Here is a 115,343-nt window from a genome sequence, read left to right on the forward strand (position 1 = left end):
CCCCCTCCCTCGAGTATAGGGGTTATTTGGTGTATAGCGAGCGCTTTGTTCCTGTCTTGTGCTTCGGTTCCTTGAACTACGGGGCGGCGAATTACGGCCTGTCCTGCGCGCACCTCTACTACGGCGTGACGAATGCGTACTGGAACATCGTGTCGCGTCCTTCTCCAAACGGGAATCGCGGGGGTGAATGGGCAGCGGCTGCATAGCCCGCCCAGAGGGGGTGTCCCCCTCCCTCGAGTATAGGGGTTATTTGGTGTATAGCGAGCGCTCTGTTCCTGTCTTATGCTTCGGTAACTTGAACAACGGGACGACGAATTACGGCCTGTCCTACGCGAACCTCAACAACGGCGTGACGAATGCGAACTGGAACATCGTGTCGCGTCCTTCTCATATTCTGTCAAAAACCTTTTTAATACTTGCACTAAATAATCCGCGCTGCGGCGAAAATTGACAGCTACACCGCCGGGCTGGTAGGAAACGAACGCCCGGTACTGGCAAAGAAGGTATTCTCATGCGCAGAAGTTGTAAGGACATTAATCTGCGTGATTACAAAACTGTGTTACCGTGGGTGTGGGACTGTATCAAACGTCACTACAAACGGTTCGATTTCCGGGGTATGTTGGCCAAAAACGGCATATCCCGGATTGACTATGCCCGCGCCTGCGAAAACAGCGACCTGACAATACTTGCACCGGCCATTAAGCGTATTGCAAAAGACGCTGTACAGCGCATTGCAGAACGCAACCTTGCGCTGCCGCCGATACGGAACCGGAAGAAGATGGACGCTTCGACCGGCAAGGAACGGCTGATAGGATGCGAAAGTGCCATGCAGCAGGTTTTCGATTCCATTGCGACGTATGCCGTGACGGATATATGGAAACGGCGTATCGTATGGCATCAGGTGTCCAGCATAAAGGGCAGAGGGCCGTTGCACGGTGCGAAAATCATACGGAAGTGGGTACAGGATGACAACCGCGCCATGCGTTACGCACAGGCGCACGGCCTTGCTTACACGCCGGTCTGCAAATACCACGTCAAAGGCGACATTACAAAATGCTTTCCGTCAGCCCGGTATGAAATATTTATGAAGTTTTTCCGGCGTGACTGCGGCAATGAAGATTTGCTGTGGCTATGGGAAGAACTGCTGAAATCTCACCGGGTGGACGGCTATCAGGGATTTATGATAGGTAGCAACGTAAGCCAGTGGGGCATGCAGTACATGTTATCCTTTGTGTACCGCTACGCTATGAGCCTTGCCACGGAACGGCGCGGCAAGCGTATTAAAATGGTAAACCATGCGATTTTCTTTATGGACGATTTGGAACTGATCGGCAGCAACCGGAAGAACCTGAAAACGGCCATGCGGAAAATCACGAAGTATGCCAAAGACACTTTTGGACTGGTTATCAAAGTTTCATGGCAGATTCACGAACTGGAAACGCATCCTATTGATATGATGGGGTACGTCGTACACCGGAACGGGAAAATGACCATACGGGCAAGAGTGTTCATTCGTGGCAGACGCATGGTGCTGCGCTATCACCGCTTACGCAAACTGACACTGGAACAGGCCAGGCGGCTAACTTCTTACAAAGGAAATTTCAAACACGCCAATATCAGGTATGTGAGAGAGAGGAAAGACAGTGATGAAAAAATAGATATTCTGACCGCTTGCGATTATGCAGCAGGCGTGATTAGTCGATATGACAGGGAGGCTTTATATGGTAGTAACATACGACCACGAACCCCAGCCGGTGAAATACATGCCGCTGCCGGACGGGCAAGCGGATGTGTGGATCCGCGCCCAAGTCCAGCAGGTAACGGACGAAGAAGGGACGCGCTGGACGGCGCAGGAAGTTTATTTCCGCACCCGGCAGACGTTACAGGAAGTAGCGAATAACGCTATGGAAATCTTTTTCAGGGAAAGCGGATTAGAGGAACACTTCACAAAACTTGTGCAGGACTTCATGGATAAGACGGCGCAGACAAGAGGATATGACAATATCGCTTCGGCCTGTTCCTATGCCAACAGCACGGACACAACTTTCCGGGCAGAAGGGCAAGCCTGCCTTGCGTGGCGTGATTCCTGCTGGCGGCGCTGCTATAACATTGAGGATTCTGTCAAAGCTGGATTGGCCGCAATCCCAACAGACGAAGCGTTATTAAGTATGCTACCTGCTTTGGAGTGGTAAAATGCGAACCCCCGTATTCAACAGACCGAAGAACGACATAAGGATTCTGCGGCTGGCGACTGGTTACGCAGTCGTCACGCTGTATGCGTCCTTTGTGGAAACACCAAAAGAACTTTTGTCTACGGGGGGGGTACATTTGACAGCGAATGCGGTGGAAATTAAAGTACCGGACATGCCGGATTTGGAAATGGACGTACTCCACCGTTTTGCCTACTATTATGATAGGGCAGTGAGAGAAGAGATAAAATGGCTCACCCTGCAGTACTCCAAGGTAGTAAATGAGATTGTTGCAAAGCTGCCGCCGGGTAAAAAACAGGCTGTTATTACAAAGGCCGACGAAATTATCCGGCAGATAGCGCACGGCGACAAGCCGTTTATCATCCAGCAGGAATTTGCGAAGATATTAAAATACTATATTTGAAGTAAAAGGTAGAACACCCGGCAGTAATCGTGCTGCCGGGTTTTTCTATACAAATTTTTAAGAAAGGTGGAAGAATTATGGCAATGACCAAGAGTGATTTTTACAAAGTGCATCTGAAGCCCCGCGAAGCGTATACCTATTTCCTGGCTAATAAGGAAACAGATACAACCTTGCTTCCGGCACCGAGAACCGAGGTAGAACAGCAGATGTATAGCGACTGCGTAACTGCGGCAACCGCGCTGTTAGCAGCGGCAACCGAAGCAGAAGCAACCGAAGCAGGAGGAAGTGGCGGTTCCAACAGTAGCAGTACTGGCGGCTAATAATACGAGACAATATAAAGCACCTGTCTTTTTCCGGACAGGTGCTTTTCATTTAAGAAAGGGGGAAGTTGTTATGGCTCAGAACAAACAGCTTCACTTCGCATCCGGCTTTCTGGTGTTGGGAACCTTTGTAGCGGGGGCGGCATTATGGATGTTTTAAAAGAGATATTTTCTAAAGTTAAGTGGTCAGAAACGGCATTAGAGATAGCAAACAAAGGATTTGAGAAGCTGACGTTTTCTGCCATCGGCGCAACACTGATGGATCTCGGGACGATATTCTCCATGTTCATCATCCTCATTGTTATGGACATACTCACACGCTGCATGGCTATGTCAGCACTGCTATGGCGTAACACGTATGGGCCGGAAATCGTCAAGCGGCGTGGGAATCTGCTGAACTATATCAAGTGGACGTGGCAGGCGCACAAATGGCGGTACATTGACAGTTCTGCCCTGCGTGATGGATTTTGGAGCAAAGTCATCACTTATTTTATTTTGTTGGTAGTTGCAACGTGTGGCGACCAAATTTTACGGATATCGCACTTACCGCCGTTTGTGCTGATAATCTTTTGCGGGATTTTGGTATGCACGGAAATTCTCTCTATTTTGGAGAACCTGGGAGAGTGCGGCGTATCTTCCGTGCGTGACATTAAGAGCCTGATACAAAAAAGAAAGGAAGGTATAAAGTAAAATGGCTTATATCCCATTACGGTATTGCAGGAGAGTAGATTTATCAGAATTACGGGATATTGCCCAAAGCGCACGTGGCGAAATCAGTCACGTTTATTCACACTGGACGGCTGGCTTATACTCACAGGCGTTTGACGACTACCATATTCTTGTGGACCATGACGGGAAAATTTATGTGACCACCGATGATATGGAAGAGTACAAGGCGCACACTTATAAACGGAATTGGAAGGCCGTCGGCATTGCAATGATGTGCGGGTACGGAGCCATTGCGAATGAAGGAAGAGACGCTGATTTGGGTGAATATCCACCGACATTATTACAGATAGAAGCATTGGCGCAGGCAACAGCGGTTTTATCTAATGCGCTTAATTTAGAAATCAACCGCGCCAACTTCATGACGCATTGTGAAGCTGCGATAGAGGACAACTACGGGCCGTACAGCGGTGATCCGGAGACGCGCTGGGACTTGTGGTATCTTCCGGATCTGTGTGCAGCTGGACGCCCCATGAGACAGGGCGGCGACTTATGGCGTGGAAAGGCGGCTTTTTATCAGCGGGAATGGGGCGTAAAAGGAGATTGATATGTATGATGCTATTCGAGGATTTTGGCGTGAAAGAAAAAAAGATTTTATTGTTGTTGCTATCGGCATTGCTGTCTTTTTGGTTGGTTTTTGCGCCGGTTACTTCTGCGGAATCCGCAATGCCGGAAAAACAGACGGTAGCGATGTATCAAATCACGGAACCGGAATTAGTGCAGTTGGAAACGAACTTAGCACAGCTAAAGAGCATCAACAGCAGATTACAGATGGACTTGAAAGTGCAGTCGGACGAAGCGACAGCATTGAAGCAAGAAGTGACAAAATTAAAAAGACAGCTGGAGAAGCTGCTTCTGCTGTCACAGACGCAGGGCGAATCATTGACGAATGCCAACAAATTGTTGGCAGAGTACGCAACAGAGGCCAAGCGGGAACGCCTGCGAATTAAGGCGCAGCGGAACACGTGGGAGGCCGTGGCTGCCTGCCTGGTAATCGCCCTTGCGGTTAAATAGCGATACATTATTTCACATCGGAATTTTGCCAAAGCGCACACATTATGTATAATGAAATCAGTGGAGGGAATGAACACAGATAAGGCGCTGTCTGTCCCTCTGCGGCATGGGCCTTTGTTCGGGTGCTATGCCGTTACTACCCTGCGCATTGCGCAGGCTTACAAAAGCCGCCGTGAAGGATAAGGCTGGGTTCCCGAATGGGAGTAGCCGGGAACGGTTAGAATTCCTTTGCCCCTGGGCGGCTTTTCATTTCCGGCTGGTGTAATCGGTAACACAACGGTCTTTGGCACCGTTATTGTTGGTTCGAGTCCAGCGCCGGAAGCCAACATGTCGGTAGTTTAACTGGAAAAACAACAGTCTCCAAAACTGTAAGATGTGGGTTCAAATCCTACCCGATATGCCAATGCTCCTTTAGTTCAAGGGTCAGAACGGGCGACTTATAATCGCCTGATGGTGGTTCAAGTCCATCCGGGAGCACCAAACGGAGACGTAAGCCTAACTGGTAAGGCAGTGGTTTGCTAAACCGCCAGTAGCGTGAAAACGTGTGCAGATTCGAGTTCTGCCGTCTCCGCCAATACGGAGCAGTACTCAAGCTGGCTGAAGAGATCTGTCTTGAAAACAGAGAGGGCCGCAAGGCCGCGAGGGTTCAAATCCTTCCTGCTCCGCCAAACTGCGGTATAGTTCAATGGTAGAGCAGCGCCCTGTTAAGGCGTCCGTTATAGGTTCGAGTCCTATTACCGCAGCCACATGCCGGATTAGCTCAGTAGGCAAGAGCGGCTGCCTTGTAAGCAGCGGGTCATGGGTTAAAGTCCTATATCCGGCTCCATTTTTGGGCGGGTGTGCCGAGTAGCGAAGGCAGCGGACTGTAAATCCGCCACGTAAGATACACCGTAGGTGCAACTCCTACCCCGTTCACCAATTAAAAAAGGGGAAAGAGCGTCTAACAAGATGCCCTTATTCTTTAAAGGTATGCCGAAGCATACCTTTATTTTTTTTGGAATTTTAAAGATAAACAACATGTGCTGTATTGGCAAGTTACAGGCAAGTTAGAAAACCTTGCAAACTTCGCAATTGTTGCGAGGTTCATGCGAGGTTGGCAAGTTACCAGCAAGTTAGGCAGCAAAATAAAATTTCACAAACAACCGTCCGTGACTTATACTATATAATAGGTTAGAACACGATAAAGCACTGCTCCGCCATATAATTAACATAAAAAAAGCAGGCTGATGGCCTGCTTTTTTATATTTACATCGCATTTTACAAACTAAATCGTGTAAAACCAGGTTGTGCTCTGATCCAGATCCTTGGCTTCCGCGTCGGGTCTGCCCTTGCTGCTGATGTGCAGCTCCTGGCTCTTGATGCTCACGTTGGATCCGGGAGGCACGGACATGGTAATAAAAGTGTTGCCGCCGATGACAGAGTCGTGACCAATCACGGTCTCACCGCCCAGAATGGAAGCACCGGAGTAAATCGTAACGTTGTCCTCGATGGTGGGGTGGCGCTTTTTGCTGCGCAGGTTCTGCCCGCCACGGGTTGACAGCGCGCCGATGGTAACGCCCTGGTAAATCTTCACGTTGTCGCCGATGATGGTGGTCTCGCCCACAACGATGCCTGTGCCGTGGTCAATAAAGAAGTACCGGCCAATCGTGGCGCCTGGATGGATGTCGATGCCAGTCTTGCTGTGGGCATATTCCGACATGATGCGGGGCAGCATGGGCACCCCTAAATCGTAGAACTCGTGCGCCAGCCGGAATACCATAATGGCGTACATGCCCGGGTAGCAGAAAATAATTTCGTCTTTATTGAAAGCAGCCGGGTCCCCGTCGAACTCCGCCTGCACAGAAGTTTCCACCAGGTCCCGGATTTTGGGTATGCGGGACAGAAACTCCATGGCGATTTCCTGGGCCCGCTCCATGCTGGTGTGGTAATCGGCGCCGCTGAATTCCGGCAGGTAACGCAGGTACATGGAAATCTGCTTGGTCAGATTGAACAGCACATCCTCGATGAGGGTCTGCAAATTATTCTCTGCCGTATAAAAATGATAATTCTTATTGCGGTAGTATCCGGGAAACAAAATCTTCTGCAACTTGTCCAGAATATCAACCACCACGTCCATGTCGGGGCTGGTGAAAGCATTCATCTTATCGATGGTACGCCCCTGACCGTAGTCCTTCAATATATCTGTTGTCAGCTTTTTGATCTTTGGTTCTATATTTTTCATGAGAGCCTCCTGCGCGTTGGGTTGGTTCAATTTATATTGTTATGTACCATTATAGCAGAGGTTCAGGGAAATTACTATATTTAATTAACCGGCCGGGAGTATCTTTATAGCGCTCCGCGTATTCAGATGATTTCAGCCGGAACATAAAGTTGTTGACATCCCCGTTGCTTTATGATATTATATCTCAGTCTGGACGATTCTGTCCGGCCCCAACCGCGCAAGAAGGTCCCGTAAACCGTCACGGCGCGATGCGAAACGCACAGCCGCGCAGCCAAACGCAGCGCAGCAGACACGCAGTATCGCAGAAAAATGTGTGACGTACCGTAATTGGCGAGTCCATGAAGAGGGAGGTGCAATGCATGTACGCAATTATCAAAACCGGCGGCAAACAGTACAAAGTAGCAGAAGGCGACGTTCTGAACGTAGAAAAGCTGGACGCGGAAAAAGGTGCTGAAGTCGTATTTGATGAAGTTCTGGCTATCGTAAACGATGGCGAAGTAACCGTAGGCAAACCGTTCATCGACGGCGCTAAAGTTACCGCTACCGTAGAAGAGCAGGGCAAAGGCGAAAAGATTTTGGTCTTCAAATACAGAGCCAAAGTTAACTATCGCAAACGCGCTGGTCATCGTCAGCCGTTCACTGCTGTAAAAATCAGCGGCATTCAGGCTTAATGTATGATTACCATCGATTTATACAGGAACCATAAAGGAGAAATCACAGGTTTCCGGTCTCAGGGCCACGCGGGTGACGCCCCGGCCGGAGAAAGCATCCTATGCGCCTGGGTCTCCGCGGCGACGCAGATGGCTCTTGTAGGTTTGGAACAGCAACTGAAGTATCCCGTGGACTATCAGGTGGATCAGAAAAAAGGCGTGTTGCAGGTAACGCTGCAACGGACGCCTGACATAAAAAGCCAGTCTCTGCTGGGCAGTATGGAAATCGTACTGTATCAGCTGGCTGAGCAGTGTCCGCAAGATGTTCGAATTCGCGAACATGGAGGTGAAATGAATGTTTAAACTTATTCTGCAGTTACATGCACATAAAAAAGGTACCGGTTCTTCCCACAACGGTCGTGACTCCAACTCCCAGCGTCTGGGAACCAAAGCACACGACGGTAAGGTTGTAACCGCCGGCAGCATCATCGTGCGCCAGCATGGTACCCGTTTCCATGTGGGCAAGAATGTTGGCATGGGCCGTGATTACACCATCTATGCCAAGATTGCAGGTGTGGTTCGTTTTGGTCGTCATGGCCGTACCGAACGCATTATCAGCGTTGAGCCCCTGGAAGCTAAAGAAGCGTAAGGTTTTGGAAGTGCAAAACCCCGTTCCGTTATGGAGCGGGGTTTTTTTGTTTATTTTGGTGATTCGCCGGGGTGGGGACGCTTTCATAGCGCTCCGCTAACGCGAGGCGCCTGCGCTGATGTCGTTGACTGCGGTTTTCGTTAGCTAAGTCTGACTGTTAGAAAGGTTTTTACTTTTCAATTTGCCTCGCGCCCTGCGGGTGCACGCTGCGCTTATTCAGTCGTCCCCGCCCCGGCTGCTGACAGAAGGCAAATTTTAAACTCTTTGCTATGGGGGCGCTAACTATATTATTTGACAAACACTCTTGCGGATGCTAAAATACAAACAGAAGAGGCGCCACCGATGAACGGTTGGCTCTAGTAAACTACTTAAAAGCAGCCGCTACCTTTGCCACGGGGCGGCTACTTTTTTTGTGTCTTGATTACTTCCAACAGCAATGATATGATGTTAACAAAAATATTTCCGAGGTTTTCTATGTCAAACCGTAACATCGTGGTAGACCGCCTGCGGGCACTGGCCATGCTGGGAGTACTCGGCATCCACATCGGGCCTTTTGTGTTTGCCTCCTCCACGCCGCGCCTTGACCTGTTTCTCCTGTTTCAGGTCTTCACACGCTTTGCCGTCCCCAGCTTCTTTTTCATTTCGGGGTATGGGCTGTTCTGTAATGATGCGCTGCACAGGCCATTTCATTATTTCAATTTTATAAAGAAACATCTGATCACGGTAGGCCTGCCTTACTTCGTCTGGTCGTTCTTTTACATTGCCATGTGGCAGTGGGAAGACATGTATCGCCCGGACCGGAGCTTTTCCGTTTCCGTACTCATCGTGAAGTTTTTGCTGGGCGAAGGCTGTTACCATATTTACTTTATGGTGATCTTGCTGTATTTTTATTTTTCCATGCCGTTCTGGCGCCGGCTGGTCAGGTGGATCAGTGAAAAATCCGCTGCAGGTATCGGTGCTTCACTTTCTGTTTTGGCAGCTCTGCAGATTTTGCTGTACCAATGGAGCGCCACCTATTGGAATTATCCGCCCTGGACCCAGGGTCACGCCATGATCATTCGTCTTTTGAACGAACGCATGAACTATCTGCCCCTGTTTTACGGTTTCATTTTCGTGTTGGGCGGCGTCTGCGCTATTCATGAAAAAAAGATTCGCAGCTGGCTGCAATGTCATTTTACCTCCAGCCTGGGCGTTTTTCTGCTTTCCTGTGCTGTGCTGGTTTGGAAATTTAAACAGTACGTGCTGGCAGGCATCCCGTTGGAAGATATCCCTGCCAAATATATGACCCAGCTCACCCCGGAAGGTCTGCTCTATACCGTGTGCTGGTTGCTATTCTTCAGCGCTGCGCTGGAGAAGCTGGAAAATCGTGTAGATGAAGAAGGGGCCGATTTGGCAGAAAAAAAATCAGAGAGCAGACGTTCGTTTTTGGATGTGCTCTCCGAATACTCTATGATTATTTACCTGATCCATCCCTTGTTCCTATACTATTGGCTGCAGTGGTTCCAGCTGTTGGGCTTTTCCATTGCGCAGGTACCGGTAGTAGTGTTTTACGTATTAGTATTAGTGACTTCGTTGTTAGCAGGTGTGGTAATTCACAAACTTGCAAAAAAAAGCCGGCCTGTAGGTTTAGCGCTTTTAGGCAGGCAGCCGAAATAATATTTTAACAAAACACTTGCATTTTATTGCGAACAAGCGTACAATATATTTCAGGGTGTCACCATAAACGGTGGACGGTTGGCCTTCTTCGGAGGGTCTGTACCCTCCGATTACGCAGAATCCTAAAAAGATTTTTGCAGAAAGGGGGGACAACTTATGAGTTCTTTTGAAGAAATGCAAATCATGCTGATAGTCTTAATGATTATTGTGCCCCTGATTGTAGAACTGATAAAAGCAACAAAAAAGTAGCCGCCCGCGCTAAGGATACGGCTACTTTTAAGTAGTTAACCTGGGCCAACCGTTCATCGGTGGCACCTCTTCTATTTGTATTTTAGCATCCGCAAGAGTGTTTGTCAAACAAAAAGCTCCCCCATAGCAAAGAGTTTAATATTTACCTTCTGTCACCACCCCGGCTGCTGCATCATAAAATACGAAAAACCCCGCTCCATGACGGAACGGGGTTTTCTTAGCTCTACATACTTTTACCCCTCAATCGCAATGTACTTCTTGCCCTCCACAGCCTTCGGATCCTTCTTGGGGATGTTCAGCCGCAGGGTGCCGTCCTCAAACTTCGCCTTGATGTCCTCCACCGTAACGGCCGGCCCTACATAGAAGCTGCGAGAGCAGGCGCCGCTGTACCGTTCCTGACGGATGTACTTGCCTTCCTCATCCTTTTCATCCTTGTCCAGGGACTTGGCGGCGGTGATGGTCATATACCCATCTTCCAGCTGTACCTGGATCCCTTCCTTCTTGAAGCCCGGCAGATCCACGATCACATCATAGCTGTCCTTGTTTTCCCGGATATCCGTCTTCATAATGTTGGACGCATGCTTGCCATACAACGGGGAATGACCCTTGCCAAAGAAATTGGGGTTCATCAGACCACTGTCATTCATCCACTCATCAAATAAATTTTCGCCAAAAATGCTCGGTAACATCATAACTCATTCCTCCATTCGCTGCGGCTGTGGCTTCGCGCCGCAACCGCGATATCATAATTTAAATTTTTGATAACGTTTGGAAACAACAGATCCAACTACTGACTTTTTGACTTTTAACCCTTAAATAAAAGGCCTCGCGGCCAATCGTTTCAGGTTAAAAATCATGGGAAGAAGCCTTGCGACCTCGTCCTCAATAGTCCTTTCCTTGTTTCTACACATACTATACCACGTTTTGTTAGCACTGTCAAGAGTTGAGTGCTAATTTTTTTTAAAATTTATTCCTTGTATTTTAATCCTCGCATAACACCATGTTTTTTTCTGCGTTTTTTATAACCATCCATGCACATTCCCATAATCCCGGAAAAAATTTCTTAATTAATAGGAAAAGAGTATGGCTTTTTTGAGAAAATAGTATATAATATAAAGTTGAATAGGTGTTGGTTCCATTCGCTGACTCTGTTCACCGAAAAGGAGAAACGCTCTCATTAGGCTGCTCTCCGGGAAACGTATATGTACGGCGTTTCCTTATGCACAGTTCTTTGCATACAGTCAGTGCAAACCGCCTGTGCAAACTGTCTGTGCGAACCATTTCGCACACAACTTACAGCATTCTGAAGCTTGCGGAAGAAACTTTCATCAGGTGACTTCAGGCAGGGTTTCGGAATTGGACAACGCGGAAATCATGAGTCCGTGAGTTGTCCGTCTGCGGAAACTCTGATGCATTTCCGTCAGCGTTGCATCGGCTGTAGTGTGATAACCCACTGCAGATTATGCCATGTACGCTGCAGGTAAAACGCCATCAGCCTTTCCTTTTACATATATTATATCGAGGTGCTTCAATGACGAACAATTTCAAATCGCAGATCACTACCGACGCAGCCGGGCGGAAACGCAGCGCTGTGCCGGCGGAAGGTTCTGCGTCCTACAAAGTGGGGATCGATATCGGCTCCACGACTATCAAAGTTGTGGTATTAGATGCGGAGGAACATATTGTTTACAAACATTATGCCCGCCACTTCTCTGATATCCCCACCGCGTTAGTAACCAACCTCACTGCGCTGCAAGACGTGGTGGGGCCCTCCCGTTTCCGCTTCGCCCTTACCGGCTCGGCGGGCATGGGCATCGCCCAGCGGCTGCAGCTGCCCTTCGTACAGGAAGTCATCGCGGCGGCCACGGCGGTGAAAAAACTCATCCCCCAGACTGACACCATGGTGGAACTGGGAGGCGAAGACGCCAAGATCATGTACTTCGGCAGCGCGCCGGAAGAACGTATGAACGGCGTCTGCGCAGGCGGTACCGGCGCCTTCATCGACCACATGGCGGCTCTTCTGAACACCGATGCCAAAGGCCTCAACGACTTGGCCGCCAACGCCCGGCGCATCTACACCATAGCCTCCCGCTGCGGCGTATTTGCCAAAACGGACATCCAGGCCCTCATGAACGACGGGGCCTCCAAAGAAGACATCGCCAAATCCATTTTCCAGGCGGTGGTGAACCAGACCATCGGCAACCTGGCCCAGGGCCGGGAGATCACCGGCAACGTAGCCTTTTTAGGCGGGCCGCTCTATTTCCTGCCGGAGCTGAAAAAGCGTTTTATAGAGACTCTGAAGATGGATCCGGAACACGTGGTGAACGTGGAAGACGGAGCCTACTTCGTGGCCGTGGGCGCAGCCCTTTCCGAAGAAACCAAGGAGCTGGAGTTCAAAGACCTCACCGCCAACCTGGACAAAGCGGAAGCCGGTCACGGCATCGCCCGGGACGAGCGGCTGGCCCTGTTCCGCAGCAGCGAAGAATACGACGCCTTTATTGAACGTCACAACAAAGACAAAGTGAAACGCGGGGACCTGGCCACCTACGCAGGCCCGGTTTACGTAGGCATCGACGCCGGTTCCACCACTACCAAAATCGTGGCCATCGGCAGTGAAAAAGAAATTTTATACACCGATTACGGCAGCAACCAGGGCTCACCTCTGAAGATCGTCATCAAAGAGCTGACAGGCCTGTATAAAGCCATGCCCGAAACAGCCTGGATCGCAGGCTGCCTTACCACGGGCTACGGGGAAAACATTGTCAAGGCAGCCCTTCACGCGGACGAAGGGGAAGTGGAAACCTTTGCCCACTATCGCGCCGCCTATGAGTTCTGCCCCGAAGTCACCTGCGTGCTGGACATCGGCGGGCAGGACATGAAATGCTTCCAGATCAGCAACGGCAACATCGGCAAAATTACCCTGAACGAAGCCTGCTCGGCGGGCTGCGGTTCGTTTATTGAAAACTTTGCCCAGGGCCTGGGCATGAGCGCCGCGGAGTTCGCGGACAAGGCCATGGACAGCAAAACCCCCGTAGATCTGGGCACCCGCTGTACCGTGTTCATGAATTCCCGGGTGAAGCAGGCCCAGAAAGAAGGAGCGCCCCTGGCGGATATTTCCGCCGGCATCGGCCTCTCGGTCATTAAAAACGCCCTCTTCAAAGTCATGCAGCTGAAAGACGTCAGCGAGCTGGGGGACCACATTGTGGTTCAGGGCGGTACTTTCTATAATAATGCAGTGCTCCGGAACATGGAAAAACTGTTAGGGAAGGATGTCATCCGTCCGGATATCGCCGGTCTTATGGGCGCCTACGGGGCGGCTATCCTTTCCCTGGAGAAAACGGAAAGCGAAGCCGCGGAAGCAGAAAAACATTCCACCCTTCTCGGCCTGGAACAGCTGGCCAATTTTACTGTCACCACCAAATCCTACCGCTGCAACGGCTGCGGCAACCACTGCCTGGTGACCATGCAGACCTTCCCCGACGGGGGCCGTTACTTTACCGGCAACCGCTGCGAACGGGGCGAAGGCAAACCGAAGAATACCAACAAGGCGCCTAATATCTATGAATACAAATACCAGCGCCTGTTTAATTATCCAAACGTAACGGACCCGGCTGCCTCCTGCGCCGCCGCGCAAACCGGCGCCTCCAACAGCAAGCGCACAGCTGCCGGCAACGGCACACGCCGTCCCAACGCCCCCCGGGGCGTCATCGGCATCCCCCGTGTCCTCAACATGTACGAAGACTTCCCCTTCTGGGCAGCCTTCTTCGGCAAACTGGGCTACGATATCGTGCTCAGCGGCAAGTCCAACCCCATGATCTACTACAAAGGCATGTCCACCATTCCCTCGGATTCCCTGTGCTACCCGGCCAAGCTGGTGCACGGCCACGTGATGGACCTGGTGGAAAAAGGCGTAAAGCGCATCTTCTACCCCTGCATGCCCTACAATATGGAAGACGACGTGAACCACACCGGCAACCACTACAACTGCCCGGTGGTGGCTTCCTACGCGGAAAACATCCGCAACAACATGGATGTGCTGCGGAACGAGAACATTGAGTTCATTGAACCTTTCCTGCCCATCAACAATCCGAAAAAGATGCTGCAGCGTCTCACGGAAGTGGAATTCTTTAAGAAAGACAACATCACCTCCAAAGAATTAAAAGCGGCCATGGACGCAGGCTACAAAGAACTGGAGCAGTACCGGGAAGACGTGCGCAACAAAGGCAAAGAAATCCTGCAGACGGCCAAAGAGAAAAACCTCCCTGTGATCCTGCTGGTAGGCCGGCCTTACCACATCGACCCGGAGATCAACCACGGTATCCCGGAGATGATCCAGTCCTACAACCTGGCCATCGTGTCGGAAGATTCCGTGTATCACATGGATACGCCCAAAGATGAGCTCAGCATTGTGAACCAGTGGAGCTATCACGCCCGGCTGTATCATGCAGCCAGCTTTGCGGCGGCCTACCCGGAAATCAACCTGATCCAGCTCAGCTCCTTCGGCTGCGGGCTGGACGCTATCACTACCAACCAGGTGCGGGAGATCATGGAAGGCCACCAGCGCCTGTACACCATGATCAAGCTGGATGAAGTCAGCAACTTAGGCGCGGCACGGATCCGGCTGCGTTCCTTATTGGCGGTGCTCAGCCGGAGGCATGTGCCCGGCTACCAGCCCATCATTACGCCGGAGCGCCCGCACTTTACCCACGATTGCAAGGGGACCCATACGATTTTAGCGCCCCAGATGGCGCCCATCCACTTCAACCTCATCAGCCACGTGCTGAACCGGTACGGGTATCAGGTGGTGATTCCGGAAACCCCCAAGGAAGATTCTATCAACCTGGGGCTGCAGTATGTGCAGAACGATATGTGTTACCCGGCCATTGTGGTCATCGGCCAGATGCTGCAGGCCCTGAAAAGCGGCAAGTATGACCCGGATAACACCAGCATCGTGCTGTTCCAGACCTGCGGCGCCTGCCGGGCCACCAATTATCTGAACCTGATGCGGCGCGCCCTGCGGAACGCAGGCTTCCCCCAGGTGCCGGCCTTTGCCTGCTGGGGGCTGGAGCAGGATGCCTTCCGTCTCAACGCCTCGGGTTTCAAAGATGTGGCCAAAGCGGTGGTGTACGGGGACCTGCTGCAGAACGTCACTAACCGGATGCGGCCTTACGAGCTGATCCCCGGTTCCACGGACAAGCTGTTTGCCAAGTGGATGGCAAAGGTGAAAGAGGAGCTGGATCACGGCAATTTCCTGAAGTACCGGCAGACCATTCAGGAGCTGGTGCAGGAGTTTGACGCCATTCCCCTGATTCCCAATCTGTGGAAGCCCAAGGTGGGCGTGGTAGGGGAAATTTTAGTAGAGTATCACCCGGTGGCCAACAATCACCTGGAAGAGGTGCTGGCCCGGGAGGGAGCGGAAGTGGTGATGCCGGAGCTGGCAAACTTCCTATTATATATGGCCTTTGACGGCATTACGCGGCACGATATTCTGGACGGCAGCTGGCTGAACAAGGTGGGCGCCCAGATGTTCATCAAGGTAGCGGATTTCTTTATGAGCCCCATGCGGAAGGCCCTGGCGAAGTCGAAGCATTTTACGGCGCCGGTTTCCATTTACAAAGTAGCGGAGCTGGCGGCGCAGCATGTGTCCCTGGGCAATATGGCCGGGGAGGGCTGGCTGCTGCCGGGCGAGATGACGAAGCTGATGGAAGAGGGCGTGCGGAATGTGGTATGCCTGCAGCCCTGGGCGTGTCTGCCCAATCATATTCTGGGCAAAGGGGTGTTCCGGGAGATCCGGCGCACGTATGAGGATGCCAATCTCGTGGCCATGGATTGCGATGCGGGGGCGTCTGAAGTGAATCAGCTGAACCGCCTGAAGCTGATGCTGAGCGTGGCGAAGGAGAAGTGTCCGGAAGGAATGCAGTTAGCGGCGCCGGCTGAAAACGCAGATAATTTAGCGTAAAGAAGGGTCGGTTCGCTAACAAGTTTATAACCCGTAATAAGAGTCATTGTAGCTGCAAAAGACAAGGTGAACAGGTAACCGAAATGCCATGGACCTATTCGCTTGCGGATTCAAAGCTAAGGATAAGATTATCCGGATAATATGAGACTATTTGTATAATAATAAAAGAGTAGTCGGGAAAACCCGACTACTCTTTTGTGTTGCGGCATGGTGAAAGATGATTTACTTACTGAGCAGCATTGTGGTCAGCGATAAGGCCGCCAAGCTGCCTGAAGGATATAATTTTCAACCGTCTGCGCCTGTGGCAAAACTGGGAATGTAGTAAAAGGATACTATCAACTATAGTTAAAGTCTTACGCTGATTCGTATGCCCGGACGCGCATAATAGCCCCATCTTCCGTAATAGGGATATCCGTAGTAATAGCCTACGGGGTACGCAACGATATAACCTCCGTACGGCCGCCAGTAGCGGCCTCTGTAATAACCGGCATACCGCCAGCGTGGCGGAGGTACCGGCCGGTGATAGCGGTGGGGCGGCAGGGACGGACGTACATAGACGCGGTCATAACGTGGTCCGCCATGATGGTGCCCGTGGTGGATAGAGGCCATGCGCCCGCCTACAGGGCCGTTCTGTCCGTGGGTTGGCGTCATCCGCACCCGGTTTCCGGTAGGCGTGTGCATCCGGTGAGACGGATTTACATGTACCCGATGGGAAGAGGCAATATGAGCCGGCGGACGCTGGCTGGTAAACACACCGGGCGGCAAAGCTGCAAAAACAGATCCGGAACTGCAAATTATCATCAGTGCTGCCGCAGCAGCAAGCGTTTTTTTCATGGCAGCCTCCTTCAAACGTAAGAGATAGTTTTGACTTTAATTTTATTTATTATAGCAGGTAAATGTGACTTTACTGTGGCAGATAATTCTTCTTGCTTTTTCATAGGAATTATGTATAATTTGATAAAAGAAGTGTGCCGGCACATATGGTTACACGAGCAAGGGAAGGATTACTATGGACACAGTTACATTCATGAAACATTTACATACCTACCGTGCCCCCCGGGTATTCAACCCCTGGCGGGAATACGAACCGGGGCTGGATATCGGGCCGTCGGCACCGGAGATCCGTTATCTTAATTTGCAGCGTTATCTGGAACTGCGGCTAAACGCGCATTACCTGTTTGTTGCGGAAGGTTTGGGCTATCAGGGAGGGCGTTTTTCCGGCATGGCGATGACCAGCGAGCGCATCCTGCTGGGGCATCACCCGGAAGTGCGGCCTGAAGAAGTGCTGGGTGAGTGGAACTATCAGCGCACCAGCAATCCGGATTCCCCTTTGCTGAAGGGAACACAGAAAACATTGGGATTCAATGAACCCACGGCTACCGTCATGTGGGGCAGTCTGCACCGTCATCATCTGGGAACTTTTGATGCCGTGCTGTGGAATATTTTTCCCTTTCACCCTCATAAAGAAGAGGGGCTGTTAACCAATCGCACTCCGGACGGCAACGAATTAAATGTAGGAATCGTGTATGCCAAACAGTTGCTGGAACTTTTGCCCAACGCGCAGGTGGTAGCCATCGGGCAGAAATCCGCCGGCACCTTGCAGAAGTTCGGCGTGCCCTGCTGCTGCGTGCCGCATCCTTCCATGGGTGGGGCGAACCGGTTTAAGGCGGCGATTGCGGAGCTGTTTGGAAAGTAAATGTTTTTCAAGGCCTGCGGGGAGCTTTTGAATAAGCGGAGCGTGCCCCGCAGGGCGCGAGGAACTCTTCATTACGTTGAACGACGAGGGCATCCCGGAAGGGTTCCCAGTTTGACGATACCGAGCAACGCGAACAGAGTGAGCGTGCGCAGTGAGGAAGTGGGAGGCGGGATGCCCTCCGTCGCGACTCCGAAGCGTTAGCGGAGCGCTATGAAAAAGATACCCGCAGGCCAAATGAAGTACAGGAGTTTTAATTTTATGTCAGATCAAAAAACTGAAAGCGGTACAGAACTGAATAAAGTCACCCAGTCCGCTCCCCTCCCGGACCTGCCGCCCATGACCAAAAATCAGGTGATGGACCTGGCCATGGACATGGGCAAGATACTGCTGAAAAGCGGCGCCGAAACCAGCCGGGTGGAAGATACCATGATGCGCTTCTGCCGCAGCTACGGATACTACGACCTGAATGTGTTCTGCACGCCTACCATAATCATTTTAGGCGACGAAAGCCCCCGGGGCAAAAGCCGTGTCTTTCGCGTGCGCTGGCGTTCTACGGATCTGGGGCTGATTATGGATGTGAATCAGCTTTCCTATAATTTCCGCTGTTGGAAGATGGGGTATGTGGAAGCCAAACGCTGGCTTCAGGACAGGTTGTCCAAGTCGCATCCCTACGGAAACAGGGTGGTTTGCGTGGCTTCCGGGCTGGGCAGCGCCTGCTTTGCCATGCTGCTGGGTTCCGCCAGCATCTATAATTTTGTGGCAGCGTTTCTGACCGGCTTCATCGCCATGACCCTGCTGAAGATGGTGAACAACTTTCATCCCACGCCTTTCTGGGAAAACTTTCTGGCAGGTTTTGCCATCGGCATCGTAGCCCAGACCTGTTGTCTGAGTCCCTACTGTACCATGGAAAACATCATTGTCGGCGCCCTGATGCCCTTTCTGCCGGGGCTGGCTTTTACCAATGGGGTGCGGGATTATATGGCGGGTGACCTGTTAAGCGGTAACAGCCGCATCGCGGAAGCCGCTCTCTTTGCCCTCTCCATAGCCATTGGACTGGTATTTGCGCTGAAGGCCTGGACCTGGGGAGGCTTGCCATGATGATGCACTATCTGCAGGCTTTTGTCTTTGCGTTTTTTGCTACGGTGGCCTTCGGGGTCCTGTTCCAGGGACCGAAGCGGATTTTGTGGCGCAGCGGGCTCATCGGCGGCCTGGGCTGGCTGGCCTTTATCGGCATGAAAGAACTCTTTTCCGTACATTCTTTCTCCGCCAACTTTCTGGCTACGGTGCTGATCGCCCTGTTCAGTGAAATTTTTGCCCGCATCTGGAAGGAACCCGTAACGGTCTTTGAGATTCCGGCCATCATCCCGCTGGTGCCCGGGCTGGGCATGTACAAAGGCATGAATTATATCTTGCAGGACTATGTAAGCTACGGCAGCGAAGTGTTGTTGGGAGCTGCCGTGGACTCCTGCGCCATCGCCCTGGGGATCATGATGGTGTCCGGCATCTTCCGTGCCCTGAAAACCGGCAGCGATATGGCCCTCCAGCGTCAGCAGGACCTGTTGGGCACAGCAGTGTCTCCGGACTTATATGTAAGCGATCCGGATGAAGAAGAGTGAATATAACGATTCTCCCCCTACAAGAAAATCTATGCAAAGATACGACTTTTATGTTATAATATCTTACGTAAGGTTTTTACACTGGCTTACTGGTGGTGCTGGTCCGGCTGCCAGTATGGAGAAAAGGAGGAGTTTTTATAAAATGAAAAAAATTCTTGTTCTGTTGTTCTGTTCGTTAATACTTGTGCTGACTGCCTGCGGCGGTCCGGAAAAGAAGACGGAAAAGCCTGCGGAGCCCCAGAAGAAGGCGGAACCCGCAAAGACCGCAGACGGGAAACAGATTCTGAATCTGTTTAGCTGGGCTGACAATTTTGACCCCGAGGTTCTTGCAGATTTCGAAAAGAAATATAACTGCAAGATTAATTATGACGTATTCGCCAACAATGAAGAACTCCTGGCCAAGATTCAGGCCGGCGGCGCACGTTACGACGTGATCCAGCCCAGTGATTATATGGTCACTACCATGCTGAAGCTCAAGCTGCTGGAAGAAATGGACCTGAGCAAGATGCCTAATACCAAGCATTTGATCAAAGATTTGCAGGCGCCGGCATACGACCCCACCGGAAACCATTCTGTAGTGTATTCCTGGGGCATCACCGGCATTGCTTATAATAAAAAGTTTGTGAAAACGCCTCCCACGTCCTGGAGAGACCTGTGGAACCCGGCTTACAAGGGCCGCGTGGTTCTGCTGAACGACGTACGGGAAGTCATCAGCTTTGCCATGAAGATGAACGGGTATCCGTTAAACAGTGTTGACAAGAATCATCTGGCGGTCTGCATGAAAGACCTGAAGGCGCTGGCTCCCAACATTCTGGCTTACGACACGGATACCATCAAGCAGAAATTTATTGCGGAAGAAGCCTGGATCGGCACTATGTGGAGCGGCGACGCTTACTTCAGCAATAAGGAAAATTCCAATATCGGATTTGTCGTTCCTAAGGAAGGCACCGGCATCTGGGCCGACTGTTTCGCCATTCCCAAAGGCGCCAAAAACAAAGAACTGGCCCAGCAGTTCATCAATTACCTGTATGAGCCAAAAGTCAGTGCCAAGAATTACGAGTATATCGGCTACAACGACCCCAACCTTGCAGCGGCTCCGTACCACACGGAAGAGTTCAAAAACGATCCGATCCTGCAGACGGCTCGTGACTACATCGGTAACTCCGAATGGACGGATGACGTTGGCGACGCCATTGAGCTGTATGACCGTTGCTGGACGGAACTGAAGACGGGGAAATAAGCCTGTCTTCCTTACCTCAAACAAATATGCGCCAGAACTATCCTTAATGATGGGTAAGTCTGGCGCTATTTCTATTTATTAAGAAGTTAGATTCCGGAACATATAAAATACATATGCATATAAAAAAGCTCCGGCTTCCGCCAGAGCTTTTATTGTAAAACTTACTTTCCAGTCTTCAATTCCGTCCAGAACTTATCATACATGGTGATCGCGTTCCCGATATCATGGAGCCATTCGCCCTTGTCAGCCTGGCTGTTGGCTGCTTTCAGGATCGGGCTTTCCACCACTTCTTTCTTCTGCAGCGGGATTGCCTTGCCATTAGCGTTAGGCACCCGGATGTAGTTGAAGTTCTGTGCGCTTACCTGGGGATCATAGATGTAATTCAGGAACTTCATGGCCAGTTCCTTGTTCTTGGCCCCTTTGGGGATGGCCATGTTGTCGGCCCAGATCAGGGTACCTTCCTTGGGTACGCAGAACTGGATATCAGGATTGTCAAAGTTGCAGAAAGAAGCATCGCCACTCCACATCTGGGCGATCCAGGCTTCCTCGGCAATCATCTTCTGCTTGTTGTTTTCCGTATCATACGCCAGTACGTTGGTGTTCAGCTTTTTCAGGTCGTTGAAAGCCGCTTCCACTTCTTTCGCATCCGTGCTGTTGTTGGATTTGCCCAGTTTCTTCAGGGCCAGGCTGAATACTTCCCGGTTGTCGTTCAGCAGGATGATGTGGCCCTTGTATTCGGGTTTCCACAGATCAGCCCAGCTGGTGATGGGGTCTTTCACATATTTTTTGTTGTAGGCGATGCCGGTGATGCCCCAAACATAGGGAATGGCATATTCCTGCTTCGGGTCATAGGCCGGGTGTTTCAGGCTTTCAATCAGGTTGGCCTGCACATTGGGCAGTTTGCTGTGGTCCAGCTTCTCCAGCATGTCCAGATGGATCATGGTGGTGACCATGTAATCGGAAGGCTGGATGATGTCGAACTGAGCGCCGCCGGCCTGCATCTTGGCCAGCAGTTCTTCGTTATTGGAATACACGTCGTAATTAACGCGGCAGTTATTGGCTTTTTCAAAAGCGGCCAGTACCTGGGGATCAAAATAATCCGCCCAGCTGTAGATGTTCAGCACCTGCTGTTCTTTCTTGCCGCCGTCCTTGGGCGCATCGGTCTTCTTATCACCGCCGCCGCAGCCGGTGAGAGCCAGGGTAAAGCATACAACGAGTAAGAGTAGTAAAGTGAATTTTTTCAAATGGTATCAACTCCTTTTCATAAAATATTTTATTGGAAATGAGTATAACATTACAGATTACGCGATATAAAAGGTTTGTGCTGCTGCCGGAGCGAATCGGGAAAACCTGTGTCGCCGCCTGTTGCGGAAGCGATTTAAACTATACCACAGCAGGAACAAAATTGCAACAGTAAATTTTTCGTTTTCCTCTGGGGCTGCGTCGCAGAAAAACAGGCTGCTGTAACCCTGACTGTCTGTGGCTGCGCTGCCAAAATCAATCTTCTGCTTTCACCTTGTGGCTGGGCTGTAAAAATTCCGCCAGCAGTACCAGGATGATTTCCACTACCATCATTAAGGTGGACAGGGCGTTGATCTCCGGGGAGATGCCCCGCTTGACCATGGCGTAAATGTACAGCGGCAGCGTGGTGGAGTTGGGACCCGCCACGAAGAAGCTGATGACGAAATCATCGATGGAAAGGGTGAAGGCGATAAGGGCTCCGGCCACGATGCCCGGCATGATGAGGGGCAGGGTGATGTAACGGAAGCACTGCCAGGGGGTAGCGTACAGATCGCTGGCCGCCTGTTCATAATCGCTGCGCATGCCATCCAGCCGCGCGCCCACGGTGATCACCACGAAGGACAGGCAGAAGGTGATGTGGGCCAGGATCAGGGAACCTTTGCCCAAAGGCATCTGCACCTGGGAGAACAGTACCAGCAGGGACAGGCCCATGACGATTTCGGGGATCAGTATGGGAAGATAAACCAGGCCGTTGATGACGCTCTGCATTTTGTATTTGTACCGGTGCAGGGCGATGGCGGCGATGGTCCCCAGCGTGGTGGAGACGATGGTGGAAGCGAAGCCGATGATCAGCGTGTTGATGAGGGCTTCCAGCACCCGCCGGTTGTTGAACAGCTGCTCATACCACCGGAAGGTGAAACCGGTCCACACCGCGTTGATGCGGGAGTCGTTGAAGGAGTACATGGCCAGGATGACCAGCGGTACATACAGAAATGCCAGAATTGCCAGGGAATAGGCTAACAGCAAGTGGCTACGCCATGTTTTTTGCATTTTCGGCGCCTCCGTTCTGCGCCTGGATGGCGCGGTAGTAGAGGATGATCAGCAGCAGTGAAAGGACTGCCAGCACGATGGACAGGGCGGAACCGAAGGGCCAGTCACGGGCGGAGAGGAACTGGTTCTGGATCAGGTTCCCCACCAGGGCGGACTTGGCGCCACCCATTACGTCCGGTACTACGAACATGCCCAGAGAAGAGATGAACACCAGAATGGTGCCTGCCGCCACGCCGGGCATGGTCAGGGGCAGGGTAATCTTCCGGAAAGCGGTGAAAGGAGCGGCTCCCAGATCGGAAGCGGCTTCCAGCAGACGGCGGTCCAGCTGTTCGATGGATACATATATAGGAAGGATCATGAAGGGCAGCAGGGAGTAGATCATACCCAGCATTACGGCGCCTTCATTATATAAGAGTTGCAGGGGCTGTTCGATGAAGCCTGCTTTCATTAAAAAGGTGTTCAGCACGCCCTGGGCCCGCAAAATGATGACCCACGCATACGAGCGGATCAGGAAGTTGATCCAGAAGGGGATCATGCAGAGGATCAGTCCCGGCTGCTGCCAGCGTTTGGGCAGCTGGGCGATGTAATAGGCCAGGGGATACCCCATGAGAATCGTAACTACGGTAGTGACAAGGGCCACTATCAGGGTCTGTGCAAAGATGGAAAGATATAAAGGCTCCAGGAAACGCAGGTAGTTGTTGATGTTCCAGTTGAAGACCACCTGACCGTAAGGGGTACGGGCGGCAAAGGACACGGCAACAACGATGAGCATGGGGATGATAAAGAAGAACCCCAGCCACAGCATAGAAGGAGCAATCAGTAATTTACCGTTTTTCATGTCTCCGCCTTTCTGTTTCAGCAACGTGATTGGATGTTACGCGGCGCGGGAGGTGCCTGTTCAATCTGTCGGCGCTTCCGGTTATTCTTTTTCTACTTTTACGCCGTCGCGGTCATACCACCAGATTCCGACCCGGTCGTCGGCCTGCCAGCGGTGTACGTCGTCAAAGTACTGGTAGGCGATGACGGTCTGGTTCGTGTTGTCAAGACGGATAAAGACTTTGTCGATGGTGCCGTAGAAGACGATGTCTACCACCGTGCCGAAGAATTTGGGATCCGGATGGTCCGCGTTCTCTTCGTCTTCCGGACACAGGTTCAGTTTCTCCGGACGCAGGGCATAGGTGTCGCTGCCGATATCAAAGAAGTTGCTTTCGCCGATGAAGCGGGCCACAAAGGTGTTTTTGGGATGATGGTAGATGCCGTTGGGATCCCCGTCCTGCTGGATGACACCGTCGTGCATGATGACGATGCGGTCGCTCATGGTGAGGGCTTCTTCCTGGTCGTGGGTTACAAAGACGAAAGTGAGGCCAAGGCCCCGCTGTAAATTTTTCAGTTCCAGCTGCAGTTTTTTCCGCAGCTGATAGTCCAACGCGCCCAGAGGTTCGTCCAGCAACAGTACTTTAGGGCTGTTGACCAGGGCCCGGGCGATGGCTACACGCTGCTGCTGCCCGCCGGACATCTGGGACGGGTAGCGGTCCCGCAGCTGTTCCAGCTGGGTCAGGTACAGCACCTGGTTGATACGTTCCTGGGCTTCTTCATTGGGAACGCCCTGCATCTTTAAACCGAAATGAATATTTTCCGTCACGGTCATGTGCGGAAACAACGCATAGTTCTGGAAAACCATGTTGACATTGCGTTTATAGGGCGGCAGCTTGGTGATATCTTTGCCGTCCAGGATCACTTTGCCGGTGGTAGGGGTTTCCAGACCGGCGATCATACGAAGCAGCGTGGTCTTGCCGCAGCCGGAAGGACCCAGCAGTGTTACAAATTCACCATCGTTAATGGTAAGATCCAGCGTAGGGATGATTAGATGCTCGCCAAACTTTTTGGTAATCCCTTCCAAACGGATTAATTCATTCATTGCGATCACAACCTTTCCTGAGAAACCACAGGGAACGTGATTTCTGTTATGTAGTATTGAGGAAGCTGCCGACGCAGCGGAAAGCCCGGTTACCGGCGCCTCCTTAAAGCAGGAAAGCCATTTGGAAATTGAAATTTCGGGCAGGCTGACCCAATTTAATGTTAGTAATTTATTGTACTTGCATTATACATGCAAAAGTCTGAGATTACAATGTTTTTTTTGTAAAAAAAGAAATTTTTTAAAATTGTTGCCAACCCGCATGTCTGATAGGGTCGGCATGGGGTCGAATTTAACAAAAATGAAAATCTCCCCAAAGCCCTTTTTATACAGTTTCGTTTTACATTTACCCTGCAATGTGTTATAATATTTTCAGGAAAAATGTTGCAATATTTGGCGGTTTTCGGCATTTAGTAAAAACCATATCACAGGTCATTTGTGCAGTATGTTGAAACTGCATTGTATTATCCATAAAGGAAAAAATTTATTATGTAAGGGGGAAACCATCATGGGACTGATCGAACAATCTATGATTCCGCTGAACAAGGCTATTAAGGCAATGAAACTGGACCCAAGCGCGGCTGCTATCATTGCGGTACCGGAAAAGACTACGGAAGTTCATATTCCGGTCAAGATGGATAACGGCAAGGTTCAGGTATTTACGGGCTATCGGTGCCAGCACAGCACCATCATGGGACCGGCCAAGGGCGGCGTTCGGTATCATACGGCTGTAAATATGGATGAAGTGAAGACCCTGGCTTTCTGGATGACCTGCAAGTGCGCAGTGGCAGGCCTTCCCTACGGCGGCGGCAAGGGCGGCATCATCGTGGATGTAACCAAGCTGTCGGAACGGGAACTGGAAGCTCTGACCCGCGGTTACATTGACAAGATCGCCGGCGTCATCGGCGAAAAGAAAGATATTCCGGCTCCGGATATGAACACCAATGCCAAGATCATGGGCTGGATGATGGATGAATACAGCAAGATTACCGGCCAGTACGAACCCGGCTTCATCACCGGCAAGGATATTTCCGTAGGCGGCTCCCTGGGACGTACGGCTGCTACCGGCCGGGGCGTGGTGACCGCAGCGCTGGAAGCCCTGAAAGTGAAAGGCATGAAGGTAAAAGGCGCCACCGCATCCGTACAGGGCTTCGGCAATGTAGGCAGCTGGACCGCCAAGCTGGCCTTTGACGAAGGCATGAAGATCGTGGCCATTTCCGACGTGTATGGCGCCATTGCCAATAAGAAGGGCATCGATCCTTACAAACTGGCGGAATACACGGCTACCAGCAAGGGTCACAGCGTAGTGGGCTACCCTGACGCGGATCCCATTGACAAGGAACTGGTGCTGGAGCAGAAAGTGGACGTGCTGTTCCCCTGCGCCATGGAAAACCAGATTACCAAAGACAACGCGAAAAAGATCAAAGCTACCATCATCTGCGAAGGCGCCAACGGACCTACCACTCCGGAAGCTGACGAGATTCTGGACAAGAAAGGCATCTTTGTGGTTCCCGATATTCTGGCCAACGGCGGCGGCGTAACGGTTTCCTATTTTGAATGGGTACAGAACCTGTACCGTTTCTTCTGGTCGGAAGAGGAAGTAAAGAACCGCCAGATCGACATGATGGTGAAAGCTTTCAAGGAAGTGTATGACCTGACCCTCGAGTACAAAGTACCCATGCGGGTAGCGGCTTACATCGCAGCCCTGAAACGCCTGGCTGTAGCCATGAAGTTCCGCGGTATGTATTAAAAGAACCGTTCCCTGACTATTAACAACTGAAAAGCGCCGAAGTTGTCCCTCCTTCCCCCGCGAAGTCTACGGCGGCATCCCGCAAGCGCGCTTGCTATCGCCGCCTAAAAGATTCGCGATGGGGCAAACCTTTCCGGGACAAGCTTCGGCGCTTTATTTATGTTCTGTTGTAAAATGTGTGAAGCTTTGTTGACACTGACATTTGCAAGTGATAAAATTTTCTATATATAAAAAATGAGAGGGGTTTTTGCTATGGAATACAAATTTGCATCGCGTATGGATCGGATGAAGGCATCCGAGATCCGTGAATTACTGAAACTGACGGCCCGGCCGGAAATTATTTCCTTTGCCGGCGGCCTGCCTGCCCCGGAACTGTTCCCGGTAAAAGAGATTGCCCAGGTTTCCCATGATCTGGTATTAAAAGAAGGCCAGAAGCTGCTGCAGTATGCGACTACGGAAGGCCGTCCCACCCTGCGGGAGAAGATTGCCAAGCGCATGACGGAAAAATACAAAACCCCGGTTGTGGCCGATGACATCCTCATCACTACCGGTTCCCAGCAGTGTCTGGATTTTGCCGGCAAGCTGTTCCTGGATCCCGGCGACGTGGTGCTGTGCGAAAGCCCGTCTTATCTGGGCGCGCTGAATGCGTTTAATGCCTACCAGCCTGTGTTTAAGGAAGTGCCCACCGACGGGGAAGGCATTATTCCGGAAGAACTGGACAAGATCCTGGCTTCCACCCCGAAATGCAAATTCATTTACGTAATTCCCGACTTCCAGAATCCTACCGGCATCTGCTGGAGCCTGGAACGCCGTAAAAAATTCATAGAAGTCATCAACAAGTATGACCTGCCGGTATTCGAAGACAATCCGTATGGGGAGCTGCGGTATCGTGGCGAAAGTTTCCCCACCCTGAAGTCCATGGATACCAAAGGGTTGGTTTCCTTCCTGGGCACCTTCTCCAAGATCTTCTGCCCGGGCCTGCGCTTAGGCTGGATCGCCGGTCCTCATGCTATTGTTGAAAAGTTTGTCATGATCAAACAGAGCGCCGACCTGCATACCTCTAACTTTGACCAGGGCGTGGCCGACGCCTACATGGACACCTATGATCTGGATGCCCATGTGAAGGAAATCGTGGAGCTGTACGGTCATCGCCGTGACCTGATCCTGAAGACAATGGAAGAGGAGTTCCCGGAAGGGGTGGAATTCACCCGTCCCGACGGCGGCCTGTTCCTGTGGGTAACGGTGCCGGAAGGCGTCAGCGCCCGCAAGGTGTTTGACAAGTGCATCGAGCAGAAGGTGGCGGCAGTTATCGGCGACGCGTTCTATCCTAATGACAAGACTGACCGTAGCATGCGCGTCAACTATTCCTGCATGCCTGACGACAAGATCGTAGAAGGCGTAAAACGCATGGCCAAAGCCATTAAAGAGTGCATGTAAGAAGGTAAAAGTTTTTCTTGCCGGTTGTTACGTAATACAGGCTGACCGGCAGGTGTGAGGTATGAACCTGTGAGACCTGCCGTGCTGTGACTGCTGAGTTTGCCAAAAGGCAGGAGCTTAATTAAGGAAAAAAGTATGACCTGATTTAAGAAAAGAGGTTACCGTTATGCCGTTTATTATTATAAGTGCAGTTGTAGCGATACTGGTTGCGATTCTGGCCATCCAGAACTCGATGATGGTGGACCTGACGCTTTTCATGTGGAGCTTTCGCCTGAACCTGGTGCTGGTAGTGCTGCTCTCTGTAATCTGCGGTCTGCTGCTGGGACTGGCCTGGGGCATTACGGTGAAGACCCGGAGCCTGTGGCGGATGCGCAAGCTCAATGAGCAGATTTCGTTGCTGGAAGATGACAAACGCATTTTGCGTGACAAGGTGGAGCAGCTGATGAAAGCCCAGGGCGGCGTAATGGACCCTGCCGATACCTCGACGACTCCGGCGGCGCCGGTGAAGCCGGATGCGCAGAAGACGCCCGGCGGTTCATCTGGTAACTGATAAGAAGATTATAAATAGTAAGAGGGCTGTGACATATCCCGGAAGGGCCTGCCCCATCGCGAATCTTTTAGGCGGCGACTGCGAGACTGTCTGCAGGATGCCGCCGTAGATTTCGCGGGGGAGGGAGGGATATGTCATGGCCCTCTTTCATTACATTTCTAATTCTGATGGTTTATGATATAATTAATTATTAATCTTTTATCAAACTTACTCGGTTACGACAGGTAAAGGAGAGTGCGCTGACATGTCTGATAAATTTTTAGTAATTGACGGAAGCAGCCTGATCCACCGGGCCTTTTTCGCCCTGCCGCCCCTGACTACCCGCAAAGGGCAACACACCGGGGCTGTGTACGGATTTTTGCGCATGTTCCACAAGCTGTTGCAGGATGTGAAACCCCGCTGGGTCGCTGCGGCGTTTGATAAATCCCGGAAGACATTCCGCACGAAGCTGTATGCGGATTACAAAGGCCAGCGGAAACCCACGCCGCCGGAGCTGAAGGAACAGTTCCCCCTGTGCATGGAGGTGCTGCAGTCCATGGGCATTCCGGCGCTGGAGCTGGATGATTACGAAGCGGATGATATCATCGGCACCTTTGCGAAAAAGGCGGATCCGTCTGTGGAAGTGTATATCGTGACCGGGGACCGGGACGAGCTGCAGCTCATCGACGACCGCACCCGGGTCATGTACACGAAGAAGGGCATTTCCGATATCAAGCTGTACGATAAAGCTGCTTTTGCGGAAGATTACGAAGGGTTGGTCCCCCTGCAGCTCATTGACCTGAAAGGCCTTATGGGCGATACTTCGGACAACATTCCCGGCGTGCCCGGGGTAGGTCCCAAGACGGCCCTGAAGCTGATTGGGGAATACGGCAGCGTGGAAAACGTGCTGGAGCATGTGGACGAGGTAAAAGGCAAAAGCCTGAAGGAAAAGCTGGCAGGCAATAAGGAGCAGGCTCTGCTTTCCAAGGAGCTGGCCACTATTTATACGGAAGTGCCGGGGCTGGATCTGCAACTGGACTCCTATGCCCTGAAACCGTTGGAGGAAAAAGCCCGGCAGCTGTTGGCAGACCTGGAGTTCCGGGGTTTCTTCAACCAGTTCGGACAGATCATGGGCGTGGCAGAAGGTGTTGACGTGCCCTCTGCTGCGGCAGCCGGGGGAAATGTCAGCTCTTCTGACAGTTCCGTTGCAATGAATGGGAACATACAGAAGGATACAGCAGGAGGAAATCTGTTTGCAGCGGCAGCTTCCGGCAACGGGGCGGAAAATCAGTCTGCAGATATAAATCGCGTTTCTGCTGTCGCCGACGACGGTATGGGCAGCCTTTTTGGCACAGTGGTGGCCGCGGCGGAAGTAAAAGAAATCGGCTTTGCGGCCCAGTGGCAGGAAGCCGCTGCCTCTATGGATCCTTCCCAAATGGTCTGGTTTATGACGGAAACTGCCGGCGAGATACCTGACCTGCAGTTTACCGGCGCCCGGGTGCTGTGCGGGGAACAGGAGTATCTGCTCAGCGGGACGGAGGCCCTGGCTGCGTTTACCCAATGGCTGGGCAAAGCGCCCAACCCCAAAGGCACGGCAGGCAGCAAGGAAGTATTCCGTACCTGCTTCTGCCAGCACGTGGAACCCGTAAATATAATAGAAGATATTACCCTGGCAGCCTATCTGGACGACCCGGGACGCAGCGGATATGCGCTGACAGACCTGGCCTGGCATTATCTGGGGCAGGACCGGACCCCGGACTGCCATACCCTGGTCCGAGTGGCCGAAGTGGTAAAGCAGGCCCTGCAGGATAAAGAGCTGACAAGCTTATATAAAGAAATGGAACTGCCTCTGGCCCGGGTACTGGCAAAATTGGAACTGGCCGGGGTCAGCGTGGACGAAACAAAACTGGATGCCATGAGCCGGGAGATGGCGAAAAAGATTCTGGGTCTGGAAGAGCTTGCCAGAGAGCAGGCGGGAGATCCGGGCTTCAATCCCAATTCTCCCAAACAGCTTGGGGTGGTTTTGTTTGAAAAGCTGGGACTGCCTGTGATCAAAAAGACGAAAACAGGGTATTCCACCGACGTGAAAGTGCTGGAAGAACTGCGGGATAAACATCCGCTGGTAGAAACCATTTTGCAGTACCGGGTGCTGGCCAAGCTCCAGTCCACCTATCTGGAAGGGCTGAAACCATTGATTAACCGGACCACGGGGCGCATTCATACCCATTTCCAGCAGACCGTGACGGTGACAGGGCGCCTGTCCAGTACAGACCCCAATCTGCAGAACATCCCCACCCGTACGGATATCGGCCGGGAGATTCGGGCGCTGTTTGTTCCCGCGGCCGGTTATGACTGGCTCATGTCCTGCGATTACTCTCAGATTGAGTTGCGTATTCTGGCTCATGTGGCACAGGATCCCCTGATGCTGGAGTCCTTCCGGGAAAATCAGGATGTGCACGCCCGGACGGCCAGTGAGGTCTTCGGTATGCCTCTGGACCAGGTGTCCCCGGAGATGCGGCGCCGGGCCAAAGCGGTCAACTTCGGTATCGTGTACGGCATCAGCGATTTTGGTCTGGCGGTACAGCTGGGCTGCAGCCGGCAGGAAGCAGGGGAGTTTATCAAACATTACCTGGAGCGGTACCAGGGCGTGAAGGAATACATGGAACGGATGAAAGCGCTGGCCCGGAGCCAGGGTTACGTATCCACGCTACTGGGGCGTCGCCGCTACCTGCCGGATATCAACAACCGCAATTTCAACCTTCGCAGCTTTGCGGAGCGCACGGCTATCAACACCCCCATTCAGGGCACGGCTGCCGACATCATGAAGCTGGCCATGCTCCGGGTAGATGCGGCGCTGCAGCAGTCAGGCCTTTCTTCCCGTGTGCTGTTGCAGGTGCACGACGAACTGGTGCTGGAAGTGAAAGAAACGGAACGGGAAGCCACCGCGGCCCTGGTGCAGACTGAGATGCAGAACGCATTTAAACTGGACGTGCCTCTCCTGGCAGATGTAAATTACGGCAAAGACTGGGCGTCTGCAAAATGATTGCTGGAATGGCAAGGCAGGAGCAAACTGTAGGAAACGATTGTGTCATTCCATGAGATGAAATGAGCCGTCGTGGCGAGACTGTTTGAAGGACGCAGTCCTGAGTTTCGAAGCCACAGGCTCATGAGTCCATGGAATAACAATCGTTGACGTGTTTGCGATGCCTTGTCATGCAGTTTCATTTTGCGGACTTTAGATTAATTGTAATACAGAAAGCGTGGTACTATGATCGTAATCGGACTGACCGGCGGCATCGGCAGTGGGAAAAGTACAGTATCTTCTTACATGAATACCTTGGGCATTCCCGTCTTTGACGCGGACGCCTCCAGTCGGGCGGCAGTGAAAAAAGGCAACCCCTGCCTGCAAAAGATCGTAGCTTTTTTCGGACCGGAGTGCCTTTTGCCCGATGGGGAACTGAACCGTCCCTGGGTGGCGGATAAAGTGTTTCACGATAAAACGATTTTGAAGCAGTACGAAAAAATCGTACAGGACCAGGTCTGGGAGGAAGCGCAGCAGTTCCTGGCAGAAGAACGTGAAAAGAACACAGCGGCGGTAGTGCTGGACGTACCCCTGCTCATTGAGTGCGGCTGGCATACCAAGATGGACAGTGTGTGGCTGGTGAAGGTTCCCAAAAGCGTTCAGATACACCGGGCCATGCTGCGGGACGGAGCTACGGAAGAAGCGGTAACGGCCCGGATCAACGCCCAGATGTCACTGGCGGACAAAGAGAAGTTCGCGGATGTGGTCATTGACAACAGCGGGACCCTGGACAGTACAAAAGCCCAGGTGACCGCACAGCTGCAGAATGTATTAGGCGCAGTCTGAACCATTTCGTTACAACCGTAACGTACCGGCAGAAAAGGTGCGGATTTGTTTTGCACGGGAAAATCCAACAGTATAAAGTCTGTACAAAAACCGGGCAAAGGGTTATAATGGCATTTGATTTTGTATAGCAACTTTGCATGGCAGCAGATGGGAGTCCGGAGTTTTGGCGGAAAAGAAAAAACAGGCTAAAAAAGATAAACAGGAAATGCCGGCCCGGGAAACAACGAAACCGGAAAAGGCCGGACGCCGGCGCGTGAAACGTGTGCGCCGTCCTGTAAAACGGAAAAATGCAAACGCAGAGCAAAAAGCAAGCAGCAGACGTATGTGGGTCTACGTACTGCTGCTTCTTGTGGTGCTGAGTTTTGCAGGCTGGCGTTTATGGCGCAGCGACGCGGTGCAGATGCGTTTTGTGTACATGTGGCCGTATCAGAATGAAATCGTCACGTATGCCCGGCGCAACAACATAGATCCTTTCCTGGTGGCTGCGGTCATCAAAAACGAAAGTGAGTTCAAACCGGGAGCCGTATCCCCGGTAGGCGCCATCGGTATGATGCAGATTATGCCGGAGACGGGAGAGTGGATTGCAAAACAGATGGGGCTGGATAACTATTCCATCCATTCCCTGTACAACCCGGGTGTCAACATCCGCATGGGCTGCTGGTATCTTTCCGAATTGAAATATGAGTTCAAAGACAATCTGCTTCTGATGATGATGGCCTACAATGCGGGGCGGGGCAATACCCACGGCTGGATGAATGCCAATGGCTGGGATTATAACTTTGGGCAGACAAAAGCAATTCCCTATCCGGAGTCCCGGAATTACGTAGCCTCGGTGCTTCGTGACCGGGATGAGTATTACAGGCTGTATAAGGATAAGGTAGATACAGGGAAGTAATGTTTTGCCCGGGTTGCCTGATCCGGCGCTGCTTTCTCCGTACTGTTTTTGCCGATATATCCTTTTTGCTGGTGTAAAACGATCTTTTTATTGGTGTAAAACAAAAGGAAGGCGAGGGTGCCGAGAGGGTTGAACGATTAAATTTTTGTAAATTGTGAAATAAAATTCACGAAAGTTTTACAGAAATTCAGATTTCAGCCATTAGTTTTTATGATATTGTAGACTCTTTTCAACAAATGTGATATAATTTTCACAATTTCCAAAGCATATTGAGGGAAGTTCTGATTTCCTGCTTCCGGGCAGGTGCACAACGTTTCCTCAGGGGTACATAACAGGAACATTATGGATGCAAAAATTGAAACAGTAATCGAACGTCTTCTGTCCGGTTACCGGCGTTATTATAATGTGACACGGTTTGACGGCGGGTACAATCCGCCGCCGGAAGAGTTTAAGGGGATTTGTGAAGCAGCAAAACTGACTCCTCCGGTGCTGCCGGGGGATGTTTGTTTTAACGCCCTCTGCGAGTATTACGAAAAGGCAGAGCAGTATTTTCTTTTTCGACACAACGAACTGTGGGCAACCCATCAGGAAGAGTTTATCTTTTTGTTTTCCGTTCCGGTACTGACGCTGCAGGCTTTTGAGGCCTGCCGGGATTACGCGTATGACGAGGGCATGAAGCTGGCCCACATTGGTCCCGGCCACATGTACACCTACATTTCGCCGGTGATTGTCTGTGAAACGGCGGAGCCGGAAGCGGTAAAGGCTTTGGAAAAATGCAAGATTTATAAAAGCTTCAAGTTTTCCTTCCATGGATGGATGGATTTTCATGCAGCCTGCTTTGAGGCGTCAAAGCAGAAACTGCATTTTAATCATAGTGGTCTTTGTATGAAAAAGAACCTGGAAAAAGTACTTGGGATCCGCTGATGTTTTTTATAAATGAAAAAACATTTATGAAACTTTCTGCAGCAGCGCGTTCCCCGGAGCGCAGCATACCAGGCGCTTCTGTATTAAGGAAACACTGACTGAACCGTGTTTCCGTAAGCAAGGGAGGATTTATTGTGAACACACTGGTATTACTTCTCATTTCCATTGCTGTGCTGTTCTGCGGCTACGTCATGTATGGCGGCTGGCTGGTGAAACAGTGGGGCGTTGGGGAAGGGGACATTCCCACACCGGCCCATGCGCTGGAAGACGGCGTGGACTATGTACCCGCAAAAGCCCCCGTATTGATGGGGCATCATTTTTCGTCCATTGCCGGCGCAGGTCCCATCACCGGTCCGATCGGCGCAGCCATGTTCGGCTGGCTGCCTGTCACGCTGTGGATCCTGATTGGCGGCGTCTTCTTTGGCGGCGTCCATGATTTCGGCGCTCTGTTCGCGTCCGTACGTCATAAAGGCCAGTCCATCGGCGAAGTTATTTCCGCCAATATGTCCCGCCGGGCAAAACGGCTTTTCATCATTTTCTCATACCTGACCCTGATTCTGGTTGTTGCGGCCTTCGCGGCTATCGTAGCTTCCACTTTTGGCGCCAAAGTCGTGAACGGCGCCATTGACTACAAGGCCAGCGCTACCAATGCATCCGTGGCCATGGTCTCCATCATGTTCATCCTGATCGCTATCGTATTCGGTTTTGCCGTATACCGCCGTCATGCCTCCATGGTGACTTCTTCCATTCTGGGCGTCGTTGCCATCGTGCTCTGCATGGCCATTGGCATGAACTTCCATCCGTTCTACTTCACCACCGGTACCTGGATGTGGATCATCGGTGTCTATATCACCATTGCTTCCGTAACCCCGGTCTGGATCCTGCTGCAGCCCCGTGACTACCTGAGCTCCTTCCTGCTGTATGCCATGCTGATCGTAGCCGTCATCGGCATTGTAGGCGCTCATCCCAATATCGATCCGAAACTGTTCCCGGCTGTGACCGGTTTTGCAGTTGACAACGGCAACGGTGTACAGCTGCTGTTCCCGATTCTGTTCACTACCGTAGCCTGCGGCGCTATCTCCGGATTCCATTCCCTGGTTTCCTCCGGTACCACTTCCAAACAGCTGGATAAAGAAAGTGACGCCAAACCCATCGCTTACGGCGGCATGCTGCTGGAATGCGTACTGGCCATCATCACTGTCTGCGCCATTGCGTATGCCCGGACCACCGGTCACACCAAAGGCGCTACGGATATTTTTGCTGGCGGTATCGCAGCCATGGTTGCGGCCATCCCTGGTCTGGAAGGCATGGAAACATCTTTCTACACCTTGCTGGTGCTGACCTATTCCGCTTTCTGCCTGACCTCGCTGGATACGGCCACCCGTCTGGCCCGCTTCATGTTCCAGGAATTCTGGCTGGAACCCGGCGAGACTGTACATGACGTGAAAGACGGTTTCCGTAAGTTTATGGTAAATCCCTATTTTGCTACGATCCTCACCGTAGTGCTGGGCGTTCTGTTAGGCCTCAACGGCTTTGCCAAGATTTGGGGTCTGTTCGGCGCGGCCAACCAGCTGCTGGCCGGTATCGGCTTGCTGGCAGTGGCAACCTGGCTGGGCAATGCGGGCAAGAACAACAAGATGTTCCTGTTCCCCATGACCTTTATGCTGATCGTAACCATCTGCTCTTTGATCCTGACCATCAAAAACCAGCTGGGTATCATTGCCAAAGGCGCAACGCATTGGGGTCCTTACGCACAGGCTGGCATCGGCACTTTGTTAGTGTTGCTGGCCTTTGTACTGGCCATTGAAGGCTATCAGACCATTGCCCATCCGAAAGAAATCGCAAAGAGATAATAGTTGATACCTGAGGACAGAAAAGTAAATCCCTGGCCTTTACCCCCACTAGCCTCAGGAGCTAGTGGGGTATCCTTACGGAAACGCATTTGATCGGTGTCATTTTTAAAAAATGATTGACGAACTGCGTCAAGTGTGCTAATATAATTTCGTTGCAAACCATTGCTTTATGCGGTTGTGGTGGAACGGCAGACACGCCACTTTGAGGGGGTGGTGAGGGTAACCTCGTATGGGTTCAAATCCCATCAACCGCACCAAACATTTTGTTTGCAGCACAGGTACGAATTGTTCGTAAAAAAAGTACTTGACAAAAAGCAGAATCCGTTGTATATTATACAAGCGTTCTGAATTATGTCAGAAACATGCGGTAGTGGCGGAACGGCAGACGCGCTAGCCTCAGGAGCTAGTGGGGGTTGACCCCGTGGAGGTTCAAATCCTCTCTACCGCACCAATCATAAACGCAAGGCCTCACATCGGGTGTGTGAGGCCTTTTTTATATTTCTGTAGCCGAAACCACTTTGATTATGCGAAACAGAATGGTATAATCTTTTTGAGGTGATCCTGCCATGAGATTGACAGAACAAAATATAAGAAACAGTAAGTTCCTTACCCTTTTGCTTACTTTTGCAGTGTTAGTCTCTGCTTTCTGTTTTGGCTGTTCCGGCTCAAAAAAACCGGCTGCCAACGATCCTGTGTCAGAAAAACCGAAAGCGCAAATGCCGGAAGTCCCCATGGATAAGACGGCTGCACGTTATGGCACGGTGTATCTGGATTCCGAACGTACGCAGGAATTCAATCTGTATCAGGAGCCTGCCAATGCAAAAAGCCCGGTGACCGGTAAGGTTAAGGCCGGCGATCAGTTCAGGATCCTGGATGAAAAGGACTTTTTTGTGCTGGTCGAAACAGAAGACAAGCGTAAAGGCTGGATTTTTAAACACAACGTGGCGGAGTATTTCTTCTGGTCTCCGGAAGAGAAAAAGGATGGGAAACAGCTGCCCGTTCCGGATGCGCTGGCCGTGTTTGGCCCCAGCTTTGAGGAGAATCCGGTGGAGCCTGCTGTCTGGTATGAAGTTTGTCCTAAAACAGATTTGGATCTGTATGAGTTCCCTCATGTAAAAGCGGCTGTGGTGGCAAAGACAAAGGCCAATCACCGCTATCTGATCACGGATACGGCCATGGTGGGGTTTCCCAGGCTTTCCTACCGGGAATTCCCAAATGGATCCAAGGGCAGCCATATTGTGGGGCTGGGCTTTGAAGACTCTGTGTTCTATCAGGAAGGACGGGTGTTCCGAACCGGGCACGGTTCCCCATATGCAGCGTACAGCGGGTTTAAGAATATAGAAAATTTTGATCCGGATTTTAAAAATCTGGCAAAATACCGGAGCCACTGGCTGCGGCTGCAGACAGAAGACGGAACGGAGGGCTGGACAAAGAGTTACCAGTTTGAAAAACCCAAAGAGGATCTGTGGAACCGGGCCATTTTCTTTGCAGGATATGGAGGCCCGAATATGTACCTGCATGTGAAAGAACATCCTGTTAAGATTTTGTTCAGGACGTATAAGCAGCCCCTGTATGAAGACAGCAGCAAAGAAAGCGTTGCCTTTTCTGTCAAAGAGGAAGCGTATTACGGTTTTAGCAACAGTCGTGTAAAAGTGTTGGAAGAAAAAGGGGATATGAGCCGGATCCAGTCTTATAAAAACGGCTTTACCGCCTGGGTTCCGTCCCGTTATCTGGTCGACTATAAACTGGCTTACGGGCATGAAATTGAAAAAGTCAGAGAAGGCCTGAAAATACGCGGAACCAAATCCTATTCCGATTTTGCGTTACGGGAGTTTCCGAAAGAAAGCGAGATGCCGAAACCGGATCCTGCAGTCGTCCGGACCGGTGTGATCGCCGGCACGGAAGTGCGTATGCGCAAGGAAGGAAATATGCGGGGCGAAGTCCTGGGTTATTTCGATAAAGGCGAGAAAGTAACCATTCTGGAAACCAAAGAAGGATGGCATAAAGTGAAACGGGCCAACAACGCAGTTGGTTGGGTGTCCGGTCAGTTCTGCAAAGAGGAATTTGCAAGATAGTTTAATCAGCGTTTCCTTACTATGCAGCAAATATAAACAGCGTGGCTTTGCGTTTGTGTTCAAAGCCACGCTGTTTGGTTCAGGACTGTTTTTTCTTTTTGTTTTTGTTTTTGCTTTTGTCAGTGTTTTCAGTAGCCTCTTTTGGTTGGGCGGTTTTGTCTTCCGCCGGTTCTGCCTCTTTCAGCTTTTCTTCCAGCATGGGCCAGACTTCCGGTTTTTCGAAACCGTAGCGCCAGGTGGCGAAGCCTGCCAGATTATACTGTTTCAGCAGCCCGGCCTTGTGTGCCAGGCTGGTTTTGTTTTCCTGCCAGAAAGAGTAAGGCACGTCGTTTTCCACGTAAGAATAATACGTCACTTTTTCCTTTTCCAGCCAGCGGCAGCGGAAAGTCTCGTCGCTGCTTTTTTCTGCGATGAGCTTTTCGGAACCGGGCATGGACAGGGTTTTGGCGTAGAAACGCTTATTGTCATTGTCGTAGTGCCACAGCCGCATGTAGAGGGGCATTCCCAGCACCACTTTGTGAGGCGGAACTTCCTCCAGGGTGTTTTTGATACCCCGTTCCACCCAGTCGTAACCGGCGGTAGGGCCGGCTTCGGGGCTGCCGCCGGAGTACTGGTCATACGCCATTACCATCATGTAATCCAGATGCTCCGCCAGGGCCTTCCGGTCGAAGCATAAAGACCAGTTGGGACTGCCCTTGGGCACGGTCACATCCATGCTCAGGATCAGCTTATCCTGCTGGGTGGCTTTGCGGATCTGCTTCACAAATTCCGTGATCCGGTCCTTATCCGCTTCGTAAATATTTTCAAAGTCCAGATTGATGCCGTCAAACTTATGCTTCTGATACTGCTGGCGCAGCTGCTCAATGACAAACCGTTTTGCGTTTTCATCATCTAACAGCTTTTTGGTACGATCCGGCTTGAAACCGTTGGTGATTAAAGGCCACACCTGGTAGCCCCTGGCATGGGCCCGTTCCACGTAGCCCTCCACACTTTTGTCTTTGATTTTGCCATATTCGTTTTCGATTTCGTACCAGCAGGGAGAGACCACATTGACCCCCGGCACCTTGTCCAACGTAGACAGGTCTACTTCCGGCTTATGATCGTGCTGCCATACCAGATTGATTTTGTAAGGCAGGGCCGGCTTGGGCGGGGGCGCAGGCGGCTGCTCTGTGGTCGTGCATGCCGTGCAGGCCATACATCCCAGCGCCAAAAGGCTGATTAACACTTGTGCAAAAAGTTTTTTCATAATAAAACTCCGTAAGTAATAATAGTTACGCTACCATTATATCAAAAAAACGAAATCTGTGCGCAGGTGTTTTATTTCATTTTTTCTTATGTTATAATAGTTTATACTTAGAAAGAAGCTGTAAGGAAAAGACATGAGCAAAACGTCGTGAACGATTGCGTTATTTCATGAGACAAAATGAGCCGTGGCGGCGAGGCTGTCTGAGGGGCACAGCCCCGAGTTCCGAAGCCGCAGGCGCATGAGTCCATGAAATAGCAATCATTCACGGTTTTGCGTTGTCTTTTCCTTACAGCATGATTCACAAACTTTATATTTTTAGTCAGGAGGATCTCACATGTTAAGAAAATTTAAAGGAATCAGCCCGGATGTTGATCCGAAGGCTCACGTATTTGAAAGCGCGGATGTAATCGGTATGGTAAAAATGAAAGAGTTCTCCAGCGTATGGCCCAACTGCACGGTGCGGGGCGACGTGAACCGCATTGAGATCGGCCGCTACTCCAACATTCAGGACAACAGCTGCCTCCATGTGGCAGACCGCTATGCCTGCATCGTTGGCGATTATGTGACCGTTGGCCACTGCGCGACCCTGCATGCCTGCACCATCGAGGACCATGTGCTCATCGGCATGGGCTCCGTGGTACTGGACGGCTGCGTAGTAGGTACCGGCAGTGTGATCGCGGCGGGCGCCGTGGTGACCAAAGGCACCATTGTAGAACCCTATTCCCTGATGGCCGGCATCCCGGCAAAATGTATTAAAAAACTGCCGGAAGCCAATATGAAAACCATCCACAGCCAGGCTATCAAATATAAAACCCTGTGGACGGAAGGCTACGGCATTCTGCCGGACGCGGACGGGGAGTCCTATCACGGCGAAAAGATTATGGACTGATGTATCCTGCGGTCCGAAATGAGGGATGGTTTGCCTGTGCTGTTTAAATCGCAGGCAAAACTGTCCTTGGCAGGGCACATAGGTTATTCAGTGTTAAAATGCTTAGGAGATTGTGTTTACGTAATTATGGCTAAAAGGGAAAATAAATTTGCGAAGACGGTACGGAAGGAAGATGTCTCCAACGAGAATTTCGGTCTGGGCCGGCCTTTCGATTTTGATGACAGGTTTAACCGGGTCGCCATCATAGGCGCGTTGATTGCCACGATCCTTCTGCTGATTTTCCGTCAGGTAACGGGGAGCGGCACGGGCAGCGTCATGCTGGACGGCGTTAGTTATGCCGCCGGCTTCTTCTTCGCCTACCTCATTGGCAGGGAAGTGGATCCGGAACCGGGGCGTGAGTGGGGCGCCCTGCTGGGGGCTTTTATCACCCTGGGGCTGGAAACCTTTATGGGAGTGAACATCAACGGGGTCGTAGGCCTGTTGTGGATGCTGTTCGTCTGCCGCATGTTCAACCGTACCTCCGGTTCCCGGCACCGCATCGGGGACAACGTCATCATCCTGGGTTCCGCTTTCTGGATGGGACACATCGGCTACTGGCTGTTCCCGGTGGTGACGGGGATTTGTTATGTGCTGGAAAGCCAGATCAAGGAAGGCTATTTCCGCAGTCTGTATCTGGCCGGTATTGCCTTTGCTATGTGTGTTGTTACGGGACGCGGCACGGAAGTACCTGTGTTGTCCGCAACCTATCTTTATATGATGGGCATCGCTTTCATTTTGTTCCTGCCTCAGCTCACTATGGCCGCGTACAGTACGGCCCGGGATGACCGCCATAACCAGTATCTGGTCCGGACCCGTCTTCAGTGCGCCCAGGCCGTGTTCCTGCTGGCCACAGGGCTGCTGCTCTATTTTGGCGGCAATACGGCCGGTATTATTTTCCTGCCCTGCATCGGGACAGCCATCGGCACGGGCCTTTTCCTGCTGCTGTATCTGGTGAAGAAGAAGCAGGAGGAAGAAGGAAAGCAATAAAGCATATCTGTTTTACCGATAAACCGTTGCCGTTTCCTCTCGATCCGCTTCCGAAACGTTGGTTGAGAAAAGGTAAAATATATATAATTATATAATGAAAGCAAGGAGATTTTCAGATGGCAGAAAGAAAAATTCAGTTTACTACTAACAAAGGTGTATTTGTGGCTCAGATGTTTGAGGAAAAGGCGCCCCAGACTACGAAGAATTTTATTGAGCTGACGGAAAAAGGCTTTTATGACGGTCTCATTTTTCACCGCGTCATTGACGGCTTCATGATCCAGGGCGGCGACCCCACCGGCACCGGCCGCGGGGGCCCGGGCTACCGGATCAAAGATGAGTTCGGCGAAGGGCTGGCCCACGACAGCGAAGGCATCCTTTCCATGGCCAATGCCGGTCCCAATACCGGCGGCAGCCAGTTCTTCATCACGCTGGCTCCCACACCCTGGCTTAACGGGCATCATGCCATTTTTGGCAAGATCGTAAAAGGCATGGATGTAGTACGGGAAATCGGTTCCGTAGCTACCAACTTCCAGGACAGACCGGTGGACCCGGTTGTCATGGAAAAAGTGGAAGTGTTGGCAGAATAAAAATGTAGTTCCTATTTTTAGAAATGGGAACAAGCATTATTCTTCTTACAGGTATAAACGAATGTGCTGTATTTTGAATAACAATAATATTCTGTAAATATTTTGCTTGCATATTTGTCATCTTTGTCATATAATATGAACGTTGGCGAATGTGATACAGCGTCAGCTAAAGTATTTTTTTAGGAGGCCCGCAAGATGACAGGCAAAGTAAAATGGTTTAATGCAGAAAAAGGTTATGGTTTTATTGAACGTGAAGACGGCGGCGATGTATTCGTACATTTCTCTGCTATTCAGGTTGAAGGCTACAAAACTCTGGAAGACGGTCAGACTGTTGAATTCGATGTGGTTGAAGGCAGCCGCGGCGAACAGGCAGCTAACGTTCGTCCTGTAAAATAATCTGTTTTTCAAAATCTGATTGCACGATCGATCCGCATGAACCAAAGGGCATTCCTGAAAAAGGAGTGCCCTTTTTATGTTTATAGCGTTGTGACAGGCAGGATGTTATGAAGTGTTTTATTCTTTTTTTGGTCACCGTCTGGCTGCAGTGTGCTTTCTCGGGAACGGGATCTGCGGAGATGCCCCTGGGCAGTCTCGGATATTCCCCGGAAGATACGAAACCGGTACTGCAGCAGAAAACAGAATATAACAGAGCCTACTGGACTCTTTTTTCCCTGATTGCTTCTTCGGCAGCCTATGTGCCGGATAACGGGATCGAGGCCGTGTATCTGAAAGACCATGGCTGGGAGTTTGCACCGAACCGGATTACGGACGGTAAGACCACGGTGCATTTTATTACGGCCAGAGGAATGATGGCGGACGGCAAACCGTTATATGTGATTGCCTTCCGCGGCAGCGCGGATAAAAAGGATTGGGCAGCGGATTTTGTAACGGGCCAGGTGGTCTATGGCGGTAAAACACTGGAAGAGTCGGAAAAGATATCCGGTTCCCTCCTCGGTGGAAGCAAAGAACGGGACGCGATTCGGGCTGCGGCGAAAAAAGCCGGCTTTGCCAGACCGCCCCGGGTGCACAAAGGGTTTAACAGCTACGCGGACCTGACTTTGCGGATGCTGCTGACTTCCGGTTCCTATGAGTTTCTGGAACAGTACCGTAATGAAAAAGAAGCGCGCCTGCTGCTGACCGGGCACAGCCTGGGCGGTGCGGTAGCCACCCTCGTAGGGCAGCGGCTCATTGATTTCGGCTTTGCCCCGGACAGACTGCAGGTCATTACCTTCGGCGCGCCGGCGGTTGGCAACACACCCTTTGCCCAAATGTATGGGGACCGCCTTGACCTGATTCGCGTCACAAATTCGGAAGACCCTGTGCCTCTGACACTGCAGGCAGTACTGCGCAACTATAAGCAGTTCGGGAAGGAGGTCCGCTTCCGCATTCCCAGGACTTTCAATAATATGAATCATTTCCTGCATCTGTATCTGGATGCGGGGCTGAAGAATTATTACAGCGCATTTGACGATACGGTAAAGCAGGGGCTCATACATAAGGAAACGGATGAGAGGCATAACGCTGCGGATCAGCCAACGGTGCTGTTGTATGTGGAAGGAAGCGGATCGGGAAAGAAAAGGAGCAATACGGATGTAAAAACCGCCATGGAGTTACTGGAACGGTTTATCCTGAATGAGTATAAAGCCCTGTTCCCCAATTATGTTGTGGTGCGGTCTCCGCAGGATCCGTATGAGGCCCTGCATACGCAGGCGGCGGACTACCTGCTGGAGGTAAAATTTGACGCCGTGACCAATCAAAATAACAATAACTGGTTCCTGACAGTGGAGCAGACCGTGACGGATAAAAATGGCAATGTACTGCTTGCCGACACTGCATCCAGAAGGACTTCGCCCTTGGCGGGCAATATCCTGGCGGCTATGGAAGTGATCGGCGTCCAGAAGACGGAACTGCTGCGGCAGATGCCCTGGCTGCGGAAGGAAGCGGAAAGATAACACCATCTGCCCTTGGTCAGCGTGCAGACGAATTAATCATCGTTTCCAATAGTTTTGGAAGCAATGTCTCCACAAATTTATTAGACATTTATGCGGGCTATGGTGTATAATATTTTTAAACGTTAATAAGAATTGTTCTTGATATGTTAACAATATTTGCTGAGGAGGGATTGCTATGGATTCGAGATTTTACAGTTGCCGCAAATGTGGTGTGATCGTAGGATTGGTGGAAGGCTCTCTGACTGGAGTGACCTGCGACGGCGAACCTTTGGAAATGATGCGCGCCAACAGTGTAGACGCATCCCGGGAAAAACATGTGCCCGTGGTGAGCGTGGCAGAATCGATTGTTTCTGTTAAGATCGGAAGCGCGGAGCATCCCATGACGGCGGCTCATCATATCAGCTGGATTTATCTGCAGACCCAGAAGGGCGGGCAGCGCCGGGCTCTCACCATTGATGATAAACCGGAAGCAAAGTTTGCCCTGGTAGACGGGGATAAACCTGTTGCCGTGTTTGCGTACTGCAATCTCCACGGCCTGTGGGTGACGGAATTGTAATATTGGTAAGTAATTACATAAACACAAGCGGCCGGAGAAAACATCGCAAAACCGTAAATGATTGCTATTTCATGGACTCATGTGCCTGTGGCTTCGAAACTCGGGGCTTCGCCCCTCAGACAGTCTCGCCACGACGGCACATTTCATCTCATGAAATGACGCAATCTTTTCCGATGTTTTGCTTATGTTCTCTCCGGCCGCTTTCTTTTATGTGTACTTTTGATTTGCACCTATACAGTACGGTTTTGCGATGTTTTATCCTTGCAGCATGATGCATTCGTTTGTAGTACTATATAATTTTCGTCGTCCAGTCTTCTATGTTCCAGACCTCGTCGATCCAGTCCTCATAGAATTCCGGTTCGTGTGATACTAGAAGCACGGAACCTTTAAATTCAATGATAGCCTTTTTCAGTTCCTCCTTGGCTTCCACATCCAGATGATTGGTGGGTTCGTCCAGTACCAGCCAGTTGACTTCCTGTAACATCAGTTTACAGAGCCGCACTTTGGCTGCTTCGCCGCCACTGAGCACGAATACCTTGGTGGTGATGTGCTCGTTGGTCAGGCCGCAGCCTGCCAGAGCGGCGCGGACTTCCGCATTGGTCAGACCGGGATAGGCATCCCACACGTCTTCCAAAGCGGTCTTTTCGTTTTTGACACGTTCTTCCTGCTCAAAGTAACCGGGCTGCAGAAAATCTCCCTGGCGTATGGTTCCCGCAAAGGGGGGGATCATACCCAAAATCGTTTTCAGCAGGGTAGTCTTGCCCAATCCGTTGACGCCCCGCACCGCCACTTTTTTGTTGCGTTCCAGCTTAAAGGAAACCGGACGGGTCAGGGCGCTGTCGTAACCAAGCACCAGATCTTCCGCTTCTGCCAGAAAGCGCCCGGGAGTTCGGCCAGGCTGAAAACGGAAGTGAGGCTTAGGCCGTTCTGTGGGCTTCTCGATCATCTCCATCTTGTCCAGCTGGCGCTGACGGCTGCGGGCCATGCCGGTGGTAGCGACTCTTGCCTTGTTCCGGGCAATGAAATCTTCCAGCTTCGCCACTTCCTGCTGCTGCCGCACGTAGGCGGCCTCCAGCTGGGCCTTGTGGATCTGGTACAGTTCCTGGAATTTGTCATAGTTCCCGGTGTAACGGGTCAGCTGACAGCCTTCCAGATGATAAATTACGTTGGCTACGTCATTTAAAAAGGCTACGTCATGGGAGATGAGGATGAAAGCGTTTTCGTAATTCTGCAGGAAGCGGGTGAGCCAGCGGATGTGCTCCACATCCAGATAGTTGGTGGGCTCGTCCAGCAGCAGAATATCGGAATCCTGCAACAGCAGCTTGGCCAGCAGTACCTTGTTGCGCTGTCCGCCGGAAAGATCTGCTACATCCCTGTCCAGACCGATATCTCCCAGGCCCAGGCCGTTGGCAAAGTCTTCAATCTGGCTGTCCAGGGAGTAAAAACCGCTGTGCTCCAGGCGGCTCTGAATCTCGCCTACCCGGGCCAGCATTTTGTTCATGGTATCTTCATCCGCCTCTGCCATTTTGTCGTACAGCTCCAGCATTTCCTGCTCGGCGGCAAAATCTTCATTGAAAGCCGTGCGGAGCACGTCCCGGATGGTCTTGCCGTTTTCCAGGCTGCTCATCTGATCCAGATAGCCTACCTTGATCTTGCCGGGCCAGGTGATCTGGCCGTCGTCAGGCAGCAGGTTGTTGGTGATCAGATTAAAAAAAGTAGATTTGCCTTCCCCGTTGGCGCCCACCAGGCCGATGTGTTCCCCTTTTTCCAGTTTGAAGGAAACATCTTCCAGAATCTGGCGCCCGCCGAAGGAATGGCTTACGTGACTTACGGTTAAAAAGCTCATAGGTCCCCCTGTAATACTAAGACTTCAAAAAGCAAACGGCCTCTGCCGTTTCCTGTACGCGTATGCATAAAAAAATATATGCCTATTCTATCCTATACAGGTTGCTTTTGTACAGAAAAATTTTGTGGTACAATATAAAAAACGCTTTAGTATTCTGGTTAATAGTGGCCGGGCAACCCGGGAGGGTCCCAGTCGACGAAGGAAGTCACGCTGAGCGTAGCGATGCGCGGCACACTGAGGAGTGGGAGGTGGGTTTCCCTGCCAATGCTTCGTCGAAACAGTAGCAGATTAAGTATGACGCACAAGGAGGAAACACCATGATTACCGGTAATAAAAAAGACATTGCGAAACTTTTGCCGTATGTATCCCAACGTCTGGGGACCGCCCTGCAATACATTGCGGAAACAGATTTTACCAACGTGAAGAACGGTGAATATCATTTGGACGGAGACAAGGTCTTTGCCCGGGTGGACCGTTACACGACAGAACCCAAAGACAGCAAAAAGCCGGAAAGTCACAATGCCTACATTGATGTACAGTATCTGGGGGAAGGTACGGAAAAGATTTATTACACTGCCAAAGCAGATACCCATAAAGTCATAGAAGATTACGCTGCGGAACGCGATCTTCTCTTCTACGCGGATGCGGGAGAAAAAGACAGCGTTACCCTGGGCGACGGCGTCTTTGCCATCTTCTTTCCCTGGGAACTGCACCGTCCCGGCTGCCATGCCCTGCACGCCGGCTGCGCCGTGCAGAAGATTGTGGTAAAAGTGCTGGCCGAGTAAACCGGTTATGCCGGTTATCGACCTGGTTCGACTGTGTTTCCTGACAGGTTTTTTGCATTTTCAGAAAGCGCTTGGAAAATACATAAGCATGATTCTGAAAAATATCTTAAAAAAGTTGTTGACAAGGTCTTGTGATTGTGGTAATATAACTCACGTAGTCGTTAAGACTGCGAGCTAATTCCACCATAGCTCAATGGTAGAGCATTCGGCTGTTAACCGAAGGGTTGTAGGTTCGAGCCCTACTGGTGGAGCCAATGTGGCCGGTTGGTCAACACCGCCCTTTCACGGCGGTATCAGCGGTTCGAATCCGCTACCGGTCACCATATTTTTTTTGGGCGCTTAGCTCAGCTGGGAGAGCGTCTGCCTTACAAGCAGAATGTCAGCGGTTCGATCCCGTTAGCGCCCACCAATTAAAGACAGAAACGACGGACAGGTTCACAGCCTGTCTTTTTTGTTTTTACAGCGCAATGTATACATGCGTTACGAATTTATTTTATGGACGCTTTATGTTATAATTTAAGATAATATGGGTCACTGGCTACTATGGAATGAACTCATTGTGACAAATGAAAATAAAATGATAAGGATGATTTTTGAAAGGGTGTTACTATGTTAACGGTAAAAAGAGTTACAGCGTTGTTATCCATGGTTACGGTTTTGGTTTTTATGGCATTTCCCGCTATGGCAGCGGAACTGTCTGTGAAAGAGAATCGGACAAGATCGGGAATTGTCAATGTCGCGGTACCATATATTTCCGGTTCCGTCGGGGGAAAACAAGTCGATAACATAGTGAACAAGGCGGTGTTATCGTATGTGAATTCACAGATGAAGCAGATTATGTCCAAGGAGGAAATAGAGACCTTTGAAAGTACTCACGCAGATCCCCGTGAATTAGGTGAGATGCTGCGTTATAATACGGATCTGGTCAAATATACGGATAAGAAGATTGTGGATAAGAATACGGCGGGCAGAGTGACTGCTTCCTGGTATGTACGCAATGAGTATGAAGTCAAAGCTGCCAAAGATACGTTTTATTCTGTGATCCTTAAAACAAAAACGTATACTGGCGGCGCCGGTGACGTAATCGTCTGGAAAGCCATGAATTTTGATTTAAAAGACGGGCATTTAATGGAATTGAAAGAACTGTTTGATGCCAACGCAGATTACGCTTCCCGTTTACAGACACTGATCGGGTATCAGCAGAAGGGAAGGGCCCGCCTTATCAGACATATTAAAGGAAAGAATGTTTCGGAACCCACTCCCGTTACGATTACCGGTCAGGAAAACTTCTATGTGGACGACCATTATAATCTGGGCATCATCCTTTATTCGGGAGCGTCCGGAGCGAAACGGTTGCCTGTGGACGGAGCGGCTGGCAAAGCTGCTGAAACTTCCAAGGGGACGCCTGCCGGTGAGTCCGGTCCGGCTGCTGTAAACAAGCAATCTGCAACGGGACAAATGGAAATATATGATATTTCACTGAATGATTTTGCAGATCTCATCAGGCTGTAATTTGGTCTGGAGAAACTATGCAGAAGTGAACCACTGTACAAAGAGAACGGTTGTACAGGTTAGCACGGATTGAACCATAATTCAAAGGAGCTGATTCCCATGGATAAAGAAGCGTTGAAAGCTGCGGTCTGCAGTGCCATCGATGCGGCAAAGGCTGACATCGAAAAGCTGGCCCTGTGCATTGAAAGCGAACCGGAGCTTGGCTTTAAGGAAACCAAAACGGCAAAAAAAGTAGAAGACTATATGCGGTCCTTAGGTCTGGATCCTCAGACCGGCCTGGCCCTCACCGGTGTCAAAAGCCGGGTCAAAGGCGGTAAGCCCGGACCTTCCGTGGCGGTGCTGGCGGAACTGGATGCCATCGGTACCCCGGACAGTCCCAAAGCGGATCCTCTTACCGGAGCGGCCCACACCTGCGGCCATTTCCTCCAGACTTCTGTCATGCTGGCGGCCTGCACCGGTATCATCAAATCCGGCGTCATGAAGGAACTGGCAGGTGATGCCGTGTTCTTCTCCGTTCCGGCAGAAGAATATGTGGAAATTACCTACCGGAAGAGCCTGCGGGAGCAGGGGAAACTGCATTATATCTGTGGCAAGGGCCAGCTTATTTACGAAGGCCACTTTGACGACATCGACATGACCATGATGATGCACTCCCAGGCCAACATGCCCCAGAAGGCGGTGGCCATCGGTAGTTCCAGCAACGGGTTTGTAGGAAAGACCGTGCAGTATATCGGCAAGTCTGCTCACGCAGCCAATGCTCCCCACGAAGGCATCAATGCCCTGAACGCGGCCTGCCTGGGTCTCATGGGCATCAACGCCCTGCGGGAGACTTTCCGTGAGCAGGACATCATCCGGGTACATCCCATCATCACCAAAGGCGGCGACCTGGTGAACAACGTGCCCGCGGACGTGCGCATGGAACTGTATGTGCGTGCCGCTACCATGGAAGCTATCGACAACACCCACAAACGGGTGGACGCGGCCCTGAAAGCCGGCGGCGACGCCGTAGGCGCCCAAACCATTGTGGAAACTCTGCCGGGCATGCTGCCCCTCCACTGCTGCAAAGAGATGAACGACCTGTTCGTGGCAAACGTGAAAGAGTTCTCTCCGGAAACAGAGATTGTGGATTCCGGTCACTTCAGTGCTTCTACTGACATGGGGGATGTGTCCCATCTCATGCCGGCCATCCATCCGTTCATCGGCGGTACGGACGGAGCTCTCCACACCAAAGACTTTACCGTGACGGATTTTGACGCGGCGGTGATTACCCCGGCCAAAGCCTTTGCCCGCATGATCGTGGACCTGTTGTACGATGACGCGGCCTGTGCGAAAAAGATCCTGGCGGATAACAAACCGCTGCTGACCAAAGAAGAATACATTGCCAAGTGCGATTCTTATTTTTCTAAATAAGTTTTTCCAAAATAATTTCAGAGAAGCAAAATTCATTGTGTTATCATAATTTATCTTTTTGGTTTCTCTGCGATTATAAAAAATTATTGTTAAGGAAGTGAGTGAAATGAAAGATTTCCGTCTCCATCTCATCGTTCTCATCCTGATCGTTGTGGCGGAAAAAATCGGCAACATTTCCATCACGGTGGGTGTCGGCAAAATCGTGCTGCTGCCCATGATGTACGCGTTGCTGATGGGCGTAGCGACAGCGCCCCGGTTTACGAAAATCTCCTCTGAAAAGAATGTCAAAACAGCCAGCTCGCTGTTAGGCGTTACCCTGATGCTGCTGATGGCCCGGTACGGTACCCTGGTAGGTCCGAGCCTGCCGAAGATCCTGGCGGCTTCTCCTGCACTGATCCTGCAGGAATTCGGTAACCTGGGCACCATCATCATCGGTGTTCCCCTGGCAGTGTTTGTAGGGCTGAAGCGGGAAGCCATCGGCGCTGCCCACTCCGTAGCCCGTGAACCGAACGTAGCCCTTATCGGCGAACGGTTCGGTCTGGACGGCCCGGAAGGCCGCGGTGTTATGGGCGTTTACATCTGCGGTACGGTTATCGGTACCATCTTCTTCGGTCTGATGGCCAGCCTGGCGGCGGCATACCTGCCGTTCCATCCTTACGCCCTGGCTATGGCTGCCGGTGTAGGCTCTGCCAGTATGATGACTGCAGCCGTAGGTTCCCTGTCCGCCATGTTCCCTCAGATGGCAGACCAGATTGCGGCGTTCGGCGCCGCCTCCAACATGCTGTCCGGTCTGGACGGCCTGTACATGAGTATCTGGATGGCCCTGCCTTTCGCAGAATGGCTGTACAGAAAATCCTACCGCATGAAATACGGTGTGGATCCGGAACCCCCTGTGATTAAGAATCTGGAAGAAGGAAAGGAAGGTGAAGCAAAATGAAGATGAGTGAAACCTTAGGTGTTTTATTAATTTGCGGCTTCCTTTCATTAATTGCTAACGTAGTGGGAACGAAAAACGGTTTTGTGGAAGCCATTCCCGGCATGCTGTTCCTGATTGCCCTGGCTTTTGTGGGCATCTGGCTGGGCAAAGTGATTCCCGGCGGCATCCCCGGCGTTGCTTACGTGGTAACCATCGGCTGTATCCTGACCGTTCCCGGAGTGCCTTGCGCGGCCGCCATCTCGGCAGCAGTATCCAAGGTTGGTTTTATGCAGCTCTGTACCCCCATCCTGGCCTATGCCGGTGTGGCGATCTGCAAAGACCTTGACGTTTTTGCGGAAAGCAGCTGGCGTATCGTTGTGGTAAGCTGCGTGGTATTCATCGGTACCTATATCGGTTCCGCTATCATCGCCCAGCTGATCCTGAAAGCGATTGGACAGATTTAACAGTTTGAGTTTACCGAATGTGAGTGCCGGACTGAACCGTTTTCATTACAAAGAAATTTTGAAAACGATAAGTCCGGCGCTTTTATTATTTCTGAAAGGTGTTATATTTGATACAGTTCAATTGTAATTTTAACTTTTAGAAAAATATCTTTCTAAGTTGTTCGAAAAATTGAAAGGTTTCTGCTAAAATTGTGATAATATCATTGGTAAACTATGAGCAGGAACTGTGAAGAAATCTTTTTGAGCAGTTCTTTAAGGAGAGGGGCGTTTCTATGAAAATCATCAATCTTTTAAAAGGAACAAAACCGGGCGTGTCCTGCGAGCTGTTTCCGCCTAAACAGGGAAGTCAGCTGGCTAATGCGTTGGAAATTGTAGATACCATTGCGGAACAGAAGCCTTCTTTTATCAGCGTGACCTACGGGGCCGGCGGGTCCAATGCTGGGGAAGCGGTGGCTGTGGCGGCAGAGGTACATAAATGCGGCATTCCTTCCATGGCGCATTTTACCTGCATCAATGCGGATGATCAGGGCATCGAATCCATGCTGAAGCAGCTGCAGGCAAAGGGGATTGACAACGTCCTGGCGCTGCGGGGCGACCTGCCGGAAGGGACATCGCTGGAGCATGCGGAGTATCAGCATGCCAGTGATCTGGCTAAGAAAATCAAATCTTTTGGTGATTTTTGTGTGGGCGGCGCCTGCTACCCGGAAGGCCATCCGGAAAGCGCCGGTCTCAATGATGATATTGAAAAACTGAAAATAAAAGTAGACAGCGGCGTGGAGTTTCTGGTGACCCAGATGTTCTTCGACAATGATGTGATGTACAATTATATGTACCGGCTGCTGGCACACGGTATTACGGTGCCGGTGGTGCCCGGGGTGATGCCTGTTACCAATGCGAAACAGATACAGCATATCTGTAAGCTGAGCGGAACCAAGCTGCCGTTGCGTTTCCGAGCCATTGTGGAAAAGTACGGGGACGATCCGGAGGCCATGAAGCAGGCGGGGATTAATTATGCCACGGCTCAGGTGCTGGATCTGCTGGCCAACGGATTCATGGATGTGCATATTTATACGATGAACCGGCCGGAGATTATTGGCGGGATATTGCAGAATCTTTCCTGCATAGTAAAATAATCTATAATTGTTTTGTTAGGAAAAGACATCGCAAACACGTCAACGATTGCTATTTTATGGACTTATGAGCCTGTGGCTTCGAAACTCGGGGCTGCGCCCCTCAGACAGTCTCGCCACAACGGTTCATTTCGTCTCATAAAATAACGCAATCGTTTCCTACAGTTTGCTTCTGTCTTTTCCTATCCACAACATTTTTGTACATAGTTATTTAAATGAGTATGGTGAAAGAACAGATTCAATTTAACAAAAAAGAAGCATTACGATACTATCGGGCTAAGCCGGATGATGAGGTGGCTGAAGCAGTCATCGACGCAGCGTACATAAAGCTGAAAAATGAACTGCAGCCCCGGTTTACGGTGAAGCGGTTTGGATGCAGGGCGGACGTGGAGTCTGTAGTGTTAGATAACGGCACTGTGTTTCACAGCAAGGCGCTGGCCCGGTATGTGGGGGCGGCAACGGAACTGTTTCTGTTTGGGGCGACGTTAGGGAGCCGTGTAGATATTGCGCTGCGGCGTATGGCGCTGACCAGTGTGGCGGAGGCCGGGGCCGGTCAGGCTGTGGCGGCGGCGCTGATTGAAACGTACTGTGATGATTGCTGCGTGGAACTGCAGAAGCAGTTGCCAGAAGGGAAGAAACTGAAGTGGCGTTTTTCTCCCGGATACGGTGACTGGGCGCTGGAGGAACAGAAGATTTTGTTCCCGGTGCTGGACTGTGCCCATACCATTGGCCTCACGTTGACGGAAAGCTGCATGATGGCACCGGTGAAATCTGTGACGGCGGTAATGGCAATTACGGAAGATGACGTAAAAGAAAATAAAGTACAAAAGGATAAATCTGGAAAAACTTTTTTCAAAAAGTTTTATTGTAATCAAACAGATAATTATTTTTCAAATACAAATAACAAATGCCTGCACTGCAATAAGATCGACTGCGAGTTCAGGCAAAAATAGTTTTATAAAGTTGTTTATGTTTTAATGGTAAGCTGTTGTTGCAAAGTTGCAGGGAATTTGTTTTTCCTTAAAACGCTGTGTGGAGGATGCGGTATGTCTATCCTTGATTTTTTAGGAAAAGAAATTTTATATTTTGACGGGGCCATGGGTACGCGCCTGCAGGCGGCCGGGCTGAAACCCGGGGAACTGCCGGAGGTGTGGAACATCACTCACGGTGATGTGGTGGCAGAGATCCATGCCAGTTACGTAAGGGCCGGAGCCAACATTTTAAAATCCAATACTTTTGGCGCCAATGCCTTAAAGATGAAAGGATCCGGGTATTCCGTAGAGGACGTGGTGCTGGCGGCTTTTAAAAATGCGAGAGTTGCCTTTGCCAGGGTGGCTGAAGAGTGCAACGACAGGAGAAGCATTCAGACTGGTGTAGCCAGGGAACAAGCAGGTGCTGTCTGCTCTGACTCAGGTGCAGAATTCGCTGTTTCAAAACCGCAAGATAAACTGTTCATGTCTTTGGATTTGAATAAACAGTTTGTGGCGCTGGACCTGGGGCCCACGGGTAAACTGCTGGCGCCTTACGGAGACCTGCAGTTTGAAGAGGCTGTGGCTCTGTATGCGGAACAGGTCCGTGCCGGGGTGAAGGCCAATGCCGACCTGGTTCTGGTAGAAACCATGAGCGACAGTTACGAAGCCAAAGCCGCCATACTTGCGGCAAAAGAGAACAGTGACCTGCCTGTCTTCGTGACATTTACTTTTGACAGGGACGGCAAGCTGCTGAACGGAGCGGATGTAGAAACGGCGGTGCTGATGGCGGAAGGGTTAGGCGTGGACGCCGTGGGTTTCAACTGCGGACTGGGACCGGACCTGGTAGCTAAACTACTGCCCCGTGCCCGCCGCGTTACGGATCTGCCTCTTATTGCCAACCCTAATGCAGGGCTGCCGGTGGAAAAGGATGGAAAAACGGTATTCACTACCGGCCCGGAAGAATTTGCGGACTACATGCTGGACGTGTACCGGGAAGGCGGCGCCGTATTAGGCGGGTGCTGCGGCACAAATCCTGATTACATCCGTCTGGTTGCAGAGCGGACCAAGGGCCTGAAGCCGATGCCCCTGCATGCTGTTTCGGAAATAATAAATACAGATGGTAAAGAAGCGAAAGTAATCATTGCAGATGATGCTGCAGCGGCAATAAATGAAGGAACTGTTTCACCGGCATATAAAAATAATAAGAAAGAAAAATACAGTTCCATCACCGCTGTTGCCGGTTACGGCGCCCCGGTATATTTCGGTAAAAAGCCTGTCCTTATCGGGGAGCGGATCAATCCTACGGGCAAGCCCTTATTAAAAGAAGCATTGCGCAACGGAGACATGGACTATGTCTGCCGCCTGGGACTGGAACAACTGGACAATGGAACCCATATTCTGGATGTGAACACCGGACTGCCGGGCCTGAACGAAACGGAAACATTATGCAACGCCGTGACTGCCCTGCAGGCCGTTACTCCCGTTCCGCTGGAAATTGACACTTCCAATTATGAAGCCATGGAGAAAGCCCTTCGCCTGTACAATGGTAAACCGTTGCTGAACTCTGTCAACGGCAAACAGGAATCCATGGATAACGTGTTCCCGCTGGCGAAGAAGTACGGTGCGGCCGTGGTAGGTCTGTGCCTGGATGAAAACGGCATCCCGGATACAGCAGAAGGACGTCTGGCCATTGCGGATAAAATTATCAAAACAGCAGCGCAGTACGGCATCAAAGCAAAAGATATTATCATCGATCCCCTGGCCCTGACCGTGAGCACCGACAGCCGCAACCCGGCCATTGATCTGGCGGTGATTCAAGCCCTGAAAGCAAAAGGCATCCATACGGTGATGGGCGTGTCCAATATTTCCTTCGGCCTGCCCAACCGGGACGCGGTGAACAGTGCGTTTTTTGCCATGTCCCTGGCGGCGGGGCTGTCTTCCGCCATCATGAACCCCCAGAGCGGGCGTATGATGGAAGCTTATTACGCATACTGTGCCTTAAGCGGAGCTGACGAAGGCTGCAAGGAGTTTGTGGCCCGGTATGCGGACGCACCCCAGCATAAAACGGCTGTGAAGGTGTCGGAGTACACCCTGTACGACGCCATCGTGAAAGGCCTGGTGGAGCAGAGCGGCATTGCCACGAAAAAACTGCTGGAAGAACAGAAAGCGCCGCTGGAAGTCATCAATCAGTTTATTATTCCGGCGCTGAACACGGTAGGGGAAGGCTTTGGCAAAAAGACATTGTTCCTGCCCCAGCTACTGATGGCGGCGGATGCAGCCAAAGCTGCCTTTGATGAAATCAAAAAGCAGATGCAGGGGAGTGCTGCGCAGAACAACACAGCAACAGCCTCCGCAGGAGGAAACAGTTCCGACTCCGATGCTTCTCCGGGTGATACCATCGTACTGGCCGTAGTTAAAGGCGACATTCATGACATCGGCAAAAATATTGTCAAAGTGCTGTGGGAAAACTACGGGTACCATGTGGTGGACCTGGGCAAAGATGTGCCTGCCGAATCCGTGGTGGAAGCCGTAGAAAAGCATCACGCAAAGCTGGTGGGCCTCACCGCTCTCATGACCACTACCGTGGCCGCCATGGAAGATACCATTCAGGCGTTACGCCGAAAGACCAATACAAAAATCCTGGTGGGCGGCGCCGTCATGACACAGGAATACGCGGACACCATCGGCGCGGACGGTTACGCCCCCGACGCCGTAGCCGCTGTGGATTATGCGAACCAGCTGTTTAAAGGAAAAGGAGAATAAAAAAGTAATTTATTTTTAAAACAGTTTTCCATCGGTCATTTGTTTTTGCCAAAAATTACATCTTAATACATGCAATACAGCAGCAGGAAAAACATATCCTGCTGTTGTTTTTTCTTTTATTTCGTAAAAAGATAATTTTTAACATGAAAAATAAAAATGATTTGTTTTTCTGGGGTGCACATGTCCACAATGAGTTCCCTGAAATGTATTTTACGAGTGAACTAAAACAATAAAAATCTTTCTGTAAAACACACGACTTGTATCTTTCTTTCACAATTGTTTGCTAAATTTTAAAAATAAAAATGATTTTGTTACATTTTCTGCGGTGTTGCCTTGTGCGCCCAAAAATGCTATAATGCACATATGTCAAATGAGAGTGCATTTTTTGTTTAAGTGGCGGTAAGAGACAATGTCAGTGTATCTTGTGATGTCCTCACGGTTTACAGCATTGCCTTTTCCAAAACGCAGCACTCTGCAAAAGTAAGGAAACGCTGATTAATCAGCGCCTCCTTAAAAAACAACAAAGAAGAAGGAGCGATTTAGTTATGAAAACGAAAAAATTTGTATCTGCATTGTTAGCTTCCGCAGTAGCCCTGAGCCTGGTTGCAGGTTGCGGCGGCGGAGACAAGAAAAAAGCTGACGAGAAAAAACCGGCGGCAGCTGCCGGCGCTGTTAAAGTTGGCGTGTTCCTGCCCCTGACCGGCGATAACGCAGCCGGCGGCGAACTGGAACTCCGCGGTATCAAACTGGCCAACAAACTGCATCCGGAAATCAACGGCAAAAAGATTGAACTGGTCATTGCAGACAACAAATCCGATAAAGCAGAATCTGCCAACGTAGTAGCCCGTCTCATTGAAAAAGATAAAGTTAAAGTTATCCTGGGTTCTTACGGTTCTTCCCTGTCCATGGCAGCCGGTAACATCGTAAAAGACAGCAAGGTTCCGGCCATCGGCACCAGCTGCACCAACCCCCAGGTTACCAAAGGCAACGAGTACTACTTCCGCGCCTGCTTCATCGATCCGTTCCAGGGCACCGTTATGGCTAACTATGCCTTCAAGAAAGGCGCCAAGAAAGTTGCCATCGTGCAGGAAGTTTCCAATGACTATTCTGTAGGTCTGGCCAAATTCTTCAAAGAAGCCTTTGAAAAACTGGCGGGCCCCGGCAGCGTGGTTGATATCGCCAACTACCAGACCGGCGACAAAGACTTCACCGCACAGCTCACCAACCTGAAAGCCAAGAACCCGGACGCGGTTTTCGCACCCGGCAACTTCACCGAATCCGCACTGCTGGTTAAACAGGCCCGTCAGCTGGGTATCAAAGTTCCCTTCATGGGCGGCGACACCTGGGAGACCCAGGACTTTGTCAACGTTGGCGGCAAAGACGTGGACGGCGTAACGTTCTCCAGCGCATTTGACAGCACCAAGGCAGCCACTCCGGAAGCCAAGGCATTCCTGGACGCGTATGCCAAAGAATACAAGGGCGAACAGCCTGGCGGTCTGACAGCTCTGGCTTATGACTCCTACCTGATCGCTCTGAACGCTATGAAGACTGCCGGCGTAGAAGACAGCAAGAAGATCCGCGATGCCATCGCTTCTACCAAAGATCTGGAAACCACCACCGGAAAGACCACGCTGAACGCTGACGGCGACCCCATCAAGTCTGCGGTTATCAAAACGGTTAAAGACGGCAAATTCACCTACATCGATATGGTTAACCCGGGAGATCTGAAAGCCAAATAATCGGTTTTGCTTACTAACCCGATAGTTTAATTCCCGTTTATGCCCTGCTTCCCTCCCTGCGGGGGAAGCAGGTATTTTTAGGTATACCGGTTCCCTGTGCCTGTAAGGTTATCTCTGGCAGGCAGATGAACCGGCTATCCTTTTATTTGAGGTGTAACACATGGAGCTTTTTCAAGCGATAGCCAATATGACTGCGGCAAGCTTTGCCCAGCATATGGTCAACGGTATTTCCCTGGGCAGTCTGTATGCTCTCATCGCCATCGGCTACACCATGGTGTACGGCATCCTGCTGATGATCAACTTCGCCCACGCGGATATCGTCATGATGGCCTGTTATTTTGCCTTTTTCGGCATCACGGCCTTCCACATTCCCTGGTACCTGACCTTTATCGGCACCATCATCGCCACAGCATTGTTGGGTGTAACCATAGAACGCTCAGCCTACCGTCCCCTGCGGGACGCGCCAAAGAATTCTGTACTGATTTCCGCTATCGGCGCTTCTTTCCTGCTGGAAAATCTGGCTAACTATATTTTCAGTGGCCGTCCCATGAATTTCCCGGAGATTCCGTTCCTGTCCAGTATCATCACTGTGGGCAGCATAAAGATCCAGGCCATCTGCCTGTTCATTCCTGTAGTAACGGTAATCTGCCTGTGCATCCTGTTGCACATTGTCAACCATACCAAGACCGGTATGGCCATGCGGGCCGTGTCCAAGGACTATGAAATTGCCCGGGTCATGGGTGTCAACATCGACAACATCATTTCCATTACCTTTGCCATTGGCTCCGCCCTGGCAGCCGTCGGCGCCATTATGTGGGGCATCCGGTATCCCGGTATCACGCCGTATCTGGGTGTTATGCCGGGCCTGAAGTGCTTCATCGCAGCAGTGGTGGGCGGCATCGGTAATATCAAAGGCGCCGTGATCGGCGGCTTTATCCTGGGTATGGGCGAAATCCTGATTGTAGCTTTCTTCCCCCAGTTCTCCGGCTACCGGGACGCCTTTGCCTTCATTGTGCTGATTTTGATCTTATTCTATAAACCCACCGGTTTATTAGGCGAAAAAACGACAGAGAAGGTGTAATCATGAATCATAATAAACGAAACATCATGCTCACCCTTGCCGCTCTGGTCGTTTTGTTCGGCCTGGCGTGCTTTGTGCAGGCAGAAGTAGATTCTTATATCCGGCGTATCGTGAACCTGTGTCTCATCTACGCCATCATCGGTCTGTCCATGAACGTGACCAACGGCTTTGCCGGACAGTTCTCCTTAGGGCAGGCGGGCTTCATGGCCATCGGGGCCTACATGGTGGGCATCTTCACCGTACCGGTGGAACTCCGGGCGGACGTGTTCTATGCCATCCCCATGAACCCCCATCTAGTCAACGTGTACATGCCTCTGTGGATGGCGCTGATTTTGGGAGGTGTGCTGGCCGCCGGTATAGCCGGTCTCATCGGCACGCCGGTACTGCGGCTCCGGGGCGATTATCTGGCCATTGCCACCTTAGGTTTCTCGGAGATCATCCGCATCATCATCACCAACGCTACCAGCATCACCAACGGGGCCCTGGGCATCAAGAACATTCCGCCCCTGAACGATGTGCGGTACATCTTTTTGGCTACGGCCATTTCCTATGTGCTCATCACACTGCTGCTGAACTCTTCCTACGGCCGTGCCTTCAAAGCCATCCGGGAAGATGAGATTGCGGCGGAAGCCATGGGCATCAACCTGTTCTACCACAAAAACCTGGCCTTTATGGTCAGCGCTTTCTTCGCCGGCATCGGCGGCGGCCTCTATGGCGCCCTGCTGGGTACGGTAGATCCCAAAAACTTCTTATTTACCTTAACCTACAACTTCCTGCTGATCATCGTGCTGGGGGGCATGGGCTCCGTTACCGGCAGCATGTTCGGCGCCATCATCGTTACTGCGGGACTGGAATACCTGCGCGTCTTTGACGAACCGCTGGAGCTGATGGGAGTCGCCATCCCCCTGTTCCGTCCGGGCCTGCGCATGGTAGTGTTCTCTATCCTGCTGATGATTTGCGTGCTGTTCTGGCGCCACGGCATCATGGGCACCAACGAACTCACCTGGGAAAAAATAATTCACTTTGTGAAGCACCCGCTGGCAGGCTTCCGAAAAAAGGGGGTGCAGGGTAAATGATCCGGACCGTATTGCGTACCGAGCATGTGACCATGCAGTTTGGAGGCGTCATTGCCGTCAACGATCTGAATATTGTTGTAAAAGAACACGAAATCATTGCCCTCATCGGACCTAACGGCGCGGGCAAGACCACGGCCTTCAACGACATAACCGGCGTGTACACACCTACCAAAGGGCGGGTAATCTATACCAAAACAAACGGGCAGGAAATTGACATCACCGGCAAAAAGCCCAGCGAGATCGCGCAGCTGGGCATTGCCCGCACCTTCCAGAACATTCGTCTCTTCAAAGACCTGAGTGTGTATGAAAATGTACTGATTGCCAAGCACCTGCATTTAAAATCCAATTTTGTGTCCGCCACCTTACGGCTGCCGGGCTACAAAAAAGAAGAAGAAGCCATGCGGGCCGACGTGGAACGGCTGCTGAAAGAAGTTAAACTGTGGGATGTGCGGAACGAAAAAGCCAGCAGCCTGCCCTACGGTAAGCAGCGTTACCTGGAAATTGTAAGAGCATTGGCAACGGAACCGCAGCTTTTGCTGCTGGACGAACCGGCAGCGGGCATGAACCCGAAAGAGACCGCGGAACTGACAGACTTTATCCGGCAGATCCGGGACCGGTTCAAGCTGACCATCTTCATGATCGAACATCACATGGATCTGGTCATGGAGATTTCCGACCGCATCTACGTGCTGGACTTCGGCACCACCATCGCCACCGGCGACCCGGCTGCTATCCAGAACAACGAGCGGGTTATCAAGGCGTACTTAGGGGAGGATGAAGATGCTTAAAGTCAGAGACCTGGTTGTGGCCTACGGCGGCATTGAAGCCCTGAAAGGCATCTCCATAGACGTACCCGAAGGACAGATCGTCACCCTGATCGGCGCCAACGGGGCAGGGAAGAGCACCCTGCTGCGTACCATCATGGGGCTGGAGAAACCCCGGAGCGGTTCTGTGGAATACAATGAAGAAAACTTAAAAGGCCTGAACAGTCAGCACATTGTGACCCGGGGCATTACGTTAGTACCGGAAGGGCGGCGGGTGTTCCCCAACCTGACTGTGCTGGAGAACCTGCGCATCGGTGCTTACCTGCGCAAAGATGAAGACGGTATCCTCAAGGACATCCAACGTATCTACGAACTCTTCCCCCGGCTGGAGGAGCGGAACTGGCAGATGGCCGGCACCCTGTCCGGCGGCGAGCAGCAGATGCTGGCCCTGGGCCGCGCCTTGATGTGCCGCCCCAAACTGATTATGATGGATGAACCCTCCTTAGGGCTGGCGCCTCTGGTCATCAAAGAAATCTTCAACATCATCCGGCGCATTAACGAAAGCGGCACCACGGTGCTGCTGGTAGAACAGAACGCCAACATGGCCTTGAAGGTGGCCCACCATGCTTACGTGCTGGAAACGGGACGTATCAAGATGGAGGGCAGCGGCAGGGAACTGCTGGAAAACGAAGAGATTAAAGAGGCGTATTTGGGGAAAAAGAAAAAGTAAAAGAAAGTGCAGCCTGCAGGCGGAGAAAAACCTGCAGGCTGTATTTTTATGCTTACACGGCTCCGGCAGGGGAAAACCTGAATCACGCCTCTTCCGGCAGTTGAAATGCACTGACAAACAGTCATTTCTACAGCCAAAGCTTCCAATAAAGACTTTACCTTTATATATTAAGAGGTGGGACACCTTAACCTTAGTATTCATGCGGGTTTGCACTTTAAGGTTGGTCGTTTTAACGACCAGGGGGGAGGAAAACTGCATTTTTAGCTTGTTTGTGCTATAATAACAGGTAAAGAATAATCAGAAAGGAGCTATGCCATGACTAATCCTGTACTGACAAGAAACACAACAGCTCTGCGCGGCACCGGCGCTACCGTCCAGGGCATTGCCCTGATTACCTTGCTGTATCTGGGCTTTGTTGTCTCAGCCGCCATGATGGCCTGGCAGCATCCGGAACTGTTTGCGCCCCGTATTATCGTGCTAAGCTTTGCCGGACTTGGCGTCGGTTTGCTTATCAGCTATTTCCCAAAACGGGCCAGCCTGCTGGGACCGGTTTACGCAATTTTGGAAGGCTTCCTGATTGGCGTGTACTCCATGCTGCTGGAGAGCCGCTATCCGGGCATCGTCATGGAAGCCGCCACCTGCACCTTCGGCATCGCCTTTGCCTGTGCTGTGTTGTACGGCAGCGGTCTGGTGAAAGTAACAGATAAATTCATGAAAATCGTGTTTACCCTGACAGCCGGCATTGCCACCATTTACCTGATCGACCTGGTAGCCTGGTTTGCCTTTGATACCAACGTGCCCCTGCTGCACGAAAACTCAAAGGCCGGTATTATTGTCAGCTTCATTATCATCTGCATAGCCATCATGCGCCTGTTTGCCGATTACGAAATGGTGACCCGGGCTGTGGAAATGGGCGTGGATGCAAAATATGAACCATATTATGCATTCGGATTAACCGTAACGCTGATTTGGTTGTATCTGGAGATCCTAAGGTTGATGGGGAAGAGTAGGAGCAAGAAGTAAAGAGAGAGTTATTCAATGCGGTGGCAGTAACCACCGCGTTTGTTTATGATAAATTATTTTGAAAAGACTGTCGCTATATATAATGAAAACAATGGTATTTTCTTTACCAACTGGCAAAAATTTTAGTATAATTAATAATTAGGGAAAACGCAATAAATCGTGGAGAATTTTTGACAAAGTTGAAAGGGCATTTAAATTGGAGTAATATATTATGCAGGCAATCATTTTAGCAGCAGGAATGGGGAAACGACTCAAGGAACTAACCGAAAATAATACAAAATGTATGATAAAGGTTAATGGTGTAACCTTGATTGATCGTATGCTTCATCAAATTGAAAAACATCATCTTTCAAGAATTGTCATTGTTGTGGGTTACGAAGGACAAAAACTGATAAATTACATAAATACACTTGGCATTGAGACGCCTATTATTTATATCAATAATCCCGTTTATGATAAAACCAATAATATTTATTCACTTGCACTGGCTAAGGAATGGCTCTGCAGAGAGGACACATTGCTTTTTGAATCTGATTTGATTTTTGAAGGTGCTGTATTAGATTTACTTCTTTCGGATTCACGTGATACGCTGGCTTTAGTAGATAAATATGAATCCTGGATGGATGGAACTTGCGTTAAGTTAGCCGATGACGATACTATAGAAGCGTTTGTGCCGGGTAGTAAATTTGAGTTTGAAGAAATTAAAGATTATTATAAAACAGTTAATGTTTACAAGTTCAGTAAAGAGTTCTCGAATAAATATTATGTTCCGTTTTTGGAAGCTTACCAGTCTGCGTTAGGCGAGAACGAATATTACGAACAGGTTTTGCGCGTTATCACTATGCTGGATAAACCTGTTATTAAAGCCAAACGTCTCACTGGCCAACGCTGGTATGAAATAGATGATATCCAGGATTTGGATATTGCAGAATCTATTTTTTTGTCAGATGAAACTGAAAGGGTAAAACGTCTGCAAAGTCGTTACGGCGGTTATTGGCGTTATCCGAGACTTTTAGATTTCTGTTATCTTGTAAACCCTTATTATCCGCCGGAAAAAATGAAAGATGAAGTACGTGCTAATTTTGATACCTTACTTACTTCATATCCTTCCGGTATGAGGGTAAACTGTCTGCTGGCAGCTAAGAATTTTGGCGTACATTCTGATAATATAGTAGTGGGTAATGGCGCTGCCGAACTGATAAAGGCACTGATGGGATTGCTTAAAGGAAAAACCGGCTTTATCAGGCCAACCTTTGATGAATATCCTAACCGTTACTATAAAGAACAAACTGTAAACTATATTCCTGACAATCGGGATTATTCCTATACAGCAGATGACATTATGCAGTTTTTTTCCGATAAAGATATTCGAAATATTATTATTGTGAATCCTGATAATCCCAGTGGTAATTATATTCCCAAAGCAGATTTAATTAAGCTTATTCATTGGGCTGACAGTAATAATTTAAAAATCATTATTGACGAATCGTTTGCAGATTTTGCTGATGAAGATAATAATACATTGATTGAACAAAATCTGTTAAATAAAAACAAACATCTTTACGTTATGAAAAGCATATCAAAATCATATGGTGTTCCCGGTTTGCGTTTGGGCGTTCTTGCTTCTGGGGATACCGAAACAATTTCATTTTTGCAAAAAGATGTTGCCATTTGGAATATCAATTCTTTTGCTGAATTTTACATGCAAATTGAAGAAAAATACAAAAAGAATTACGAAACGGCTCTTATAAAATTGAAGTCAGAGCGTAAACGTTTTGAAAAAGAGCTTGCGAAAATAAAAGGTATTCGAGTTATTCCTTCGCAAGCCAATTTCATAATGGTAGAACTTGAAAATTCGATTTCTACACAAGAATTATTGAAAGCACTTCTTGTTCGCCATAATCTTTTAATTAAAGAACTGACGACAAAGACAAACGGAAGGAATTATTTGAGACTGGCAGTAAGAAATACTGCGGAGAATGATATGCTGATAAAAGCTGTTAAATTTGAGCTGGGTGATATTCAATGAATGTAACTATTGTGGGTGGAGGAAACATAGGAACACAATTTGCAGTACACTGTGCAGCACAAGGCTTGGATGTAACCATGTATACATCTGATCCAAGTGTATTTGAAACGCACCTTAACATTGTCGATGAAACTGGTAAAACAACGTGTGAAGGTAACATTTCATTCGCAACGAATGACCCTGATATAGCTTTTCATAATGCTGACTTTATTATGATAACCTTACCGGCAAATTTAATGGATGGAATTGCCAGTACAATTTATCAATATGCAAATCCTGCGGCAATTATTGGTGTTGTGCCAGGAAATGGTGGGAGTGAGTGTGCTTTTAACAAGTGCATAGCACGTGGAAATCCCTTTTTTCTTATGGAGCGTGTTCCTGCAATTGCCAGATTAATTAAAAAAGGAAAAACGGTTAAATCAACTGGCTATCGTGATGAGCTTCACATAGCTTCTTTGCCTGCGAAAGTTTCACAAGAATGTTGTATCCTGATAAGTTCTATATTTGATAAAAAATGTATTTCTATTCCAGGAATTTTGAATTTGACGATGACCCCGTCTAATCCAATCTTACATACAACCAGATTAAGATGTATATTTAATGATTATGTTACAGGCAAGATCTATAAAGCATTACCTCTTTTTTATGAAGATTGGGATGATATGTCATCAGAGCTGCTTTTGTTATGTGATGATGAAGTCCAAAGCATTTGTAGGTCTCTTCCTGAACATCATCTTGATTATGTTAAGTCTTTGCGTATTCATTACGAAAGTTCTACTCCGAGAGAACTTACAGAAAAAATATCCGGTATATTAGCATTTAAGGGAATTAAAACACCGGCAATAGAAATGAATGGTCAATTTAGTCCGGATTTTCATTCGCGCTACTTTACGGCAGATTTTCCGTATGGATTGGCAGTAATTCAGCAAATCGCAAAGTTTGCAAATGTTTGCACACCTAACATTGATGAAACAATGAATTGGTACAGGAAAATTGTAGGTGAGAAAGCAGAGTTTAACTATTCTGATTATGGTATTTGTGATAAAAAATCATTTGATGAGTTCTATTTAAGACAATAACAGTACTGTTTTATCAGGTATAAGAAAATGAATAACAATTTATTAAAAGTATATATTTTTCTGGTTATATGCTTTTTTATTCCGTCAACTGCCTATGCATATCTGGATCCGGGAACGGGAAATGCGCTGGTTTATGTTGCGTTAAGTTTATTGGGCACAATTTTATATTTTATTAAGGGTCTGTTTTATAAAATAATCAAAAGAAAAGAATATCCTGATACTGTAGATAACTCTGCCCAAAATTCGATTGTTATTTTTTGCGAAGGAAAAAGCTATTGGAAAATATTTAAACCTGTCGTTGAAAAGCTGATGGAAAGGCAATGCTTTTTTTCCTATTACACAATGGACCGCAAGGATCCGTGTCTTATGATTGATAATCCCTTCATGGACAATCATTACATAGGGAGTGGTAACAGCGCTTATGTCAAAATCGGTAAATTAAATGCAAATGTTGTGTTAGTAACTACGCCAAATATTGGAACGGAAGGATATCCGATACCTCGTTCTAGGGGAATAAAAAAACTGGTATATATGCCACATTCTTTTGGAGATGTCGCTTTTTTGCACAGAGGAGCGTTAGATAATTATGATGCATATGTGTTAACAGGAGAATTTCAAATCCCAAGTATCAGAAAGATTGAAAAAATAAGAAATTTGCCAGAAAAGGAACTGTATCCGGCGGGTTCACCGCATATTGAAGAATTAATACAAAAAGCTAATTGTAATGATGCTACTGTCATTAGAAAAGAGTTTTCAATTATTCGGAATGTTACGGTCTTATTGGCACCATCCTGGGGTGAAAAAGGCTTCTTGAGTTACTATAGTTTTGACTTTATAAAGAAACTGGCAGACGAAGGATTTCACTTGATCCTTCGTCCACATCCTCAGTCTTTAAAAGTTGAGAAAAAATTGCTGCAAAATGTTGAATATGCCTTAAAAGATTATAATAATATTGTAATGGATTATCAGTCTGATGCTACGAAATCATTTGAAGCTGCTGATATTTTAGTTTCTGATGTGTCTGAAATTCGCTTCGAATTTGCTATGGCTTATCAAAAACCTTTTATAACGATACCTTTAGCTATGACGCAGGAAGCTTTACAGGAATTTGAAATAGCGGATTTGGGTTCTTCGTGGACTGAAGAAGCTATGCAAAAAATAGGTTACGGTTATACATTGCAAGAAAATGAAATTGATAATCTGGATCAAATTATAATGAAAGTTCTTCAACAAAAAAGCAATGAAGCTATTTTAGATTTTCGAAAAAGGAATATCTACAATTTAGGCCATTCAGGCGAAGTAATTGCTGACTACTTGATTGAAGCAAATAACAGAATTCAAAATGAAATGAAAAGAGATACAGATTAATGCAAAGTATTTTTTACCCACTAGAACAACTTTATAAATTTTTATATTTGAGCGTCTATGATATTACCGGCGATTATGGAATTGCCTTGATTTTATTGTCTCTTTTTATTTATATTATTCTCTTTCCGTTTAATCAAAAAGCGCAGCAGATACAAAACGCGGAACGGGAAGTGCAATCAATTATTGCACCGCAAATAGAAGAAATTAAAAGGCGGTTTCATGGTAAAGAGCAATATGAAAAGATACAGAGATTATATCATCGCTATGCCTATCACCCGATTTATGCAATCCGTTCCGCGGCAGGCATTGTACTGCAGATACCGTTTTTTGTAGCAGCAAGGAGTATGCTATACGCACTGCCGGATATTAAAGGCGTACAATGGGGAATTATACAAGATTTAGGCAAACCAGATCAATTGTTAGCAGGCATCAATCTTTTGCCGTTTGTGATGACATTTGTCACTGTTTTATATGCGTTTGTGATGCCTAAACTAACTAAAAAGGAGATTACACAGACAGTCATAATTGGCTTTATTTTCTTAATTATTTTATATCCGGCTCCTTCCGCATTGCTGATTTTCTGGACATGGAATTTGTTATGGTCTTTACTGCATTGTTTGTTTTTTGACAGGTTGCAGTGGTTTAATGAGTATATTGAAAGAGTTAGAGATTTTGTTGCCGAAAACGAATTAGCGTTTCATATTATTTTTGCGTTGGCATTGACGGTAGGTTTGTTTGTTCCGACTGAAGTTTATATTAAAAATGCGAACCAGTTGTGGTTTGATTACAAAGATATTTTAAAATATTTTCTTGCAGATACTGTTAAATATTTCGTTATTCTTCTTTTGGTTTATGTTCTTTGTCGGCGTAAAAAAGTAAGCGGTATTTACCTTTCATTATTAACCGGTTTGTTATTCGGTGTGTTCATCCAAAGCTACATTGTTGCTATTGATTATGGACTGTTTGACGGGCATGAGATAGATTGGGAGAAATATGCGCTGCCCGGTTTATTTAACGCCTTTATCTGGCTGGTTTGTCTTGGCGCGGCGTTTATCTGTTTTAGATATTTGAAGTTTAACACGGATAAAATCAAGAAATATATTAAGCCGATTTCATTTATCATTATTGCGGTTCAGTGTGTTGTCCTGGTAATAACGTTAAAGAATAATCCAATTCAAAAAAATATCATATTGGAGAATGGAAAAGCGGGTATTTTAACTGCAAAAGATTTGTATACCGTTTCGGATAAAGATAACATTATCATTTTCCTGATAGATGCGTTTGACGCAAGTATTTTCGAAGAAATCATGCAAAAAAATCCGGAGGCTATTGCAGATCTAAAAGATTTTACTTTTCATGACGATACGACATCTTCGTTTGGCTTTACAGACTTTTCACTTCCTGAAATACTGACAGGACATTTATATGACCCCGCTACAAGGTTCCCGGAGTATTTAGCTAAAGCATGGGACAACAATCCGTATTATAAAAAATTAAAGGAATTAGATTTTAACATAAACCTTTATACAAGCGGGAATTATGTAGACCGCAAAGCGCCTGTAGACAACTTGATTGAGGAACAGGTAGTGATGAAAGACGAAGTAGCCGAAAGTTTTGGTCAAGTAACAAAATTCCGTATGTCTCCCCACTATTTAAAACACATCTATTACCGGTACAACCCTGGTATTACTAAACCTGTAGTTTTTGACAATAATAAGCCATATAATGGAAATGATGATATCGGTTTTTATACAAAATTGAAAAAAGGCTTGCGTCTTACCGATAAAAATATGTTTAAGTTTTATTATCTTAGTGGCGTACACCCACCCTATGCATATAATGAAAACGTGGAATCGCTGAAACCGGGTGAAAAAGGAACTGCCTATAAACAAGCACTAGGTTCATTGGTAATTGTCAGGGAATATCTGACTCAGATGAAAAAGCTTAATGTTTATAATAATACAACCTTCGCTGTTGTTGCAGATCATGGTTATCATCATGAATTAGGGATGCGCCCGTTGTTTTTGCTGAAGCATCGGGATGAGGAACATAATCAGATAATAATAAATCATATTTCCAACACTGTGTCTGAGTTAATGCCTAAAATATTTGCGGTTTTCGATAATACCGGCAAATATATAACTACTCAGACTACTCATAATAAAAGGTTTTTTTATTATGAAGATACTGATAAAACAGGAAAATTTATTAAGTATGTGGTAGATGGGCCGGCAAAAAACAGAGATTCATGGGTGTCATTAGGAGAAATTAAGAAAAAAGAACCTGACAATAGGCTCTACATAATAGGAGAGAAAATAGATTTTTCCAGTTTTGGCAATTCTTTCAAATATAAGACGTATGGGTGGGGTGATTTAGAAACAACGTATGCTTCGCTGATTACACAATCTGAAGCGGAATTGAGTTTACAAATGGAAGGCGGTTTTAATCGTAAACGAAATTATGTAATAAATGTGGTTTGCAATCCATTGCTTAATTATTACGTGTCTGCCGTTGACTATTATGCATTAAGCCCGTTGGCGTACAGGGACATACGATTGTATGCAAATGGTATTAAAATTGGAGAATGGCGGTTAACTAACAAAGATACTATAACTCTTACAAGTGTGTTGCCTGAAAGTGTTTTAAATACTGCAAAACTGAATTTACGTTTTTCTGTCGCGAATTCCCCTGATTCAAAGCAACCGGAGTTGTTTCAAATCAATGAAATACAGATTTTAGAAAAAGAGTCAGGATACTAGTAATAACAAATACCCTTGCAATAAATTGTAAAACTTAAATGCTTTTTTATTCTCAATGTTTTGTTAGGAAAAAGATTGGATAAAATGAGAAAATTTAATTTAAAAGTTCTTGGCGAAAAGCCACCGTATATTTTCTTTTTGTTTGTAGCCTGGTTTATTTTGATTACTCCGTTAGCAGATACAAAAATAATACCGGGTCATGATTGTGTGTTTCATATCACCAGGTTCTTAAATATTGCTGAAGCAATAAAAAACGGTGTTTTTCCTGTGCGAATGTACGCTGATGACGTACAGTTTTGGGGTGCCCCGGTAGGAATATTTTATCCAAGTCTGTTTTTCTATATACCTGCTATATTAAAGTTGATAGGGATGCCCGTTGAAATTTGCTATAATATTTTTATTGCTGTTATTTTTTTGTTCGGGATTTTTTCATCCTGGTTTGGCTTTTCGTTACTGACAAAATCTAAAAATATTGGTTTCTTTTGTACACTACTATATATTTCTTCTGGCTATTACTTAATGGACGCATATATCCGAAGTGCTTTAGGTGAATTGTTGGGTCTTTCTTTTATGCCGTTGGCAATAGCAAGTATTGAAATTTTAGTAGCAAAGTCAAAAGTTAAGGTAAAAGATTGTGTATGGGGGATATTGGCGATTTCTGCAGTTATTCAGTCGCACGTGTTGTGCAGTGTAGCACTGGTGTTATTTGGCTTATTTTGTTTGATAGTGCATTATAAAAACATTTCGTTAAGGCTGTTTTATCGAATTCTTGTAATTACAATCATAGTATTTTTGCTAAATGCGCATTTTATTATACCGTTTTTATTATTTTATAAAGATGTGCCGATAACTATGGATTTCGTTGATGGTTTTGCCGAACAGGGCTGGCCATCAATTGTACTATTCCGGTTCTTTCTGGCATGGAATTTTTGGCTGTTTGTTGCGGTTTATTTTTTCTTTCCCAAAATGTTATGGGGCTTTAATTCAAAATCGGGTAAAGTTTTAGGAAAGTCTACAATAAAGGATAAAAAAGAATTCTTATTTTCAAAAATATATGCGAAGTGTGTTTTTGTCGGCTGTCTGTTTCTTTTTATGGCAGATCTTTCGTTCCCATGGGACATGTTTCCTTTGCTCAAGCATTTTTTTCAAACAATGCAGTTTCCCTGGCGGTTTTTAGGCATTTCAACATTGTGTTTCTGTGTTCCCGGCGGGATTTGTATTCATATGCTTTTGTCAGGGAAAAAAAGCTGGACGAACGGTTATTTACTATTAAGCGTATTTTTGGTTTGTCTTACAGGTTTGGCAGCCTTTATTAAGTTTGCTCCGATATCTTCAATACCGGATTGGAATATGCCGGAAAAGAAATTTGTCTGGAAAAGGATAAACAGTGTTTCTGATACAGACTATCTGTACAATGACATTGATAGACAAAAACTTTTTGTGCAGGGGAACCGTTATATTTCAGATGGGATAATCAGCAATTATAGTAAGAGCGGAACCAACATATCATTTTCTTACAAAACTAAAAATAAATCAAAAATTATATTGCCTTTGGTCAATTACCCGGGTTATATTGCTACAGACAACACGGGAAGGGCAGTTAACATTGAAGAGAGTGACAATCATATGATGCAACTGTCATTGATTGAAGGATCTGGAGAAATTAAAATATGGTATAAGGGATTGCCTTTATTTGCTATTGCAGATTATTTATCGTTATTTTCAACTTTGGGATTTCTAATTCTTATTTGTTTTGTACATAAAAACAGATGTTGGAACCGCTTGGTGGGGGGAATTCTTATTTGTTTTGTACATAAAAACAGATGTTGGAACCGCTTGGTGGGGGGAATTATTATCTGATGAGCTGTCTTTTCCGTTAGCAAACACTTTATTGCTGGTGAAAAAAGTGAATTGATATAGATATTGCATTGTATTATAGTATTAAAGCCATACGACTGACAGAAGAGGATTGATTATGAAATTAATAACAATTTTAATTCCTTGCTACAATGAAGAAAATAGTCTTAATCTTCTTTATGAACGCTTGCAAAACATGACAAGCCAGTTAAGCCAGTATAGGTTCCAGATTTTGCTTGTTAATGATGGAAGTAAGGATAATACGTTAGGAAAAATGCAGGAATTGCATACAAAAGATTCAACAGTCTCTTATCTTAGCCTTTCCCGTAATTTTGGTAAGGAAAATGCAATGCTGGCGGGACTGGATTTTGCTGAGGGAGATGCAGTGATTTTATTAGATGCAGATTTGCAGGATCCCCCGGAATTGATTCCGCAGATGATTGAAGAATGGGAAAAGGGGTACGACGATGTGTATGCACGTCGCCGGAGCCGTGCAGGGGAAACCTGGTTTAAAAAATTTAGCGCTCACTGGTATTATCGTATTCTGCAAAAATTTTCCGATATCGATATCCCTTCTGATGTGGGAGATTTTAGGCTTCTTGACCGGCAGGCGGTGGATGCACTTTGTTCTCTTCGGGAACGGCAGCGTTACACAAAAGGTTTGTTCAGCTGGATAGGCTATAATAAAAAAGAACTGTTATTTGATCGGGAACCTCGGGCAGCAGGCAGTTCTAAAATGAATTTTTTAAAATTATTCGGTCTGGCAGTTGACGGTATTACCTCTTTTTCTGTTGCGCCGTTGCGGCTTGCTTCCATATTGGGGATTATTATTTCAACCATAGCTTTTGTGTATCTGGTTTTTGTAATTGCAAAAACATTGTTATTTGGCGATCCGGTTGCCGGTTATCCGTCTATGATTTCCATTATTCTGTTTATGGGCGGCATTCAGTTGATTGTATTGGGAATTATAGGCGAATATGTCGGGCGTATCTTTTACGAAGCCAAAAGAAGGCCGGACTATCTCGTCAGTGAATATAATGGCAAAAAAATATTTATGGAAAGTGATAGAAAGAAGCATGTGTCATGAATAAAAGGCCAGCCGTTTTTTTAGTAATGTTGTTTCTGTTTTTTTATTTGTTTAATGTTTTGACACCCATGTCTTTTGGGGATGATTACGTGTATTCTTTTATATGGCAAGGTCATTCTGAATATGAACCGCTTACGGAGGGGGCCGTAAGAGTATCTTCTTTGCGTGATTTATTTACTTCGCAATGGTTACATTATTTTACTTGGAGTGGTAGGGCTGTCAGTCATACTATAATTCAATTCTTTTTATGGATGGGTAAAGAAACATTTAATATCTTTAATACTTTTGTTGCAGTACTGCTAATTATAGAAATATATTGGATCTCCCATAAGGGGCGTGTGTCAACTGATTTTGATTTGGGAACGCTGTGTTTCATTTCTTTTGTACTTTGGGCTTTTACGCCGGGCTTTTCACCTGTATTCTTTTGGCTTTCCGGTTCTTGCAACTACCTTTGGATGGCAGTTTTGCTATTAGGTTTTCTGTTGCCTTATATTCGTAAATACTATTCTTTTGATGAAAGATTAGTCGAAAACCATTGGTTTAAGTACGTTATATTTTTCTTTGGCGTACTTTCAGGTTGGTCAAATGAAAACAGTATCTGCTGGATAATTTTGGTGATAGCTGCTTTTATTTACTCAAATCGCGATAAACAGGGATTGGAAAGTTGGATGTTCGCGGGAATAATCGGATTGGCAATTGGTTATGCGTTACTTATGCTGGCGCCTGGTAACGTAGTAAGGTTAAATGCAGAACTTGGTAATGTTTCCGGATGGTATACAATAAGATTATTTAAAGAAAATCTAGTTATGTTAAGCGCAGTTTTTCTTTTCCAATTTTTTTTATGGTATTTCAGTTTACGGTCTTTATTTCTCCTAAAAAAACAGGTAATCCAGAATGAAGATGTAAAAAAAGATATATTGTTAGTAAAAGCTTTATGTACAATTTCTTTAAGCATGACAACCCTGATGCTCTTTTCGCCGAACTTTCCACCACGTAGTTCGTTTCCTGGTACTGTACAGTTGGTGATTGCGACTTGCGTGTTATTACGTATCCAAGAGGAATACAGAATAGAATTGTTCAAAAAAAATGCGAAAAGGTTCTTGTGTGTTATAGCGGTATGTTATTCTATTATTTCTGTTTCTGCTTCATTGTACGGATTTCTTGACTATCATACTCAAGTAAAGAGTATAGTTCGCTTTATTAACAGTTCTGTGCAAGCAAAAGAAAACATTGTGACGGCTCCGGCATTGAGACCAGTTAGCGAAACTATTGCTAACGCCAGCGGTTTGCACATTCTTTATTATACAATGACTAAAAACGAAAATGACTGGCGTAATGTTGCTTTTGCCCGCTATTTCGGTATAAGAGGCATAAGGTTAGTGGATGAAAATGTTGAACGAGAAAAACGATAGTATTATCACCGGGTAAAAACTATGGCATTTTCTATAGTTTTTTAATCTTTCCTATCCTTTACATCTGATACTGTGTTTTGGGGGATACATGAGTGTGAGTAAACATAATTTATCAGTATTGACTGCAGTGTTTTTGTTTTTTTACCTTTTAAATTATTTGATGCCGATGACGTTCGGCGACGATTACCTGTATTCTTTCATATGGCAAGGGAAACCCATGTTTGTACCCTTGACAGAAGAGGCAATTCGCTGTTCTTCTGTCGTAGATGTGATTCATTCGCAGTGGTCTCATTATTTTACCTGGAGTGGCAGGGTGGTTAGTCACACGCTGGCTCAGCTATTATTATGGTGTGGAAAGGAATTTTTTAATGTATGTAACGCTTGTGTTTCATCAGTTCTGGTATTAGAAATTTATTGGTGCGTACATAAAGGGAATGCGTCCGGAGATTTGAAACCGGGTATGATTTGTTTGATTCTTTTTGCATTATGGTTCTTTATTCCGTCCTTTTCGTCGTCATTTCTATGGCTTGTAGGTTCATGTAATTATCTGTGGGTCACAACGTTATTGTGTGGTTTTTTGATTCCGTACATTCGAAAATATTATTGTTTTAAAGAAAAGTTTTTCGATAATGGGTGGTTCAGTTATGTTTTTTTCTTTTTTGGTGTGATTGCAGGCTGTAGCAATGAAAACAGTTGTTTATGGATTATAGTTTTATTATTAGCCTTTATACATTTTAGTAAAAAAGAATCAGCGGTTGATTCTTGGTTATATACTGGAATAGCGGGCCTGATACTTGGGTATGCGGTATTATTGTTTGCTCCTGGCAATTATGCCCGTTTACTTTCTGTTCACGGGAGTAATTGGTTTACGATGGATAAATTTTTGGCTAATTTGCGTGTGTTCGTTGAAGTGCTGATTTGGCAATTTTTGTTATGTTTTTTTTGCCTTAGTTCGTTATTAAAACTACATCGTTCGATAAGAAATTACACAGAATCAATGATGAAAGCGAACCTACAGAAAGATATATTACTGGTAAAAGTCTTTTGCATCATTTCCTTGGCGATGTCTGGCATCATGGTGTTTTCACCGGAGTTTCCTTTACGCAGTGCTTTTCCGGGAACGGTGTTGCTGATTATGGCGGTGGGTATCTTGTTGCGTATTCAAAAAGAATACGGAATTGAATTAGTACAACATCAAGTTAAAGTGTTTTTTGCGTATGTTGGTGTCATCAGTTTTATAATAACGTTAGGCGTAACGTTACACTTTTTATATGAGCATCGCATTTGGAATACAATGATTGTTTCGCATGTGTCATCATGTCGTATAAAGAATGACAAAGAAAAAGTGTTGTGTGTGAAGAGGTTTAAAACAACAGGCAGGATTACGGATTTTATGAGCGGGTACCATACATTTGAAAATAATTTGTCAGAGGATGCCAATTCTTGGGAAAATGTTGCTTTTGCCCGGTATTATGGTTTAAAAGGGATTCGCATGCTATCTACAACAGAGGAAAAATAACAAAGGATAGATCTGACAACTATGTGAAAAAATATGAAGATTGCGGATTAAAACAGAACCCGTAAGAGTTTTAGCATAATACCGATTCCGCTAACTGCAAAGTATGGGCCATAAGCTATATATTGGTTACGCTTTGTCCTGCGAAAAGCAAGGAGTAATAATGCAGCTACTCCGCCCGCTATTGATCCATATATGAGAACACTTAGTGTAGCATTTTTCCCTAACCACAATCCCAATGCTGCAATTAGTTTAATATCACCGCCGCCAACAGCTCCACGACTGATGAAAGCCAGAAACAGAAAGAGCAAACCACCGCCAACAGCTGCCAGCACATGTTCCTGAACTGATAACCTAAGGTGCAATGTATAACATAGTCCGGCTACTGCAAATAGGAATATCATCTCATTTAAAATAACCTGTTGTTCAAAATCGGTGACGGTCATAAAAAGCAAAAAACTGATAGCGACGAGTATATAAAGCAGTGCTGGCATGGTTGTCAATATCCATGCTTGGCCATAGCAAAGCAAAAGAAAGACGAATAACAAAGGTTTCCTCCACTTTGCCCGGCTATCAATTTGATTTGGGAAGCTTAAGCTGTTTCGCAACAAAGCTTTGTTATACAAATATTCTATCCATAAGTTCCCAAAGCATGTAACTGCCATAGCTAAGAAAATAATTGGCCAGCAGGTCAATAAAGTTTCAAAAAAAATCGGTAAATCCATAAATTTTACTCCTTTGTTAGCGCCGGGCTGCAACAACCATTTTTTGCCGGACAAACTTAACCAATTTTAGCCGGGAAAAAATCGCCAACAACCCAGTTTATCATCAATTATTCTTATATTTACCGCGTTGAATTTGCTGTGGACGTTGGTGCATTCACTCTGGTGGATTGCACAGAAAACGTTTCACAGTTTGCGCCGCGAAAACTGTTGCCTTTTATGGTTATTACTGTTGCTGTGTCGAAGATCCTATCCAGCGCACATAGCAAGGCGTCATCCTCATTAAAGTTGCCACGCCATTCTGAGGGATTCTTGTTGCTGGTAAACACAATATTGAAGTTTCCTTCTTTGTTGTACCGGCGGTCTACCAAATCGAAGAACAGCCTTGTGTTTTCCTTGTCGAATTCACAATGGCCTACCTCATCGATTATCAGACAGGAAGGACGTACCAGACTGTTCAGGACAGAAGCGGTCTTCCCTGTACGACGGGCAGTCGTAAACATATCCCGGAGTTCGGACATTTTAATAAAATATGTCCGTAATCCCTGCTGGCAACATTCATAGCCAAACGCTTTGGCCAGGTGCGTTTTCCCTGTGCCGGCCGGGCCAATAAAAGCTATATTCTTATGTGCATGGATAGCAGCCAGCGTCTGCAGGTTTCGTATCTGCTCCACATTCTTTCCCCGGAGCACAGAAAAATCAAAGTTCTGGAATGTCTTTGGATTTTTCAATGGTAACCGGCTGAAGCGCAACAAAGCCAAAATCGTGTTGGCTATCTTTTTCTGCTGCATGTGTTCAAAGATAAGTGCAACGGCCTGCGCTGCTTCAGCAGACAGGGCATGTTCTTCTGCTAACTGCGCAAATTCTTTGGCAGAAAAAGGCAGCTGCAAAACGCCACAGCTTTTTTCAATCGTCTCGAACAGATTCTTATTCATCCAGACCACCGCCTTTGTCGAAATTGAATTTCTCAAAAGACAGGCTGAACACAGCACCAGTCCAAAGCAGATCGGTTTAAGTCAGTTACATCCAAAAACGTACGCCCGGGCAGAAAGTTGTCTTTCACAAAGCGTACCAGCCGCTCCACTTTTCCTTTTGTAAAAGGATGGCGTGGTTTGCACAGCTTGGTTTGAAAGCCAACAGCTTTCATGAAATCTTCATAGTCTTTCTGCCAAACCGGATGCCCCTCATAGTCACGTTTTATCACAACACTCTTCATGTTGTCAGTTAAAACATACTTGGGGACTCCCATATAACGGAACGCATGGAGCATTCCAATAAACAGATTTTCCTGTTTGGCATTGGGGAAGAATTCGATGTAACATTGCCCGCAATGGTGGCAGATCATGGCAAAGCAGGCACATTTTATAGTTGGCCCATAATCTGTGACAACATTGACAAAGCCCCAGTCCATCTGGTACGCTTCGCCAGGCTCGGTGCTAAAACGTCTGCCTCGGTTTCCCTGTGGCGCGACCTGTTGCCGTTTTGGAGGCAGCAGATGTTTATGAGCAAAGATATAATCTTTGACTATGGTTATGCCACCAGGGTATCCTTGACGCTTTAAGCATTCAAAGCAGACGGACGAATTCCGTATTCCCCGGCTTAACAGATTATCAATAATAGAAGTGTAGCCATCCAGAATAGATTTTCTCTTCTTTTTGCTCCGGTTCACAGATTTAAAACCATCTTTTTTGAGCCGGCGGAGCTTAGCTCTGGATATTCCGGTACGGCGCTCCAATTCCGAAAGGTTCACTTCTTCGAGCCGGAACGAATTGCCCTGCTCGGATTTCATTTCTTCTAAGGCTTGTGTTATAATAGGATACAAGCCATTACTAACCACAATTTCTTTCATTAACCCTCCTTCACTGAGTTGTTGGCACATACAGTGTAAAGGATTTGAAAGAAAAATGTAATGGCTTTTTTATTTCGGCAAAAATTGGTCAATATATTCCGGCTATTATTGGTTATTTTCGCCGGCGTTTTAGTGGCTAAAAATTCCCGGCGCTAATACCTTTTCCTTGACAAACCCAGTAAAACAGCAGTATCATATAAGACAAATAAAGTAGGGAATCTATGCTCTTTTGGAATTTGTTTTTGTTTTTTCTATTTTAACACAGATTCGACACATATTTCCAGTATAAGTAAAGCATAAAGGGGGAACCTGCCTTGAAGTTACCAAAGCTGAGTACCATCATGGAGCGTCTGACACCTCGCCAGTTGCTAATTGTCTGCGGTGTAGTCGCACTGCTCATTTTTCTTTTAATCTATTTTACGTTGACCCGCTTAACGACGGAAAAGCCACAACCAGTTCCGATTCCAGTACCTAAGCAGGTACAGGTAAAAGATGTCACTGTGGTAACGGCTAAAACCAGCATTCCGGAACGTACGCTGATTAAGGAAGAAATGCTGAGCGTGGTTACTATGCCGTCTAATAAAATTCCAAATGGTGCAATTACGAGCACTACGGATTTGGTGGGCCGTCCAACGAGGGTTTCCATTAGCGCTGGTGAAACTATTACTAAACAAAAAGTTTTTGCCAACATTTTGGATATGGGTCTTAGCGGTCGCATTCCCCCGGAATGTCGCGCGATTACAGTTGGCATCAGTGATGTGACTGGTGTAGCAGGTTTTGCCCAGCCGGGAGATTATGTTGACGTGATGCTGGTTTCCAGCCAGGTAGAGAATAATAAAGTTGTTAGCGAGATGATTCTGCAGAATGTATTGCTGCTGGCTATTAACAAACAGGTTGAGAATGAAAACAAGGCTTCTGCCCAGAACAATGCCAATGCGAATGATAAAGCGCAAAACCAGACAGGTAGTAACCAGCCTAAAGTGACCGGTAAACCGGCCATGGCTACCATGGCGTTAGTTCCGGAAGATGCTCTAAAGTTGGCTGCGAAAGCACAGCTGGGCCAGATTTATCTGGTACTTCGCCCGTATCGTCCTTCTAATGGTGTCAGTGATGATACGTATTATTCCGTAACCAAGGCCAGCGGCAAGATGCCGGTGACCCCGCCTCCGGCCGGAACCATTCCTCCGGGAGAGGATATTGAGAATTCTCCGACTGCCAATGTACAGGTTATTCGCGGAACGACGTCAACGGTGGGGAGGTAACAGATGATGAAGCGTAATAAAGTTTTTACCAGTTTGATAGTAAGCGCAGGCATTCTTCTGTCAACACAGGCCGCTATGGCGGCAACTCCCCTGAGTGTAAGTGTGAATGAATCCCGCTATGTGCAGGAACCCGGTTTAAATCGGGTGGCTGTTGGGAATCCGGAAATTGCCGATGTCCAGTTGCTTTCTGCCAGGGAGTTTTTACTGGTTGGTAAGAAATCCGGTTCTACCTCCTTGCTGGTGTGGGGTGCAAACGGACGGCAGGAGTATCTGGTGACAGTTACCGGTGAAAATTCCGGTCTGGCTGCCATGATAGAGAAAGCCATCAATCTGCCGGGTGTAACGGTGCAGATGGTAGGAGAAAAAATACTGCTTCGTGGCACCGTCATGAACCAGTATGAAAAAGACCTGGCTTTGAAGGTTGCCGGACTCTATACCGGTACGACTCCGGCTACTTCAGCGTCCGGAAGCAATAGTGGAAAAAATAGTGGAAGCAATAGTCCCGGCAAGGCCATGGATAAGACTGGCGGGAATGTAATTGACTTGTTGCAAATGGCCCGTCCTTCCCAGATTCGGCTGGAAGCCCAGGTTATTGAAATTGCTTCCAGTAATAAACGGGAACTGGGTATTCAGTATGGTACGGTAACCAGCGGTGACAGTGATACCAAGATAGATGTGGAAGGCGCTATTTATGCAGGTGAAAACTGGAATACACGCGACTGGGGCGGTTGGCTGGTTCGTCATTCTTCCACCATTAATGGAGCGTTAAGGGCACTGATTACCCAGGGCAAGGCGCGGGTTTTATCCCGCCCCAGTGTATCTACCCTGAGCGGTGAAAAGGCAAAGATACTGATTGGCGGCAGCATTCCGATTCCTACGAATGATGATGGCAGTGTTACCATTCAGTGGAAGGAATACGGTGTGAAACTGGATATTGAACCTGTGGTCGATCAGATGGACAAAATTACGTCCAAGGTTCACGCAGAAGTCAGTTCGTTGGATTATTCCCATGGGGTAATCCAGAATGGTTTCTCCATTCCGGCTCTGTCTACCAGAGAGGCAGAAGCGGTTATCCATGTTCCCAATGGGATGACCATGGTGATTGGCGGTCTTCTGAACAGTGAAGACACTAAGACAGTCTCCAAGATTCCGCTGTTGAGCAGTATCCCGATTTTGGGTGAGTTCTTCAAGCATACCAGTCGCAGTCGTGATAAACGGGAACTGGTTATCCTGATTACACCTCATATCGTTGGGGAAGATACGCCGGCGCGCATGTCTGATCAGATGAAAGAAACCTTTAACGAGGGTCAGACAGAAGTTGGTTCTTTAAATAAAGTGAATGTAAATGCAACGGAACCGGAAGTAGAAAAAGCCATAGCCCGGAACATTGAAAAGCGGGCTGCCGATAAAGCCTTGAAAGAACAGAAAGAAGCAGAAAAAGAAGCCAAACGGGCTGCCAAAGAAATTGCGAAGCAGCGGAAAAAAGCTGGTGAGAATGGCTATGCAAAGGAAAAATCTGCTTTGCGTGATCGTATAAATGCCATTTTACGGGAAGATGCTGCGAACAATACTTCCGCTTCTAATCGGCGGGGAACGGAACAAAATGTGACGGTGGTGTTGCCTTCGAAAGAAGAAATTGTAGTAGAACAACCGGTGTTAGCCGAAGAACCGGTAATTATGGAGCAACCTGCTGCCAATGGCGGCGAAGAAGCAGCATTAGGCGATTATCTGAACCGATAAGTAAAAGCCTGCAAGGGCAGGAAAAGGAGGGAACTGTATGGCAGATGCACGCAGAGGCACAGTCATTACGGTTTTCAGTACGGCTTCGGCCGTAGGCAAGACGTTGATTGGTATCAATATGGCGGCCGAGCTGGCAAAACAAGGATATCGGGTGTGCCTGGTTGATTTGGATTTGCAGTTCGGGGACGTGTGTAACTACTTGCAACTGCAACCAGCTTATACGCTAGCGGATGCAGCAACGTCGTTGGAAAAAGACATGGACAGTTTTAATGTGCAACAGTTTTTAACGACATATGATCGTTATGATGTTCCTTTTGGTGTTATGGCTGCGCCTTTGAAATTGGAAGAAGCGTACAATGTACAGACATCAGACATCAGACAGATCTTGCTTCAATTGCAGTTGAAGTTTGACTTTGTGGTAATTGATACTGCTTCTACCTTTAGCGAAGTAAATTTGATGGCTATGGAGTTGAGTACTATCATCAGTTTTTTGGGTATTGTGGACTTTATTCCTACCATTAAAAACATGAAGAGCGGTAACGATACTATTCACGGTTTAGGTTATGATGCCAACAAGATTCGATTGATCCTGAATCGCAGTAACTCTAAAACCCGTATTGATTTGCAGGACGTAGAGCAGTTGTTAGGCGCTGAGTTCTACCATGTATTGCCTAACGATTTTGGGACGGCGACTCGTTCCATTAAAACCGGTTGCCCTTTGGTTTTGGATACCAAACCTTCCCCATTAAAAACGGAATTGCGTAATTTGGTGGCAAGGTATACGGGACGACCATTGGAAGAAGTGGCAGGAAAAGAAGATAGTAACTCATCTTGGTTCAGTAAGTTATTCAAATAGGCAGGTGGTGACAGATGGCATATCGGGTCATTTTAGTAGAAAGTAACCGGTTGATGCTGGAACGCCTGTCCAGTGTAATCCGGAATACAAAAGATTTTGAATTGGTTTCCCGCTATCAGCGGGCCGGCGATGCATTAGGTCAGGGTGGGATGTTCAAACCTAACCTGATTCTGTTGGACATTGATGAAGAAGATAATCTTTCCATGCTGGAAGACTTTACTCAGACTTTTCCCGAAGCAGATGTGATTTGCCTCAGTGCCAAGTGGGCACCTGGTGACTCGGAATCCATTGCCCGTGCCGGTGCTAAAGGTTTTTTGATCAAACCTTTTACCAGTGAAGAATTACAGGAAGCCCTTCGCACTTTTAACAAAAGCGGATTATCGTACGGTTCCGATGTGATTTCATTTTTCAGTCCCAAGGGAAAAAGCGGAAAGACTACACTTATCGCTAATTTAGGTATGGCTTTGGCACAGAAGACCGGCCAACAAGTGGGAATCATTGATGCTGATTTGCAGTTTGGGGATATGTCGGTATTTTTCAATCTTTCGCCGAAGACTACCATTATGGAGGCTGTGCGGGACATTAATTTCTTGTCTCCGGTTACTCTGAACTCTTATTTCCTTCCTATTGCAGATAATTTACGCGTATTATGTGGTACGAAACGTCCGGAATATGCAGAACTGATAGATATAAAAGCGTTTACCGCAGTGGTTGGTATGGCCCGCAGTATGTATCGTTATGTATTGATTGATGTTCCCTCCGGTTTTACACCTATTTCAATTGCTACGGCGGAAGCTAGTAATATTACTTTTTTGGTAGCTATGATTAATGGTACTTTTGAAATTCAACATATGCAGCGGGCATTGGATATTTTCAAGGCTTGGCCGGATTACGAGGACCGGGTGCGCACCGTCTTCACTCGTGTAGAACCTTGTGAGGCCAGTGAACGAGAAAAACTGGTACAATCTTTGGGTTATCCTGAAGTTTCTATCATCCCTAACGAGTATTTGTTGGTTTCGTCTGCTGCCAATAACGGACAGATGGCGATTGTGGAGCAACCGGATTCCAAGTTTGCCTACTTTGTAAATCAATTGGCGGATGAGATTATTGGTTCAAAAGCACACGTAAGGTTGGGATAAAGCATGATTTTTGTTGTTTCCCTTATTTCTACAATTTTTATTCTGATAATTTTGATACTGATGCTGGAATATCGCTCACGCAGCCGACGCGCGTTAGCACGGCGCATGCGTTACTATGCGAGTGGCATGGATAATCCACAGGATAAGCCGAAAGAGAGTAAAACATTATCTGAGCGATTAAGGGGATTATTACGTAGTGGCGGTCAGTTACTCAGCAACATCCGACATGCCCGTGGACTCGATCTTAAAATGCAGCAGGCAGGCATTCCGTTGTTAGGGGCGGAATTTATGATTTTGCTTGTTTTTAGTGCTGTATTGGTTACAGTTATAGTAGCAGTTGTGTCTAAAAAGCTGCATATTGGCATTATGGCAGCAATTTTGACTGTAGCTGTTGAATACATTTATGTATTGTTGCGCATTGATCGCAGATCAGCCTCTTTCACAAATCAGCTGGGCGATTGTCTGATGATGATTGCAAATGCATTGCGTGCCGGATTTAGTTTTTTACAGGCTGTTGAACTGATTTCCAAAGAAATGGAACCTCCGATTAGTGACGAATTCAAACACGTGGTGCGTGATATTGGGTTAGGCAATACGGTAGAACGTGCGTTGAATGATATGGATAGGCGTGTTGGGAGTTCAGATTTTTCGTTGGTAGTGACCGCGGTTTTAATTCAACAGCAGGTTGGCGGTGATTTAGCGCGTATTTTGGATACCATAAGCGAGACCATCCAAGATAGGATAAGGATGCGTCGCGAAGTAAAAACCCTGACTTCTCAGGGACGTATGTCGGGTTGGATTTTGGTTCTTTTGCCAATTGGTATAGGTCTGTTTTTAACATCCATGGATCCGAATTATTTAGATCCGTTGTTTAAAGAGCCGATTGGTCAAATGATATTGGCCGGTGTAATCGTAATGGAGATTATTGGAGCTATTGTTATCAATCGGATTGTTGATATTGATGTTTGAGCGCTAAGCGCTTTAGCATATACATGTACATGTATTTTATTTTATTAGGAAAGGAGGATAAAAGTATGTTAACTTCCATGAGAAAATACTTTACTGAAAAAGGTCAGGGTTTGGTAGAATATGCTCTGATTTTGGCGTTTGTAGCTCTTCTGGCTTATATGATGTTTGGCACCCAATCCAGCATGAAGAGTGCGGTTACGAGTTCGTTCAGTCAGGCACAGAGCAGAATTACGGATGCAGCTGGCAATGCTGGCAAATAATTCTGTATGAAAGCTTATTTAAAACCTAACCTCCTGCTTTTGCAGGAGGTTAGGAACCAATAGAAAGGGGGGAACAGAATATGGGAAAACAAAAAGGGCAGTCTTTAATTGAATTTGCACTTGTGTTTCCTTTTTTTCTCTTTTTGATATTGGGCATTATTTACAGTGGTATGTTGTTTTACGATTACAGTACATTAAGTAATATTGCCCGTTCTGCAGCGCGCGAAAGAGCGGTTGCAGACTCTTCAGTACAAACATCAACCATAATAGGGCATTATTTTGTGAATAATCAGTTTAATCCTCATATCATTACCAGTTTATATGGCCCTGCCACGGAGAATCCGTTTGTCATTCAAAATGGCGCATCGGATAGTGATGATATTGTTGTAACGATTACAATGCAACTGGGCAGAAGACCCCCGATTGTGGAAGTAATTCTACCGGAACGGTATAGTATTGTTTATCATATGCGGAAAGACTATAAGGAAACATCTCCTTAATACCTTTGTGTGTAAATATGTATGTTTAGTTTGCTCTGTATTTTTATTTGTTTTGTAAATTAATCAATTTTGTATTGGTTTAATATATTGAACAGGCGTGGATGGGAGTGACATAGATGTCTTTATTGTTGGAACGGTTAGGTCGGCCTGCGGGGGAACCTATTCAGCAAAAAACTATATTTGGCAGACGTCAGGCGGAAGCAAAGGAAGATAATTATCAGGAGCTGAAGCTGGCCATCCATCGTCGTATTGTAGATGAAATGAGCGATCAGGAACAACAGTTCCTGGCTAGCAACAGCCATACTCGGGCGGAAGTGGAAGAATTAATTTCTTCTTATTGTCAGCGTGTGTTGGATGATAACCCCATGAATGTGCCCCGTGGTGAACGGGCCCGTATCGTGGCGGATATCTGTGATGAAATTTTAGGATTAGGGCCCATTGAACCGTTGTTAAAAGACGAAACCATAACTGAAGTTATGATTAATGGACCGAAGAAGATATTTGTGGAACGTAAAGGTAAACTGCAGCTGACCAATGTTCAGTTCCATGATGATGCTCACTTAATGACGATTATTGAACGTATTGTTTCTCCTTTGGGCAGACGTATTGATGAGTCATCACCATTGGTGGATGCCCGCTTGTCTGACGGTTCTCGCGTGAATGCCATTGTACCGCCTCTGTCTTTAATTGGTCCCTGTGTGACCATACGTAAGTTTACGAAGAATCCGCTTTCGATTGATAATCTTGTAGGTTTTGGCTCGTTGAGCGAAGAAATGGCCGAGTTTTTACAGGCTTGTGTTAAGGCACGTTTAAATATCATGGTTTCCGGTGGCACCGGTTCTGGTAAAACAACTACATTAAATGTTTTATCTTCATTTATTCCGGATGACGAACGTATTGTTACAATAGAAGATGCAGCAGAACTTCGTTTGCAACAACAACATGTAGTAACCCTGGAATCTCGCCCGGCTAACTTGGAAGGCCGTGGTGCCATTACCATTCGCGACTTGGTGCGAAATGCCTTGCGTATGCGTCCGGATCGAATTATCGTGGGCGAAGTTCGCTCAGGTGAGGCCCTGGATATGTTACAGGCCATGAATACCGGTCATGATGGATCTTTGACTACCGGTCACGCCAATAGCCCGCGTGATATTTTAAGCCGTCTGGAAACTATGGTTATGATGGCAGGTATGGAGTTGCCGGTACGTGCGATTCGTGAGCAGATTGCTTCCGCAATAGATCTGATTATCCAACAGTCACGTATTCAGGATGGTAGTCGTAAGATTACGTATATTACGGAAGTACAAAAAATGGAAGGCGATACCATTGTTTTGCAGGATTTATTTACTTATGTTCAGACAGGTATCAACGAAAATGGCAAATCGGTAGGCTATTATGAAAACAGTGGATTACAGCCTATGTTTTTACAAAAGTTTAAGATGAACGGGGTTGAATTACCCAAGAGCTTTTTGAAGCATACCATGGGTGGTTTTAAAGGGGAGTGAGAGTGATGCGGATACTCATTTTGCTCATTTCCGTTTTGATAACTTTATTAGTTTTTGTGATTTTGTATTATATTGTGAAAACTAAGATTACTGCGGGTAATCAGGTTCACCAGCGCCTTAAAGATTTGGGCGGTGGTGGAGAACGTGTTATAAAATCACATGCAGATGAATTATCGCGCATACCATTCTTGGACCGTACTGTTTTACCGTTGCTTTATCAAGCAGAGAAGTTTCTGATGAAGTTTGCTCCGTCTGAAATTCATGCAACGGTAGAGAAGAAGCTTATGCTTGCAGGAAAACAGGGGAAGTGGAGTGTTAATCGTGTAATTACCGGATGGTTGTTGTGCCAGGCTGTTGCTATGGGAGTCGCTATTTATCTTGTATCCAGTGACAGTTTTCCGTTTGCATCGGGGATTATGCTTATGTGGTCTTGCCTTGCAGTGGGTGCTTTGTTGCCCTTTGCATTTTTGAATTCTATTATTCGAAAGCGTCAAAAGGCTATTGAAAAACAATTGCCGGAAGTATTGGATTTGTTAAGTGTCAGTGTTCAGGCAGGTCTTTCGTTTGACGGTGCTTTACGCAAGATTACAGACCGGATGACAGGACCTTTAATTGAGGAGTTTCACCGTATGCAACAGGATGTGCGTATGGGATCACCCAGGGCAAGAGCTTTGCAGGCTGTAGCTCAGCGTTGTGATTTGGAGGATATGTATTTGTTCATTACCGCAGTGATCCAGGCGGAACGTTTAGGTAGCAGTATGGGGCGGACGTTGATTAGCCAGGCAGATAATATGCGCGAGAGAAGGAAGCAGAAAGCGAAAGCACTGGCTCTGAAAGCACCGGTAAAGATGTTATTTCCATTAGTGCTTTTTATTTTTCCCGCTCTGTTTGTAGTTATTCTGGTTCCGCCAGTATTTACAATACTTAAAAGTATGGGTTCTTTGTTTAAGTAAACAATTATGCAAAAACAAAAGATGTACATTGAAGGAGCGCCAATCAGCGCTCCTTTTTTAGAAATTTTAATAGCGGATTCATTTGCAACTCGTTTTATGGGTTTAATGTTCCGTAAAAAATTACCAGCAGCTACAGGGCTGTTTCTTGCGCCTTGCAGCAGTGTTCATATGTGTTTTATGCGTTTTGCCATTGATGTTGTTTATTTGGATAAAGACTTCAAAATCATTAAAGTGGTTAATCACTTGAATCCCTGGATTGGGATCAGTATTTGTCATAAAGCTTGGGCTGTATTGGAAATGACAGCTGGAGAAGCAGGACGTTGCGGTTGTGAAGTAGGGAAAAAACTAGTGGTTGAGAATGGGTGTTATTGAGCACCCTCTTTTTGACAGTTTAGTTTTTATTGCATTTTGTTGCAAAAAAAGTTATAATTAACGTGGGGAAGTATGTAAGCAAGTAATTTTTGTTTTAAAAAGTCTTATAGATTAGAAGTATGTAACTGAAATGAATTCATCCTCGTGGAGGGAGGGCAGATATCATGAACTGGCAAAAAAGATTTTTTGAAAAGGTAAATAAAATGAATAGTTTGAAACAGGAGCGTGGATCTATCCTTGTATTGACTGTAATTCTACTACCAATCATGTTTGCCTTTTTGGGATTTGCCTTTGATTTTGGCAATATATACATGCACAAAGCACGACTGCAGAACGTGGCGGATGCGGCTGCGCTGGCTGGCGCGCGAGCCTATTTGAATAGCCAGACAAATGAAGATCCGAATGATCGGGATAGCGTGGACGGCATTGTGGACAGGACTGGTGGGAAACTGGCGGCAAACAGTTCTGCTACTTATAAAGAAGGCAGGTCGACACCTGATGTCTATAATGTTCGAGATACCCAGAAAACAAAAAACCGCGACTATAGTAAGCATATTGCTGCAGACAGAGCGGCGGATGAATATATTTATCGTAATATTGTAAACTTAGGAAGCGAAGTAAAAAGTGACAGATGGTCCCACTATGCCATAAATTCGGATAACACAGATCCTAAAACATTTTACCGTGTTGGTTTGTATGAAGAAGTCCCCTTGTACTTTTTACCGATCATACAAAGCATCGGTAAAACTCAGACTGTCCGTGCCGGTGCGATTGCGGTGGTAGAGAAGGGGACGACTAATCCAGGGGGTGGAGGAACAACACCTACGATAACTCATACTTCTGTTTTTGATAATCTGTACACATATAGTTATGCTTTTGATTCGGCACTAAGCAATGAACAGGGGCATACCGTAAGCACCAGTTATTCGGGCGATATGGTTTTTACGTATGGTGATGGCGATCCGAATGTGTTTTATGATATGCCTTCGAACAATCTCTTTGTAGATCATTTATTTACCGATACAGATAAAAACAACTTAAACACAAGCAGTAGTAGTTATAATTGGAGTAAAGTTAATGATCCTATAATTGATACAAATTTTAAAACTACTGACTATATTCCGGCTTTTAGGGCAAAATTAAACGCACCTCATGGAGGGCCGAAAAATCAAAACCAATTAACAGATGAAAATATAAATAACCACAATAGTGATTTATACTTGACATATGTGACAGTAGGAGGCAAACAAGTTTATAAAGATGAGGGAGAAAACGGAAAACTATTTGTGCCTGTAGATAATAATACTTTTTTTGCGTATGATGATGAGAATAATGATTACGTATATGTTGCTGGGCGGGAACATACAGAAGCAAACCGAGTAAAATATGTTTTTGTCGGAGATAATGGCGGTAAAATATATGCTCCTTCTATAACGGATAATGGCAGACAGTACTTATTAGATGAGAATAATGCCATGACTGACAGCTATTATGAGAATTGGAGCATTCATTATGGCAATAAGTCGCCGTACTCTTTTAAAGCTAAGTTTTCAGATAGTCTTCAGGAGAGGCATCAATATAAGAAACACGTTGTGACTAATGTTTTTTATGTTGACACAAAAAATAATGGTAACTATGCTGGCTCTGTAACTATTCAGATAGATAGTGCAATTCATGGCACAACAGAAGAAGTGGAAAAGAATGTGCCAATATATATTATTGTCGAAGAAGATATTCAGGCTATAGATTGGAAAGTTTCAAATAATGGTAGACCTGTCGTTTTAGTGTATTTTGGTTCAGGTCCGGTGAAATTTGAACAAGGAAACGGTAATATTAAAGCTTTAATTTATGCTCCATATGCTACATTTCCAAATATACATGCTACGGGTAACTTTCATGGAAGTATCGTTGCAAAGTCAATATATTATCAAGCAAGCGGTGTCGGAAATTCCTGGTATCAAGATAATTATTTAGAAGGAAAATATGGATATACTGACAGTGATGTTGCTGCAGTGACACAAACTATCAAAAATAAGATTGAAAACGCTGCAAAATTACCGGACAATATAATAGCAGATATTTTTTCACAATATGCAAGTGCTTTGAACATTGATGTGAGTGAAATTAAGAGCGACAATTGGTATTCAAAACAGTCATATGCAAACAAACAAAAGTTATATACAAAGTGGAAACAGCTTTATGCGCAATTCAAAGATCAATATCCGCAATATTTAAATCAGCTTTGGCCTTGGAATGAACATTTTGATGTACAGGGCGAGCCGGTTGCTACAGATGGAACTCTCCGTCTTATTAACTACCGTACAGATTATTTGGATAACGGACAAGCAAATGCAGTGGTGGATCCGTTTATTTTCCTGTCGTTGGAAAAACCGGATGCATATTGATTGCTGGCAAGAATTAGATAATACAGCATAGGTTGACTGAACTGCTTGTTGGATATTGTTTCGTGGAGGACACCATGGGCAGATTGGTTGTAAAAATGAACGAAACATTAAAAGACCTGTTGAAACAGAAAGGGCAGGGGTTGACGGAGTTTGTTCTCGTTCTTGCTTTTTGCGCAATCGTCGGCTGGGCTGCTAGTAAAATGGGTTTTTTGGACGCAATTAGTTCAGCCTTTGATGTTAGCAAGAAACCCGAATATATAACTGCGGCCATCGGCGGTGGGGGGAGTAGTGTTGCCCCGACTCCTACACCAACGCCTGATCCGGATCCCGACCCGAATCCCAATCCCAATCCCAATCCCAATCCAGATGTTACTTACAATGAATTTGATTGGGGGAGAATAGATCCTCACTTATATTATAAAAAAGCATACAAAGATGAACATGCTTCAAGAGATGGGGGTCACAGTTTTATAGACTTTACAGAAGAAGAAGCCAAACGAGATCGTCTTATAACAGATCAGCAAGCGTTAGCCAACCTTGCAACGCATTTTATTGGTTTGACGCACAAGAAAGTGTCGGATATGATGAGAAGCGGACAAACCGGTGATATGGGAATGGATAATAATGGGGATAATATAGTATTGGGTCATATAATGCCACCCACTAAGAATGAGACAAGGTGGATGCAGCTTTCGACAAACAAGGGTGATGATCGCTTAAAGCCAGAATACAAGGATGAGGTTTTAAAGTGGATGAAAAACCCGACTGACCCGGACTCAGTAGAGATTGAAGATAACTATATGTACCTGGTTTCAGATTATGTGGTGAGTCAGGGCTGGACTGACAAAATTGGTGGAAACCAGGGTTGCGGTATCCATCTTCGGCTTGAATATGATTATTCTGGGCAGTTTGGAACGTATAATAGCATAGATGATGTGCCGGTTGTAGGTGTGCATGTAGCTATCGATCCTGGTAGTCAAAAGAATAAGAAAAAGATTGCTGAGTCTACTGGGCAGTCTTCTGCCGGGTTGGACGTGCAGGTGCGGAAGATCAGCGAGACTGAAAATCAGGTTACCTTTAAAGATACTGGGGATGCATTCGATATAAACGGCAATTACGTAGGTAAAGAGATAACGAAAAAAGACGGCACAACCGCAATCTTGCCGGGCGGCAAGTCTCAAGGGCTCTATAACTGGTATCACGAAAGTTATAGAGATTTGGTAATACTGTATCTTCAGGATTATTGGGTTCTTGAGAAAATTTCAAAAGGAAGCGGAACCGTGACAAACAACTATAACCAAGGTGATATTATAAGAATGGGAGACTATTTTTACGTTGTAACAAAGACAGGAACTCAGACAATTGATAAGGAAAAAATCGCTAATAATCAGGCTAGTCAGGACTATTTTGAAGCAAATGGATTGTTAGTGAAAATTACAAATGGCTTAAAAAATAATTATAACACAACTTCAAATTATATCCATGAAAATGATTTGAAAACGTTTAATAAGGAAACATATTTTCAGTACCGCGGTTTTGCTGTAACGCTTAGTAATGGCGATGTTTACATTTATGTGGGGCCACAAGGAAAGACATACAAAATTTCCGCCGACTTTGTTACCAGTAGTAGTAGTGTTGATGAGAATGGGGATCCGCTTTTTATCAAGGTTGGTAATGTATCGGAGAATTAGTTTCTAAGAACCACTTTCGATTTTTTGTTCATAGTGAGAGAGTCGTGGAAAAGTGTACAGAATTGATGTTCCTGCACAAGACAGAGAGACGGTATAGCTGTAAAGAGACAGAACAGGAGCTTATTATGGAAAAGATTGCTATGCGGGGCGTAATTACAAAATATAAAGATGTTTGGAAGCGACTGTTACAACCTAAAGGGCAAGGGTTGACGGAGTTTGTTCTCGTTCTTGCTTTTTGTGCGATAATAGGCTGGGCTGCCAGTAAAGTGGGCTTTTTGGACGCAATTGGTTCAGCCTTTGATGTGAGCAAGAAACCCGAATATATAACGGCGGCCATCGGCGGGGGCGGCAGCACGGGCGGCAATCCCGGTGGTGATACTCCCGGCGGTGGTGATACCCCCGGTGGCGGTGATACCCCCGGTGGCGACACTCCTACAGAACCCCCGGCCCCTATTAATTACACCGGCTTTGATTGGGGTACGATAGTTCCCAATGAGTATTTTAAAAAGTCGTATAAAAATGGCAATGCCTCGTTGGACGGCGGTGCCACTACGGTAGATTTTACGGAAGACGCTGCCCGGGCAGATCGGCTTGCTTCTGATCAGACGGCGCTGGCAAACATTGCGCTCTTTTTTATGGATAAGACACAGGATCAAGTAATTGCCTTATTGAATAATAATGCCAATAACACTGCTGATATGGGAAAAACTGGTATTAATGAAGAGTTGCTTCTGTGTCATCTTGTACCAAAGAACGGAAAAAACCCAGGTATGAAAATAATTGACTCGAAATTAACGGATCCAACTGCAATTATTAAATGGATGAAAAATCCAAATGACCCGGATTCCGTAGTGTACGATCCCAATTATAATTACCTGGTTTCTGATTACGTGGTCAGTCAGGGTTGGGTGGATGCTGACAACCAGGGTACAATGCAAAAAAATGGTGTTAAACTGAGATTGGAATACGATTATTCCGGCCAATATGCTCCCCCCGGTGGCTATACAAGTGCTGGTCAGGTGAAGGTGATTGGTGCTCACGTTATGATAGATCCCCGAAGCCAGAACAATAAGGTGTTGGGAAACGGTACATACAATAGTGAATCTTCTACAGGGCTTGACGTGAATGTAAGAAAAGATGCTAACGGCAATCCGTATATTACCGTAAAGGATACGGGTGTTCCCGTTGTGACAGGGAATGAAAGTGGTCTGGGATCCTATAACTGGTATGGTGAAGGGGATTTTCGGTTAGTGAAGGAATATATTTCAAGCTTGGTGAAAACCACACTTACAATTACCGATACGGCAAAACAAGATAGGACGTTTAATGAGGGTGATATTATCCGTTCTGAAGTTGAAAAAAAGAATAACAATGGTACAACAACAATTGAAATCTCTTATTATATTGCGATTAAGAGCGGAACACAGAAAATAAGCAATACAAGTATTCCTTTGTATGATCCTACCAAGAGCCCTAATAATATTTTTGTTAAATTTAATACCCAAGATTTCAGATATTGGCATGAGAATGACAGAATGGATAATAACAATGTTGGCTATGACAGCGCGAGTCATAGTTTTAAACCCAAAACCATAAAAGAACGCGGCACTGTTTTGACGATGGATAACGGCGATGTATATGTTTATAAAGGTGACGCTACGGTAATTCCATATTCCGGTATTAATGATGATTGGTTCAAGATTGGGAATATCAAAGGGAATGGGTGAGCGTTAGTCTGGCATCCTTAAATTGAGACAAATATTTATTTCAGTTTTTTTGATTTGTATAAGTGATATAATTATGTTCTATATTTCATTTCATTCAATAACCTCATGACAGTTTGAGGAAAGCGGCGAGGTGAAGTACTGTGTTACGTCTTTTTAGGAAAACAAATAATGAAAAAGGACAGGGATTGACAGAATATGCTATAATCCTTGCCTTTATTGCTATCCTTGCCTTTATGATGTTTGGCGGCGGCAGTCTGAAGGATACATTATATTATACTGTTACTAACACAAACAGGATTTTTGCAGAGTTGTTTAGTGACGCGATGACATATGCCGATGCTGCAGCCACTTGGGGCAAGAAAAATAAAGCGGATCTTTCTTCAGAGGTTAGTAATGAAAAACGTATAGCTATGGATCAGCAAAGTCTTGCGAATATAGGTCAGTTTTTTCTTAGCAAAACAAAAACTGAACTGGCTGGCATTATGAATAACTACACATACAACGGTGACGAAGGAATATTTCTTGTCAATTATCATGATAACTCTGATATTGAAACCGATTTTGATTACAATGGAACAAACTTAAAAGATGGATATAAGGATATTCTGACATATATGCAGGGGGATGCAAGTAATATTGTCGGTTTTAGCAGTGATACAAGATATTTTTATTCAGATAATATGCTGGCAGATAAGGCTGGACAGTATGGTAACGATAGAAGTATCAGGGTGAATTTGCATTACAATGGGGAAACGGTTGACGCTGTCCGTGTACGGGTTAATAGAGGTTATTCTAAGGGAGATGGAAATTCCACTCCATATTATAGGGAGCTGGACGTTAAAGTTGGTACGGGTAAAGAGTGGAAGCAAACGATTTCGGGTAGTGATGGAACAATAACAAAAAATGAGAGTAACAGCGTTAAAAACTCCTGGTATAATTTAAATAATTGGTAGGCGTGTTTGAGAGGCTAAAAAAGATAATTGGCATGATCCATATATTTGAACCGGCCATCACTTTTCCCCGTACATTTCCTCCATCGTCACTAACTGCACTTCACCCTTTTCCTGTTTTTCCAGTAACGCATCCGTAAAACCGGATTTGGAAAAGATGTAGTAAAAGCATTCGTCATTCGCGTTGGTGAAGAGGGAAGCGTAAGCCCGAATTAAATTCAATTCGTCAATATCTGTTTTTTCATTTTTATATTTGCAGGAACCGATGATAAACTGGCGTCCGGCTTGTATGTTGTTCTCTTTGGAAGCAAGAGCGACAATGTCAAGCTGGACTTCTTTTTTTTGTGCGGAATTCGGCCCCCACCATTTGCCGATTTCGTGGATGGTAAAGGGAAGATTCTCTGCGTAGTAGATAAGATATTGGCGGCAGATGTCTTCAAACACAGGTCCCATGTAGGAGGAAAGGTAGCTGCCGATGGCTGCATCGAAATTTCGTGCAATGGTTCCGGCACTGATTTGCATCATGTTGCCAGGTACAAACCGGTACCAGAAACGGAAGAAGGGGTCGGCGATTTTGTACAGGGTTTTCCGCTCCGCCTTTTCTGTGACAGGTTTAATCTTTTGAATAATACCCAGCATTGTAAGCACATGAATATATTTTGTGCATTTTGCGGTTTCCAGCCCCGTCCGTTGGGAGATTTCATTTAACTTAGCGGCGCCGTTGGCGGTGGCGGTGATGATGGAATTGTAGATGGCAGGTTCTCGCAGTTCCTGCTTTAGTAAGTTTTGCGGTTCTTCAAAGAGATAGGCCGAGGTGTCAAAGAAGTTTTCCAGTAAGGCGTCTTTCAGATTGTTTTCTACTGCCAGCTTGTTAATATAATGGGGTACGCCGCCGGTAATGCCGTAGATGAGCGCATTGGTTGCCGGGGGTAGTTCTGGATGGAATTTTGAGGCGTCCAGATAGGTGAGGGGTTCGATTTTAAATTGTGCGGTCCGTCGGCCGAAAAGGGGACTTTTGCTGCTCAGTACTTCTTTTTCCATAAAGCTCAGGGAAGAGCCGCAAAGGATCAGGTAGAGTTTGCTGTCTTTCCAGTCATGGTCTAACAGATGCTGCAGACGCGACGGGGTGGAACTGTCCGCTTTGGCCAGATAGGGGAATTCGTCAATGACAAACACAATGCGTTTGGTCTGCACGATTCTTGTGATTTCTGCAAAGGCGTCGTCAAAAGAGTTATAGACAGGGGCTGTGCCGGCATCTGGATTCCGATATGCACAGATGGCTTTGGAGAGGGCAGTCAGGTTATCTTTTGCATTGGTGTTTAATGCCGGAAAATAAATGACTGGCTTGTCTTTCACAAATTCATTGATCAGGGTGGTTTTCCCTACTCGGCGGCGTCCGTAGATAATGACGCACTCCATCTGATTCTTGTTAAATCTGTTGTTTAGTTTTTGCAATTCTGTTTCGCGGCACAGGAACATGATGTTGTCACCTCGCTGAAAATAAACAGTTTTTTAACGCGAAAAAGTCTTTTTTTGGTAAACAGGATTAAAAAAACACTCTTAAGTTAGTGAATTACAAGTTACTAACTTAAGAGTATATTAACATAGAGAGTGCGATGTGTCAAGTTGTCAAATGTACTGCCTCGACGGATTCTGTCATTTGTGGTCTATAATGGCGGTTTTGGGAGTTATGGAACTAACCGGGTTCTCTTATTTCAATTATGCAAGTGTAGTTGAAATAAGATTGTAGTTTTACCGTTCTTATTTCAATTTAAGGGAACTTATTCGAATTAAGTTTGATTGATTTGAATAGACCGTTTTAGGAAGCTTGTTAATCAAACTTGCGTCTCATACTTTATTTTTATCAATCTATTCCCCAAATCTAATATTAATTTGATTTTGGGGAATAGTTTGGTCGTTAAAACGACCAACCTAATATCGCGAACCTGCATAGATACTGGGTTCGAGCCACCATACCTCTTAATATATAGAGGTAAAGTCTTTATTGGAAGCTTTGGCTGTAGAAATGACTGTCTGACAGTACATTTCAACTGCTGGAAGAGGCGTAATGCAGGGTTTTCCCCCCGTGGAATTGAAGTTGCATTATCTTAGCGGCGGAGATTTTAGCCACTTACAGGTCTCTTATGATTCCTGTATCGTTTTGATATGCTTGTTAAATTTGCATTCTAATTCCATATGCTGTATAATACGAACTTGTGGGGAGAAGCTGCACGTAACTGTGGCGCTCTCCCTGCATTATTTTTGCGCTGTTAATACTCGCACGATGCAATCCCTCTGTTTTTTTGCAAGCCTTTTTGGCGAAAGGGAATTAAATTATGCAATTAAAATTCCTCTCAAGGTTGATTTAAACGAGCTTTAACAGCGTATCAGGAGGCTTAGCAAATTACAATGACTGCAGAGAATCATTCTGTGAAAGATAGTACGTCCTTACATCAGTTAACCTTTCATATTGTGGACTCGGCCATGGGAGCGGGCAAGAGCGAGTCGCTGCTGGACCGGGCCCGGTTCAACGGGGGCTGGGGTTATATCCGTTACCCGGAAGAGGTGGAACGTCTGCGTCGGAATGGCTGGAAGGGTGAGTTTAAGGGGGAACGCTGCATAATATTTGTTTCTACGATAAAAGAGCGGGATGAGCGGTTTGTGAAGGAACTGGATATGGCTACGCCGGAGAAATATCCCTATAACCGCAGCATCTTGGACCTGATCCGCAGCGGCAGGAACATTATCACTACCCAGGCCCTGTGGAGCCTTTTCAATGAAGAGACCATTGCGGCCTTCCGGGAAAGCGATTACCTCTACACCGCATTTTTTGACGAGGTGCCGCCTCTCTTCCGGGAGGTGGTGGGCAGCGGGCGCAGGCGCGATGACTTTGGGGAACTGGTGACCTTTGGCCCGGCGGATGTGAAGCTTATGCAGCAGCAGGAGATGCTGGTGAACGTGAAGGGACAGCTCCGATACAATTCCAAATGTGAGTATGACAGGAGAAATTCGGAGCACAAGGTCTTCGACGCCGTGAAGAATCTGAGCCGCAGCTGCAATTTGTATCTTTACGGAACTAAGAACGGGAAGTTCACGTCCATTGTGGCCTTTGTCCGTAAGGACCTGTTTGACTGTTTTGAACAGTGCTGGTTCTTTTCCTACCGCACCTGGAACAGTATTTTGCACAAATACTGTCTGCTGAACGATATCCGCATGGAGTATTATCACATTCAGGATCTGCGGGCTATGCGAAATCCGGGAGGGAAGTATGTGGAAACCTATCCCGAGGGCATGGAGCGCCTGGTGATTCTGGATGATGGGAACGTGAATTTCGGCGCCAGCCTGTCCAAGGAGTGGTTTAAGCGGGCTCGGGCCGACAGCAGCGGTAGTTTGGTGAAAAGCCTGAAGGGCTGCTTCCGCAGTGCGTACAAGATCATGAAACGGCACGGCGTTACCAGTCGTACGTTTATGTTTACGACTTTTACGGATTACCGGAATCTGCTGCAAAGCGACGGCAGACATTTCCCCACCCTCAAACGTTTTCTGCCCTGCAACACCAAAGCGACCAATGATTACAGCGACTGCACCGGCGTGGCCTATCTGTGCAACCGTTTTTTTGATGTGACCTGTTGCAATTTTCTGTCCCAGAAGGCGGAAGAGACCGGCAATCCGGATTTGAAGTTTGACAATGACAACTACGCGCTTTCGGAACTGCTGCAGTTTATCTGGCGTTCTAATGTGCGGGTGAAGGAGTCGGACAAATCCGTGTATGTGTGGGTACCGGACAAGCGCATGCGCAAGCTGTTGCAGGATTTTCAGACGCGTGCCCTGGAGAAACGGGACGCCGTGGAGCGGTTTTTGCTGGAAGAGGACAGGAGAACGATTGAAGAGACGCGGGAAAAACGAAAGAGTAGGGAGTTGGGTTAGGCAAAATAAGTTTTAAGTTTAGGATTTTTTAGTAAAAAATCAGGGCAGCTCATTCAAATTGAACGGGCCGCCCTGCGATGTGTTTTCGTGCTTTACTTCTTATCTTCTAAATGCTTTACCATTAATTGGTAGATACGACCAATGTCTGAAAAGAAAAGATTAATGCCTTTTTTTGTAAGCGAAGGTTATTTTTCAGATTCTTGACAATGGTTTTCCCGGTGCCTTCATGTACAGTCAACGGAACCCCGTTGCTAATGAGAATGTGATCGAAAAAATCTGCTGTAACAGGAAAAGCATTTTGAATCAGATAAGCAGCGTCTTTTCCATCACATTTACCCAAAACTATTTTTGTGCAAAGTCCATATTTTTTAATCTGTTTTTCATAAAGTGCGGCAAATTTTGTGTATTTTGATGAAACCGGTATCATCCAGAAAATTTCTGTGTTCAAGGTATCTCTAATAGCAAGATAATGTGGCCGGTAATTTCCATCTTCTTTGTTTGCCATTAAGGACGGTTCATTAACTTCCAAAAAGAATTTGTCGCTGATATGATAAAAGCAGCCTTCGATAATATCCATTATGTCCCCCCTTTCCTCATAAAAATTCCAAGTCCCCATCTCCGGGTGAAGATGGGGACTTACTACATTTTCGCACCAAGTAATTTCTATACCGCGCCGTTGGTAAGCGGTAACATTTTCGCACCAAGTAATTTCTATACCGCGCCGTTGGTAAGCGGTAACATTTTCATGTTTATTATAAAACAAAAGGGAGAAAAACACAAGAGAAGAAATGTGCAACTATAAATTAATCAACGCCTGCAGTTCTATTTTTTCAATTTATGAATAAGAATTGAAATAACAGAGGCCCCATTCAAATGGAATGGACTGTCCTGTGGCATTTCGGTATCTTTTTTGGAATTGGTAATTGGTTATAGAATTTTACGTTGAAATCTGATAAAATATGTATCGCTGATTGTCGTTTATTCTTTATTGGATTATATTTGTTTATGAAGCATAATTGTTTTTTATTTTTGCGGCGTCATCGTCACGCCTTATTGCTAATTATATATTTGCTGATCATTGCCGCTCTCTGGTATCTGCCAGGAGTGTTCCACCCCAAGTCGGTGGAGGATGTCCGCCGGTGGGTAATGGGGTTTGGCGTTTGGGGTCCGTTGGTGTATGTACTGCTGTACACGGTGCGGCCCCTGCTTCTGTTTCCCAGCCTGCTGCTGAATGTGGCTGCCGGCATTCTGTTTCCGCCTGTTATTGGCATTCCCTGTCTTTTGGCCGGAGGCCTGGGCAGTGCGGCGCTGCTCTTTTATATGGCCCGCACAGGAATCGGCAGCGAATTCTTTGACCTCCACGGCGGCAAGTGGGGGACGCGCATCCACCACTACCTTTCAGACAGCGCCAAAAACTTTCAGCGAATGCTTTGGCTGCGAACAGTGCCCTTGTTCCCCTATGACGTGATCAGCCTGGTGGCAGGCTGTACGAAAATGAAATTTGCGACCTTTGCCTTGACAACATTGCTGGGCATGGTGCCGGGAGCGATTGCCTATAACATTTTAGGAGACGCGTTGGGTGGAAATTCAGGTCTGACACTATCTGCGCTCATGATTATTGTTGCTTTTGGTATCCCCCTGGCCTTTTGGTATTTTGGCGGGGAAAGGAAACGGTTAGGAGAAGAAAAGTAAAAATATATAGTAGGGAAAAGAAATGAGCAAAACATCGGGAGCGATTGCGTAGTTTTGTTGAGCGTTGACAGGGCAACCCGTGAGGGTCCCAGTTTGACGAGCGAGCAACGCGAAGCTTGCTGAGCGGGCGGAGTGAGGAAGTGGGAGACGGGTTGCCCTGCAACGCGACTTTGAGTTTCGAAGCCACAGGCACATGAGTCCATGGAATAGAAATCCTTGACGGTTTTGCGAATTCTTTTCCTTTTTGCTATAATAAATAAGGGGCGTTATTATTATGGAAAAAAATACAGAAACTGAAATCAAACTAATAATTGCCAAAAAAGACGTAAAAGCGTTAGTCGCTTCACCGCTGGTTGCCAAGAAAACAAAAAAGGGCAGCCACAAAACGGTGAAGCTGGTTAACATTTATTTTGATACCCGCGACCTGTTGCTGCACCAGGCCGGCATTGCCTACCGTGTGCGGCAGAACGGGAAAAAATATGAAGCAACTGTAAAACTGGGCCGCGCTGAGGCAGGAGGACTTTCTGCCCGGCAGGAATACAATGTAGCCGTGAAGAATGCCAAACCAAATCTTTCCGTGTTTGCGGAAAGCGGTTTGCAGGTAGATTTTGCGGATATCTTGGGAACCGCTCAGATTGAAAAACTGTTTACGGTGCGGGTGAAGCGGGAGCTCCGCCTGCTGCAGATTACGAAAGAAACTGTGGTGGAAATGGCCATCGATCAGGGCTTTATCTCTGCCGGCGGCAAGAAAGAAACCATTGACGAAGTAGAACTGGAATTAAAGGACGGTTCTCTGGCGGACCTTTTGGCCTATACGGCAAAGATTGCAGCGGAGGTTCCGGTGTTTACGGAATCCCGCAGCAAATACGCCCGGGGTCTGGCGCTGTTGGACAAGCTGGAGCCGGAAGGGGCCCGTCCGCTGCCGGTGATTGACTGGGATAACGATTATTGCGAAGAATACAAAAAACAGTTTTACCAGTACGGCACGGCCATCATGGAAGAGCAGAACGTGTTTGCGGACTGCGGTAAGCTCCAGACAGAAGCAGACCGGATCTTTCTGCCCTATTTTGAACGGATGCAGGCTGCCTTGTACTGGCTGCAGCCGGTGATGGACGGCAGCGCGGGAATGCAGGCTAATCTTCAGGGAGCGCTGCGCCCTTTGTATAAGTTACGAGATACAAAAACGCTGCTGCGGCGCTGGAAGAGTCTCTTCAAGCTGGCTGACGGACGCCTTGGGGAAGATAAAGTGACCCGTCTTCTGGAAAACCGTCTGGAAGATATTGGCGATGAAATTCAGCTGCAGGTGATGCGGGGAACCTATTCCGGTATCATCTTTTCCCTGTGGGCAGCCATGGAAGGCGCCGGCTGGAAAGCGGAAGAGTATCTGCAGGCCGGGCAGCTGCTGCAGGTCCGGGTAAAAGACATCCTGGAAAAAATAGAAGACGCCATGAACCGGGAAAAAGAAGCTGAAACGGAAAAAGCTGAAGCCATATTTACGGGAAAACTGGCGTCGGCGAAAAAAGGAAAGAAGATTCCGCTGAAAGAACCCGGATATGCAACCGTGACCCGTTTTGGCAAGGAGTTTTATTATCTGACGATGGCCAATGAAAGCAGCAAACTTACAGACCTGAGCAAAGAAAGCCGGAAAAAACTGGAAAAACTGGGAGAAGCCATGCGGGAACTGTTTGCCGTCAACAGCCTGGGCAAGTCCGTTCCATCAGAACTTCTGAAATCCAACACAGTACTGTCTGCTCGCCAAAGCGGATATTTGTTAGGCGATTTGGCCGCCGAACAGTTAATGGCGCGCAAAACCGTGAACAAAGCCTTTGCGAAATGGTTGAAGACAGTGAAAATGTAGTTTGTGTTTTGTTCATACAGTATGCTGGCAGGGAAAGACATCGCAAAAACGTCAAGGATTGCTATTCCATGGACTCATGTGCCTGTGGCTTCGAAACTCGGGCTTTGCCCTCAGACAGTCTCGCCACGACGACACATTTCATCTCATGGAATAACGCAATCCTTTCCTATATTTTGCTCATGTCTTTCCCATGCCTCATAACTTTGTGAACAATTTGCAAAAAGTAAACAAAAAAGTAAAAAACCATTTGACTTTTTGACCTTATATATTATAATAGTATTAGGCAAACGAAAAGAGCCCCCCCCCGTTTTTGGGAGCTCTTGTCCATGCCTTTTATTTTGGAAACAAGTTAGCACTCTTGCGACGAGACTGCTAACAACTTGCTTTCGTTGAGCGTTGACAGGGCAACCCGGAAGGGTCCCAGTCGACGAGGCGTAGCCACGCGTAACGTAGTGAGCGCGGCTAGCGAGGAGTGGGAGGCGGGTTGCCCGGAGCGACTACGCGGAATAGGCCCGAAGCGTTAGCGGAGCGCTATGAAGGCGGCATTAACTCTGAAACTTACTTAAACAGTGCTATGCCAAGCAATATAAGTGCAATCACAGCCAGCAGCGTAATATTGTACTTGCGCATCTGCTCCAGGTGATGACTGGTAACCGTCTCGTTCAACATATTGTAGCACCGCTGCAGCACCTGCATCTTCAGCTCGATGTTCTCCTGCCAGACGGAAGCCTTCAGCAGCTTCAGATAACGGGCGTACACCTTGGCGTAGAAAATATCCTCCGTTACCAGCAGCGCATTGGTGATATTGCTGGTAAGACTGCTGACATCGGCCATGGTCTCCAGCAGTTCGTCCCGGATGTTCTGCAGCACGTCAATATTTTTGAGATTGGCTTTGTCTTCAATGACGTCGTACGTCTTGTCGATAGCGTGATTCAGGAAGTTGTCGTAATAACGCAGTTCCAGATACTGGGCATTGGCAAACTCCAGCAAGTCCGGAATATCCATGCTGCCGGTAGGGTCATAGACTACGGCGCTGTCCCAGGCCAGCCAGGCTACGTCGTCTGCATAAGAGAACCGGTTGGCCAGCGCGGCCTCGCGGGTTTCTTCGTTTACCGGACTGGGATCCTTCAGCAGGAAAGGAACGATGTCCCAATCCGCAGGAATCGGGTCCTGGAAGTAATAGACTACGAAGTCTTCATCGTAACCGGAAATATTCTGGTTGGTGCAGGCCGGGCCGATGGTCTCCATGGTAGCGTCCACAAATTTGCGGAACTCCTCATCGGGCAGCTCTTCCACCGCCAGCACAAGATTCAGATAATCTTTATAGGAAATGTCTTCTTCCGGCGGAATGTTGAAGAGGATGCAGATAACACCCAGGTCCTGGATGCGGGCCTTTACCTCTACCAGGTACTCCACGCCGCCGATGACCATTTCATGATACCCTAACTCTACGAGTACCGGCGGGTCGTGGAAGGTGATGGACTTGGTGGAAATGCGGTCCAGGCGCAGACGGGATGAAATTTTGTTACGGCTGTGCCAGATAGCCTGAACCTGGTCAAGATTGATCTCGTCGGCTACGTCAAAAAGGCGGTAGGCGATGACAGTAGTTCTCATGATATTCCCTCACTGATAAAAAGACTTTGTGCAATACGATGTTACGCACTACGTACCTGCTTAATTCAAAATATGGAACCAAATCATTCAATGATTATGAAAAAGAATTTACAACAATTAATTATAACATAAAAACAAAGTGTTTTCTCATGTTTATATAAATTAAAGTGCAATACGCCAAAAGTTTTTTAGAAAAACAGTTTCAGCCTGAAACTTTTTAATATGGTTAGTAAAGAAAATAAAAATAAATTTAGTCGAAGATTGGAGTGATCACTATGAATGAAAACTACACGGATGAAGTAAAAGCCATCATTGAAGCGGCACAGCAGCAGGCTTTGATGAATTACAACCAGGAAGTGACCAGCGCGCATCTCTTGCTGGCACTGTGCAGCGATGACTTCTTTAAGTTTTTGCTGCAGACGTTTAAAGTAGATGAAAATACATTTGCCGGCGAGGCCCGTGCCATTGTCAGCCGTATTCCGTCCGTAAAAGGACAGGACCGGCAGCTGCTCATGAGCTCGGATTTTGCCCGGGTCAACGGCATCGTGCTCCGCAAAGCGGGGCAGGGCAATGTGACGGTAGGCCACCTGGTTTCTGCGTTGGCTAGCGATGGAAGCAGCGAGGTTACAGCGCTGTTTAAGAAGTACGGCATCGACAGCAACAAGATTGAAAAGCTGTATGAACACTACCTGAACAGCACCGCCAATGACGAAAGCAAGAAGACTTTGGAAAAGTTCGGCCAGGATTTGACGGCAAGGGCGCGGCAGGGCAAACTGGATCCGGTCATCGGCCGTGACGATGAGATTCGCCGTACCATTGAGATCCTGAGCCGCCGGAAGAAGAACAATCCGGTGCTCATCGGGGAACCGGGTGTGGGCAAGACCGCTATTGTAGAAGGGCTGGCCCGCCGTATCGTGGCCGGGGACGTGCCGGAAAGCCTGAAGAATAAAACCTTGTATGCTTTGGACTTGGCTGCTTTGGTGGCCGGGGCCAAGTACCGGGGTGAATTTGAAGAGCGCCTGAAGAAAGTGCTGAAGGCCGTAGCGGACAGTGCCGGTCAGATTGTCATGTTTATTGACGAGCTGCATACCGTGGTGGGCGCCGGCGCAGCGGAAGGTTCCATGGATGCCGGTAATATCCTGAAACCCATGCTGGCCCGGGGCGAACTGCGGTGTATCGGGGCTACGACGCTGAATGAATATCACAAATATATTGAAAAGGACAGCGCCCTGGAGCGCCGTTTCCAGCCTGTCATGGTCAACGAGCCCAGCGTGGAGGATACCATTTCCATTCTGCGCGGCTTGAAAGAAAGCTATGAAAATCATCACGGAGTGCGGATCAAGGATGCGTCCCTGGTAGCCGCGGCCGTGATGAGCCACCGTTACATCAATGACCGCTTTCTGCCGGATAAGGCCATCGACCTGGTGGATGAGGCGGCAGCCCGGCTCCGGACGGAAATCGATTCGTCCCCTACGGAGATTGATGAAAGCAAACGAAAAATTTTACAGCTGGAAATCGAAGAACAGGCCCTGAAGAAAGAGGAAGACCCCGCTTCCGCAGACCGTCTGGCCAAACTGCAGGAACAGCTGGCCAAACTGCGGGAAGAAAACGCGGCCCTGATCAAACGCTGGGATGATGAAAAGGCCGGCATCGTCAAGGTGCGGGAAGTGAAAAAGGAAATCGGCGCCGTGAAGCAGGAGATGGAAAAGGCGGAGCGGGACTATGATCTGAACAAGCTGGCGGAACTGAAATACGGCCGCCTGCCGGAACTGCAGAAGCAGCTGCAGGAACTGGAAAATCAGACTGCCGGGGAAAATGCCCTGCTGAAAGAAGAAGTGGACGAAGACGACATTGCCCGTGTTGTGAGCACCTGGACCGGCATTCCCGTACAGCGGCTGGGTACCGGGGAGCGGGAGAAACTGGTACATCTGGAAGAAACCCTCCATGAGCATGTTGTCGGCCAGGACGAAGCGGTGAAGGCTGTGGCGGATGCGGTGATCCGGGCCCGTGCGGGCATCAAGGACCCCAATCGTCCTATCGGTTCCTTCATTTTCCTGGGACCCACCGGCGTGGGCAAAACCGAGCTGGCCAAGACGCTGGCAGAAGTTTTGTTTGATGATGTGAAGAACATGATCCGCATCGATATGAGCGAATACATGGAGAAGCACACCGTGTCCCGTCTCATTGGCGCCCCTCCCGGCTATGTGGGGTACGACGAGGGCGGCCAGCTGACCGAAGCGGTGCGCCGTCATCCGTACTCTGTCATCCTCTTTGATGAAATTGAAAAGGCGCACCCCGATGTGTTCAATGCACTGCTGCAGGTGCTGGACGACGGCCGTCTCACCGACGGACAGGGCCGCAGCGTGGACTTTAAGAACACGCTGATCATTATGACCAGCAACATCGGCAGCCAGCGGATCATGGAAGCAAAAGAAACCATGGACAGCGAAGCGGTGCGGCAGCTGCTGCTGACCCGGTTCCGTCCGGAATTCCTGAACCGCGTGGATGACATTGTAACCTTTAAAGCCCTGCAGCCCGACCAGATCAAGGACATTGTGAAACTGATCCTGAAAGAACTGGGCGACAGGGTGAACAAGCAGCTTGAAATCAAGCTGACCTGCACTGACGAAGCAGCGGCTTTGTTAGCCAAAGAAGGTTTCGATCCCCAGTTCGGCGCCCGTCCGCTGAAACGTCTGATTGTCCATAGCGTGGAAAACGTACTGTCCAAGAAAATCGTTAACGGGGAAGTCAAAGCCGGGGACAGTGTGGAAATTTATGTGAACAACGGGAACATTGATGTAAAGTAATTGGAACCACGAAAAGATTAAGAACAGATAACAATGCCCGGAACCAGAAGCATTGTAAAGCGGTAAAATATTTACGAAAATTTTTAAAGAAAAGTTTTAAAGGACTGTGCCGAATGAAGATAACCTTTGTTTGGCGCAGTTCTTTTTGTCTTTTTTATGTTCTTTTTATAAAATAATTTAGAAATATTTTAATAAGTAGTTTATTGCATTCTTTCTTTATGATAAAATAAAATGAATTCGTATAAGCTTTTGGATTAATGAGTTAGGAAAAGAAATGAACAAAACATCGACAACGATTGCGTAATTCCATGAGATGAAATGAGCCGTTGTGGCGAGACTGTTTGAGGGCGAAGCCCGAGTTTCGAAGCCACAGGCGAATGAGTCCATGGAATAGCAATCATTGACGGTTTTGTAAATTTCTTTTCCTGACTCGGATTAAATCAATTAAACAAATAGCGGGGAGGTTTTAATTATGGGTAAAATGAAAAAGATTCTGGCAGCCGGCGTGGTCTGCTACGTGGCATACAAATTGGGGCAGAAATACTTAAAAGAAAACAACCTGACAGCCGAAGATGTATTTGATTCTGCCAAAAAGAAAGCAGAAGCATTTGCCAAACAGGCAGCCGGTGTAGTTCCCACTACAAAAGACGGAGAACCGGAAGGTAAAAAAATTTACACTTTCGGTAAGGAAAAACGCATTGAGATGGTACACCTTGCAGACGGTGTCACCGGCCTTTATGACAATAAAAAGAATTACCCCATTGAAAAACAAGTGAAAATCTACAGCGAAGACGGAGGCAAACTGTATGTGTACAGCGACGCGGCGGACTATGTAATTTCCGACGAACCCTTCTTCATGAACGTGTACGTGAAAGACAAAGATAAGACGGAAGCCATCGCTATTGCACTGGGCAAACAGTATGACGCGGAAGAAATCGCTGTGTACAATTACGGCTCCAGTCAGAAGTTTGATGCCCAGGGAATGGCTGCGGAAGCAGAAGCGGAAAAAGTAGCGGCGGAGCAGGCAGAAGCCAAAGCAAAAGAAGCGGAACTGGAGGCTCAGGCAGCAGCAGCCAAAGCGGAAGCCGCTGCGAAAGAAGCTGCAGAAAATGTTGAGGCCGCTGCGGACAAAGCCGAAGAAGCAGTGGAAGAAGCTGCTGAAAAAGTGAAAGACACAGCAGAAGACATTGCGGAAACTGTTGAAACCACGGCAGAAGAAGTGAAAGACGCAGTAGAAGAAGCTGTAGAAAAGACTGAAAACTGATATAGTTTACATAATAGCCGGGCTGATATCACCTGAATAAGCGATGCGTCCTCCCGGAGGGCGGTGTCAAGATGTTGAGTACTGGGGGCATCCCGGGAGGGCCCCAGTTTGACGACACCGAGCAACGCGAGGCTTGCCGAGCGTGCGCAGTGAGGAAGTGGGAGGCGGGATGCCCCGGAGCGACAACGCGGGTTAGGCCCGAAGCGTTAGCAGAGCGCTATGAAGGTGGTATCAGCCCAGGTGCAAGTTAATTGGTTTTAGAGGAGTTATAAATGCTTGGAATCGGCTGCGACCTGGCAGACGTGGAACGAATCGAAAAAGCCATAACGCGCAAGGGCTTTAAAGAACGCGTTTATACCCAGGAAGAAATTGCCTACTGTACCGGCTCTCACGGCGACAAAGCCCAAAGCTATGCAGCCAGGTTCGCCGCCAAAGAAGCCTTCCTGAAAGCCATCGGCACCGGACTCCGTGGCAAAGGACAACTTACAGAAATTTATGTAGTCAACGACGACCTGGGCAAGCCCGAACTGAAAGTGACAGGCTACTACGCATCCCACATCGCAAAGATGGGTGTGAAAAAGATACACCTTACATTAAGCCACACCGCTACCACTGCAATGGCAGTGGTAGTATTGGAATAATATGAATGATACGGAGCAAGACTGATACCGCCTGAATAAGCGAAGCATGCACTCTGAGAGCAGTGTCATGGTGTTGAGTGACGGGCGCATCCCGGGAGGGTCCCAGTCTGACGACACCGAGCAACGCGAGGCTTGCCGAGCGTGCGGAGTGAGGAAGTGGGAGGCGGGATGCCCCGGAGCGACAATGCGGGTTAGGCCCGAAGCGTTAGCGGAGCGCTATGAAGGCGGTATCAGTCTGGGACATCAACCTTGACAGAAGGAGGCCACCCCATGCAGATTTTACTGGCAGAAGAAATGCGCGCCCTGGACCGCGCCGCAGAAGAAGAAATCGGAATCCCCGGTCTTGTGCTGATGGAAAATGCAGGCCACGCCGTAGCAGATGCGGCGGAAAAACTGCTGGGCGCCTGCTGTCATAAAAAAATCCTCATCTTTGCCGGCAAAGGCAACAACGGCGGCGACGGCAGCGGCGCCGGACGCTGGCTCCACAATCGGGGCGCGGAGGTGACCCTGGTCCTGGCCTGTGCGGCAGAAGAACTGTCCGGCAGCGCTGCGGATGAACTGCAGTATTATATTGCCTGCGGTGCCACGGTGCTGGAAGTTACAGATGCAGACGACAATCTGCGGTTTGCGGAAATAGAAAACCTGGCTCTCCGGGCTGATTTGCTGATTGACGCTTTGTTGGGCACAGGCTTTTCGGGAAAGATGCGTTCGCTGTTCCTTCGTCTGTGCGGCTGTATCAACAGAGCAAAAGAAAAGAATCCTGCCTGCAGCATTCTGGCAGTGGATATTCCCACCGGTGTTAATGCGGATACGGGAGAGGCTGACGGCAGTGCAGTGAAAGCTGATGCCACGGTGACCATGGCGTTGCCGAAGCTGGGCCTGTACTTATATCCCGGAGCAGAACATGCAGGCACGATTCAGGTTGCGGATATCGGTATGCCTTCCACCTTATTGCAAGAAACGGAAGGCAACCGTATCCTGATTGAAAAAGAACTGATTAAAACCATCCTGCCGGACCGTCCGCAGAATGCCCATAAAGGCAGTGCGGGACGGGTTGCGGTGGTTGCCGGTTCCTACGGTTATGTTGGAGCTGCTGCCTTATGCAGCTTCGCGGCGGTAAAAGGCGGGGCCGGTCTGGTCACGCTGCTGACGCCGGAAAACACGAGAGAAATACTGGCGATAAAACTGACGGAAGTGATGGTGAAAGGTCTGCCTGTGTCGGATGACCGGCTGGTGGCAGAAGAAGCGCTGGAGGTTGTGACCGAAGCACTGGATAAAGCAGATGTGCTGGCCATCGGTCCCGGTTTTGGCGTTTCCGAAGAAGCAGGGAACCTGATCCGGGATATTCTGGTCACAACGTCGGTACCCTGTGTCATTGACGCAGATGCCATTACGGCGCTGAAAGATCATACAGAACTGCTGTCCCATATGCTGGCGGAAAAAGTGCTGACTCCTCACCCGGGGGAGATGGCGCGTATTATCGGCATACGGATTTCAGAAATTGAAAAGAACCGGGTGGAAGTGGCCCGTCTTTATGCGGAGAAGTGGCAGGCGGTCGTTGTGCTGAAAGGTGTGCCTACCGTTGTTGCCCTGCCGGACGGAACCGTGTATCTGAATACCACCGGTACACCGGCCATGGCTACCGGCGGCAGCGGAGACGTGCTGACCGGCCTGATTGCCACCTTGATCGGACAGGGGCTTACTGTAGCGGATGCGGCAGTGGCCGGAGTTTACCTTCACGGCCGGGCAGGCGAACTGGCTGCCGGAGGCAGCGTGGGCATGGCAGCTTCTGAATTGCTGCTGAAATTACCTGAAGCGCGGAAACTCTGAGAAAATGATTTAAAATAATGTAAGAAAAAGATTTGAGCAAAACATCGGCAACGATTGCAGTGTATAGTTGAGTGTTGGCGGGGCAACCCGGAAGGGTCCCAGTCGACGAGGGAAGCCACGCTGAGCGGAGCGATGCGCGGCACACAGAGGAGTGGGAGGCGGGTTGCCCCGTCAACACGACTTCGAGTTTCGAAGCCACAGGCGAATGAGTCCATGGAATAGCAATCATTGACGGTTTTGCGAAATCTTTTTCTTACAGCAGTCTTCAGATATATTAATTAGGAAAACAGTTTGCACATAAATATATTTTATGCTAAAATAAATCGTTATAGCATTTGACATGTATTGAAACGTACATAAAGGAGGTACCGGTTTGCGTAGGAAATTTTTAGCGTTTCTGGTTTGGGCCGTCTGCCTGCTGGTAACCTGTACTGCTTCCGCAGCAGCCATGGTGACCGATGTTAACTGGGGCGTGGATAAATATAATGTACTCCGTATGGTAGTGGACCTGTCGGAAAACACGCAGTACAATATTAAGATTGCCAACGACAGAGAACTGCAGATCAAAGTCACCGGCGGACTGGGACCCAAGGTGGTGCGCCGCGGCTCGATTAAAAGTGATCTGGCGAAAAGCTTTAGTGTGGACCGGGAACAGAACGGTGTCGTGGTCCGTGTGCCTATGACAAAAAAGGTAGAACGTTCGGACGTGAAGAGCTTTATTCTGAAAAAAGATGCCTCTACAGGACGGCCTCCCCGCTTAGTGGTAGATGTTTCTACAAACAAGGTTAACAATGCTTCCATGAAATATGGGGCTACTTCGGTGCGCCGTCCGGCGGTCCGTCCCTCCCAGGGACCATCCACTCCGGTGGGTAACCGCGTCAACTTTGCTACCACCGGTGGACTGAAGGGGAAACGCATCACCATCGACCCCGGTCACGGCGGTTCAGACCCCGGCGCTATCGGTCCTAAAGGCAACAAGGAAAAGACTTCCACGCTGCTGATTGCTAACTACCTGAAGAACTACCTGACATCGGCCGGCGCCCTGGTGTCCATGACCCGTACCACGGATAAAGATGTGTACGGAAGATTTGCTTCGGCCAGAAACGAACTGCAGGCCCGGGTGGATGTAAGCACCCGGAACCGGGCGGACGCTTTTGTCAGCATCCATCACAATGCCAATAATAACCGCAATATCGGCGGTATTGCTACATATTATTACCCTAAGTCCGGTTACGATTACAAGTTGGGCAGTGCCATTCAGAAAAAGATGGCGGCAGCGTCCAAACTCCGGAATATGGGAACCCAGCAGGCGAATTTCTATGTAATCAAGCGCTCCTACATTCCGGCAGTGTTGCTGGAGGTAGGCTTCCTCAGCAATTACCGGGAAGAGCAGCTGATCAGCAGCGCCTGGTTCCAGAAGACCATTGCCAAAGCTGTGTTTGAAGGATTGAAAGAGTATTTCGGCGGTTGAGGACAGGAGGCGCGTAATCATGTTGAAAAAAATAAGCATGTTGCTGATGCTTGTCCTGTTGTTGACAGTGACGGGATGTGAACCAACGGAGAAGATTACCGGCAAAAAAGGTGACGTGAAAGATGTGACGGGACAGCAGAATCCCATCACGACCGTAGTAAAAGACCCGAATCCTCTGACGAAAGAGTTTGTGGTGTACCGTGTACAAAAGAACGGGGAAGAGATCCTGATTCCGGAGAAGGTACGCTTTGCTGCGGGAAAAAAATCAAGAGAAGAAGCGGCGCTGGATGCCCTGATCCATACGGACCCGGTTTCCAAGCAGTTGATGAACCTGTTCCCGCCGGGAACGGATGTGCACAGTGTGAAGGTCAGCGGGGATACGGCAACGGTTGATTTCAACCAGAATTTTGCGTCCCGGGGGCAGGGCTCCTTTACGGAACGGATGATGGTCAACGCTGTGGTCTGCACCTTAACGGAATTCCCGGAAATTAAAAAGGTTAAGTTCCTGGTAGACGGCAAGGAAATCGATACTATCAGCGGGCATATGGATCTGCTGGATCCTCTGACACGGAATCCGGACGTACTGAAAAAACCGGATAAGAAGAAAGAAGAGAAAAAGTAAGGAGAAAAATGATTTATGGATACTCACTCGCGTAAGAAGCAACATCAGGCTGAAACGACTTCTGACAATGCAGGGCCTGTACCCGAAACCCGGCCGGTTTTGACCGGCATAATCTGGCAGAAGGAGTCCGGGAATCGCAGTCCCCGCTTTTTTCTGGCTGATGAGAACGCGACAGAGCATTTTGGCAGACTGCTGGGAACGCTGGCTGCCGACGGAGACGTATATTGCCTCAGCGGTGACCTGGGCGCCGGCAAGACCCTGATGAGCAAGGGTGTCTGCAGGTCCCTGGGCGTGGAGGAAGAAGAAGTAGTGAGTCCGACCTTTGCCCTGATGAACATATATAATGGAAAGGTTATGGAAGTTCGCCACTTTGATCTGTACCGGCTGGATTCTCCGGAAGAACTGAACGATATCGGTTTCTATGAATATGTGGGCGGCGAAGGTGTCTCTTTGATTGAATGGGGTGATTTGTTCCAGTCGGAACTGCCCCCGGAGTATTTGCAGGTGAATCTGACGATTGTGCCGGAAGGGCGTGTGGTGGAGATGATCCCCTTTGGCCTCCGGTACGAAGCGATAAGCAAGGAAGTGTTGCGGCATGTTAACGCTGGCGCTTGATACGGCGACGGGCGTATGTACGGTGGGACTGGTGCAGGACGGACATGTGCTGGCGGAATATGATATTTCCGTAGGCCTGACCCATTCGGAAGGGCTGATGCCCCAGCTGGACCAGATGTTTGCCCGTACAGGGATAAAAAAAGAAGAGATTGACCGGATTGCTGTCAGTATAGGGCCCGGTTCTTTTACGGGACTGCGTATCGGGCTGGCAGCGGCGGAAGCGATGGCCTATGCCTGGCAGTGTGGTATCTGTGGTGTCAATACGTTGCAGGCTATGGCCTATAATATTCCTTTGGCCGGTGTGGTGCTGGCGCCGGTGCTGGATGCCCAAAAAGGGAATTATTATACTGCGTTTTATGAATGGGTCAGTGGAGAACTGAAAGAACTGCAGCCGGTAGAGATGGCGGACAGGGAAACCCTGCTGCAGCAGCTGCAGCGCTGCGGCAAACCGGTGCTTCTTATGGGAGAATGTGAAAGGCTGCTGAAGCAGGATCTGCCTGCTGGCATTCTGGCTGCTCCAGAACCGGTGCGGCTGCCCAAAGCCTCGTCTGTGGCGCTGGCGGCGGAAGGCAGGAAAGTGCTGACAGGGGAAGAAGTATTTACCCTGCGCCCCTATTACATCCGGAAATCGGAAGCAGAAGAATTATGGGAGAAACGGCATCCGCAGGGATAATGCAATTTCAAAAATGGTCGGTACGAGTTGTAATACTATGGAAAAAAAGATAAGGCCTGTATTCCGGTTATGTGAAGAAAAGGATTTGCCGGCTGTGATGGAACTGGACGGGGAAGCGTTCTTCGATCCCTGGAGCCGGGACACCTGGCAGAGGGAATTGCAGAACAGGATTGCTGTCTGGATCGTAGCGGAACTGGAAAACCAAATTGCAGGGTATGCCGGTATCTGGAATGTGGCCGGAGAAGCGCAGGTCATGCGGGTGGCAGTGAAAAAGACAATGCGTAATCAGGGCCTGGGTCTATTGCTGACAACGGAACTGATACATAAAGCCTGGGACGCCGGGGCGGAAGCGGTAACGCTGGAAGTGCGGGAAAGTAATATAGCGGCACAAACTGTGTATGAACGCTGCGGTTTCGTATCCAAAGGCGTGCGGCCGGATTATTATGAGGATACCCATGAGGGCGCGGTCATCATGTGGCTGTACCGGTAAAAGGATTATTATGGAACAAAAAGATATTTACATTTTGGGAATTGAAAGCAGCTGTGACGAAACGGCTGCTTCTGTAGTTAAAAACGGACGGGACGTGCTGAGCAATATCATTTCCTCCCAGATTTCCATTCACCGGAAATACGGGGGCGTGGTGCCGGAGATTGCGTCCCGCAAACATATTGAACACATTATGCCGGTCATTGACGCGGCCCTGGAAGAGGCCAAGGTTACGCTGGACCGGATTGACGGGGTGGCTGTTACGTACGGGCCCGGTCTGGTAGGCGCACTGCTGGTAGGGCTGTCTGCTGCAAAGGCCCTGGCCTGGGCCACGGGCAAGCCGCTGCTGGGGGTCAACCATCTGGAAGGTCATGTGTTCGCCAACTTTATCAATGACAAAAAACTGGAGCCGCCGTTCCTGGCGCTGGTGGTGTCCGGCGGGCACACGGCCCTGCTGAAGGTGACGGGCTACAACCGTTTTGAGATGCTGGGGCAGACCCGGGACGACGCGGCGGGAGAAGCATTTGATAAAATCGCGCGGGTCATGGGATTACCCTATCCCGGCGGTCCGGAGATTGAAAAACTGGCGCTGGAAGGAAATCCCAAAGCCATTAATTTCCCCCGTGCCATGCTGGACGATCCCTTCCAGTTCAGCTTCAGCGGCATGAAATCCTCCGTCATTAACTACCTGCACAATGAAGAGCAGGCCCGGCGCCCGGTGAACCGGGCCGATGTGGCCGCCTCGTTCCAGGAAGCGGTGACAGATGTGCTGGTGCAGAAAAGTGTGCTGGCCATTAAGGCTACGGGTTTGAAAGAAATCGTGCTGGCGGGCGGGGTCTCAGCCAATAAAACCCTGCAGCATAAACTGGCGGCGGCTGCTAAAAAAGCAGGTGCCCGTCTGGTGCATCCTACCAAGATTCTGTGCACCGACAACGCGGTGATGATTGCCTGCCGGGGGTATTATATGTATCAGGCAGGAGTAGTCAGCCCCTGGGACCTGAATGCGGTGCCGGCGCTGAAACTGGGATAAGGAAAATTTTGACACTTTCCGAGCGTTGACAGAACTGCCTGCTTGCATCTGTATGCTTGTAAATGAAAACTAAATAAGATAGTTGCTTTTTTATCGTTTTTTTGTAAAAGAAAACTAAATATCTTTATCATTTTGGATTTTTTCATGAAAACCTTTTTGTAAAAGAAAACTAAATATGTTGGTTGTGTGGAT

Annotated in this window: 95 protein-coding genes and 13 tRNA genes; 93 read left to right on the forward strand and 15 right to left on the reverse strand. The window is 47.7% G+C overall.

All coding sequences use genetic code 11. The annotated features are described in order from the left end of the window. Positions 1 to 511 precede the first annotated feature (511 nt). The 15 genes from QZV31_RS07610 to QZV31_RS07680 all read left to right on the forward strand — a co-directional run bounded on the left by QZV31_RS07610 (position 512) and on the right by QZV31_RS07680 (position 5,591). A complete protein-coding gene (locus QZV31_RS07610) occupies positions 512 to 1,900 on the forward strand; it encodes a hypothetical protein (protein ID WP_295359461.1) in 1,389 nt (462 codons plus the stop codon). A gap of 4 nt (positions 1,901 to 1,904) precedes the next feature. Beyond that, a complete protein-coding gene (locus tag QZV31_RS07615; protein ID WP_295359462.1) occupies positions 1,905 to 2,192 on the forward strand; it encodes a hypothetical protein in 288 nt (95 codons plus the stop codon). Position 2,193: 1 nt separating this feature from the next. Then, positions 2,194 to 2,613, forward strand: a complete 420-nt coding sequence (locus QZV31_RS07620; RefSeq protein WP_295359463.1) for a hypothetical protein — start codon at positions 2,194 to 2,196, stop codon at positions 2,611 to 2,613. A gap of 77 nt (positions 2,614 to 2,690) precedes the next feature. Next, complete coding sequence (locus QZV31_RS07625; RefSeq protein WP_295359464.1) at positions 2,691 to 2,933, forward strand: hypothetical protein; 243 nt, start codon at positions 2,691 to 2,693, stop codon at positions 2,931 to 2,933. Positions 2,934 to 3,080: 147 nt separating this feature from the next. After that, entirely contained in the window at positions 3,081 to 3,623 is a 543-nt protein-coding gene (locus tag QZV31_RS07630; protein ID WP_295359465.1) for a phage holin family protein, read from the forward strand. Position 3,624: 1 nt separating this feature from the next. After that, positions 3,625 to 4,206: an N-acetylmuramoyl-L-alanine amidase gene (locus tag QZV31_RS07635; protein WP_295359466.1), complete on the forward strand. Its 582-nt coding sequence runs from the start codon at positions 3,625 to 3,627 to the stop codon at positions 4,204 to 4,206. Between the two features lie 5 nt (positions 4,207 to 4,211). Continuing rightward, entirely contained in the window at positions 4,212 to 4,673 is a 462-nt protein-coding gene (locus QZV31_RS07640) for a hypothetical protein (RefSeq protein ID WP_295359467.1), read from the forward strand. 250 nt (positions 4,674 to 4,923) lie between these two features. Next, positions 4,924 to 4,998: transfer RNA gene (locus tag QZV31_RS07645), tRNA-Gln, on the forward strand. 2 nt (positions 4,999 to 5,000) lie between these two features. Beyond that, positions 5,001 to 5,076, forward strand: a tRNA-Trp gene (locus QZV31_RS07650). Positions 5,077 to 5,078: 2 nt separating this feature from the next. Next, positions 5,079 to 5,153: transfer RNA gene (locus tag QZV31_RS07655), tRNA-Ile, on the forward strand. 3 nt (positions 5,154 to 5,156) lie between these two features. Next, positions 5,157 to 5,247 (forward strand) — tRNA-Ser (locus tag QZV31_RS07660). Positions 5,248 to 5,251: 4 nt separating this feature from the next. Then, a tRNA-Ser gene (locus QZV31_RS07665) sits at positions 5,252 to 5,341 on the forward strand. 3 nt (positions 5,342 to 5,344) lie between these two features. Continuing rightward, a tRNA-Asn gene (locus tag QZV31_RS07670) sits at positions 5,345 to 5,419 on the forward strand. A gap of 3 nt (positions 5,420 to 5,422) precedes the next feature. Beyond that, positions 5,423 to 5,499: transfer RNA gene (locus QZV31_RS07675), tRNA-Thr, on the forward strand. Between the two features lie 5 nt (positions 5,500 to 5,504). Beyond that, positions 5,505 to 5,591 (forward strand) — tRNA-Tyr (locus QZV31_RS07680). Between the two features lie 346 nt (positions 5,592 to 5,937). Here QZV31_RS07680 and epsC read toward each other — a convergent pair. Continuing rightward, the gene (gene epsC, locus QZV31_RS07685; protein WP_093729085.1) at positions 5,938 to 6,894 is read right to left on the reverse strand and encodes a serine O-acetyltransferase EpsC; all 957 of its coding nucleotides are present in this window, start codon (positions 6,892 to 6,894) and stop codon (positions 5,938 to 5,940) included. Positions 6,895 to 7,253: 359 nt separating this feature from the next. Between epsC and rplU the strand changes: the two genes are divergently transcribed. From rplU to QZV31_RS07705, 4 genes are all read left to right on the forward strand, one after another. After that, entirely contained in the window at positions 7,254 to 7,565 is a 312-nt protein-coding gene (gene rplU, locus QZV31_RS07690) for a 50S ribosomal protein L21 (RefSeq protein ID WP_093729086.1), read from the forward strand. 3 nt (positions 7,566 to 7,568) lie between these two features. After that, positions 7,569 to 7,907 (forward strand): ribosomal-processing cysteine protease Prp, encoded by a 339-nt coding sequence (locus QZV31_RS07695; RefSeq protein WP_093729087.1) that lies wholly within the window; start codon positions 7,569 to 7,571, stop codon positions 7,905 to 7,907. Continuing rightward, positions 7,900 to 8,193 carry a 50S ribosomal protein L27 gene (gene rpmA / locus QZV31_RS07700; protein ID WP_093729088.1) on the forward strand — a complete coding sequence of 98 codons (294 nt, stop codon included), beginning with the start codon at positions 7,900 to 7,902 and terminating at the stop codon, positions 8,191 to 8,193. Before QZV31_RS07695 ends, rpmA begins: the two co-directional genes overlap by 8 nt. A gap of 474 nt (positions 8,194 to 8,667) precedes the next feature. Beyond that, the gene (locus QZV31_RS07705; protein WP_295359468.1) at positions 8,668 to 9,849 is read left to right on the forward strand and encodes an acyltransferase; all 1,182 of its coding nucleotides are present in this window, start codon (positions 8,668 to 8,670) and stop codon (positions 9,847 to 9,849) included. Positions 9,850 to 10,331: 482 nt separating this feature from the next. On the opposite strand, the gene QZV31_RS07710 is transcribed toward QZV31_RS07705, so the two are convergent. Further along, positions 10,332 to 10,790, reverse strand: a complete 459-nt coding sequence (locus QZV31_RS07710; RefSeq protein WP_295359469.1) for an Hsp20/alpha crystallin family protein — start codon at positions 10,788 to 10,790, stop codon at positions 10,332 to 10,334. A gap of 839 nt (positions 10,791 to 11,629) precedes the next feature. Between QZV31_RS07710 and QZV31_RS07715 the strand changes: the two genes are divergently transcribed. Then, entirely contained in the window at positions 11,630 to 16,057 is a 4,428-nt protein-coding gene (locus tag QZV31_RS07715) for an acyl-CoA dehydratase activase-related protein (RefSeq protein ID WP_295359470.1), read from the forward strand. 345 nt (positions 16,058 to 16,402) lie between these two features. Here QZV31_RS07715 and QZV31_RS07720 read toward each other — a convergent pair whose 3' ends face one another. Continuing rightward, on the reverse strand, positions 16,403 to 16,891 hold the full coding sequence (locus QZV31_RS07720; protein ID WP_295359471.1) for a hypothetical protein: 489 nt from the start codon (positions 16,889 to 16,891) through the stop codon (positions 16,403 to 16,405). Between the two features lie 175 nt (positions 16,892 to 17,066). Between QZV31_RS07720 and QZV31_RS07725 the strand changes: the two genes are divergently transcribed. From QZV31_RS07725 to QZV31_RS07740, 4 genes are all read left to right on the forward strand, one after another. Then, entirely contained in the window at positions 17,067 to 17,753 is a 687-nt protein-coding gene (locus tag QZV31_RS07725) for a uracil-DNA glycosylase (protein ID WP_295359472.1), read from the forward strand. 258 nt (positions 17,754 to 18,011) lie between these two features. Beyond that, on the forward strand, positions 18,012 to 18,851 hold the full coding sequence (locus QZV31_RS07730) for a threonine/serine exporter family protein (protein WP_295359473.1): 840 nt from the start codon (positions 18,012 to 18,014) through the stop codon (positions 18,849 to 18,851). Further along, positions 18,848 to 19,369 (forward strand): threonine/serine exporter family protein, encoded by a 522-nt coding sequence (locus QZV31_RS07735; RefSeq protein ID WP_295359474.1) that lies wholly within the window; start codon positions 18,848 to 18,850, stop codon positions 19,367 to 19,369. The genes QZV31_RS07730 and QZV31_RS07735 overlap by 4 nt, the downstream gene beginning before the upstream one ends. A gap of 142 nt (positions 19,370 to 19,511) precedes the next feature. Then, entirely contained in the window at positions 19,512 to 20,609 is a 1,098-nt protein-coding gene (locus tag QZV31_RS07740) for a spermidine/putrescine ABC transporter substrate-binding protein (RefSeq protein ID WP_295359475.1), read from the forward strand. A 161-nt stretch (positions 20,610 to 20,770) separates the two neighbouring features. On the opposite strand, the gene QZV31_RS07745 is transcribed toward QZV31_RS07740, so the two are convergent. From QZV31_RS07745 to QZV31_RS07760, 4 genes are all read right to left on the reverse strand, one after another. Beyond that, the gene (locus QZV31_RS07745; RefSeq protein WP_295359476.1) at positions 20,771 to 21,853 is read right to left on the reverse strand and encodes a spermidine/putrescine ABC transporter substrate-binding protein; all 1,083 of its coding nucleotides are present in this window, start codon (positions 21,851 to 21,853) and stop codon (positions 20,771 to 20,773) included. Positions 21,854 to 22,106: 253 nt separating this feature from the next. Then, positions 22,107 to 22,901, reverse strand: coding sequence for an ABC transporter permease (locus QZV31_RS07750; RefSeq protein ID WP_093729096.1), 795 nt, complete (start codon positions 22,899 to 22,901; stop codon positions 22,107 to 22,109). Then, entirely contained in the window at positions 22,882 to 23,739 is an 858-nt protein-coding gene (locus QZV31_RS07755) for an ABC transporter permease (protein ID WP_295359477.1), read from the reverse strand. Before QZV31_RS07755 ends, QZV31_RS07750 begins: the two co-directional genes overlap by 20 nt. 81 nt (positions 23,740 to 23,820) lie before the next feature. Next, positions 23,821 to 24,819 (reverse strand): ABC transporter ATP-binding protein, encoded by a 999-nt coding sequence (locus tag QZV31_RS07760; RefSeq protein ID WP_295359478.1) that lies wholly within the window; start codon positions 24,817 to 24,819, stop codon positions 23,821 to 23,823. A gap of 505 nt (positions 24,820 to 25,324) precedes the next feature. On the opposite strand from QZV31_RS07760, the gene QZV31_RS07765 reads away from it, so the two are divergent. The 11 genes from QZV31_RS07765 (at position 25,325) to QZV31_RS07815 (ending at position 38,147) form a co-directional block, all read left to right on the forward strand. Beyond that, the gene (locus QZV31_RS07765; RefSeq protein WP_295359479.1) at positions 25,325 to 26,566 is read left to right on the forward strand and encodes a Glu/Leu/Phe/Val dehydrogenase; all 1,242 of its coding nucleotides are present in this window, start codon (positions 25,325 to 25,327) and stop codon (positions 26,564 to 26,566) included. Between the two features lie 252 nt (positions 26,567 to 26,818). Next, positions 26,819 to 28,003 (forward strand): PLP-dependent aminotransferase family protein, encoded by a 1,185-nt coding sequence (locus tag QZV31_RS07770; protein WP_295359480.1) that lies wholly within the window; start codon positions 26,819 to 26,821, stop codon positions 28,001 to 28,003. A gap of 166 nt (positions 28,004 to 28,169) precedes the next feature. After that, positions 28,170 to 28,553 carry a LapA family protein gene (locus QZV31_RS07775; protein ID WP_295359481.1) on the forward strand — a complete coding sequence of 128 codons (384 nt, stop codon included), beginning with the start codon at positions 28,170 to 28,172 and terminating at the stop codon, positions 28,551 to 28,553. A gap of 244 nt (positions 28,554 to 28,797) precedes the next feature. Continuing rightward, positions 28,798 to 31,575: a DNA polymerase I gene (gene polA, locus QZV31_RS07780; RefSeq protein ID WP_295359482.1), complete on the forward strand. Its 2,778-nt coding sequence runs from the start codon at positions 28,798 to 28,800 to the stop codon at positions 31,573 to 31,575. Between the two features lie 225 nt (positions 31,576 to 31,800). Continuing rightward, a complete protein-coding gene (gene coaE / locus QZV31_RS07785) occupies positions 31,801 to 32,400 on the forward strand; it encodes a dephospho-CoA kinase (protein ID WP_295359483.1) in 600 nt (199 codons plus the stop codon). A 163-nt stretch (positions 32,401 to 32,563) separates the two neighbouring features. Beyond that, positions 32,564 to 33,295 (forward strand): lytic transglycosylase domain-containing protein, encoded by a 732-nt coding sequence (locus QZV31_RS07790; protein WP_295359484.1) that lies wholly within the window; start codon positions 32,564 to 32,566, stop codon positions 33,293 to 33,295. Between the two features lie 342 nt (positions 33,296 to 33,637). Then, the gene (locus QZV31_RS07795) at positions 33,638 to 34,219 is read left to right on the forward strand and encodes a hypothetical protein (protein ID WP_295359485.1); all 582 of its coding nucleotides are present in this window, start codon (positions 33,638 to 33,640) and stop codon (positions 34,217 to 34,219) included. A gap of 134 nt (positions 34,220 to 34,353) precedes the next feature. Beyond that, positions 34,354 to 36,072: a carbon starvation CstA family protein gene (locus QZV31_RS07800; RefSeq protein ID WP_295359486.1), complete on the forward strand. Its 1,719-nt coding sequence runs from the start codon at positions 34,354 to 34,356 to the stop codon at positions 36,070 to 36,072. A 171-nt stretch (positions 36,073 to 36,243) separates the two neighbouring features. After that, positions 36,244 to 36,329 (forward strand) — tRNA-Leu (locus QZV31_RS07805). Positions 36,330 to 36,436: 107 nt separating this feature from the next. Beyond that, positions 36,437 to 36,523: transfer RNA gene (locus tag QZV31_RS07810), tRNA-Leu, on the forward strand. Between the two features lie 115 nt (positions 36,524 to 36,638). After that, on the forward strand, positions 36,639 to 38,147 hold the full coding sequence (locus QZV31_RS07815) for an SH3 domain-containing protein (RefSeq protein WP_295359487.1): 1,509 nt from the start codon (positions 36,639 to 36,641) through the stop codon (positions 38,145 to 38,147). A gap of 79 nt (positions 38,148 to 38,226) precedes the next feature. Here QZV31_RS07815 and QZV31_RS07820 read toward each other — a convergent pair whose 3' ends face one another. Next, complete coding sequence (locus QZV31_RS07820) at positions 38,227 to 39,393, reverse strand: glycosyl hydrolase family 18 protein (RefSeq protein ID WP_295359488.1); 1,167 nt, start codon at positions 39,391 to 39,393, stop codon at positions 38,227 to 38,229. A gap of 334 nt (positions 39,394 to 39,727) precedes the next feature. Here QZV31_RS07820 and QZV31_RS07825 point away from each other — a divergent pair, with 334 nt between their 5' ends. The 6 genes from QZV31_RS07825 (at position 39,728) to QZV31_RS07850 (ending at position 44,403) form a co-directional block, all read left to right on the forward strand. Then, the gene (locus tag QZV31_RS07825; RefSeq protein WP_295359489.1) at positions 39,728 to 40,282 is read left to right on the forward strand and encodes a gamma carbonic anhydrase family protein; all 555 of its coding nucleotides are present in this window, start codon (positions 39,728 to 39,730) and stop codon (positions 40,280 to 40,282) included. Positions 40,283 to 40,408: 126 nt separating this feature from the next. Beyond that, entirely contained in the window at positions 40,409 to 41,308 is a 900-nt protein-coding gene (locus QZV31_RS07830) for a hypothetical protein (RefSeq protein ID WP_295359490.1), read from the forward strand. 116 nt (positions 41,309 to 41,424) lie between these two features. Further along, positions 41,425 to 41,895 carry a peptidylprolyl isomerase gene (locus tag QZV31_RS07835; RefSeq protein ID WP_093729109.1) on the forward strand — a complete coding sequence of 157 codons (471 nt, stop codon included), beginning with the start codon at positions 41,425 to 41,427 and terminating at the stop codon, positions 41,893 to 41,895. Positions 41,896 to 42,090: 195 nt separating this feature from the next. After that, positions 42,091 to 42,291, forward strand: coding sequence for a cold-shock protein (locus QZV31_RS07840; protein ID WP_093729110.1), 201 nt, complete (start codon positions 42,091 to 42,093; stop codon positions 42,289 to 42,291). A gap of 107 nt (positions 42,292 to 42,398) precedes the next feature. Beyond that, positions 42,399 to 43,847, forward strand: a complete 1,449-nt coding sequence (locus QZV31_RS07845; protein WP_295359491.1) for a lipase family protein — start codon at positions 42,399 to 42,401, stop codon at positions 43,845 to 43,847. 175 nt (positions 43,848 to 44,022) lie between these two features. Beyond that, positions 44,023 to 44,403: a desulfoferrodoxin family protein gene (locus QZV31_RS07850; protein ID WP_093729112.1), complete on the forward strand. Its 381-nt coding sequence runs from the start codon at positions 44,023 to 44,025 to the stop codon at positions 44,401 to 44,403. Positions 44,404 to 44,692: 289 nt separating this feature from the next. Here QZV31_RS07850 and QZV31_RS07855 read toward each other — a convergent pair whose 3' ends face one another. Beyond that, positions 44,693 to 46,249 (reverse strand): ABC-F family ATP-binding cassette domain-containing protein, encoded by a 1,557-nt coding sequence (locus QZV31_RS07855; RefSeq protein ID WP_295359492.1) that lies wholly within the window; start codon positions 46,247 to 46,249, stop codon positions 44,693 to 44,695. A 317-nt stretch (positions 46,250 to 46,566) separates the two neighbouring features. On the opposite strand from QZV31_RS07855, the gene QZV31_RS07860 reads away from it, so the two are divergent. The 25 genes from QZV31_RS07860 (at position 46,567) to QZV31_RS07980 (ending at position 75,723) form a co-directional block, all read left to right on the forward strand. Continuing rightward, entirely contained in the window at positions 46,567 to 47,034 is a 468-nt protein-coding gene (locus QZV31_RS07860) for a YhcH/YjgK/YiaL family protein (RefSeq protein ID WP_295359493.1), read from the forward strand. 179 nt (positions 47,035 to 47,213) lie between these two features. Continuing rightward, positions 47,214 to 47,288: transfer RNA gene (locus QZV31_RS07865), tRNA-Asn, on the forward strand. Positions 47,289 to 47,292: 4 nt separating this feature from the next. Further along, a tRNA-Glu gene (locus QZV31_RS07870) sits at positions 47,293 to 47,357 on the forward strand. Positions 47,358 to 47,367: 10 nt separating this feature from the next. Then, positions 47,368 to 47,443: transfer RNA gene (locus tag QZV31_RS07875), tRNA-Val, on the forward strand. Positions 47,444 to 47,643: 200 nt separating this feature from the next. Continuing rightward, positions 47,644 to 48,546, forward strand: a complete 903-nt coding sequence (locus QZV31_RS07880; RefSeq protein WP_295359494.1) for a hypothetical protein — start codon at positions 47,644 to 47,646, stop codon at positions 48,544 to 48,546. Between the two features lie 99 nt (positions 48,547 to 48,645). Beyond that, entirely contained in the window at positions 48,646 to 49,956 is a 1,311-nt protein-coding gene (locus QZV31_RS07885) for an amidohydrolase (protein ID WP_295359495.1), read from the forward strand. Positions 49,957 to 50,062: 106 nt separating this feature from the next. Further along, the gene (locus tag QZV31_RS07890) at positions 50,063 to 50,893 is read left to right on the forward strand and encodes a DUF3100 domain-containing protein (protein ID WP_093729117.1); all 831 of its coding nucleotides are present in this window, start codon (positions 50,063 to 50,065) and stop codon (positions 50,891 to 50,893) included. Next, the gene (locus tag QZV31_RS07895; protein ID WP_093729118.1) at positions 50,890 to 51,336 is read left to right on the forward strand and encodes a DUF340 domain-containing protein; all 447 of its coding nucleotides are present in this window, start codon (positions 50,890 to 50,892) and stop codon (positions 51,334 to 51,336) included. Before QZV31_RS07890 ends, QZV31_RS07895 begins: the two co-directional genes overlap by 4 nt. Before the next feature lie 272 nt (positions 51,337 to 51,608). Beyond that, on the forward strand, positions 51,609 to 52,469 hold the full coding sequence (locus tag QZV31_RS07900) for a methylenetetrahydrofolate reductase (protein WP_295359496.1): 861 nt from the start codon (positions 51,609 to 51,611) through the stop codon (positions 52,467 to 52,469). 218 nt (positions 52,470 to 52,687) lie between these two features. After that, complete coding sequence (locus tag QZV31_RS07905; protein ID WP_295359497.1) at positions 52,688 to 53,419, forward strand: vitamin B12 dependent-methionine synthase activation domain-containing protein; 732 nt, start codon at positions 52,688 to 52,690, stop codon at positions 53,417 to 53,419. A gap of 93 nt (positions 53,420 to 53,512) precedes the next feature. Next, the gene (locus QZV31_RS07910) at positions 53,513 to 56,200 is read left to right on the forward strand and encodes a homocysteine S-methyltransferase family protein (RefSeq protein WP_295359498.1); all 2,688 of its coding nucleotides are present in this window, start codon (positions 53,513 to 53,515) and stop codon (positions 56,198 to 56,200) included. A gap of 545 nt (positions 56,201 to 56,745) precedes the next feature. Further along, positions 56,746 to 57,939 (forward strand): ABC transporter substrate-binding protein, encoded by a 1,194-nt coding sequence (locus tag QZV31_RS07915; RefSeq protein ID WP_295359499.1) that lies wholly within the window; start codon positions 56,746 to 56,748, stop codon positions 57,937 to 57,939. Positions 57,940 to 58,126: 187 nt separating this feature from the next. After that, positions 58,127 to 59,020, forward strand: a complete 894-nt coding sequence (locus QZV31_RS07920) for a branched-chain amino acid ABC transporter permease (protein WP_366508703.1) — start codon at positions 58,127 to 58,129, stop codon at positions 59,018 to 59,020. Positions 59,021 to 59,022: 2 nt separating this feature from the next. Beyond that, positions 59,023 to 60,096 (forward strand): branched-chain amino acid ABC transporter permease, encoded by a 1,074-nt coding sequence (locus QZV31_RS07925; RefSeq protein WP_295359501.1) that lies wholly within the window; start codon positions 59,023 to 59,025, stop codon positions 60,094 to 60,096. Continuing rightward, entirely contained in the window at positions 60,093 to 60,884 is a 792-nt protein-coding gene (locus QZV31_RS07930; RefSeq protein ID WP_295359502.1) for an ABC transporter ATP-binding protein, read from the forward strand. The genes QZV31_RS07925 and QZV31_RS07930 overlap by 4 nt, the downstream gene beginning before the upstream one ends. After that, positions 60,877 to 61,590: an ABC transporter ATP-binding protein gene (locus tag QZV31_RS07935; protein ID WP_093729124.1), complete on the forward strand. Its 714-nt coding sequence runs from the start codon at positions 60,877 to 60,879 to the stop codon at positions 61,588 to 61,590. The genes QZV31_RS07930 and QZV31_RS07935 overlap by 8 nt, the downstream gene beginning before the upstream one ends. 315 nt (positions 61,591 to 61,905) lie before the next feature. Continuing rightward, positions 61,906 to 62,613, forward strand: a complete 708-nt coding sequence (locus QZV31_RS07940) for a Bax inhibitor-1/YccA family protein (protein WP_295359503.1) — start codon at positions 61,906 to 61,908, stop codon at positions 62,611 to 62,613. A 211-nt stretch (positions 62,614 to 62,824) separates the two neighbouring features. After that, on the forward strand, positions 62,825 to 64,642 hold the full coding sequence (locus QZV31_RS07945) for an aminotransferase class I/II-fold pyridoxal phosphate-dependent enzyme (RefSeq protein WP_295359504.1): 1,818 nt from the start codon (positions 62,825 to 62,827) through the stop codon (positions 64,640 to 64,642). Further along, a complete protein-coding gene (locus QZV31_RS07950; protein WP_295359505.1) occupies positions 64,639 to 65,721 on the forward strand; it encodes an NAD/NADP-dependent octopine/nopaline dehydrogenase family protein in 1,083 nt (360 codons plus the stop codon). Before QZV31_RS07945 ends, QZV31_RS07950 begins: the two co-directional genes overlap by 4 nt. A 27-nt stretch (positions 65,722 to 65,748) precedes the next feature. After that, the gene (locus tag QZV31_RS07955) at positions 65,749 to 67,089 is read left to right on the forward strand and encodes a CDP-glycerol glycerophosphotransferase family protein (protein WP_295359506.1); all 1,341 of its coding nucleotides are present in this window, start codon (positions 65,749 to 65,751) and stop codon (positions 67,087 to 67,089) included. Continuing rightward, positions 67,089 to 69,848, forward strand: a complete 2,760-nt coding sequence (locus QZV31_RS07960; protein WP_295359507.1) for a YidC/Oxa1 family membrane protein insertase — start codon at positions 67,089 to 67,091, stop codon at positions 69,846 to 69,848. Before QZV31_RS07955 ends, QZV31_RS07960 begins: the two co-directional genes overlap by 1 nt. Before the next feature lie 75 nt (positions 69,849 to 69,923). Continuing rightward, positions 69,924 to 71,708: a hypothetical protein gene (locus tag QZV31_RS07965; RefSeq protein ID WP_295359508.1), complete on the forward strand. Its 1,785-nt coding sequence runs from the start codon at positions 69,924 to 69,926 to the stop codon at positions 71,706 to 71,708. A 115-nt stretch (positions 71,709 to 71,823) separates the two neighbouring features. After that, the gene (locus tag QZV31_RS07970; protein ID WP_295359509.1) at positions 71,824 to 72,792 is read left to right on the forward strand and encodes a glycosyltransferase; all 969 of its coding nucleotides are present in this window, start codon (positions 71,824 to 71,826) and stop codon (positions 72,790 to 72,792) included. Further along, on the forward strand, positions 72,789 to 74,204 hold the full coding sequence (locus tag QZV31_RS07975) for a DUF6056 family protein (RefSeq protein WP_295359510.1): 1,416 nt from the start codon (positions 72,789 to 72,791) through the stop codon (positions 74,202 to 74,204). The genes QZV31_RS07970 and QZV31_RS07975 overlap by 4 nt, the downstream gene beginning before the upstream one ends. Before the next feature lie 88 nt (positions 74,205 to 74,292). Further along, positions 74,293 to 75,723 (forward strand): DUF6056 family protein, encoded by a 1,431-nt coding sequence (locus QZV31_RS07980; protein WP_295359511.1) that lies wholly within the window; start codon positions 74,293 to 74,295, stop codon positions 75,721 to 75,723. Positions 75,724 to 75,770: 47 nt separating this feature from the next. Here QZV31_RS07980 and QZV31_RS07985 read toward each other — a convergent pair whose 3' ends face one another. From QZV31_RS07985 to istA, 3 genes are all read right to left on the reverse strand, one after another. Continuing rightward, entirely contained in the window at positions 75,771 to 76,445 is a 675-nt protein-coding gene (locus QZV31_RS07985) for an A24 family peptidase (protein WP_295359512.1), read from the reverse strand. A 119-nt stretch (positions 76,446 to 76,564) separates the two neighbouring features. After that, positions 76,565 to 77,377: an ATP-binding protein gene (locus QZV31_RS07990; RefSeq protein ID WP_295359513.1), complete on the reverse strand. Its 813-nt coding sequence runs from the start codon at positions 77,375 to 77,377 to the stop codon at positions 76,565 to 76,567. Between the two features lie 32 nt (positions 77,378 to 77,409). After that, a complete protein-coding gene (gene istA, locus QZV31_RS07995) occupies positions 77,410 to 78,291 on the reverse strand; it encodes an IS21 family transposase (protein WP_295359514.1) in 882 nt (293 codons plus the stop codon). A gap of 314 nt (positions 78,292 to 78,605) precedes the next feature. Between istA and cpaB the strand changes: the two genes are divergently transcribed. From cpaB to QZV31_RS08065, 14 genes are all read left to right on the forward strand, one after another. Next, positions 78,606 to 79,553, forward strand: coding sequence for a Flp pilus assembly protein CpaB (cpaB, locus tag QZV31_RS08000; RefSeq protein ID WP_295359515.1), 948 nt, complete (start codon positions 78,606 to 78,608; stop codon positions 79,551 to 79,553). 3 nt (positions 79,554 to 79,556) lie between these two features. Further along, positions 79,557 to 81,293, forward strand: coding sequence for a pilus assembly protein N-terminal domain-containing protein (locus QZV31_RS08005; protein WP_295359516.1), 1,737 nt, complete (start codon positions 79,557 to 79,559; stop codon positions 81,291 to 81,293). Between the two features lie 37 nt (positions 81,294 to 81,330). Next, a complete protein-coding gene (locus QZV31_RS08010; RefSeq protein WP_295359517.1) occupies positions 81,331 to 82,149 on the forward strand; it encodes an AAA family ATPase in 819 nt (272 codons plus the stop codon). A 14-nt stretch (positions 82,150 to 82,163) separates the two neighbouring features. Continuing rightward, positions 82,164 to 83,288, forward strand: a complete 1,125-nt coding sequence (locus QZV31_RS08015; protein WP_295359518.1) for a response regulator — start codon at positions 82,164 to 82,166, stop codon at positions 83,286 to 83,288. Positions 83,289 to 83,291: 3 nt separating this feature from the next. Continuing rightward, complete coding sequence (locus QZV31_RS08020) at positions 83,292 to 84,257, forward strand: type II secretion system F family protein (protein WP_295359519.1); 966 nt, start codon at positions 83,292 to 83,294, stop codon at positions 84,255 to 84,257. A gap of 65 nt (positions 84,258 to 84,322) precedes the next feature. Beyond that, positions 84,323 to 84,517, forward strand: coding sequence for a hypothetical protein (locus tag QZV31_RS08025; protein WP_295359520.1), 195 nt, complete (start codon positions 84,323 to 84,325; stop codon positions 84,515 to 84,517). 80 nt (positions 84,518 to 84,597) lie between these two features. Then, positions 84,598 to 85,017, forward strand: a complete 420-nt coding sequence (locus QZV31_RS08030) for a TadE family protein (RefSeq protein WP_295359521.1) — start codon at positions 84,598 to 84,600, stop codon at positions 85,015 to 85,017. 116 nt (positions 85,018 to 85,133) lie between these two features. Then, positions 85,134 to 86,522, forward strand: a complete 1,389-nt coding sequence (locus QZV31_RS08035) for a CpaF family protein (RefSeq protein WP_295359522.1) — start codon at positions 85,134 to 85,136, stop codon at positions 86,520 to 86,522. Positions 86,523 to 86,527: 5 nt separating this feature from the next. Then, positions 86,528 to 87,475 carry a type II secretion system F family protein gene (locus QZV31_RS08040; protein ID WP_295359523.1) on the forward strand — a complete coding sequence of 316 codons (948 nt, stop codon included), beginning with the start codon at positions 86,528 to 86,530 and terminating at the stop codon, positions 87,473 to 87,475. Between the two features lie 6 nt (positions 87,476 to 87,481). Then, positions 87,482 to 87,847, forward strand: coding sequence for a DUF192 domain-containing protein (locus QZV31_RS08045; protein ID WP_295359524.1), 366 nt, complete (start codon positions 87,482 to 87,484; stop codon positions 87,845 to 87,847). 164 nt (positions 87,848 to 88,011) lie between these two features. Further along, entirely contained in the window at positions 88,012 to 90,252 is a 2,241-nt protein-coding gene (locus QZV31_RS08050) for a pilus assembly protein TadG-related protein (RefSeq protein WP_295359525.1), read from the forward strand. A 74-nt stretch (positions 90,253 to 90,326) separates the two neighbouring features. Next, positions 90,327 to 91,943: a hypothetical protein gene (locus tag QZV31_RS08055; protein WP_295359526.1), complete on the forward strand. Its 1,617-nt coding sequence runs from the start codon at positions 90,327 to 90,329 to the stop codon at positions 91,941 to 91,943. 125 nt (positions 91,944 to 92,068) lie between these two features. Beyond that, positions 92,069 to 93,670 carry a hypothetical protein gene (locus QZV31_RS08060; protein ID WP_295359527.1) on the forward strand — a complete coding sequence of 534 codons (1,602 nt, stop codon included), beginning with the start codon at positions 92,069 to 92,071 and terminating at the stop codon, positions 93,668 to 93,670. A 140-nt stretch (positions 93,671 to 93,810) separates the two neighbouring features. After that, complete coding sequence (locus QZV31_RS08065) at positions 93,811 to 94,623, forward strand: hypothetical protein (RefSeq protein WP_295359528.1); 813 nt, start codon at positions 93,811 to 93,813, stop codon at positions 94,621 to 94,623. A 57-nt stretch (positions 94,624 to 94,680) separates the two neighbouring features. On the opposite strand, the gene QZV31_RS08070 is transcribed toward QZV31_RS08065, so the two are convergent. Beyond that, a complete protein-coding gene (locus QZV31_RS08070) occupies positions 94,681 to 96,099 on the reverse strand; it encodes an ATP-binding protein (protein ID WP_295359529.1) in 1,419 nt (472 codons plus the stop codon). A gap of 930 nt (positions 96,100 to 97,029) precedes the next feature. On the opposite strand from QZV31_RS08070, the gene QZV31_RS08075 reads away from it, so the two are divergent. Continuing rightward, positions 97,030 to 98,547 (forward strand): hypothetical protein, encoded by a 1,518-nt coding sequence (locus tag QZV31_RS08075; protein ID WP_295359530.1) that lies wholly within the window; start codon positions 97,030 to 97,032, stop codon positions 98,545 to 98,547. A gap of 121 nt (positions 98,548 to 98,668) precedes the next feature. Here QZV31_RS08075 and QZV31_RS08080 read toward each other — a convergent pair whose 3' ends face one another. Next, positions 98,669 to 99,124, reverse strand: coding sequence for a hypothetical protein (locus QZV31_RS08080; RefSeq protein ID WP_295359531.1), 456 nt, complete (start codon positions 99,122 to 99,124; stop codon positions 98,669 to 98,671). 428 nt (positions 99,125 to 99,552) lie between these two features. Between QZV31_RS08080 and QZV31_RS08085 the strand changes: the two genes are divergently transcribed. Further along, on the forward strand, positions 99,553 to 100,239 hold the full coding sequence (locus tag QZV31_RS08085; RefSeq protein ID WP_295359532.1) for a VTT domain-containing protein: 687 nt from the start codon (positions 99,553 to 99,555) through the stop codon (positions 100,237 to 100,239). Positions 100,240 to 100,513: 274 nt separating this feature from the next. Beyond that, positions 100,514 to 102,097 (forward strand): CYTH domain-containing protein, encoded by a 1,584-nt coding sequence (locus QZV31_RS08090; protein ID WP_295359533.1) that lies wholly within the window; start codon positions 100,514 to 100,516, stop codon positions 102,095 to 102,097. Between the two features lie 558 nt (positions 102,098 to 102,655). Here QZV31_RS08090 and QZV31_RS08095 read toward each other — a convergent pair. Then, entirely contained in the window at positions 102,656 to 103,711 is a 1,056-nt protein-coding gene (locus QZV31_RS08095; RefSeq protein WP_295359534.1) for a hypothetical protein, read from the reverse strand. 275 nt (positions 103,712 to 103,986) lie between these two features. On the opposite strand from QZV31_RS08095, the gene clpB reads away from it, so the two are divergent. The 10 genes from clpB to tsaD all read left to right on the forward strand — a co-directional run bounded on the left by clpB (position 103,987) and on the right by tsaD (position 115,151). After that, complete coding sequence (clpB, locus tag QZV31_RS08100) at positions 103,987 to 106,518, forward strand: ATP-dependent chaperone ClpB (protein WP_093730203.1); 2,532 nt, start codon at positions 103,987 to 103,989, stop codon at positions 106,516 to 106,518. A 472-nt stretch (positions 106,519 to 106,990) separates the two neighbouring features. Further along, entirely contained in the window at positions 106,991 to 107,782 is a 792-nt protein-coding gene (locus tag QZV31_RS08105; RefSeq protein ID WP_295359535.1) for a hypothetical protein, read from the forward strand. A gap of 272 nt (positions 107,783 to 108,054) precedes the next feature. Continuing rightward, complete coding sequence (acpS, locus tag QZV31_RS08110) at positions 108,055 to 108,423, forward strand: holo-ACP synthase (protein WP_295359536.1); 369 nt, start codon at positions 108,055 to 108,057, stop codon at positions 108,421 to 108,423. Between the two features lie 270 nt (positions 108,424 to 108,693). Continuing rightward, positions 108,694 to 110,253, forward strand: coding sequence for an NAD(P)H-hydrate dehydratase (locus tag QZV31_RS08115; RefSeq protein WP_295359537.1), 1,560 nt, complete (start codon positions 108,694 to 108,696; stop codon positions 110,251 to 110,253). A 373-nt stretch (positions 110,254 to 110,626) separates the two neighbouring features. Beyond that, positions 110,627 to 111,724 carry an N-acetylmuramoyl-L-alanine amidase gene (locus QZV31_RS08120; RefSeq protein ID WP_295359538.1) on the forward strand — a complete coding sequence of 366 codons (1,098 nt, stop codon included), beginning with the start codon at positions 110,627 to 110,629 and terminating at the stop codon, positions 111,722 to 111,724. Between the two features lie 19 nt (positions 111,725 to 111,743). Then, entirely contained in the window at positions 111,744 to 112,346 is a 603-nt protein-coding gene (locus tag QZV31_RS08125; protein ID WP_295359539.1) for a GerMN domain-containing protein, read from the forward strand. Positions 112,347 to 112,361: 15 nt separating this feature from the next. After that, on the forward strand, positions 112,362 to 112,961 hold the full coding sequence (gene tsaE / locus QZV31_RS08130; protein WP_295359540.1) for a tRNA (adenosine(37)-N6)-threonylcarbamoyltransferase complex ATPase subunit type 1 TsaE: 600 nt from the start codon (positions 112,362 to 112,364) through the stop codon (positions 112,959 to 112,961). Then, on the forward strand, positions 112,942 to 113,634 hold the full coding sequence (tsaB, locus tag QZV31_RS08135) for a tRNA (adenosine(37)-N6)-threonylcarbamoyltransferase complex dimerization subunit type 1 TsaB (RefSeq protein WP_295359541.1): 693 nt from the start codon (positions 112,942 to 112,944) through the stop codon (positions 113,632 to 113,634). The genes tsaE and tsaB overlap by 20 nt, the downstream gene beginning before the upstream one ends. A 37-nt stretch (positions 113,635 to 113,671) precedes the next feature. Further along, on the forward strand, positions 113,672 to 114,124 hold the full coding sequence (gene rimI / locus QZV31_RS08140; protein WP_295359542.1) for a ribosomal protein S18-alanine N-acetyltransferase: 453 nt from the start codon (positions 113,672 to 113,674) through the stop codon (positions 114,122 to 114,124). Positions 114,125 to 114,134: 10 nt separating this feature from the next. Continuing rightward, positions 114,135 to 115,151, forward strand: a complete 1,017-nt coding sequence (tsaD, locus tag QZV31_RS08145) for a tRNA (adenosine(37)-N6)-threonylcarbamoyltransferase complex transferase subunit TsaD (RefSeq protein WP_295359543.1) — start codon at positions 114,135 to 114,137, stop codon at positions 115,149 to 115,151. Positions 115,152 to 115,343 lie beyond the last annotated feature (192 nt).

This window comes from uncultured Succiniclasticum sp., assembly GCF_902793885.1.
GTDB lineage: Bacteria > Bacillota > Negativicutes > Acidaminococcales > Acidaminococcaceae > Succiniclasticum.

Coding starts and splice junctions, on each gene's coding strand:
- clpB (WP_093730203.1), top strand. CDS start 103,987: ATGAATGAAAACTACACGGATGAAGTAAAAGCCATCATTGAAGCGGCA.
- QZV31_RS07815 (WP_295359487.1), top strand. CDS start 36,639: ATGAGATTGACAGAACAAAATATAAGAAACAGTAAGTTCCTTACCCTT.
- QZV31_RS07895 (WP_093729118.1), top strand. CDS start 50,890: ATGAAGATGAGTGAAACCTTAGGTGTTTTATTAATTTGCGGCTTCCTT.
- QZV31_RS07695 (WP_093729087.1), top strand. CDS start 7,569: ATGATTACCATCGATTTATACAGGAACCATAAAGGAGAAATCACAGGT.
- QZV31_RS07845 (WP_295359491.1), top strand. CDS start 42,399: ATGAAGTGTTTTATTCTTTTTTTGGTCACCGTCTGGCTGCAGTGTGCT.
- QZV31_RS07770 (WP_295359480.1), top strand. CDS start 26,819: ATGGAATACAAATTTGCATCGCGTATGGATCGGATGAAGGCATCCGAG.
- QZV31_RS07945 (WP_295359504.1), top strand. CDS start 62,825: ATGCAGGCAATCATTTTAGCAGCAGGAATGGGGAAACGACTCAAGGAA.
- QZV31_RS07835 (WP_093729109.1), top strand. CDS start 41,425: ATGGCAGAAAGAAAAATTCAGTTTACTACTAACAAAGGTGTATTTGTG.
- QZV31_RS08055 (WP_295359526.1), top strand. CDS start 90,327: ATGGGCAGATTGGTTGTAAAAATGAACGAAACATTAAAAGACCTGTTG.
- QZV31_RS08105 (WP_295359535.1), top strand. CDS start 106,991: ATGGGTAAAATGAAAAAGATTCTGGCAGCCGGCGTGGTCTGCTACGTG.
- QZV31_RS07980 (WP_295359511.1), top strand. CDS start 74,293: ATGAGTGTGAGTAAACATAATTTATCAGTATTGACTGCAGTGTTTTTG.
- QZV31_RS07850 (WP_093729112.1), top strand. CDS start 44,023: ATGGATTCGAGATTTTACAGTTGCCGCAAATGTGGTGTGATCGTAGGA.
- QZV31_RS08025 (WP_295359520.1), top strand. CDS start 84,323: ATGTTAACTTCCATGAGAAAATACTTTACTGAAAAAGGTCAGGGTTTG.
- QZV31_RS07885 (WP_295359495.1), top strand. CDS start 48,646: ATGGATAAAGAAGCGTTGAAAGCTGCGGTCTGCAGTGCCATCGATGCG.
- QZV31_RS08070 (WP_295359529.1), bottom strand. CDS start 96,099: ATGTTCCTGTGCCGCGAAACAGAATTGCAAAAACTAAACAACAGATTT.
- QZV31_RS07735 (WP_295359474.1), top strand. CDS start 18,848: ATGATGATGCACTATCTGCAGGCTTTTGTCTTTGCGTTTTTTGCTACG.
- tsaE (WP_295359540.1), top strand. CDS start 112,362: ATGGATACTCACTCGCGTAAGAAGCAACATCAGGCTGAAACGACTTCT.
- QZV31_RS08040 (WP_295359523.1), top strand. CDS start 86,528: ATGCGGATACTCATTTTGCTCATTTCCGTTTTGATAACTTTATTAGTT.
- QZV31_RS07955 (WP_295359506.1), top strand. CDS start 65,749: ATGAATAACAATTTATTAAAAGTATATATTTTTCTGGTTATATGCTTT.
- QZV31_RS07970 (WP_295359509.1), top strand. CDS start 71,824: ATGAAATTAATAACAATTTTAATTCCTTGCTACAATGAAGAAAATAGT.
- QZV31_RS07910 (WP_295359498.1), top strand. CDS start 53,513: ATGTCTATCCTTGATTTTTTAGGAAAAGAAATTTTATATTTTGACGGG.
- QZV31_RS07710 (WP_295359469.1), bottom strand. CDS start 10,790: ATGATGTTACCGAGCATTTTTGGCGAAAATTTATTTGATGAGTGGATG.
- QZV31_RS07825 (WP_295359489.1), top strand. CDS start 39,728: ATGTTAAGAAAATTTAAAGGAATCAGCCCGGATGTTGATCCGAAGGCT.
- QZV31_RS07625 (WP_295359464.1), top strand. CDS start 2,691: ATGGCAATGACCAAGAGTGATTTTTACAAAGTGCATCTGAAGCCCCGC.
- QZV31_RS08030 (WP_295359521.1), top strand. CDS start 84,598: ATGGGAAAACAAAAAGGGCAGTCTTTAATTGAATTTGCACTTGTGTTT.
- QZV31_RS07880 (WP_295359494.1), top strand. CDS start 47,644: ATGTTAACGGTAAAAAGAGTTACAGCGTTGTTATCCATGGTTACGGTT.
- QZV31_RS08050 (WP_295359525.1), top strand. CDS start 88,012: ATGAACTGGCAAAAAAGATTTTTTGAAAAGGTAAATAAAATGAATAGT.
- QZV31_RS07820 (WP_295359488.1), bottom strand. CDS start 39,393: ATGAAAAAACTTTTTGCACAAGTGTTAATCAGCCTTTTGGCGCTGGGA.
- QZV31_RS08095 (WP_295359534.1), bottom strand. CDS start 103,711: ATGAGAACTACTGTCATCGCCTACCGCCTTTTTGACGTAGCCGACGAG.
- QZV31_RS07705 (WP_295359468.1), top strand. CDS start 8,668: ATGTCAAACCGTAACATCGTGGTAGACCGCCTGCGGGCACTGGCCATG.
- QZV31_RS07620 (WP_295359463.1), top strand. CDS start 2,194: ATGCGAACCCCCGTATTCAACAGACCGAAGAACGACATAAGGATTCTG.
- QZV31_RS07730 (WP_295359473.1), top strand. CDS start 18,012: ATGTCAGATCAAAAAACTGAAAGCGGTACAGAACTGAATAAAGTCACC.
- istA (WP_295359514.1), bottom strand. CDS start 78,291: ATGAAAGAAATTGTGGTTAGTAATGGCTTGTATCCTATTATAACACAA.
- QZV31_RS07975 (WP_295359510.1), top strand. CDS start 72,789: ATGAATAAAAGGCCAGCCGTTTTTTTAGTAATGTTGTTTCTGTTTTTT.
- QZV31_RS08015 (WP_295359518.1), top strand. CDS start 82,164: ATGGCATATCGGGTCATTTTAGTAGAAAGTAACCGGTTGATGCTGGAA.
- QZV31_RS07950 (WP_295359505.1), top strand. CDS start 64,639: ATGAATGTAACTATTGTGGGTGGAGGAAACATAGGAACACAATTTGCA.
- QZV31_RS07775 (WP_295359481.1), top strand. CDS start 28,170: ATGCCGTTTATTATTATAAGTGCAGTTGTAGCGATACTGGTTGCGATT.
- QZV31_RS07830 (WP_295359490.1), top strand. CDS start 40,409: ATGGCTAAAAGGGAAAATAAATTTGCGAAGACGGTACGGAAGGAAGAT.
- QZV31_RS07900 (WP_295359496.1), top strand. CDS start 51,609: ATGAAAATCATCAATCTTTTAAAAGGAACAAAACCGGGCGTGTCCTGC.
- QZV31_RS08010 (WP_295359517.1), top strand. CDS start 81,331: ATGGCAGATGCACGCAGAGGCACAGTCATTACGGTTTTCAGTACGGCT.
- epsC (WP_093729085.1), bottom strand. CDS start 6,894: ATGAAAAATATAGAACCAAAGATCAAAAAGCTGACAACAGATATATTG.
- QZV31_RS08115 (WP_295359537.1), top strand. CDS start 108,694: ATGCAGATTTTACTGGCAGAAGAAATGCGCGCCCTGGACCGCGCCGCA.
- coaE (WP_295359483.1), top strand. CDS start 31,801: ATGATCGTAATCGGACTGACCGGCGGCATCGGCAGTGGGAAAAGTACA.
- QZV31_RS08045 (WP_295359524.1), top strand. CDS start 87,482: ATGCAAAAACAAAAGATGTACATTGAAGGAGCGCCAATCAGCGCTCCT.
- QZV31_RS08080 (WP_295359531.1), bottom strand. CDS start 99,124: ATGGATATTATCGAAGGCTGCTTTTATCATATCAGCGACAAATTCTTT.
- QZV31_RS08020 (WP_295359519.1), top strand. CDS start 83,292: ATGATTTTTGTTGTTTCCCTTATTTCTACAATTTTTATTCTGATAATT.
- QZV31_RS07725 (WP_295359472.1), top strand. CDS start 17,067: ATGGACACAGTTACATTCATGAAACATTTACATACCTACCGTGCCCCC.
- QZV31_RS07640 (WP_295359467.1), top strand. CDS start 4,212: ATGATGCTATTCGAGGATTTTGGCGTGAAAGAAAAAAAGATTTTATTG.
- acpS (WP_295359536.1), top strand. CDS start 108,055: ATGCTTGGAATCGGCTGCGACCTGGCAGACGTGGAACGAATCGAAAAA.
- QZV31_RS07630 (WP_295359465.1), top strand. CDS start 3,081: ATGGATGTTTTAAAAGAGATATTTTCTAAAGTTAAGTGGTCAGAAACG.
- QZV31_RS07890 (WP_093729117.1), top strand. CDS start 50,063: ATGAAAGATTTCCGTCTCCATCTCATCGTTCTCATCCTGATCGTTGTG.
- QZV31_RS07855 (WP_295359492.1), bottom strand. CDS start 46,249: ATGAGCTTTTTAACCGTAAGTCACGTAAGCCATTCCTTCGGCGGGCGC.
- QZV31_RS07990 (WP_295359513.1), bottom strand. CDS start 77,377: ATGAATAAGAATCTGTTCGAGACGATTGAAAAAAGCTGTGGCGTTTTG.
- QZV31_RS07840 (WP_093729110.1), top strand. CDS start 42,091: ATGACAGGCAAAGTAAAATGGTTTAATGCAGAAAAAGGTTATGGTTTT.
- QZV31_RS07635 (WP_295359466.1), top strand. CDS start 3,625: ATGGCTTATATCCCATTACGGTATTGCAGGAGAGTAGATTTATCAGAA.
- QZV31_RS08125 (WP_295359539.1), top strand. CDS start 111,744: ATGTTGAAAAAAATAAGCATGTTGCTGATGCTTGTCCTGTTGTTGACA.
- QZV31_RS07740 (WP_295359475.1), top strand. CDS start 19,512: ATGAAAAAAATTCTTGTTCTGTTGTTCTGTTCGTTAATACTTGTGCTG.
- QZV31_RS08060 (WP_295359527.1), top strand. CDS start 92,069: ATGGAAAAGATTGCTATGCGGGGCGTAATTACAAAATATAAAGATGTT.
- QZV31_RS07615 (WP_295359462.1), top strand. CDS start 1,905: ATGGAAATCTTTTTCAGGGAAAGCGGATTAGAGGAACACTTCACAAAA.
- rplU (WP_093729086.1), top strand. CDS start 7,254: ATGTACGCAATTATCAAAACCGGCGGCAAACAGTACAAAGTAGCAGAA.
- QZV31_RS07915 (WP_295359499.1), top strand. CDS start 56,746: ATGAAAACGAAAAAATTTGTATCTGCATTGTTAGCTTCCGCAGTAGCC.
- QZV31_RS08005 (WP_295359516.1), top strand. CDS start 79,557: ATGATGAAGCGTAATAAAGTTTTTACCAGTTTGATAGTAAGCGCAGGC.
- QZV31_RS07610 (WP_295359461.1), top strand. CDS start 512: ATGCGCAGAAGTTGTAAGGACATTAATCTGCGTGATTACAAAACTGTG.
- QZV31_RS07750 (WP_093729096.1), bottom strand. CDS start 22,901: ATGCAAAAAACATGGCGTAGCCACTTGCTGTTAGCCTATTCCCTGGCA.
- tsaB (WP_295359541.1), top strand. CDS start 112,942: ATGTTAACGCTGGCGCTTGATACGGCGACGGGCGTATGTACGGTGGGA.
- QZV31_RS08035 (WP_295359522.1), top strand. CDS start 85,134: ATGTCTTTATTGTTGGAACGGTTAGGTCGGCCTGCGGGGGAACCTATT.
- QZV31_RS07930 (WP_295359502.1), top strand. CDS start 60,093: ATGATCCGGACCGTATTGCGTACCGAGCATGTGACCATGCAGTTTGGA.
- rimI (WP_295359542.1), top strand. CDS start 113,672: ATGGAAAAAAAGATAAGGCCTGTATTCCGGTTATGTGAAGAAAAGGAT.
- QZV31_RS07795 (WP_295359485.1), top strand. CDS start 33,638: ATGGATGCAAAAATTGAAACAGTAATCGAACGTCTTCTGTCCGGTTAC.
- polA (WP_295359482.1), top strand. CDS start 28,798: ATGTCTGATAAATTTTTAGTAATTGACGGAAGCAGCCTGATCCACCGG.
- QZV31_RS07765 (WP_295359479.1), top strand. CDS start 25,325: ATGGGACTGATCGAACAATCTATGATTCCGCTGAACAAGGCTATTAAG.
- rpmA (WP_093729088.1), top strand. CDS start 7,900: ATGTTTAAACTTATTCTGCAGTTACATGCACATAAAAAAGGTACCGGT.
- QZV31_RS07985 (WP_295359512.1), bottom strand. CDS start 76,445: ATGGATTTACCGATTTTTTTTGAAACTTTATTGACCTGCTGGCCAATT.
- QZV31_RS07960 (WP_295359507.1), top strand. CDS start 67,089: ATGCAAAGTATTTTTTACCCACTAGAACAACTTTATAAATTTTTATAT.
- tsaD (WP_295359543.1), top strand. CDS start 114,135: ATGGAACAAAAAGATATTTACATTTTGGGAATTGAAAGCAGCTGTGAC.
- QZV31_RS07760 (WP_295359478.1), bottom strand. CDS start 24,819: ATGAATGAATTAATCCGTTTGGAAGGGATTACCAAAAAGTTTGGCGAG.
- QZV31_RS08075 (WP_295359530.1), top strand. CDS start 97,030: ATGACTGCAGAGAATCATTCTGTGAAAGATAGTACGTCCTTACATCAG.
- QZV31_RS07755 (WP_295359477.1), bottom strand. CDS start 23,739: ATGAAAAACGGTAAATTACTGATTGCTCCTTCTATGCTGTGGCTGGGG.
- QZV31_RS08090 (WP_295359533.1), top strand. CDS start 100,514: ATGGAAAAAAATACAGAAACTGAAATCAAACTAATAATTGCCAAAAAA.
- QZV31_RS07715 (WP_295359470.1), top strand. CDS start 11,630: ATGACGAACAATTTCAAATCGCAGATCACTACCGACGCAGCCGGGCGG.
- QZV31_RS07860 (WP_295359493.1), top strand. CDS start 46,567: ATGATTACCGGTAATAAAAAAGACATTGCGAAACTTTTGCCGTATGTA.
- QZV31_RS07935 (WP_093729124.1), top strand. CDS start 60,877: ATGCTTAAAGTCAGAGACCTGGTTGTGGCCTACGGCGGCATTGAAGCC.
- QZV31_RS07940 (WP_295359503.1), top strand. CDS start 61,906: ATGACTAATCCTGTACTGACAAGAAACACAACAGCTCTGCGCGGCACC.
- QZV31_RS07720 (WP_295359471.1), bottom strand. CDS start 16,891: ATGAAAAAAACGCTTGCTGCTGCGGCAGCACTGATGATAATTTGCAGT.
- QZV31_RS07925 (WP_295359501.1), top strand. CDS start 59,023: ATGAATCATAATAAACGAAACATCATGCTCACCCTTGCCGCTCTGGTC.
- QZV31_RS08085 (WP_295359532.1), top strand. CDS start 99,553: ATGAAGCATAATTGTTTTTTATTTTTGCGGCGTCATCGTCACGCCTTA.
- QZV31_RS07905 (WP_295359497.1), top strand. CDS start 52,688: ATGGTGAAAGAACAGATTCAATTTAACAAAAAAGAAGCATTACGATAC.
- QZV31_RS07920 (WP_366508703.1), top strand. CDS start 58,127: ATGACTGCGGCAAGCTTTGCCCAGCATATGGTCAACGGTATTTCCCTG.